The sequence below is a fragment of the Paenisporosarcina macmurdoensis genome, assembly GCF_042658845.1.
Lineage (GTDB): Bacteria > Bacillota > Bacilli > Bacillales_A > Planococcaceae > Paenisporosarcina > Paenisporosarcina macmurdoensis.
Map to the genome: position 1 here is coordinate 115,344 of NZ_JBHSRI010000038.1, position 115,343 is coordinate 230,686.

Sequence of the window (115,343 nt, forward strand, 5' to 3'; positions counted from 1 at the left end):
ATCAGGTAAGTCTGCTTCAATTATGACAAGGTCTGGATTAGCAGAATGGAAGTATTCGAGCCCTTTAGCAGCTGTTGTTGCAATTAAAATGGTGATGCCATGTTGTTCAAATGAATCTTTTAAATTCATGACAAATTCAATATCTTGATCTATAAGTAAAATTAACTTTTCATCGGGATCTTGGGTATTACTAGATTTAAGTAGTGGGATTTGTCGATTCAAATTAATTACCTCCAAACAATGTAAGTTTAGTATATCAAACGGAGTGCGCGCTTACTTTCGATACGTGTGAAATTCTCACATATTTTGCTAGATTACCTATCAATTGCACATTCAATCGTGGCTCTTCATAATGTAATTAGGGAGTGGTGCATATGGTAGAACTAGATCATGTCGTTTATTTTAGTGAAAAGTCTCCGGAAATGAATGTGAAAGAACATCAAGCTACGTCAATTGGAGGTAAACATAAAAATTGGGGTACATTCAATGCATTAACCTATACACAAAGTAGTTATATTGAATATTTATCAGTAGAGCATATGGATATCGCAAAAAGAGCAAATCATCCATTACCAAACCTTTTGCTACACGATTTGGAACGCGGCGAGGGGTGGGGGACCATTTGTTTCCGAACGGATAATATACTTGCGCTTAATGATAGATTAACTAATGAAGGATGGGTCACGTCTGGAGTACTAAATGCTGAGCGAGAAGCCTCTTCTGGTTTTATTCGTAAATGGAAAATGCTTTTCATTCAGCAGGACGTTTCAAACAAATTGCCATACCCATTTTTTATTGAATGGGAAGAGCCATTTGAAGAACGCATGAAAAGTTTAAGGGAAGATGGAACCATTTCTTCTGAAAACGATCAGTTAATTATTTCAATATGTGAGTTTGCAGTAACTAACCCGCAAAAAAGTGTTGAAGAATGGGGCCATCTACTAAATCTTCCCCCTACTGAAAATGCTATAAAACTGCCAAATACAGAACTGATATTTCATAAATATCCTGATGATATGGAGCGTTTAGTGAACGTTCAAATTACAGAGATAAGTAAATAATGTCTGAACACGTGTAAACATGACACGTGTTTTTTTATTTGAGAACTTTCAATATATTTACAAAATAAAGCATTGTTTGACATTGGAAGTAATTACTGTTTTACTTTTAAGGTATTCAGAATAATTAAACAATAATAAGGGGGCGTGTTTTTTGGGAGCATCAAATAAATATGGTAAAAAAGTTCCTCAATCAGTTCATGATTATCAGGCAATAGAAGCCTCTCCAAAATTCAGGGAACTAGTGGGTAAGAAAAAACGATTCTTATTACCAAGCACGATTCTGTTTCTAGGGCTTTATATTCTTTTTCCATTAATTATTTCTTATTCAGATGTGTTGAACACCTCATTTATTGGAGACATTTCATGGAGTTGGATTTATGCACTGGGCTTGTTTGTTATGACATGGGTACTGGTAACCATTTACATGAGAAAGGCAGCACAATTTGACCGGATGGCGGAAGATACGCTGAAAGAATTTAATTACAAAGAGGAGGAGAACTTATGAATCCTACAGTAATTATCATGTTTCTCGTCATTGTTGGAATGACATTAGTAGTTACATATTTTGCAGCAGGGAAAACAAATACCACAAGTGAGTTTTATACAGCAGGCGGCGGATTAACTGGCTGGCAAAACGGCCTTGCAATCGCTGGAGACTATCTATCAGCAGCTTCATTTTTAGGAATAGCAGGTGCTATTGCTCTTTACGGATTTGATGGATTCTTGTTCTCTATTGGCTATTTAGTAGCTTACTTGGTTGTGTTATTTATTGTTGCCGAACCACTACGAAACTTAGGGAAATATACATTAGCGGATATGATCAACTCTAGGTTCAATGCCAAAAAGGTCCGTGCAGGTGCAGCAATCAGTTCGATTACGATTGTTATTTTTTATATGATAGCTCAGTTAGTTGGAGCAGGCGCATTAATTCAATTACTATTTGGTATTCCATATTGGGTTGCCGTTTTATTAGTAGGAATCATGATGACGGTTTATGTATTATTTGGAGGAATGACAGCAACGAGTTGGGTCCAAATTATTAAAGCGGTCTTACTAATGACGGGTACCGTTATTATTTCGTTTTTAGTGTTAAAGGAATTCAATTTCAATATCTTTGAAATGTTCACATCTATGAAAACAGCAACACCTCATGGCGCAGACTATTTAAATCCAGGTATTAAATATACGATGCCTTTAGATACTCTCTCTCTTATGATAGCTCTCGTTTTAGGTACAGCGGGATTGCCGCATATATTGATGCGATTCTTCACAGTCCGTGATGCTAAAACAGCAAGAAGTTCTGTTATGTGGGCAACATGGATTGTCGGCATTTTCTATGTGATGACCATCTTCCTAGGATTTGGTGCAGCCAAGTTCGTAGGTCAAGAATTAATTTTGTCAACCAATCCTGCAGGTAATATGGCTGCTCCATTGTTAGCTCAAGCTTTAGGTGGAGATCTCTTGATGTCATTTGTTTCTGCCGTTGCATTCGCAACTATTTTAGCAGTAGTGGCGGGACTTGTTCTATCCGGTGCCTCAGCATTTGCTCATGATATTTATGGCCAAATCATTAAAAAAGGAAAAGCTACAGATCGACAACAAATGCTAGCAGCACGTTATGCTTCTATAGGCGTAGCCGTATTCTCTATTATACTGGCGTTATTTGCTCAAAATTTAAATGTGGCTTTCCTGGTCTCGCTTGCATTTTGTATAGCTGCAAGTGCAAATTTACCAGTTATCATTTATACGATATATTGGAAGAAATTCAATACAACAGGAGCAATTGCATCTATGGCAACCGGGCTAATATCAGCTCTTGTTTTAGTATCTATTAGTCCAAGTGTTATGAATCCTGTTGAAGGTGTGGCTATTATTACTGGAAATCCAATCTTTCCACTAACGAATCCTGCACTCGTTTCAGTGCCTCTTGGTTTTATAGGTGGATGGATTGGTACCCTATTGTCTAAGGAATCTGATGACAAGAAATATGCTGAAGTTAAAGTTAAAGCAAATACAGGCGGTTTCAGACAACTGTAAGAAGTTGTGTCTATTTAATTGAGTATGGTACGATATATGGAATATGAAAGAACGGAGGTTTTCCAAATGATTAATAACACATTCCGATGGAACACTTTGCGATGAAACTGAATAAAGCAAAGAACTGCTACTGGGCATTTAAATCGGGATATGTCTATTCATTTTGAAAACCAAGTTATAATTTAGAAAAACACAGCTTGTACCTAACAAAGGTACAAGCTGATGTCATTTCTTGAACTGGTATCTTAATCAGTGCAAGAAAAGAGTGAGACCTGGACTCGCTTTTTCTTTACTATTAAATGGCAGAATAAAGGATATATCGATTTTCTCTCGGTAGACTTTGAGGAGGAAATGACACATGGACGAAATACTTGAACGCGCCATTGTTGTAGGCGTTAATTTGAAAAAAGACGAACATTTTGAATATGGCTTAGAAGAATTACACAACTTAGCTGAAGCATTAAATGTAGAAGTAGTAGGCGAAGTTACTCAAAATTTAGATCGTGTCAATTCTGCGCATTACGTAGGTAAAGGGAAAATTGACGAAATTAAAGCTTTTTACGAAGAAGCAGATGCAAACTTAGTGATTTTTAATGATGAGCTGTCACCTTCTCAAATTCGTAACTTAGAAGAGGCGCTTGATTGTAAAGTCATTGACCGTACGATGTTGATTTTAGATATCTTTGCTCGTCGTGCAAAGTCTAAAGAAGCACAAATGCAAGTTGAGTTAGCTCAGCTTCAATACATGTTACCTCGATTAATTGGTTTACGTGCTTCTCTTGGTCGCCAAGGTGGTGGTACGGGTGGCGGATTTCAAAACCGTGGTGCAGGTGAAACAAAACTTGAACTCGATCGCCGTAAAATTGAAGATCAAATTGCGAAAATTCGCCGTGATTTAGAGCACGTGAAAGAACAACGCGTAACTCAAAGAAAACAACGCAAGAAAAACGAAGTGCCGGTTGTATCAATTGTTGGATACACAAATGCAGGGAAATCGACTGTTATGAATCGATTACTTGCCAAAACAGGACAGTTGGATGACAAGCAAGTGTTTGAAAAAGATATGTTGTTTGCCACTCTTGAGACGTCTGTTCGCCAAATTCGTTTACCAGATCAAAAAGAATTCTTGCTTACGGATACGGTAGGTTTTGTCAGTAAGTTACCAACCCATTTAGTAAAAGCGTTCCGCTCTACATTAGAAGAAGCACGCGAAGCAGATTTACTGTTACATGTGGTGGATGTTTCGAATGAGGAATATCGCTATATGATGGATGTTACAAATGAGACATTGCAAGCGGTGGGCGTTGAAGATGTGCCAACCCTTGAGTTATACAATAAGGCTGATTTAGCGGATATAAACTATCCGCGTGTTAGTGGAAACAGTCTGTGGATTTCTGCAAAAGATGGTCAAGGATTAGACGAATTGCTTGAAATGATTCGTGCAAATATTTTTGCTGATTATAAAATTTGCCGCATGCTTATTCCTTATGAGCGTGGAGACATTGTGTCTTATTTAAATGAACAAGCATCTGTTCAGACATCTGAGTATGAAGAAGAAGGTACCTTATTAAAAGTTGAATTAAAGCTAGCCGATTACGAACGGTATCAAGAATTCGTCCTTGGTAAATAAGAAAACGCATTTCCGATTTTTTCGGAAATGCGTTTTTCTTTTGGTAGTCTAATTTAATAAAATTTAGTGACACCTTCGAACTGGAAGGCTGAGATTAGTTTCCGTCCATTCAATGTGAGTTTTCGTCCATTCAACTTGGTTTATTGTCCACTTATTAAAGGTTTTCGTCCATTCAACTTGGATTTCTGTCCACTTACGTAACGTTTCCGTCCATTCGCTTGGAGGAAGACACGATTCCTCCTGAGAAAGACACCAAATCCGTGTACTAGTCTTGGAATTGGATGTTATGAAGTCTTGCGAATAAACCGTCTGCTTCAACAAGGTCTGAATACGTGCCATCTTCGGCAATGCCCTCTTTTGTGACGACAAGTACGCGGTCAGCATCACGTATTGTTGCGAAGCGGTGGGCAATAATAAGAGTTGTCCGATTTTCAGCAAGTTCTGCTAATGAATGTTGAATGATTTTCTCAGTTTCCGTATCAAGAGCAGAAGTCGCTTCATCCAAAATAAGAATAGGTGGATTCTTCAAGAACATACGAGCGATTGCTAAACGTTGCTTTTGGCCGCCTGACAATTTCAAGCCTCGTTCACCAATTTGTGTCTCAAATCCATCAGGAAGTTCCGAAATGAATTCTTGTAAATGAGCTTTTCGAGCAGCCTCTATTACTTCTTCATCTGTTGCACCTTTTTTACCGTAGGCAATATTCTCACGAACCGTTCCTGTGAACAAGAATACGTCTTGTTGAACAATCCCTATTTGAGATCGTAAAGAATGCTTTGTCATATCCCGAATATCTAGTCCATCTATTGAGATTGATCCTTTTGTTACATCATAAAATCGAGGAATCAAAGAACAAATGGTTGTTTTACCAGCGCCAGAAGGACCAACAAAGGCTACTGTTTCACCAGCTTTCACCTTGAGATTAATACCTGAGAGTACTTTTTTGTGTTCATCATAACCGAAGTCCACATCATTAAACCAAATATCACCGTTTAAATGGTCCACCGTTTTTGCGTTTTCTCGATCCACGATTTCTGGATCCTGTTCAATTAAATCTAAGAATCGTCTGAAGCCAGCCATACCTTTTGGATAAAGTTCAAGCAGAGCACTTATCTTATCGACGGGTTTAATTAAAACATTTATAAATAAGACAAAGCTAACAAGCTCTCCATACGTTAATTTATCGTTAACAGTAAACCAGGCGCCGACAACCAATACGACCAATGTCATAAGGCGGGTCATCATGTAAATAGCGGAATGTGTTCCAGACATTACTTTATAGGCGACCAATTTAGCTAAACGAAACTGTCCGTTGTCATGTTTGAAACGATTGATTTCAAACTCTTCATTTGTGAAAGATTGAACAACACGAGCTCCAGAAACACTGTCTTCTACTCGACCATTTACATCGGCAATTTTGATGTACATGTTCTTCCATGCTCGATTCATTTTAATATTACTAAATGCCACAAGTACTGTAAGGAATGGAACCATAATAATCGCAATGATGGCTAGCTCAGGATTGATGTTGTACATGATCACAAAAGCACCAATAAACGTCATTATAGCGATAAAGAAATCTTCAGGACCATGGTGGGCGAGCTCGCCAATATCAAATAAATCGTTTGTAATACGGCTCATCACATGGCCAGTTTTGGTGTTGTCAAAAAAGCGGAAAGATTGGCGCTGTACATGAGTAAAGAGCTGTTCACGCATGTCCGTTTCTATATTAATACCTAGCTTGTGTCCTAAGTAACTGACAATATATTGTAGTACGGTACTAATTAAATAAATGGCAAGTAAGAGGACACTAACTGTGACAATCGTATCCCATTCACCAGTTGGAAGTAATTTATCAATAAACCATTGAACAGCTAATGGGAAAGCTAACTCTAAAATAGCCACGATAATGGCACTGCTGAAGTCGATTATAAATAGTCGTCTATGTGGAAGATAATACGAAAAGAATTTTTTTATCATGTAGTTTCTCCTTGATGTTTTGATATAAGAATTATAGCGGAAAAATATCCAAAACACGACATAAAAACTTCTGAACTCGAAGGATTTCGAAGTATTTCAAGTTCCGAATGTTTTTTGACAATTTAAAGATGGCACGGTAAACTGTTAAAGTTGTCTTTTTACTGATATAGCAATTAGACCTTTATTATCAGTATATTTCGCACATTTCACATAAACATGAATGTGTATTTGATAAAAATTAAAAAGAAAGAAGGGAAAAGAATGGCGACAAGAGAAGAAATCGTCCAGTCGGTTCCTCAAAAAGGATTCTTTGGACATCCAAAAGGCTTATTAAGCTTGTTCTTTACAGAATTTTGGGAGCGTTTTTCATACTACGGTATGCGCGCAATCCTGCTCTACTATATGTATTATGAACTAAATCAAGGTGGACTTGGTCTAGAACAATCTACTGCGAACTCAATAATGGCGGTATACGGATCACTTGTATACATGTCCGGAATTATTGGGGGATGGATCGCTGACCGATTGCTAGGTACGACCAAAACCGTATTTTACGGTGGTATAGCAATCATGTTAGGCCACGTTGCTTTGTCGTTACCAGGTGGCATTAATACGCTGTTCATATCGATGGCATTTATCATCATTGGTACAGGGTTATTAAAACCTAATATTTCAAGTATTGTTGGAGAAATGTATTCAGATAACGATGTTCGTCGTGACTCTGGTTTCAGTATTTTCTACATGGGAATCAACATGGGTGCATTTATCGCGCCATTAGTTGTAGGAACAGTAGGACTTCAATATAACTTCCACTTAGGCTTCGGAATTGCTGCAGTGGGTATGTTATTAGGATTAATCGTCTTCATGGTTACCAAAAAGAAATTTCTTGGTTTAGCTGGTTCATATGTTCCGAACCCTCTAGCAAAAGAAGATCGTAAGAAAGTGTTTTCACGTATTGCCATTGGTTTAGCTATCGTAGCCCTTATTGGATATTTCCTAATTCAAAATGGCATTATGACAATTGATGTCTTTACGATGATTGTATCGATTTTAGGTATCGTGATTCCAACGATTTACTTTATCGTTATGTACCGCAGTGCTAAAACAGATGCTGACGAGAAGTCACGTGTTCTTGCATACATTCCATTGTTTATCTCTGCTATGGTGTTCTGGGCGATTGCTGAACAAGGTTCAATCATATTAGCTCAATATGCTGATCAACGCACAGACTTATCAATTGGTTCATGGGAGATTTCTCCAGCATGGTTCCAATCTTTAAATCCACTATTTATTATTGCAATTGCACCTGTATTTGCATGGTTGTGGGTTCGTCTTGGTCAAAGACAACCGTCTACTCCTAAGAAATTTGCATTTGGTTTATTCTTTGCAGGTATGTCATTCTTAGTTATGATTATTCCAGCTTACCTAAACGGAACAGAGACTTTAGTAAGCCCATACTGGTTAGTATTAAGTTTCTTCCTAGTGGTAATTGGTGAATTACTTCTTTCTCCAGTTGGATTATCAGCAACAACAAAACTAGCACCACAAGCTTTTGCTGCCCAAACGATGAGTTTGTGGTTCTTAACAAATGCATCTGCGCAAGCAATTAACGCGCAAGTGGTGAAATTTTATAATCCTGAAAGTGAAATCGTTTATTTCGGTGTCATTGGAGTTATCGCACTAATCGTTGGATTAATGTTGTACTTCTTCGCACCAAAAATCGAAAAACTTATGCGTGGCGTACGTTAATAAATAAGGAAAAAGCCTACCGATTGATTCATTTATCGGTAGGCTTTTTTGTATCCTTTTAACTATTCAGTTGTTTATCTTACATTTGCGCTGGCCGCACGTTCCGTGTGAGCCAACAATTATGAACACCACATACTTGTGGTTCTCATTCTCCAAAGAGTACCTCTCGTAGTTACTCGTCGCAAAGAACAGGGGCTATCCTAAAAGTTATGAAATATGACTAAGGTCAGTTCCTTTTTATAATTAATAGAGGTTGATTTCCGTTACATGCGGACGCTTTCCGCGGGCGAGGTCGAGCCTCCTCGGTCGCAAAATGCTCCCTGTGGGGTCTCGACTGTCTCGCTTTTCCCGCTGGAGTCGCCGCCTTCCACTCCAATCAACCATAATTTCATCATGTGCAAAACAGAACATTAAAAATGTTTACAATGTTCGATTTTGGATGCAAATAAAAGACTCATTTTTCTCCGCTTATCTTATATTAGGGCCTTACTATACAGTCCCATATACTTTCTTGCGCAATGCTAAGACGTAAATGTCCTCTTCCTCTGTATTTAATATCAACGGAACGGATTACTAACAAAAATAAATGAAGCAAAAAGAGGTCGAAATTACATCTTCGACCAAACATCTACATGAAGAAATCTTCTATTCTTTAGTTAACCAAATCACAGCGACTTGGTGCTTTCAGGTTGCAAGGGTGCGAAGGACACACGCCCGCCGCAGTATGATCTGAAAAATAGTTGGGTGAAGTGACGCAGTCACAAACCCAACGATTTGTTCTTTAGATTATTGTGTAGCAGGTAACGTGTCTGAAGCGGACTGGAAACCTGTCATTCTCACTAAATATATCTAGGTTTTGGTTAATAAAAATTTCCTTCTGCGGCAGACTAAGCGTAAATATAATCAATTGTATGTTTTCAATATCAACTGTATTGTTTAAAATCGCTTACTATAAAGATAATAAATATTACCAATTGAAACCTTTTAAGAGTAAACTCGTATTAATAGAAGAAATGAAAATACAGGAAAGGTGATGACAACATGAAGAAATGGATGACACTCATGGTTGCTAGTGTACTAACACTAGGCTTGGCTGCATGTAATTCAACTGCAACTCCTACTTCTGAAACGGCTGAAGATAAAACAAGCGAGTTAACACTTAAGCAAGTTTTCGATAAGTCTCTTGCTCAATCGGAATCTATTAAAAACTTAACCGCAGATATTGAAATGTCTCAATTCATCGAAGTACCATCTCAAGATGTCGCTATGGATACAGTTACAAATATGACGATGGACATGTTTGTGGATCCGTTGAGTATTTACCAGAAAGGTACCACATCCACGACGGTGCCAGGTGAAGATTCTTCTGTGCAACCGCAAGAAATTGAAATTGAAAGTTATATGACAGATGAAGGATTTTTCATGAACCATAGCATGTCGGAACAATGGGTGAAATTGCCAGGAGATATGTATGAGCAAATGATGGCAATGTCTCAAAAGCAAGCAGACCCTTCTCAGCAGTTGAAGGATTTAGAAGTGTTTATGGAAGATTTTACGTTTGAACAAACAGAAGATATGTATGTGTTAAATTTGTCTGCATCAGGAGACAAATTTAATGAATTAATTAAGAAACAATTAACTGAAACAATGCCCGAAATGCAACTAGACCAAGAAGAAATGTTGAAAGACATGAATATAGAAAAAGTGGATTATGAAATATTCATTGATAAAGAAACGTTTAATACTACTGCTTTTAACATGGTCTTGGAAATGACAGTATCGGTTGAAGGTGAAGAGATGCAAATGTCTCAAGATTTGAAATCGACCTTTACAAAGTATAATGAAATTGAACCGATTAAAGTGCCTCAAGAAGTATTAGATAACGCACAAGAAATGTAGTTAGAGCGTGGAGTTAGACATAGCTCTTTTGTTCAAAAATCTATCTCGAAAAAACAAAAAGCCTCCCCCAAAAGAATTTGGGGGAGGCTTTACTTTATTATTCTTGTTGATTTTAGTAAGTAAATCCTACCGGTGTGTTTTTTAACACCACTACAACTTTATGTTCATCTAACTTTTCTTCTAGTTGTTCTGCTTCAGGTTGACTGAACCCAAGCTCTTCAAATTGCGCGCGAAGTTCGTCGCCTTTTTTACGGAAAACATTTGCAATGGATGTTCCTAAACCTTGTTCAGTTACACCTACTGTATTCGCGTCTGCCATATCAGCTACTTGATTTGTGCGGTGATTTTCATGAGTGAGCACATAAATATCGTCCTCATTAACACCTTTAGCTTTAATTTCTTGAATTCCGCGAATGGCTTCATCATCAGTTAAATACTCTTTGTAAGTAACACTCATTATTAAAATCCTCCTTTAAATCGTTTTATTCTGACACGTTAGTACTTTACCACTCATATCTTGGATTAAACTAAATCACGTAAATTTCGAACGAAAGTCTTAGATTCTCGACAAAATCTTAGGTAAGTTGTTGTAAGAATATGATAAAATAATCTGAATAAGGAGCGTGAAGGATATGAAAAAATTGTTTTATCCGTTAGCTTTTGTGACGCTAATCGGATTTATGACATTATTTTTTAATTTTACGCATGAAGAAATGCAAGAGTTTGATGAAAAAATAGGAGAAGTATTAATAGGAAATGAATTCATTCGTTTCTTCCATTACATGGGTGAGCCAATTTGGATTGCCTCTGCAGCACTCATCTTGATTGTATATTTAGCCTTTAGGAGAAACAATTATCGAGGCATGCTATTTGTGTTATTTACAGTAGCGGGTGGTAACTTTTTAAATCATCTAATGAAGGAATGGATACAACGGGTACGCCCTGATATTCCTAACCAATTGACAAGTTATTGTTTCCCTTCAAATCATGCAATGCTGGGATTATTGTATTTATTTACGTATGCTTATTTATTAACTGAAAATAAACCGTCTACGAAATGGCGTCTTAGTATTTGGATTAGTGCAATTGTGTTAACACTACTCATAGGTTTATCTCGAGTTGCTGGTAATAATCATTATGGAACAGATGTGGTGGCGGGATGGATGTTTGGCTATTCATTCTTTATCTTAGTGGTCATTTGGTATGAATGGCGCAATCGCAACATGAGTAAGCGAAAGCGTCAACCAGAATAATCGAAGTCTTACGCTAATTTTTGCGTAAGACTTTTTTGAAAGGGTGGGATTAACATGTTTACGATTCCAGATGAGTTGATAGCAGTCGGAAAAAAGCGTATGGAAGGTCATGCTGTTCAAGGATTTGTTCGTAGCTATGGCAACCCACAGCCCAAGTTGCTACTGGTGGGAGAAGCACCTGGTGAAAATGAAATTGCCACAGGGATTCCTTTTATTGGACGAGCAGGAACTGAACTTATGAAGTCATTAGAAAGTATTGGTTTAACCCGAGATGATGTGTATATGACCAGTACTGTAAGGAGCCGCCCATACAAATGGGGAACTAAAAAAGAACGTGATGGAACGATTGTGAAAAGAACTTACAATCGCGCACCAAAGACTTCAGAAATTTTAGCACATGCACCACTGTTGGATTATGAAATTCACTATCTACAGCCGCTATTGGTTGTTACTCTGGGAACAATCGGACTGCAGCGACTGTTGGGGAAAAGTGCTAAAGTAACCGAAATACACGGTCAAAAAATTTACAGACCTATTCAATACTTACATAATTTCGAGGATAGTCACTACACTTTAACGTCAAAATCCTTTGTGATCGTCCCAACTTTTCATCCGGCTTCTGTTTTTTACAGACCCTCCTTAAGAGAGCATGTTTTTCAAGACTGGCAAAAAATAGGACAGTATGTAAAGGAGACATCATCATGACGTACGAAAAAGCATTGAAACATGCACACTATGAGTATTCAAAAGTAGAGAATTTAGGTGAAGGTGCCTGGCATCGAGCTTGGAAGGTTATGAGTAATAAACATGATCCAGTCGTTTTGCGTATTCCAAAGAAAATAGCGTATCAAAAAGAAGTAGTTTACGACGAGTCGGCACTAAAAGCGGAGTATGGGGGAACTGAAATTTACTATCGATGTGTCAATGCAGTTGTAGCAGGAGCCGCACCGGAAATGTTTGAAAATTATGTATCAGCAGAATTGACGTATACATTGGAATCCTTTGCAGGAAATCATGTGGACTTACATCATTTGAATAAAGAAGATGCACACATCTTGGGTGTGAATATTGGACAATTGTATAGAAAAGTAGAACAAGTTGACCATGGAATTGAAGGATTTGGTTTTTTGGCATGGAATGAAAAACAAGGCACACATGGTCAGTTTTCGAGTGATTTTAATGCATTCATTGAAGAGGAATGCCAAGAAGTAATGGATGACTATCGTGAATTGTCCGCTAAAAGTCCGCTATTTGAGACCCCTCAACTAAAAGCGGCTTTCCTACGAATTTGCGAAAATCGATTAAACGAAATTACTCACCCTGTATTGACCAATCAAGATGCTTCCCCTGAGAACTGGCTTATGGATAAGGGGCAATTACGTATAATCGATCCTTTGCCCATCGTTTACTTTGGAGAAGTAATGGCCGCAAATTTCTTGAATTTGTATGAAACGTTATTTGTGGAGCTTGCACATACTGAACGCTATGGAAAACATCGTTTCCATGAGTGTCAGGAGGCTTTACAAAGTATTGCGGATGGCTTCATAGAAGGCTATTGTGCAGAAAAACCACATTTAATTGCTCTTTTAAGAGGGGAACAATTGCTGCAAGTTCTTGACTCTGCCATTGGCCACGTACGTATGCTGGAGACTGGAATGACAGAAGAACAAATCATTCGTTTTGGCTCACAAGAAGTTGTAGAAAAGCGTTTGATTGTATTTGGCAAGAAAATGAACGAATTGCTTCATCTTGTTTGAACTTTCTAAAGAACCTTGTAACAAACTTTAGAAGTTGCACAAAGGAAACATATCTCCTACAATAAACTCAATAGAAGGATAGAGAAAGTGGTTGGAATCATGGATGGAAATGTATTATTTGCACTGGCATTAACATTGTTTGCCGGTTTAGCTACTGGGATAGGAAGTTTATTAGCATTTGTAACGAAACGCACGAATACTAAATTTTTATCTTTAGCCCTGGGATTTTCTGCAGGTGTCATGATTTACGTATCGATGATTGAGATATTTGTAAAAGCGAAAGATGCTTTAGTCAATGAGCTAGGTGCTTCTCAAGGATATTGGTTAACAGTTATCGGGTTTTTTAGTGGGATTTTTGTGATAGCACTAATCGATAAACTATTGCCGAAATCTACGAATCCACATGAAGTTAAAGGTGTGGAAGACATGGATTTGCAACCGTCTAATGATGAGTATACAAAGTTGATGAGGATGGGGTTGTTTACAGCTCTGGCCATTGGAATACATAACTTTCCGGAAGGAATTGCGACGTTTATTTCTGCTATGCAAGATCCGAACCTAGGAATTGCTATAGCGATTGCAGTAGCGATTCACAATATTCCAGAAGGAATTGCTGTAGCAGTTCCAATTTATTACGCAACAGGGAATCGTAAAACGGCGTTCAAATGGTCGTTTTTATCTGGTTTAGCAGAGCCTGTAGGAGCAATTGTAGCAGTCTTATTTTTAATGCCTTTTTTGAATGATGTGATGTTTGGGATGATTTTTGCAGGTGTTGCCGGAATTATGGTATTCATTTCGTTGGATGAATTGTTGCCAGCTGCTCAAAAATACGATGAAGCACATTTGTCTATTTATGGAGTAGTTGGTGGAATGGCTGTCATGGCTTTAAGTTTATTGTTAATTGCTTAAATGGATAACACGTTGTCTAGTCTAACTAGGTAGCGTGTTTTTTCTAAATAGGTTTCTTGTTGTAAGTTAATGATTATAAAACTATACTGATGTGTAAAGAGTTAAATAGACATGTGTAAAGACAAGGAGTGAAAAGATGACAACCTCAACTACAAAAGAGAATAAGCCTCTTTCAAGAAATAAATTATTAGGAATTGCAGGACTTGGTTGGATGTTCGATGCGATGGATGTAGGGATATTGTCTTTCGTGATGGCGGCACTTGCCATTGAGTGGAGCTTATCTCCTGGACAGATGGGGTGGATAGGTAGTGTCAACTCAATCGGTATGGCAGTGGGAGCATTAACATTTGGTTTATTAGCTGATCGAATAGGTCGTAAACGTGTCTTTATTCTGACGCTGCTGTTGTTTTCTATAGCAAGTGGTCTTTCAGCGTTATCTACTACGCTTGCCGTGTTTTTAGTATTTCGATTTTTTGTTGGGATGGGACTAGGTGGCGAACTTCCTGTTGCATCAACACTTGTAGCTGAAAGTGTGGAAGCCAAAGAACGTGGTCGTATTGTTGTATTACTGGAAAGTTTTTGGGCTGCTGGTTGGTTGATTGCTGCATTAATTTCGTATTTTATTATTCCGAATTATGGCTGGCAAGTAGCTTTAGTGATTACGGCATTGCCTGCTTTTTATGCTATTTATTTACGTATCAATTTACCTGATTCACCACAGTTTACTGCCAAACGAGTGCGTGATCGAACATACGGTCAAAATATGAAGGCTGTTTGGTCAAAACCTTACACGAAGCCAACGTTAATGTTATGGATATTATGGTTTACAGTCGTATTCTCTTATTACGGCATGTTCTTATGGTTACCGAGTGTGATGGTGATCAAAGGATTTAGTTTAATTAAGAGTTTTGAATATGTCTTGATCATGACGATTGCACAGTTGCCTGGATATTTCACTGCTGCTTGGTTAATTGAAAAAGCAGGACGGAAATTTGTATTGATTACTTATTTATTAGGTACTGCTGCTAGTGCGTTTGTATTCGGAAATGCGGATACCACGATGTTATTGATCGTATCTGGTGCTTTCTTGTCCTTCTTCAATCTAGGTGCTTGGGGTGCACTTTACGCATATACGCCTGAACAATATCCTTCTGTTATTCGAACAACGGGAGCTGGTATGGCGGCGGCAATCGGTCGCGTAGGAGGTATTCTAGGTCCGTTAATGGTAGGGGCACTTGTCATGAGGGGTTATGAAATTGGTTGGATCTTCGGTATCTTCTGTATAGCGATTGTTATAGGCGTATTAGCTGTAGCAATTCTAGGTAAAGAAACAAAACAAATTGAATTAGTATAGTGTTATAAATGGACTCTCTTATGGTGGAGAGTCTTTTTTTAAAAAGATAAGAAAGTATAAAATTTTAGTTCCATAAACCCAATATTTAAGGTGCTTTTGATAAAAAGATTGATTCATTAATATTGTTGATTTCCGTTTCAAGCGGACGCTTTCCGCGGGGCGGGCGGTGAGCCTCCTCGGTCGCTTCGCGATCTGCGGGGTCTCACCTGTCCCGCTGATCCCGCTGCAAAGATATTGGACGAACTGTAATTCGTCCAATATCTTTGCGACGAGTAACCGCAGGAGCACATGTTTTTGCAGTGACGAGGAGACTGAAGCCGTGCCCGCGAAAAGCGTCCACCGTAGCGGAAATCAACAACCTACTATGGTTACTCATCTTAAAAGGACCGGGCGCACTTTGCCCGGTTTTTTTTGTTGAGTCAGACTCAGCCGATGCTCAGTCTGACTTTTTGGGGTTGACGTCTGAAAAAAAGAAGATGACGTCTGAAAAATCAGGCTTCACGTCTGAAAAATCGCGATCGACGTCTGAAAACGTCATTTCTTCCATCCAAAGTGTCCCTCACAACCACAGAAAAGGCTGTGGAGCAAAGCGAGCAGCCCCATTTGGCATTTATTTTTACATATAATAGCTGAGCGATGGCTCAGTTGTAAAAATCGAGGTTCACGTAGGAAAAAAGAGTGATGACGTAGGAAAAAACGTCCGTCACGTAGGAAAAATCGCCATCGACGTAGGAATCCCTCCATATTTGTGCGTGTTGATGAGATCCAAAATTTGAGGGGCAATTGTGTCTACGTCTCCCACCGTTTATTGTTTTTTTATAATGAGTGTCACTGCTGACTTTAAAGAATGGTCTGAAATAAAGTAAGAAGAAGGAGACCGAAATATCATCTTCGGTCGAATATCTACTTATAGATAATATCTATTCTCTAATAAACCAGACGATCTTAACTGTGAGCTTCCAGGTTTTCAGGGAGAAAAGGGCGAATCCCCACTCTTTGTTCCCTAGATTATAGTGCAGCAGAGAATGCGTCCGAAGCGCACTGAAAACCTCTTTGTGTTAACAGGAATTCTTCAATTAGATTTCTTTAACGAGCCCCGTGGGGTTTTTTTGTGTGAAATATTTATTCAGAGTTTTCAATATACTCTAGTAGTAGAGAGCATTCCTTGATAAAATGAAACTATCAAATTTGTGTAGCGAGGGAGAGACGGCTATGTTTAAAAGGATTGATACCGTATTTTTACCTGTTCAAGACACGAATGGCGCGATTAAATGGTTTGAGGAAAAGTGTGGGTTTGCGCTGAGATGGCATGATGAAGAAAAAGGATATGCAGCAATGGATGTTGGAAACGGGGAAACGGCATTTACACTTGTTCGAAGTCCGCAAATGGGAAGTGGTCAACCTTCAGAACATGAATGGTTTAATTTATATACGTCGGATATCCATGGCACCCATCATCGCATGTTAGATGCTGGTGTAGATGCAACACCTGTCGAAAGTGGAGGCAATGTTGAATTTTTTAAATTTAAAGATCTAGATGGCAATACGATTGGAGTTTGTTCATTTGAAGAAGACGCAGCTTAAGCATCAACGAATCTTGATTGTTGGGTCAGGAGGTGCAGGGAAGTCAACCTTGTCGCGTAAATTAGGGGAGAAATGGGATATACCGATTGTTCATTTAGATGCGCTATTCTGGCAGCCAGGGTGGAATCCATCGCCCCGGCCTGAGTTTATGGACAAAGTGAAGAGTGAATTAACAAAACCACAATGGATTATTGACGGGAACTTTGATTCAAGTATTGAACTACGAGCAACATATGCAGATCTTATCATTTTTCTCGATTTTTCAAATGTCCTATGTTTATATCTGGCATGCAAGAGGGCTTGGACATATCGTGGAACGACGAGACCAGATATGGGGCAAGACTGCAAAGAGAAAATGGATTGGGAATTTATTCGTTGGATATGGCGTTATCCAAAAGATGCGCGACCGAAAATGGTCAACCTATTAGCCAATGTTCAAACGGATGTCATTACGTTCAATTCACCTAAAGAAGTGGAACAATGGCTTTTAAATATACCGACGAGTAAAAAGAGTGAATCATCCCCTTAAGGATAATTCACTCTTTTTATGATGTTTTTAATGTAGTGTAAACAACAAGTCGGTCTTCGTAATATGAGCCTTTTTTATTGTATTCACCTGTACACGTTATAAGATTTAATTTACTACCATTACTAAATCCGAAAATTTCTCGAAGTGGAGAAGCTTCAAACGGATATATTTCAACCTTATTAACGACGAAAACGAGTTCTTTACCGTCTTCACCTGTTACAAGAACTTCATCCCCACTTTTTAGTTTTCCAATATCATAGAAAACAGCAGGTCCATTCTTTCCATCAACATGCCCCGCAATCACCGAGTTTCCTGGTTCCCCTGGCATATAACCACGTTCAAACCAACCAGTAGATACGATATCAGCGGGTACATCCATATCGCCATCTTCAGTCAATCCAGCAGGATCTATTGGAGCATCTACATTAATTGCTGGGATCTGAAGACGGGTAGGGACAATTCCTTGTCTTTCATCTTTTATGAGTTTAGTAGCAGCTAGCTTGCTTTCGCTTAATGTTAAATTTGTTTTTTTTGTAGAAGAAGAGGCTTCCTCACTGGAAGCCTCTTGCTTATCTACAGTGGGCTCTGGGGCTGGTGTCGCTTCTTCTGCTTGGCAAGCCGTGAGAAGAAGTGACAGTCCCAGAAAACCACTTAGTAATTTTTTCAAGGTTTACGCCTCGTTTGAAGCTTTACGTAATGCGAATGCGCCACCAATAGCTGCTGCTAACAAACCACCAAGAAGGAACCACTCATAAGGCATACCATCTTGATCTGCTGTACCACCCATACCTGTTTTAGGCATACCGTCTGGCATAGATTGTCCACTAAATTTCTCTGGGAATTGATTTACAATTGTTTGAGATAACCCTTCAGCAGGCATTAACATATGTGCATAAGCTCCACGTAATGAAGCATAAGAAGCTTCATAATCGCCTGCTACATATTGGTCAAATGCTGCAATTAATTGTTTAACGTGTTCAGTCAGACCAGCTTCAAGATCAGCAGCTGGTAAACCACCTTCAGTTGCCGTTTCTAAAAATGCTGCTTGTTCTACTACATAACCTTCGAGTTCTTTCATCGCTTGGTCTTTACCAGCTTGATCATCGTTAGCTGTAGCTGTTACGTAGTCAACGAAGTATCCGATATGTGATTTCCAGATTGCATCAAATGCTGCTCCGCCTTCTTCACCGTAAACTGAACCAACTGCAGCCGCTAAATCATCAGCGTTTGCAAGTAATGCAACTGATGATGCCTCAAAGTCAGGGTCTCCATCTACACCATTTTGCATAGTCATTACTGCTAAACCAGCATGCTCTGTGAATACTTGGTCAAGAGCTGAGCGTAAATCTGCAGCTGGAGTGACAGCCATTGAGTTATCAAATTTATCCGGGAATTGATCTGTGATAGCAGTTGATAATCCAGCTGCAACCATTGTCATATGCTTAATTGCTTCACGTTCATTCATGTAAGAAGTTTCATAGTCTCCAGCTACATAGCTGTCAAAAGCCCAAACTAGTTGGTCAACATGCATTTTCAATCCAGCTTCTAAGTCAGCTGCTTTTAAGCGACCTTCAGTTGCCGTTTCTAAGAATGCTGCTTGTTCTACAATATATTTATCTAGTTCAGCTACTGCTTTATCTTTCCCTGCTTGGTCGTCTCCAGCTGTTGCTGTTGCATAATCAACGAAGTAGCCAATATGTGAACTCCAAATTTCTTTAAATGCAACTCCTGCTTCTTCACCGTAGACTGAAGCAACTGCTGCTGTTAAATCATCTGTGTTTTGGCCAAGTGCGCCTGCTAATGCGTCGAAATCTTCAGTGCCATCAGCACCTTTTTTCAATGTTTCAACTGCTAAGAAAGCATGTTCAGTGAATAAATGTCCTAAAGTTGATCGTAATTCTGATGCTGGAGTAGAAACGCTAGTATCAGCATTCGTTTCTGCAGCTTTGCCCTCATGGTCGTTTGCGAATGCTACAGTTGGTACCAGTAAACTCATTGATAATGGAACTGCTAATAATGTACGTTTTTTCATTTTAAATTCTCTCCCTTTGTGTTTGTTTTATTTGATTTCGAATAGCTAACGAAGACAAGTTCACTTTGGATCACTTTTATTAAAAGAAAATTTGAAAACTTTTTAATCTCACACTTTTCCTAATGAAAAAAATGTACCTAAAGCCTATGACTACTGGCTTTAAGTAGGTACGGGTAAATACGTAGATGATTTGAAGTATTTCAAATTAGTTGGATGAAAGTTATGCCTAGCGTGATTCCGTGATAATTGAGGGGGGGATAGAACATTCTATTGAGACGATAAAGAAGAGTAAGCAGAGATCTTCACTATAGAGTTTGTATATCGTACATTTGCGCTTGCAGATTGTTTCACCAGTAGTCAACTTGGTTAATGAGACGCTATTTTTGATTGTGAACTATTTATCGCTCATCTCGTGAGATTTATCGCTCATACACGTCTCATATCCCAGTTAACTTATGGAAACACCATCATCAACAGAAAACTGCCATGTAGCGATTAGCGGGATGGCTCCTATCTAAGTTCTTTTAATGGCTTTGTGTTCGCTACGCTTTTGTTTGAAGAGGGAAAAGCTTCTTGTGTTGAACATCTACATACAGATACCTTTTATATGTATAAGTAATTTATAAAAGAGTTGGGCTTATGACACAGTACACTGTCACAAGCCCAACTCTTTGTTCTATTGATAATGGTGGAGCTACTGAAAAGCAAAAAAAAATTGAGAAGGTTTGAAAACCCACTCAATTCTTCGTTTTAAAATTCTGATGCCATTAATACATTGCCTAATGGTGATTCACTATCGGCATTTGGTTCGTGAGAGACAGCAACTTGCGACCAATCTTTATTTAAACCTTCAGGTAGTGTAAAGACAACTGCTCCGTCTTGTGAATCTGATTTAAATGTTCCTGCTCTGATCGGGCCATCCTCATCAATCAACCAAACTTGATATACTTCGTCATTTGACAGTGCTGGTAAGGAACTTGCCTGTACGACAACACGTGTTTCATCTCCATGTTTCACAATGGATGCTGTACCTGTAGCTTCTCCTTCAACCGGACTCAAGTTTACGAATGCAAGTAATTGATCGACTGCTTCACTTTGAGCCACGATATCATCTTGTTGGTTTTTTACAATAGAAGCTAAGAAAATATTTGCGCCAACTGACAACATCAATGCAGCAGCTATAGCTGGTAACCAAGTAAAACTTCTATTCTTTTTTATAGGAATAACATTTTCACTTGTAACGGTAGGCGTAACTGGTGTCGTTTCTTTCTCAAGTTCTTCTTCAAAGACGGTTTTAAGTATCCGTGCTTTCATACCTTCAGGGGGATTTACGGAAGCAGAAACATACGGTAAATCGTCCGTTAAAGCTTGCCACTCAGCAAGTTCTATTGTGCATTCTTCACATGTTTCTAAATGCTTTTCAAAAGCATGTTTTTCGACTTCGCTCAATTGTTCATTAAAATAGTCAACGAGCTGATTACACATCTGACGGTCCATTTGGTGACATCCCCCTTTCTGATTCTAAGTGTTTTCGTAAATGTTGCAGTGCTAATCGAATTCGACTCTTTACCGTACCAAGAGGTATGTCGAGTTTTGAAGAAATAGATTCTTGCGATAAACCATGGAAGTAGAACAGTTCCACAATTGTTCGTTGATCTACTTTTAAACGATTAATCGCATTACGTAAAACTGTTCCTTTTTCTTTCCATTCAAGCATTTGTTCAGGCATCTCTTCAATAGGAACTTTAACTTGTTCTGCATCCTTATCAAGTAAACCGACTTCTTGTTGCTTGCCTTTTTTCCGCAAGGCATCAAGAGACGTGTTTCGAGTCATTGTTAACAGCCAAGAAGAAAATTTGCCTTTATCTTCTGTATAAGGTGCATGTTCTTTCCACAATTTAATAAATACTTCTTGTACAGTATCTTCAGCCATTTGCGCATTTTGAGTCATGCGATACGCAAAGGAGTAAACGAGACGTTCATAACGATCATATAATTCTTCAAGTGCTGACTGGTCTTTTGCCCTCATTCGGACATAAAGCTGTGCATCAGTGAATGTATCCATTTTTACCCCCCTCTGTACAAACTTTCTATATACATCATACAGAAGGTCGAAAGTGTTCACAACTTCCGTTCATATAGATAACGAACGTAATGTTCAAAAAGATCACTTTATGCAAAGGATTTCTTGGATCAAATCTGATTGAGAGGGGAATGAAACGTATCTTCCTTCTATATAAATTGAAGTCGCTACAATCTGATTGTTTAATCCCCCCTCCATTTGCCTATTCTACTAGTAGAGTTTAAAACTTCTTGTTTTTAATAAAGGATTAATATCGGTCTCTTTCAAAATTCATCTTAATGGAGGGAAAGCGAATGGAAAGTAAAGATAAGAACATTTCAAGGCGTGCGTTTCTGAAAACGTCTGGTGTGGCTACAGGTGCACTGATTGGTGGAGGTCTTCTTGGTGGATTGATCGGCTACAATGCAAATACTCCATCCACAACTGACAAGAAATCAGGAGACCACAAACAAGAAGCCACGCTGAACAAAGGGCTAATGTTTTTTACAAACGATCGAGAGTTTCAAATAATAGCCAATGCAACGGAGAGAATCTTTCCGAAGGACGACTTAGGTCCAGGTGCAATCGAGCTAGGGGTGCCGTATTTTATCGATAACCAATTAGCTGGGCAATATGGGAGTAACACCAAAGAATATATGCAAGCCCCTTTTGCAATCGGTGCAGCTACTCAAGGTTACCAAAGCCGTTTGACTCGCGCTGAAATCTTCAAGCAGGGTGTAGTGAAATTAGAGGCAGAGGCTCAAACACGTTTCAAGGATGGCTTCTCTAAATTGGAAGCAGCACAAATGGATGAAATTTTAACAGCTTTTCAAAAAGATGAAGTAGCCATGAATGGTGTAACATCCGCATTTTTCTTCCGGTTACTAAGAGCCGCCACCCTGGAGGGTGCTTATGCAGATCCAATCTATAACGGCAACAACAATATGGATGCTTGGCGAATGAAAGAATACCCCGGACATCAAGCGGCATATATCAATGTCATTGAAAGTGATACGTTTCAAAAAATCGAGCCGAAGTCACTGGGTAGTATGCATTAAGAAAAGGGGGAAACGATATGGTAAAGACCTTGCCAAAAGTAGATGTTGTAACAGTAGGACTAGGGTGGACAGGCGGTATCATAGCTGCTGAATGTGCGAAAGCAGGCTTGAAAGTAATCGGGTTAGAACGCGGTCAAGAACGTGGAACAGAAGACTTCGCCAAGGTACATGACGAATATCGCTATGCCATACGCTATGAGTTGATGCAAAACTTAGCAAAAGAAACGATTACATTTAGAAACAACCGCAAAATGCCAGCTCTTCCTATGCGTCAAATGGGCTCTTTTTTGTTGGGAGAGGGCTTAGGCGGTTCCGGGACGCATTGGAATGGACAAACATGGCGTTTTTTGCCTTATGACTTTCAGATTAAAACGATGACTGATAAGAAATATGGACCGAATAAATTATCCAAAGACTATATTTTGCAAGACTGGGGGCTAACATATGACCAGCTTGAGCCTTATTTCGATAAGTTTGAGAAAACGGCAGGAATTTCAGGAGAAGATAATAATCCGAATTGGGGAAAAAGATCGGCGGATTATCCGACTCCCCCGATGAAGAAGACGCAAATTTTGAAGAAGTTTGAATCGGCAACAAGTAAATTGGGATACCATCCATTTATGATGCCTTCAGCGAATTTATCAGAATTCTACACGAACCCAGACGGGGCAGAAATAGCGCCATGTCAATATTGTGGGTTCTGTGAACGCTTTGGTTGTGAATACGGTGCGAAGACTTCACCGGAAATCACCGTCGTACCTACCGCTCGAAAAACAGGGAATTTTGAAATGAAATTCCAAGCAAACGTTGTAGAAGTTTTGAAAAGTGGGAACAAAGTGACAGGGGTACGCTATGTCGATACGTTATCAGGAGAAGAATTCATTCAACCTGCAGAGGTCGTTGTATTAACAAGTTATGTATTTAATAACACGAAGTTATTAATGGTATCGAAAATTGGTGAACAATATAATCCGGATACTGGTAAAGGGACGCTTGGAAGGAATTATTGTTATCAAATACTACCAGGTGCCACTGGATTCTTTGATGAACAATACAATACGTTCATGGGAGCAGGCGCCCTCGGAATGGCCATTGATGATTTTAATGGTGATAGTTTTGATCATAGCAATCTTGGATTCATTCATGGTGGAAATATTTCCATTACACAAACGGGTTCTAGACCTATTGCTACCAATGTTGCCCCGCCAGACACACCAACATGGGGAGCGGAATTTAAAAAGCAATCGATTCATAATTTCACAAGAACCTTATCTGTAGGTGCTCAAGGTGCATCAATCTCACATAAAGAGAATTATTTATCGTTAGATGGCACCTATAAAGATGCATATGGTATTCCTTTGTTGCAACTAACGTACAACTTTACGAAACAAGACATTGCACTTCATAAGTTTATTAGTGAGAAATCTGGAGAGATTATGAAAGAAATGGGAGCAAAAACAGTAGTTAGTCGGGGAGAGATCGATCAATATGATATTGTGCCGTATCAAACTACACATAACACTGGCGGTACAGTTATGAGTGTAGCTCCTGAAGAAGGAGTAGTGAACAATTATTTGCAGCATTGGAATGCAGAAAACCTATTTGTTGTCGGGGCAGGGAACTTTGCTCATAACGGAGGATATAACCCAACTGGTACAGTGGGAGCGCTTGCTTACCGTGCTGCGGAAGGCATTATTAAATATAGTAAATCAAGTGGATCACTCGTCTAAAAGGAGGAATTGTAATGGGTGGATTAGGAGCCATAGGTGTCCCAGGATTAATCATCATTCTGGTAATTGTACTCATTGTATTTGGACCGAAAAAATTACCCGAAATTGGATCAGCAGTAGGGAAGACGTTTTCAGAATTTAAAAAGTCGACAAGAGGACTTATGGATGACGATGAACCTGTAAAAAAAGAAGAAAAGAAATCTGAAATTCTATAGAAGGTGAAAGAAATGGACCCATATGAACATCACAATAAGAAAATAATTAGTCCATTAGACAAAGAAATAGTGGTCGAAGTTAAAGAAGTAAAAGCACATATTACTGCATCTGACGAATCATCACTTGTGGAGCATTTAACAGATCTACGCAAGCAAATTATTAAGAGCGTGGCAGTATTTCTTTTTTTCTTCCTTTTGGTACTTTCAACCATCAATCTGTGGTTCCCATATATCACGAGAGGCAATGAATTAGTCGTCCTTGGCCCACTTGAAGTTGTGAAATTCTATATGTCGATTTCGAGTGCGCTCTCCCTCGGCTTTTCACTACCCTTTATCTTTCATTTTATATGGCAATTTGTTAAACCTGGATTAAATCATATTGAGAGCCGATTTATAGGATTGTATTCACCTCTCATGCTTGCGCTTTTCATCGTCGGGATTTCTTTTGGCTATTTTGTCGTGAATCCTTTAAGTTATCAATTTTTAATCAATATTGGTGAAGTGAATTTTAATGTAATGGTATCTGCAAGTGAGTATATTCACTTTTTGTTAATGACAACAGTGCCTCTTGGAATATTATTTGAACTGCCAATTATCGCGATGTTCTTGTCAGCTATCGGATTATTGACTTCAGAAAAAATGAAAAAGGTGCGAAAATGGTCGTATGTAATATTAGCTGTCGTGTCGACACTAATGACGCCACCAGATTTTGTGAGTGATTTCTTGGTACTCATTCCCATGATTTTGCTGTATGAAATTAGTATCGTGGTTGTCAAAAAAATTGAGCATAAACAAAGCGCAAATGAAAATCTATCCATCCCCTCAGAGTAGCGGGGTGGATTTTTTTTAGGAGATAATTGGTTAGTTGCAACGAAATCAAGAAAGTTGCAACGAATAGCCATTCATTTTTCAAATCCAACGAAATATCTCGAAAAAGAGTGACATTGACTACCAATTTGTGTAATATCTACTATTAAAACAATAGGGAGATAGAATCGTATGGAATTCAATGTGTTTACACAAGCTCAGGAATTTGAAGATAAAGCAAAACCTTTTTTAACAGAACATGAAGATGTCTATAGTCTGTTTTATGGCGTGTTGCAAGGAATCAAAGCGGGGCGATATGAAAATCCTTTCATGGCAACCATTGAAGTAAATGACCGCATCGTGGCTCTTCTTCAAATGACACCTCCTCATCCTATAAATCTAATCGTTATTGATGAAACAAGAATAGATGACATTTTGACACTGGCTGCTCATGAACTTTCTAAAAGAAAACTACCTATTCAATCGGCTGTTGGTGTGAAATCTGTAGTCACGGCGTTTTCAGAGAAATGGCAGGAGACCGCGAAATGCAAAGCCAGATTGTTAATGGATCAAGGTCTTTATCGTTTGGATCAAGTCGATCAATCACTTGAGAAAAGTCCAGGGTCTTGGCGTTATGCAAGAAAAGATGAAGCGCCATTACTTGCACATTGGTTTAAAGCATTTGAAAAAGATACAGGACTTAAAAATAGCCCTATGGAAGCGATAAAGGAGAAGGTCAATCAATTCTTGGAAGATGAAGAAGTATTCTTTTGGGAGGACCAAGGAAAAATCGTTTCTATGATGAAAAAAGCTCGTCCTTCTGAACGTGGAGTCACTGTATCTTTTGTCTATACGCCGAATGAGGCAAGGGGTAAAGGATACGCGCGGACCATGGTTGCAGCGGGAAGTGAAGAGCTATTAAAAACATATGATTTCTGCGTGCTGTACACAGATATGATGAACCCAACTTCTAACAAAATTTATCAGGAAATCGGCTACCAAAAAATTGCGGATTCTATACACGTGGAATTTGTCTTGGAAGAGGGGCTGTGACATGGAATTGAGCGAATTGAAGGTTTGGTGTGAAGGACACAAAGGGGCTCAATTTGATTATCAGAAAGACTGGGACGCGGAACGATATCTAATCGGTGGGAAGATGTTTGCGATGTTTGGTCATGATAAAACCGGAACTCCTATTGTTTCATTAAAATGTGATCCGCAACGTGCGGGTGTGCTCCGAGAAGAATACGAAGAGATTAATCCAGGCTACTATATGAACAAAACGCATTGGAATTCACTTGCGCTAAATGGCAACTTACCGTCAGCCCTTATAAAAGAATGTATTACTCTTTCGTATGAATTGGTGTTTAAAGGATTGACGAAAAAAGTGCAACATGAGGTAGTCAAAGGTTAGGTAAGGCATCTCCTTGCCAAAAGTCATGATACTCAAAAGGGCTACATATAGTTACAAGTGCTAAAAAACAAATTAACGAAATTGTGCTGGAATTAAAGAGCAATATGCTATAATTCAACCTAACTAGTAAGAAATGTTGTAAGAAGGGACGATGGGTGGACAATGGAAAATTAATCTTATTTCTTAGCAAATTAAACATTTTGCGAAATCGGAAATAGGATTAGTGTGCCCATTTTTCACTGTTACAGAAAGTCTCTTTATTCGAAAAGAGTTTTTTTGTCTTGATCTATTTTGGGTATATGGAATCCTTCCGATAATTCTCGGAGGGATTTTTTGTCCTCCGAAATAGGGGGAATAGGAATGGTCGTGCTTGGTAAAATACAAAATGTATTGATTGAATATGGCAATAAAATAGTGGTTCGCAACGTATCAATTGATATTAAAAAAGGCAGTTGTATTGGAGTAGTAGGAGGTAATGGTGAAGGGAAATCCACTCTATTGTCGCTACTTGCTGCCGAGCTAGAAGCAAGTGAAGGCTCAATAAAATGGATAGGTGGAACTCCAACAATCCATTACTTTAGACAAGAAGATCAAGCTCTAGAATTGATTACCAATGAGGAAAATAACCTTTCACATAAATGGCAGGCTCCCAAAAATCGTTCGAATGAGGTTTTGAGTGGTGGGGAACGAATGAAAAAAAGGCTATCACAAGCATTTACAAGTCATGTTCAGTTGTTGCTTTTGGATGAACCAACAAACCATCTAGACCAAGAAAGTTTAAAAGAACTGGTAAAACTGGTGAAGTCCTATTCAGGTACCCTGATTATCGTTTCACATGATCGTTATTTTCTGGACGAAGTAGCAACGACCATTTGGGAAGTAGAGCATCAAAGAGTGACTGTATTTGAAGGGAATTATTCTGCGTATCGGCTGGAAAAAGAAGAAAGACGTAAAGTACATTCGCGATTGTACGATGCACAACAGAAAAAGATCACGCGGATTGATGAACAAATTGCATCCCTTCAAAATTGGTCATCAAAAGCACATGCAGACTCAACAAAGCAAGATGGCTACAAAGAGTTCTATCGTTCGAAAGCCAAACGCATGGACACACAAATTCGCTCAAAGCGTAAGCGCTTGGAAGGTGAACTAGCAAAAGCGAAAATCGACAGACCCTTAGAAGAAAGAGAAATTTCATTTTCAATTGAAGGCAATCAAAAACAAGGTCATCGAGTGATTGAGGTTAAAGATCTTTCGAAAAGATTTGGTGAGCAAGTATTATGGGGAAAATCATCGTTTACTATCCAACGAGGCGAACGTGTTGCGCTTATAGGACCAAATGGTTGTGGGAAGTCTACTTGGATGCGGATGCTTATGGGTCAAGAGACGTTTGAAGGTGACTTGTGGAAAACAAGTGCTATGAGTATTGGCTATTTGCAACAAACAGTAGAAGACTTGCCAGAAAAGAAGACGCCTGAAGAATGGTTTCAGCCGCAAGATTTTGAAACACGTGGACAGATTCAAACGCTGATGACGAATTTAGGTTTCGGGAAAGAACATTGGCGTTTACCGATAGGCTCTTTGAGTATGGGAGAGCGATTAAAGTTAAAACTAATGGCGTTTATGATGGAACAAAAAGACGTATTGTTATTAGATGAGCCTACCAATCATTTGGATTTACCTTCCCGTGAACAATTGGAACAAACGTTGTCCAGTTATCCAGGCACAATACTTCTCGTGACTCACGACCGCTATTTCTTGAACAAAATTGCAAATAAGCTCCTTGTTTTTGAAGATAAAACGATGAAAAAAGTGAACATGACATTTGCTGAGTGGAATAATCACCAGAATGAAACATTCCAACAGCAGCAGTTGTTGAAGCTTGAAATAGAGCGACAAGCTCTCCTAGGTGAAATTAGCTTTATGTCAAAAACAGACAGTAAATACGCTGAACTAGATAAACGATTTAACGAATTAACCAAACAAATTAAACACTTGAAAGTGTAAGCACACTGACACTCGGTTAAACTAGTAGAGTGAATGTGTTGTAAACTAGAAAATATAAAGAAAACATGCATATGTAGAAGTAAAAAGGGTAATAGAAAAAGATATACATACTGAAGCTTAAAAAGGGGCTGAGGCTGTGATTCGATTTGACCAAGTAACGAAGAGATTTGCGGATGGAACTGAAGCATTAAAAGATGTTTCATTAACTATTCCAACAGGCAAATTAACCGTGATTATCGGTCCAAGTGGTTGTGGAAAAACCACGTTAATGAAGATGATTAATCATTTAGAAGTACCAACATCAGGTGATGTATTGATTGACGAACAATCTATTAAAGATCGCGACGAGGTAGAGCTTCGACGTTCCATCGGTTATGTTATTCAGCGTATTGGCCTATTTCCTCATATGACAATTGCCAAGAATGCTGCTCTGGTACCCACATTAAAAGGATGGAGTGCAGAAAAAACGAAAAAACGAGTAAGTGAGCTTATGAATATTACAGGACTTGACCCTGATACGTTTTTGCATCGTTTTCCTCTTGAACTTAGCGGGGGACAGCAACAACGTGTAGGCGTTGTTCGGGCACTTGCTGGAGATCCAAACATTGTGTTAATGGATGAACCTTTTAGCGCGCTTGATCCAATTAGTAGGGAACAACTTCAAGATGAGTTGAGAAATCTGCAACAACGAATTCAAAAAACCATTGTTTTTGTCACGCATGACATGGATGAAGCTTTAAAAATTGCTGACCATATTATTGTCTTACGCGCTGGGGAAGTGGAGCAAGTGGGAACGGCATATGATTTGATTCATGACCCTGCCAATGACTTCGTACGTAACTTCATCGGACAAGAGCGAATCAATCGCCAGCGTACATTTGGCCAGCGTAAAATTAGCGAACTGTCAGCTTACTTTACACAAGCGAAAATCAGTGAACAAGTAGTTTTAATCAAGTCATCTGAAGATGTTGAAAGAGCAATTGCCCTCTTAGAAGCACCTCAGACAGATGTATTGGCTATATATACGGATGAAGAATTCGTTGGATACATCGATCAAACATCTTTATTGAAGGCCGTCTTAGCTAAGGAAGAAGGTGTGTCTTCTTATGACTGATTTTTTGGCAACAATTCAAAGTCGCTCTGATCTCATTCAACAAGCGTTCCTCGAACACATTTACTTATCTTTTGTAGCATTAGCAATTGGAATTGCCATCGCATTACCTTTGGGCATATTAATAGCTCGCTATCGTAAATATGCAGAACCCGTAATAGGGGTAACGGCCGTGTTTCAAACCATTCCAAGTTTAGCGTTATTCGGATTTTTAGTACCCCTAATGGGAATTGGTTCAAACACAGCTCTCATTGCGCTTATTATTTATGCGCTCTTACCCATTTTACGGAATACGTATACCGGACTTACATCTGTAGATTCATCCATCATTGAAGCAGGTAGAGGAATGGGGATGACAAGAACACAAATACTGAAACAAATTGAATTCCCGCTAGCATTACCTTTTATCATGGCAGGTATTCGAACTGCAACTGTTTTAACGGTCGGAATTGCCACGCTTGCTACATTTGTTGGTGCAGGTGGATTAGGGGACGTCATCTATCGAGGCTTACAATCGTATAATAACTCGCTTGTCTTAGCGGGCGCACTACCTGTCGCGCTACTAGCTATTAGCTTTGATTTTTTGTTGAAATGGGTAGAAAAGAAAGCAACACCAAAAGGAATGAAAACACAATAGGAGGAACATACATGAAAAAAAGTTTAGCAGCAATTGCCCTATTCGCATCAGTTGCATTAGTAGGATGTGGTTCAACAAATGATGCAGGTGGGGACTCAAGTGAGCCTATCGTTTTTAGTGGAAAACAATTTTCAGAGCAATTCATTTTACCTCAAATTCTAGGTCAATATGTAGAATCTAAAACAGATTATGATGTGGAATACAAAGAAGGACTCGGTGAAGTAGCGATATTAACACCTGCGCTTGAAAAAGGTGATATCGATGTCTATGTAGAATACTCAGGTACTGGTTTACAATCGGTATTAGGAGAAGATCTAGAAAAAGGCGAAAGCTCAGAAAGTATTCTAGAGCGTGTACGTAAAGGATATGAAGAGAAATATGGTGTTACATGGTTAGAGCCACTTGGCTTTGAAAATACCTATACTCTAGCTTATAGCAAAGACAAATCGTACGATGCAAAAACGTACTCTGAATTAGTTGAAGCATCTAAATCAGAAGACATCGTATTCGGAGCACCTCATGCATTTTATGAGCGTCCAGGCGATGGCTATGATGCCATGGTTGAAGAATATCCATTCGAATTCTCAGGTGAAGAGAGCTTAGATCCTAACGTTATGTATGAAGCAGTAAAACAAGGGGATGTAGATGTCATCACAGCATTCACGACAGATGGTCGAATTGAACGTTTTGACTTAAACATTACAACAGACGATAAAGGCTTCTTCCCGAAATATGATGCAGTACCACTAGTGCGTCAAGAAACACTCGAAGCGTATCCAGAACTAGAAGACGTATTAAATGAAATAGCTGGAAAAATCTCACTTGAAGATATGCAAAAAATGAATGCACGCGTTGATATTGACCAAGAAAAACCAGAAGATGTAGCGCGTGATTTCTTGATTGAAAAAGGATTAATTAAAGAATAAATCTATATTTTCGAGAGGCTACTGATTTTTAGGTAGTCTCTTTTTTTGGAATTTAAATGGAGCGGAATAAAACCCAAGCGAAGCGGAATAAACTGCAAGCGAAGCCGAATACGACAACACAAAACAGGCACATCTCTACTATCGAGATGTGCCTGTTTTATCATTACATAGGGTTCGGTAACGCGCCTTGTTGTTGTTTTAAAAATGGCCATAAAACATCTGCCCATACTTTGTAACCCCGGTCGTTTGGATGAATCCCGTCTTTTAATGTAGAAGGAAGAGATATGTTTTTTGACGACATGTTATAGAGCATAGCGCCATGTGTGTCAAAATAAGTCCATCCTTGTTTTTTGATATAGGCAGAAGTTTCATCGACATAATCCGTGAATTTGAGACCAAACTGATTAAGTGGTGGTCCAAATTTATTCGTTGTGCATGGATTTGGCGATAAGAATACGATACGTGTATTTGGTGAGGCTTGTGAATACAATTGGTATAGTGAATCTAACGAGTTGAAGGTGTCTTCTAACGAGACATTTTTATTGTGATTATTAATGACGGATGTCTCAATAAACAAGACGTCTGGCTGCTCTTTTACTATTGGAGCCGTAACATGATCTTCAAGTAAACGTACGGATGTATAGCCTGAGTAACCGTGATTCGATATCGTGAATGTTTCGAGAGCAGGGTTTGAATTTCTAAGGTTGACTTCGATTTGTCCACGCCAAGTTTTGTTTTGGTTAGTTGATCCTGTTCCACGAGTTACACTACTACCAGTCACTGCCATTTTCGCCTCGCCCGATAGCATAGCTCGGAATATTAAGTAATCAGCAAGAGATTGATTTGGATTGTATTTTGGGTCGAAAGATTTGATAGATGATTCATTGGCACTTACTTGGTCCTGGTGTGTATCGTTTCTTGTGTAAAAGAAGAGGAGTGCACCCGCAGCGATCCAAATTAACCACTTCCATCTGTTCATGCGGTCAACCCCTTATATGTGTATTTAATTAATATAATATTCAGTTAAATATTACTCAATAGGAAAAAAGGAGGACTTGTCTTAAATTTCTTAAGTTATAAGAAAATATATTCTTTTTCGAGCGACACCTTTGATTTTGAGTATCTATGTCTAGCTCCAAACGCCAGCTCGCACCTAAGCTTCAGACCCTCAGGCGAAAGCAGGCTTTCGCATCGGTTCTTCCAGCGCCGGTGTCGAGCTAGAAGGCGCTTTACGCTTTTCTTATGATTTTGACGGAATCGGATATTTTATAGCATTTTTCTTCATTTTTTCACGTGCTGCTTCGATTAAATCGACTTCAAGTACATCCGAAAACTGCAATAAGTAAATAAACACATCGGCCATCTCATCAACAATTGCTTGTTTGTCATGAGCAATCGCTTCTTCTGGAGAGCGCCACTGAAAGCATTCCAACAGTTCACTTGCTTCAAGCGAAATGGATATAGCTAAGTTCCGTGCATCGTGATTACCGCCCCAGTTTCGATCATTTCTAAATTGTTGTATTTCTTGAATGATTTCTTTCATATGTAGTTTCCCCGTTTCGTTAAATTTGTATGTATTGTATTAGTATAATAAAAGAAGGGGGAATGCACATGAATTTCCAACCAATTGCAGCGAATTTTTTTCAACAACCTACTATTGAACTTGCCCAAAACCTAGTAGGTCAATATCTTGTTCATCAACATCCTGAAGGTGTAATGGTCGTTAAAATAATTGAAACAGAAGCGTATATGGGAGCTGAAGATCGAGCTGCCCATAGTTTCGGTAACCGTCGGACAAAACGAACTGAAGTAATGTTTGGAGAACCAGGTCTTGTTTATACCTATCAAATGCACACACATATTTTGATGAATGTTGTTAGTGGTCCAGTCGGCAAACCGGAGGCTATTTTGTTGCGTGCTGGCGAACCAGTTGTTGGTCATGAACTAATGCAACAATTCCGTGGAACTAATGCGATGAAAAACTGGACAAATGGTCCGGGGAAACTATCCAAAGCATTAGATGTAAGTATGAGTTACTATGGGCATCATTGGACAGAAGAACCACTTTTCATTGCTCCAGGTCCGGGCGTGACTGAACTTGAAATAGGACCACGAGTCGGAATTCAAAATACTGGAGAAGCGGTAGAGTATCCTTATCGGTTTTCTGAAAAAGGTCATCCAATGGTATCCAAATACCGATAATATGTTTAATGGGATATTTTAGTGGAATACTTATGATGAACAAACTATTAAGGAGTGATTTAGAAATGGCTAAAATTGCAACTTTAATCACAGATATGTTTGAAGACATCGAGTATATGGATCCGGCGAGAGCTTTTAACGAAGCGGGTCATGAAGTATTTACAATTGAAAAAGAAGCAGGAAAAGAAGTAAAAGGTAAACAAGGAGATGCTATGGTGACCATTGATCATGGTATTGATGATGTGAAACCTGAAGATTTCGACGCATTGTTCCTACCGGGCGGTTTTTCACCCGATCAATTACGAGCAGATGATAGGTTTGTGGAATTCACTAAAGCCTTTATGGATGCAAAGAAACCAGTATTTGCAATCTGTCATGGTCCACAATTATTAATTTCGGCAAAAGCACTTGAAGGTCGTGACGCAACGGGTTATAAATCGATCGGACAAGATATGTTATATGCCGGAGCGAAATTTGTAGATAAAGAAGTGGTTGTTTGCCAAAATCAATTAGTGACAAGTCGACAACCTGAAGATATTCCAGCATTTAACCGTGAATCTCTAAAATTGTTAGAACAACTTTAAACAAAAAAATGTCCCGTTAAAACGGGACATTTTTTGTGTTTAATTCATTATATTTTTTTAAGGAATTCTTCATAATCCTCTAGATTGTCGGTGGTAGTGGCTAAGTTAAATAGCGCCAAATAAAATTGTTGACTGTCTTGTTCGAACAAAAACAGACTTTCAAAACCGATTGCTGTGTGTATGGCGAAATCCCAAACTGATTGATAGTCTCGGGGATGGAGCGATTTAGCCATTAAATCTAAAACTTTTAGTATTTCTGTTGAAACAATAACATTATCTTTTGCATAGTGTCTGATATAACCTAATCCATTGTACAAATAGTGATTAAAATCTCTTTTTTGTAAAATTAATCGCAGATTATTCTCATCATCTACTAAATAATTGGAGAAGTCGGTGACTTGCGAAATAGACACAAGTATTTCTCCTACTTGGTAAATAGCAGTAGTCGCAGTCTTGGGATCGTAATTTCCAAGCGCTCTTATGGCAACTTCCACTAGTTTATTAATACTGAATTCAATATCTTGAACTTCTGTCTGTTTCTTTCTAACACTAAAAAAGGCCAAATATTTATCTTCAACTATTGCAATCTCATGGTTTTTCCAATAGGTCAAAAGTGGCGTAGTTTCAAACACGTAACTCCCTATTGTGTACTCAAGCTTTATCGTAATATCATCTATTTGAGCTTCTTTAATCATGGAGATAAAATCCACGAGTTGAATATAGCCTGGTGAACCAGCTTTAATGTGGATACCCTTACCGTCTCTAATATCCGCATTTGCGTCATTGAAATCTTTGACTTTGTAAATATCTAGTTCATTTTTCAAGGTTCCATTTACAATGCCCAATGCTTCTTTTTTCATGTCATCTGTCATTTGATTCACTTGCAACCACGCAACTGCATGATTAATAAAAAATATAAAAGTGGCCATCGAAAAAATGGCTAAAAAGGTAGCTGTAAGGGGAACTGCAAAATAATATTCGGTTATTCTTTCATTAATGAAGAATAAAGATAAAAGAACATAGATAAAACTCCCAGTAAAGATTCCTAGAACACGCTGTGTCGCTTTGCTCGCTATAAAATTTTTAAGTATTCGAGGAGAAAATTGCCCGGAAAACGTTGTGAAAACAACTAATACCAAGTTGAATGTGAATATGGTAATCGTTAAAGTTGCTGAAGTAAGGATGCTTAAAAGAGAAAGAGTCAGTTCATAATCTAAGGCAAAATGCGGTCGCATTCTATCGCCTAGTTCGAAATTCAAGTCACCATTTAATGATAAAGTTACTAGTATTATGGAAAAAAAGACGTAAAGAACAGGGGTAAACCATAAGTTAGATTTAACCGTATGGGTTAGTTCCCTTTCGGACATCCTTGTGTATTTTTTTAAATACTTATCAAGAAGGTATATTTTCATCGATTGTAATGTCCTTTCTAAAAGTCATTATTTTATTGTCAATCATTGTTAAACAATATGTATTCCATATTGTTTGCCCAAAAAGAACCTCCTTAAACAAGAGGTAATATAAAACAAGGGTCAGTCAAAATATAATGTTGTTCAGAGTTCAGCACGTTCCAAGAAATTATAAAAGGAGTCTCATTCTTCTCGCTCTTGGGGCATGCTAAGCGTAAATTGACTCTTTCGTGTGTTCTCCAATATCAAAGAAAAGCTAAAACGAAGTTAAACCGTTTTGAAAAAAGTATGTTCAATATCTTGTACATATTATTAATACATACCCTCATTCTTGAGGTATTGTACACGTTAACTTTATATTTCCGAAAAAAAGCCTAATACTTTGACTCAAAATAGGATAATGTAATAGAAACAACATATTCATGAGGTGAAAGATATGAAAGACAGTAAGGAATCAAACAGGTCTAGAATAAATGAGATATTTACGTATTTACATGAACATCCGGAAATTAGTTGGAAAGAAGTTGGAACGACAGCTTATTTAAAAAAACTGATTGAAGAAGAGGGATTTAGTGTTCGAACATTTGATGACATAACGGGTTTGGTTGTTGAGGTTGGAGAAGGTCCAACATGTATTGGCATTCGAGCAGATATTGATGCACTTTGGCAAGAAGTTGACGGAGTATTTAAAGCAAATCATTCATGTGGTCATGATGCTCATATGTCCATTGGTATAGGTACTTTACTTAGAATGAAAGAAATTGGCTTCCCTAAAGATATTCGCTTCAAATGGATTTTTCAACCAGCTGAAGAAAAAGGACAAGGCGCGTTAAAGATGCTTAACCTTGGCGTTTTAGACGATGTAGATTATTTATTTGGCGTTCATCTTCGCCCCATTCAAGAAATTCCAGATGGTACAGCATCAGCTGCCATTTGTCATGGATCTGCTGGGATCATAAAAGGGACAATTTTGGGAGAAGATACCCATGCCGCTAGACCTCATCTCGGTCAAAATGCAATTGAGGTAGGCGCCGCGATTGTTCATGGATTAGAAGGAATACGAATGGATCCGCTCGTCCCTTATTCAGTGAAAATGACTAAATTACATGCAGGAAGTGAAACAGGCAACATCATTCCAGGAAAAGCTTCATTTACATTGGATGCACGTGCGCAAACGAATGAAGCAATGCGTATTCTTCGTACAAAAGTCAACGAAGTCCTGCGCAGTGTAGAATCCATCTATCACGTAAAGATAAAATTTAAAATGCACGAAGGATTAGTAGCGGCAATTGTAAATGAAGAAGCGTATGACCTTATGGAACAAGCGATTATTACCGTTTTGGGTGCAGATAAATTGGAACCACGGATTACGACTCCAGGTGGTGAAGACTTTCATTTTTACTCCCTACATAAGCCAACTATTAAAGCGACTATGCTAGGCCTAGGATGCGGTCTATCACCAGGACTACATCATCCCAAAATGACCTTCAATCAGGATAGCATCCATACAGGCATTGAGATTCTAACCAACACCATGCTCAATACGATTAAACTAATAGATGAAAATAAGAAAGTGTGAATAGGCGTGTGCGACCAACTATCACTTGGGTTTCCTATTCCGCCTGCAATTTTGCCTAATAAATAAGTAAGAGGGGGATGTGACATAGTCACGTCCCCCTCTACTATTACAGGTAATCTTACGGCTCGGATGCTATCATCAATCCCATACAACCTTCAGGCAAATAGTTCTTTGATTTTAGTTTACTAATGAATTATCACTTTCTTCATCAAAAACAGCTGCCGAAGATGCAATTTAGGTGGCAAACGCATTTCTTTATTTTTATCCTAAGTGAACGATAGTGTTGATATTTCACCAAAAGAAAAGAGCCCATTAATGTGTTCTTCAACTAACCACGTTAGGTAAATAGCCAATTCTCAAATAAAAATACTTTAGAAGAAAATTTGAAGTAATGCCCCCATAATGAAACAATAATATGTAAAATAAACAAGTTTGCCATTTTTCATAATTCCCATAAACCACTTCAACGCAAAATAGGTCATTAAAAGCGTGGCAATAAATGCCGCTAAATATGGAATGGCTAAGTTTGCTTTATTTGGTTCATTCAAAAAGTCTGAAAAACCTAGTATTACGCCTCCGATGCTCACAGGAATATATAACATAAATGAAAATCTAAGTGCCGTATCATGCTTCATTCCAACAGCAATTGCTGAAATGATCGTAGCGCCTGAACGGCTAATTCCTGGTGTTAAAGCGACAGCCTGACCTAAACCAACAATGAACGCATCCTTAATTGTAATATCCCGTTCATCTTTATCCCCGTTCATATTGCGTATTAACCACAGAGCAACCCCTGTGATAAAGAGCATCACCGCAATTGTTGCCATGTTGACCTTTTCTGCAATATAGTCATTTAATAAAATCCCCAGAACCGCTGCTGGTATAGTAGCAATGACAATAAAGCAAACAAATCGAAAGTCACTCTTATATCGACGATTTTTTGTTTTCAAATAATGAATTGAATTGATTGTAAGCCTGACCATATCTTGTCTGTAAAAATAAAGTATCGCAAGCATTGAAGCCGTATTTGTTAATATAGCAAAAGTAAAACCTTGTTCACCAAGACCTAAAATCTCGCTAGCAATCATAACGTGTCCACTAGAGGAAACGGGAATCGGTTCTGTCAAGCCTTGAACTAGTCCAATAATAATCATTTTAACTATGAATATAATATCTATTTCACCCATTGTCACCCTCCTGTAAATCCTCCTTTTATTTTATAAAACTAAAATAAAGGTGGAAATAGTTTACTGAATTTATTTATACTTAATTCATTTTACCGAAGCAATAGGTAAGTTTGAAATTATCTCCAGCTTTTCCCTTGCCTTGAATGGAACGTACTAGTTTCCTGCATTCCGCTTTCCATATAACGATTTTTTTGATGATAAGTTTCATGTTACTCATTCAGATTTAGATTATTCTATTCGTTCTAACTCACAATTTCCCCTATAGTAATTGATTAACTGCATAATTTGCGCTGAATTCGGTTTTATGAATTATGAAATTGACTCAGATACTAATAAAAGAAGCAGCTAGAGGCTGAAATATCATCTTCGGCCGAATATCTACATAAAGAAACCATCAATTCTCTAGTAAACCAAACGAACATAACTTAGTGCGACCAGGTTGCAAGGGAGCGAAGGACGCACACCCGCCGCAAGATGATCTAAAAAAATAAGGATGGGCGAAGTGACGCAGTCACAAGCCCATCCTCTTTATTCTCTAGCTCAAAGTGCAGCAGGTAAAGCATCCGAAGCGGACTGAAAACCTGTTGTCTTCATGTTTAATGATCAGACATTATTGTTGGTTTTAGGGATACACTGAATTATCTCGTCAATTTTTGATAAGGAATTTCGAAATAAAAATAGCAGAAAGAGGCCGAAAAGCCGAATATCTACATAAAGAAACCAACGATTCTCTAGTAAACCAAACGAACCTAACTAAGTACGACCAGGTTGCAAGGAAGCGAAGGACGCACACCCGCCGCAATATGATCTACAAAAATAAGGGTGGGCGAAGTGACGCAGTCACAAGCCCATCCTCTTTATTCTCTAGCTCATGGTGCAGCAGAAAAAGCATCCGAAGCAAACTGAGAACCTGTCACCCTTAGTGCAAGCAATCAAGGTTTGGGTTTATAGATGTTGTTACTCACTTCATTTGAATAATAATCACACCATTTCATATTGCATTCATAAGAGAATGCTTATATAATGAAAATGTTCACAATAGATAAGGGGATACTTATGGATTACATAGCACTTGAACAATACTTAAAAGGCATTGGTGATCAAAATCGTTTAAGAATTCTAAGCTACCTCATGCATCAATCATTATGTGTATGTGAGCTAACGGAGTTGCTGCAAATGACACAACCCGCAATAAGTCAACATATGCGTAAACTAAAAGATGCAGGCATCGTCAGTGAAGAGAAACGTGGTCGCTGGACAATTTGGTCATTGAAGGTTCGACACCCTCAATACCCAGTACTAATACATCTACTCAGTCTACTACCAGCCCCAACACGAACAGTAGAAGACTTAATCAAAGAAGGAAAAAAAGTCATGTGTGAAGCATAAGCGGAGGTTACAAAATGGATTTATGGTTAGCAAGTATTGTTTTTATTGTGACGTTAATTTTTGTCATATGGCAGCCTAGAGGGTTATCAATTGGTTGGTCAGCGATGGCTGGAGCGGCAATTGCCCTTCTTGTAGGAGTTGTAAATTTTCAAGATGTCATTGATGTAACAGGAATCGTATGGAATGCGACATTAACGTTCATTGCGTTAATTATCATTTCATTAATTTTAGACGAGATTGGATTCTTTGAATGGGCAGCCCTTCATATGGCGCGCTTTGCAAAAGGCAGCGGAATGCGTATGTTCCTACTAGTCACATTACTTGGTGCTGCAGTAGCTGCGTTGTTTGCAAACGATGGAGCAGCACTTATCTTAACACCGATTGTACTAGCCATGGTTCGTGCCCTCGATTTTAAAGACAAGATGATTTTACCGTTTATTATGGCTTCAGGATTTATTGCAGATACTGCTTCACTTCCTTTTGTTATTAGTAACTTGGTGAATATCGTATCAGCAGATTTCTTCGGCATTGGATTTATTGAATACGCATCACGGATGTTTGTACCGAACTTATTTAGTGTTGCAGCGAGTATGTTAGTGCTGTATTTATTCTTTGGTAAATCAATCCCTAAACATTTTGATGAGAAAATGTTAAAAGAGCCAAAGGCTGCGTTAAAAGATATTCGCATGTTCCATGTTTCGTGGTACGTACTTAGCATATTATTGATTGGTTATTTCTTAAGCGAAACTTTAAACATTCCAGTATCCTTTATTGCAGCAAGTGTAGCGCTGATCTTCTTATTCATTGCTCGTAGAAGCTCGGCAGTTCACACGAAGAATGTAGTAAAAGGAGCTCCGTGGGCCATTGTCTTTTTCTCGATTGGTATGTATGTCGTCGTATATGGTCTTCGTAATGTCGGTTTAACGTCAGTGTTAACAGAAGTGATTGAATGGACAGCTAGTCATGGTTTATATTCAGCAACACTCGGTATGGGCTTTATCGCGGCTATTCTATCTTCAGTCATGAACAATATGCCGACTGTCATGATTGACGCTCTTGCGATTGCCGATACGAATACCACTGGTGTAATGCGAGAAGCGCTAATATATGCAAATATTATCGGTTCTGACTTAGGGCCGAAAATGACACCAATTGGTTCTCTTGCAACTTTATTATGGTTGCATGTCTTAAGTCAAAAAGGCGTAAAAATTGCATGGGGTTACTACTTTAAGGTAGGTGTCATTTTAACCGTTCCAACTTTGTTTATTACATTAACTGGACTTTATTTATGGTTAACTATAATTCATTAAAAAAGGATGATTACTCATGGAAAAGAAAATTTTTTATTTTTTATGTACAGGCAATTCATGCCGTTCTCAGATGGCGGAAGCATTTGGTCATAAATTCTTAAGTGACAAGTTTGAAGTATATTCAGCTGGTATTGAAGCGCACGGACTTAATCCAAATGCCATTAAAGCGATGGATGAAGTTGGCATAGACATTCGAAATCAAACGTCGGATATGATTGATGCTGAGCTATTAAATAAAGCTGACTTCGTCGTTACATTGTGCGGAGATGCAAACGATAAATGTCCAATGACTCCACCGCATGTAACGCGTTGGCATTGGGGCTTTGACGATCCTGCTCGTGCTGAAGGAACTGAAGAAGAGAAGTGGGCTGTGTTCCAAAGAGTCCGTGACGAAATAGCTGCACGTATTGAAGAATTCTCAAAAACTGGAAATTAAACAAAAGCGACGATGTGAATTATTTCACGTCGTCGCTTTCTGTATATTTTTAGCCATATACAATTCATTAATATAGTCCCCGTTAATTAATAAGGAATTATTTCTTGTGCCTTCCACGTTATATCCCAACTTCTTATAAAGAGCAAGAGCGGGTTCGTTGTTTTCAATCACAGTTAGTTCTAAGCGAGAGATCCCAACTTCATGTGCCCAGGCTTCTGCTTTAGTCATTAACGAGGTCCCAACACTTTTCCCGTAGTAAGCTTTACGTACACCAACTACGATAGAAGCTCGGTGACTTGCTCGGGGAGATGGGCCAGTTACTAAAGCCGCAAAACCAGCAAATTCTCCGTTAAGAATACCGACAAACATTCTAGAGTTATCGGATTTTTTCCATTCGCCAATTCTCTTGCGAATGGATTGGACGGACATTTTACGTTCATCTTTGCCAAACAGCATAAAGTCGGATTCTGTATCAATGTCTTGTTGTAGATGAATAATAGCACGTGCATCATCTAAATCAACAGGCCGAATAATTAATATATTCTCTGGATTAGCAGAAGAAGACTGACCCACATTTATCTCATCGGTCTCTTTAATGAAAGTAACAGACCGACCTAAGTCAATTTCTTTTATTGTATAATCAGCGTTCATCCAAGCTAAAAAGTGTGTGGCAGGTGGTTTCGTTTTTTTCCACCAGCTACTATTTAAATAAGCGGCATTTGGTAATGGTTGACCGACAATATTTTCGATAGCGGTATAAGTAAGTATGACTTCGTTTTGTGCAGCTTCTGCAAAAAAAGACTCCAGCGGGATATACTTTTTCTCCATTTTCTTTACCATAATTAACCTCTTTTCTGTATCAAAAGAAACATATAATGATTAGTATATTTCTATCACTTTAACTAGTAGTATACACTACTTTAAGCTTATTTTATCACTTAAAAAGAAATAAATGGGTAATATTTGATGTAATATTGGAATAATTAAGGAATTATGTTATAAAGTAATATACCTTTTAAAAGGTAAGATAGAGACTAAAGTGCTAAGGGGAGTGAGCTTCATATGATTAGGCAATTAATAGAAACAGATCGTCAACAAACGCTGGATTTTGTTTCACAAAGACCAGCTGAAAATGTCTTTATTATTGGAGATATTGAAGGATACGGATTTCATTCAACTATCCAAACTCTTTGGGGTGACTTCAATGACCAAGGTAACTTAAGATCGGTCTTATTAAAGTATGATAAAAACTTCATAATCTATGCACCAGAAGATTTTGATGCAAAAGGATTAGCAACTATTATCAATACAGATTCATCATTCAGTTATCTGTCTGGAATTGAAGAAATGGTTAACAAATTAATTCCTTACATAACCGCACAACCCAAAAAACCACGCGTTCTTTATTACGCGAAATGTGAATCGGCAGAACTTCTCCCGACAATTCCTTCCGAAATTACAGTAGAAAGAGCTCGGGTAGATGATGCACAAGATATTATTACAATGATGAAAGCTATTCCTGAATTTGCTGAAGGTAATTATAGCGTCGAGCATAAGCAAGTGTCTTTAGAAAAAGGGCTTGCACGAGCGTACTTTATAAAAGAACAAGGCACCATCATTAGTTCTGCGTCAAGCACAGCAGAAAATAGTCAATCTGCGATGATTGTCGGTGTGGGAACTTTACCAGAACATCAGAAAAGAGGGCTAGCAACTTACTGTATGTCGAAGCTTTGTCGTGAGTTATTAGCTGAGAATAAAATGTTGTGTCTGTTTTATGACAACCCCTCTGCAGGTGCTATCTACAAGAGAATAGGCTTCGTCGACATCGGTAAATGGAGCATGTGGACATATTAATCTAGCCAAATCTGTTGATACCACGACGTGTCAGGTGGTTTAATAGAGAAAAGAGTATGCTAGAGGAGTTTGAGCAAATTGCTTCACTATAAAACCTATGTCGTATCACCGGATGCCCCGTGGGTATCTTTTGTTCATGGAGCGGGTGGAAGTTCGTCCATTTGGTACAAACAAATACGAGAGTTTAGAAAAGCACATAATGTCTTATTAATCGACCTCCGAGGACACGGTAAATCTGCTCGTGGACGTTGGAAGAAAGGCGATTCATTTGTCCATATTGCAGATGAAGTGAAAACGGTCTTCGATGAATTAAATATAGAACGAACACATGTCATTGGTATGTCCCTAGGAACAATTGTTGCCCAAACCATGGCAGAACGTTTTCCTGAACGAGTATCTTCCCTTATATTAGGTGGAGCCATTATTCGTCTTGATATCCGTACGAAATTATTATTATGGACAGGACGTGTAACAAAGCGCTTCATTCCATATATGTTGTTATATAAATTATTTGCTTGGATCATTATGCCGAAAAAACGCCATGAAGAATCACGTTCAGTTTTCGTCAACCAAGCGAAAAAAATGTGTCAAAAAGAGTTTATTAAATGGTTCTCTTTAACTAAACTAATTAATCCATATTTAACTAGGCTACAAATGAAAACCAATGCCATTCCAACCCTTTTCTTAATGGGAGTGGAGGATTACTTATTCATGCCACCAGTTGAAGAAGTGGTGAAACGTAACGATGAATTTAAACTGATTAAAATTAAAGATTCAGGTCATGTGTGTAACATTGATCAACCAGACGTATTTAATCAACTGTCAATCAACTTTATTTCGACTATACAAAGTAAAAGAGCTATCACCGCAATCGGGTGATAGCTCTTGTTGTTTTATATTTTATGCGAGAGCTGGTTCCAGTGAAACAGCTGGACCGAAAAACTCGAAGTGAACATGTTCTTCAGCAAAACCAAGTTCATAAAGCGTAGGAATAATCGCCTTCATAAACGGAACTGGACCACAAACATAGATATCACCATTTGCGAGAACATTCTCTGCTAATAGTTCTTTTGTAAGCAATTTATTTTCATCTGAATAAAAGGCTAAATAAGTTGTGTCTTCCATCGCCGACATTAATTGTTGAACGTCTTTATCAAAAGCATGCAAAGCATTATTTCTTGCGCCATGTAAGAAAGATACAGGTCGAGTTGGAGAATTTTTAGAAAGGGTATCCAACATACTCATCATAGGCGTTATACCAACTCCACCACTAATCAACGTTACTGGACGTGTACTTTCCATGTCTAAATAGAAATCACCGGCAGGAGAACTTACTTCAAACGTATCTCCAATTTGAAGATTCTGATGCAAGTAAACTGAAACTTTCCCATTAGGATTCATTTCGTTTTCTTTTTTCACTGTAATACGGAAAGTATCTTGATTAGGTGCTTGAGACAAACTATATTGGCGATTTAATATATACGTTTCACCAGGAATAGCTAAGCGAATTGTAATATATTGACCTGGATTATATGTTGGAACTGCTGATCCGTCTACAGGTTTTAAGTAAAATGAAGTAATGATGTCACTTTCAACCACTTTATCAACGATTTCGAAGTTTTTAAATTCTCCCCAACCATTTTCTTGCTCTTCTGCTTCTTTATACATCTCAATTTCCACTTGAATAAAGACATCGGCAATAATGCCATATGCGTCAGCCCAAGCTTGGATGATCTCATCTGTTGCAGCGTCTCCTAATACTTCTTTAATTCCTTCAAGCAAATGTTTACCAACGATTGGATAGTGTTCAGGTTTAATGCCTAATGAACGATGTTTTTGTGCAATCTGTTTGACAGCTGGAAGTAAGACACCTAAATTATCAATGTGCAACGCCGCTGCATAAACAGTGTTGGCAAGAGCCGTTTGTTGTCGTCCTTGTTTCTGATTGACGCTATTAAATAAGTTAAGTAATTCTGGGTGAGCAGTGAATAAATTTTTGTAAAAAACGGTTGTAATTTCTACACCTCTATCAGCTAAAATGGGTGCTGTTGATTTAACGATATCGATTGATTTTTGGGATAACATTTATAATTCCTCCTATTTATCTTTCATAGCTTAACCATACGCCTGTAAATTTATTAAAGCAATATATAAAATACATCTTTAATTTTTCGGACACATTTCTTTCACGGAAAAGACATAATCGTTATAATGATGATAGAAAGTACGGTGAAGTTATGCGTTTAACGATGTACACCGATTTTTCACTTCGCGTATTAATGTACGTGGGAGCAAAAGAAAAATCACAACTATCCACTATTCAAGAGATTTCAACTGCTTATGGCATTTCGAAAAATCATTTAATGAAAGTCACATATGAATTAGGCAAACATGGGTACATCGAGACGATTCGAGGTAGAGGAGGCGGAATCCGTCTTGCTTTGAATCCAAATGAAATTAATATTGGTAAAGTCGTGAGAAAAACGGAAGATGATTTTTATTTGGTAGAATGTTTCAATTGTGCCACGAATCAATGCGTCATTACGCCCGTTTGTAAACTTCGAAGCATATTACGTGATGCGCTAGAAGCTTATTTTGCAGTTCTTGACGCGTACACTTTGCAAGATCTATTAGTTAATAAAGAACAACTTGGAGCCATTTTGTTTATGAAATAGGTATGATAAAATGAACAACGTGAAGTTTAATTATTGGAGGATACTCATGGAAAAAGTATATGTAGTAGGACATAGAAATCCAGATACAGATTCGATTTCTTCTGCGATTGTTTATGCGCATTTGAAACGTGAATTAGGAATGAATGCAGAAGCAGTTCGTATAGGCGAAGTTCAAAATGAAACAGCATTTGCTTTAGAAAAATTCGGTTTTGAAGCGCCTCGTTTCATTGAAAAGGCTTCACATGATGTTAAACACATCATATTAGTTGATCACAATGAAAAACAACAAAGTGTAGAAGATATTGATGATGTCCAAGTTATAGAAGTAATAGATCATCACCGTATTGCGAACTTCCAAACAGCTGATCCATTGTACTTCCGTGCTGAACCAGTGGGTTGTACAGCGACAATTCTAAATAAGCTATTTAAAGAAAATGGCGTAGACATACCAGCAAATATTGCAGGATTAATGTTATCTGCGATTATTTCAGATTCTTTGTTATTTAAATCACCAACGTGTACTGAACAAGATATTGCGGCAGCAAAAGAACTCGAAGCCATCGCAGGTGTGGATGCTCTAGAGTATGGCTTAGCGATGTTAAAAGCAGGAGCGGATTTAAGCGGCAAAACGCTTGAAGATTTATTGACACTCGATGCAAAAGAGTTTGGTATCGGTGATTATAAAGTGGAAATTGGTCAAATTAATGCGGTAGATGTAAATGAAATCATGGTCAATCAAGGAGAACTAGAAGATTTAATTTATCGAAAAATTGCTGAAAAAGGATTAGATTTATTCCTGTTCGTCGTAACAGACATTTTAAACAACGACTCTGTAGCACTAGCTTTAGGTAGCCAAGCAGGGAAGGTTGAACAAGCTTTCGGCGTTCCTTTCGTAAATAATGTTGGCGTATTAAAAGGCGTTGTATCGCGTAAGAAACAAGTAGTTCCAGTGTTAACAGAAGCATTAAGTAAATAAAAAATGTAAAAGCCGATTCCTTTTTGGAGTCGGCTTTTACATTTTATCTTAAACAACTGTGAAATATATCAGAAGACGCGCATAAGCCAAAATCTTGTTACGAGCATAAAAATTGCGACACGACCAACGACGCACTACAATTATGAAGAGGTGAACAAAATGAAAATTGAAGTATGGTCAGATTATGTATGTCCATTTTGTTATATAGGAAAACGTCGCTTAGAAGAAGCGATTCAATCAACAGGCTTAGCTAAAAACATTGATGTTCAATTTAAAGCGTATGAACTAGATCCTAATTCTCCAGCCATTTCAGAAAAGTCGACATATGAAATGCTTGCTGAAAAGTATAAAACAACACCAGAAGCAGCAAAACAAATGACGACTTCTGTAAAACAGCAGGCACAAACAGTTGGTCTTGAATACGATTTTGATCGCATTAAACCAGCGAACACATTTGACGCACATCGATTAGCTAAATGGGCTGAAGCGCAAGGCAAACCAGCTGAAACAAGTGAACGTTTGTTAAAAGCGTATTTCATCGAAGCACAAGAAATTGGCCGTCATGAAGTGTTGCTTAACTTAATAGAAGAAATCGGTTTGGATCGTACTCAAGCTGCTGAAGTTTTATCGTCTACTGCATTTGAAGCTGAAGTGAAACAAGATATCGAAGAAGGTATGTCACTTGGTGTGCAAGGAGTTCCATTCTTTGTGATTAACCGTAAGTATGCGATTTCTGGGGCACAACCTGCAGAAGCTTTTGAAGAAGCATTGAGAAAAGTGGCAGAAGAAGAAGGCATCTCGTCAAAACTTCAAACACTTGGACAAAAAGATGTGGGAATTTGTAAAGATGACAGCTGTGAAATATAAGTAAACGCGAGAGCAGAGTCTTTGACTTATCGACTGTGCTCTTTTATTATTGGTATATATCTCGAATTGAAGATATATAATTTTAGGGTAAAAGGGAGTTTCTATAAATGAACATATTAGTTGTCAAAGCAAATAACCGTCCTTCTTCAGAAGGCGTTTCTAGTAAAATGCACGAAGTATTTATGAATGAGTTACCACAACAAACTGAACTAAACATCAACACTTTTGATGTATTCGAAGAAGATATGCCTTATTTCGGGCAAGATTTTTTCAATGCTATGACTAAATCAGCACTAGCTGAGCAATTGACTGATATCGAACAACGTATTTTAACTGCTTCAAATAAAGCAATGGATGCATTTATGGATGCTGATGTCGTGGTTTTCGCATTCCCACTGTGGAACAAAACCATCCCAGCTCCACTTCAAACGTTTATTGATTATATTTACCGTGCAGGCGTAACATTTAGTTATAATGAAAACGGTCCAGTTGGATTAGTGCCAGATAAAAAAGTGATCATTTTGAACGCTCGCGGTGGTGTTTACTCAACACCAGAAATGGCTCCATCTGAAATGAGTGTTAATTATGTCCGCATGATTATGAATTTCTTCGGCATTACAAACATTGAAGAAGTGATTATTGAAGGGCACAATCAATATCCAGACCGTGCAGAACAAATTATTGCTGACGGAATGCAAGACGTTAAAGCAGTGGCAAACCGTTTAGTAACAGTAACTGTATAAAAATAAAAAGGATTGGACATCAACATGTCCAATCCTTTTTTTGATTTAATCTACATTTCTCTTTCGTTCAAACCCTTGATATCGTGTTCCTTGAAACGTTAGTATGCCTAAATCTTCTCCTGCTAGTAAACCAAACTCTTTATCAGGAACACCTAACTCCATTCGATCCCCGCTTTGGACTTGGAATGTGACGTAATACCAAGTATTTGCTGAGGAATCTCCATGACCTCCAGACGTATCTGTGCGTTTTGCAACGACTTCAGCTGGTACGGTCAATACAGGAGAATGATTGTTTTTAGACCATTGAGACATTCCTTTAACTGCAATGAAAATAAACGTTCCGATCACTAATGTAAAAATGATGACAAAAAACACAAAAAATATGCCCATTCCTCCAAATGCCAAAGTATCCATATATTTCTCATCTCCTCTGTTATATGATACGAAAATCATGTAAAATAGTTTCAATCTTACAAAAAAGGGTGAACGCAATGATTCAATATCCGCAAGCACTTCAAACAGGTCAAACAATCGGAATAACAGCACCTTCTTCAGGTGTGGATAGTGAATTACACGATTTAATACACCTTAGTAAAAAACAATTCGAAAACCGGGGATACAACATTGTAATTGGAGAAACTGTGTGGACGCAATACAAAGCTGCTTCATCTTCAAAGGAAAAACGCGCCGCTGAACTAAATTCGATGTTACAAAGGCAGGATATACACGCAATCATTCCACCATGGGGAGGCGAAATATTGCAAGAAATCTTACCTCTTATTGAATGGGGTAAAATCCAACCAAAATGGGTTCTTGGCTATTCAGATACGAGTACTTTATTGTTTGCGATGACATTAAAGACCGGTATCGCCACTGCACACGGTACAAACTTTGTCGATTTACGAAGTGATGAATGGGATCCAACGACTAGTAAATTTCTAGAAGTGCTTTCTTCAGAAGAGGGAGCAACGATTAATCAAGAGTCGTCGTCACACTACCAATTGGAGTGGTCTCATGACAAAGAACCAGATCCATTTGTTTTTAACCTAGATACAGACACGAAGTGGGAAATCGTCAACAATTCAACGGTCGAAATGAAAGGGCGTTTGTTAGGAGGGTGTATGGACACCATTCATCATTTGATTGGAACGCCGTTTGGGAATGTTAAAGAATTTCAAAAAATCCATCTACGTGACGAACCACTCGTTTGGTTTCTTGAAAACTGTGAAATGTCAGCTACAGATTTTCACCGAACATTAATGCAAATGCACCAATCAGGATGGTTTGATAACGCTGCTGGTCTGCTATTTGGACGCACCCCTGCAGGACAAGAAGTAGGCGGTTTCACTACTCTTGATGCTCTAGAGAGATTAGCGGAAGAGACCAACTTGCCAATCATTTATAATGCCGATATCGGCCACGTTCCACCGCAAATGACTTTCGTTAACGGAGCATATGCTGAAATTAAAGTTGCGAATGGAAAAGGCGAAATGACGATGAATTTAAAAGTTTAAGAAAAACAGTTCTTCTCAAGTAAATTGAGAAGAACTGTTTTTTTAAGATATAAGAAAGAATAAGTTTCTAAAGCACTTGAAGTAGCTAGAACGCGCTTTGCGCTTTTCTATAGTGAATGCTTGTCCTAAAACAAACTTTTGTAAAATTTTAGTGCTTCAAAAGACTCCTCATCAATAAAAATTTGTAATAGTATCTCTTTTACTAGTAATATTTCACTCTTTTATTGACTATAGTCCGTCATTCCTCGACAATAAAAATAGAGAGTAAGAATAATATTAGTATTTATATACAAGTATGTGTAAATTAATAGGACTAATATAGGATGTGACAACATGTCAATTAGGCAGCGCCAAGTATATATTTTGCTGACAATCATATTATTGACGGTTGTTACATTAACTATCTTTAATTATAAATCGTCAAAAAATTTTGTTCTTGAAACAGTGCAGAAGGAAACAAAGGGGTTATTGGATAGTTTTACAGATGAAACGAATAAATTTTCAAATGAACGTGTAGCAGAACTCGAATTAATTGCGGACTATATAGCATTGCTTGAAAGTGAAGAGGAAATTGTAAAGTTCTTAGGTGAACAACGGGAGAAAATGCCTTTCTTTGCTTCTCTTGGTTTCATAACTACTGAAGGAGAAGTTTTAGCGGGTGATGGAACTCGTTTTCCAGTGAATCAAATAGAATCATTTGACCGTGCTTTGCAAGGGGAAACTGTTTTTAGTGATATATTTCCCTTTTTTCAAGATTCCACTCAGTTAGTTACCGCAGTTAGAATCCCCGTTATCAAGAATGAAAAAACAATAGGTGTACTTTCAGGTGTTGTCAATATGGGGAATGTTTTGGGTTCGATAGCAAAAGAATCAAATTTGCCAGGGACACTTTTTTTACTAAAAGAAAATCAATTAGTTTTTTCTTCTTCAGATTCAAAACTTGAGAAAAGTGGCCCGCAGGTTTCAGGTGTACTTAAAGAGATACAAGAAAGCGAACAAGGGACCATATTAATTGACGAAAATACAGCCCATTATGTTATGTACCAACGGACAGCTGGCGATTGGACGGTTGTTGTTGATTCCTTCACGGATCGGATGAAAGATCAGATTTCTTCAATTTTTTGGCGAAACACATTGATCGTTGGCTTCTCATTTCTAATTTTATGTGGAATTTACTTCTATGTAAGAAATAATGAAAAGCGTGAAGAGAATCTGTTGAAACGGGATTTACTGACGAACTTACCTAATCGAGTGATGCTAGAGGAAAGCTTAAAGAAGGATTTAAATCCTCAAAGCTTTAAAAAATTCACTTTATTTTTTATTAACTTAGATCGATTTAAAGAAATTAATGAACGCAATGGTTATCAGTTAGGTGACCGAGTATTATTCGAAACGAGTCGTAAAATCCAAGCGTTTGCTGGACGATATGATCTATATCGTGTTGGTGGAGATGAATTTGTATTAATCGCACCGTTTACTTCTGAAGAAGAAGTAAAAACCATAGCAGTAAATTTAGTGAAACTAATGGAAAGCCCAATAGAGTTATCTTCATTTGAAAGCGTTTGGGTGACATTTAGTGTAGGTATTCGTAAATCTTCATTAGGAGATTGGCCAGATTTAATGATGCAGGATGCCACATTTGCCGTACAAGAGGCAAAAAAACATGGTGGAAATCGCTATGTATTTTTCTCTCAAGAACTAGCGAATCAAAATGAAAGAGTTCGTTTGATTGCTAACAATGTTGTTCATGCACTGGCAAATCAAGAATATTTCATGGTATATCAACCTGTTTATGATTTATCTACGAAGAAAATTACGAGTTATGAAGCTTTACTGAGATGGGAATCTCCAATCATTGGTCAAGTGTCGCCAGTAGAATTTATTCCTTTATTAGAAGAAAGTGATTTAATTATCCCTGTGGGGAGATGGATTTTCCGACAAGTGATCACGCAGATAAAGCTATGGGAAGAAGAAGGTCACGAAGATTTTCATGTAGCGATTAATATATCTGTTAAACATATGATGCACCCTGATTTTTTATATGATGTGAAATCAATTATTCATGAGATGAAGATCTCACCACAGCGATTAATCTTTGAAATTACGGAAACAGTTGCTGTGCAAAATACGGACCTGGCAATTCAAATTTTAAGTGAATTAAATATTTTGGGTGTGAAAACGGCTCTTGATGACTTTGGTACTGGCTACTCTTCACTTTCGGTTTTGAAACTGTTGCCAATCCAACAAGTAAAAGTTGATCGTTCATTTATTGTGGAAATGGAACAAGATGGAGAGAAATCACTAGTCATTTTACAAGGGGTATTAGATATTGCGAAAAACCTAGGGATGTCTACTGTGATGGAAGGTGTAGAAACCCCAGAACAACTCGAATTATTGAGAGAGTTGGGTGCACAGAAGATTCAAGGGTACTTAATCAGTCGCCCTGTGGTAGCAGAATTGGCAATTGAACTTAGAAAACAAACCTGGCTGCATTAAAAAAAGGAACTTCTCTATACAAGAGAAGTTCCTTTTTATTTAAAAGAATTTGTTAAACGGTATTTTTAATCTTAATTAAGCTGGGTTAGCTTCAAGGTCAATCGTAATTTTAATCTCTTTACCTACTAAAACTCCACCAGTTTCAAGTGCAGCATTCCATGTTAAGCCGAAATCTTCACGGTTAATTTTAGTTTCAGCTTCAAAAGCTACTACTTCAACGCCCCACGGGTTAGTACCTTTACCACCGTATTCAGCTTCAAATACCACTGGTTTAGTTACGTCTTTAATTGTTAAGTCACCAGCAATGGCATAGTCTTCGCCTTTTTTAGAAATATCATTAGCTACAAATTTAATTTCCGGGTATGTTTCAGCATCAAAGAAATCAGCTGAACGAAGGTGATTGTCACGATCTTCGCTTCCAGTGTTAATACTTGCTACCTTAATTGTGAAAGCAATGTTTGCACCAGTTAGGTCTGTTTCTTCTGCTCCAACGTCAGCAGTAAAATCAGTGAAAGATCCACGTACTTTAGAAACCATCATATGTTTTACTGAAAATCCAATACTTGAGTGAGAAGCGTCTACGTTCCATTTTTTCATTATAAATTCCTCCAATATGTTTTTTAATTTCTATAACTTACTATATGTGGTTATTACCCTAATGTCAATATGTTTGAATTAAAGTATCTCGAATTAAAGATAATTATTTGTGTAAATCTTTTATTACCAAGAAATATCCCAATACTCCTTTCATAAAGTTACTATATGTAAGCTACTATAAAATAATAACATAATTACGTGAAGTAATTTAATTACTATAATTTACATGGATTTTCATTTGGGTTATAATTAATAATAATAGAGGTGAGAATTTATGAAAGAAACGACAATATGTCCGCGTTTATCAAAAGCGATGGAACTCATCGGGAAAAGATGGACAGGGCTAATCCTATATCAGTTATTAGAAGGACCACAGCGATTTAATGAAATCGAATCTTCCTTGCCAGTAAGTGGACGTCTTCTATCAGAGCGATTAAAAGAGTTAGAAAAAGAAGGCATAGTTGAACGTCGTGTTTTTGCAGAAGTTCCTGTGAAAGTGGAATATTCCTTAACTGAAAAAGGAAAAGGGCTGAAAGACGCAATTGCAAACATCGAACATTGGTCAAAAGTATGGTTATCATGAAAATCACTTGTCAAATTGGTCGACAATACGCATACTATGTAATGAAAAGAGTTATGCGAAAGGATTTGGCTTTTCATGAATAAACAGCGTTGGTTTGACGATTTAACTACAAAAATTTCACACGAATGTGTAAAAATAGATGAACTACTTTCCTTGCACACGATGACAAAAATGGGTGGTCGGGCAGATTTATTTGTATCTCCGACAACTGAAGAAGAAACTATTTTTGTTGTGTCATATGCTCATGACAATCAAATTCCCTTATTATTACTTGGAAATGGGTCTAATATGGTGGTTCGAGATGGCGGAGTACGCGGCATCGTCTTGAATTTGTCCAAGTTAAATCGCATTAGTATTAAAGGAACTCGTGTATACGCTGAAAGTGGCGCTGACATCATTGATGTCTCAAGAGCGGCAGTGAAAGAAACATTAGCAGGACTTGAGTTTGCATGCGGTATCCCTGGTTCCGTCGGTGGTGCAATGGCAATGAATGCGGGAGCATATGGCGGCGAGATTAAAGATATTATTTTCCAAGCCACTGTTTTGACGCAACAAGGAGAAAAACTTGTGTTGTCTAAAGAAGAACTTGAGCTAGAGTACCGTATGAGTGTGATTACTAAAAAAGATTATTTTGTATTGTCCGCAGAGTTTGATCTATTACCTGGTGATCAATTAACAATTGATGCCAAGGTGGCAGATTTAACACATTTACGTGAATCGAAGCAGCCTTTAGAATATCCATCAGCTGGTAGTGTTTTCAAACGTCCCCCAGGTTATTATGCAGGTAAGTTAATTCAAGACTGCGAATTACAAGGCAAGGGATTTGGCGGTGCGGAAGTTTCAATGAAACACGCTGGCTTTATTGTTAATAAAAATAACGCAACGGCAACTGACTATATTCAAACCATTGAAATGGTTCGCGAAAAAGTTCAAGAGAAATTTGGGATTTTACTAGACCTTGAAGTGAAAATTGTTGGCGAAAACGAATAATAAAAGCCTCGAATTCTTTAGAATTCGAGGCTTTTTACATGCAAACAGTAGCAATTACTATTAAACTAAAGAGACAACTAATGTAAAGACAGGAGGACCAATGGAGAATTTTTCAACGGATTTCACGGTATTATTAATAGGGATTTTTCTTTTATGTGGAGTTATGATGACAAAACTTTCAGCAAGAGTGGGAGTTCCATCACTTATTTTGTTCATGTTTCTAGGAATGGCTTTAGGAAGTGATATTTCAGGTCTCATTCATTTTACAGATGCAAAACTTGCCCAAATGGTAGGGGTCTTTGCACTAATCATCATTTTATTTGAAGGTGGACTACAAACGCAGTGGAAACATGCTCGCCCAATTATTGGAGGTGCCACTGTACTTGCTACACTGGGGGTCGTCTTGACGACATCTATTGTGGCGATAGCAGCGTACTATGTGTTGGACATCGGCTGGCTAGAAGCCTTCCTACTTGGATCTATTGTGGGTTCTACCGATGCAGCTGCAGTGTTTTCTGTATTATCAGGCCAAAATATTAAGGAAAAACTAACCTCGACTTTAGAAGCTGAATCAGGAACGAATGATCCGATGGCCATGTTTTTAACTATTGTCTTTATCGAATGGATTTTAATGCCAGACATTTCTGTATGGTCTTTAGTTGGAATGTTCGCTATGCAAATGGGACTGGGCTTAGCATTTGGATTTGGACTAGGTTACATAGCATCTAAAACAATGAATAAAATTAAATTAGATGCAAGTGGACTTTACGCGGTGTTATCTGCAGGCTTTGCCATTTTTATTTACAGTCTAACTGCTGTATTAGGAGGCAGCGGGTTACTCGCAGTTTACATAGCTGCCATGATTATCGGTAACCGAGAATTGACTCATAGTCATTCAATATTTAGCTTTCACGAGGGGTTTGCATGGTTGATGCAAATTACCATGTTCGTGATTTTGGGGTTATTGGTATTCCCGAGTGATCTTGCCGAGTGGGATCTTATTTGGAAAGGCCTTGTACTGTCCTTTGTGTTAATTGTTATTGCTAGACCAATCGCAGTATTTGCTTCTACCATCTTCTTTCCCTATACCCTGAAAGAGAAATGGTTTATGTCATGGGCTGGACTTCGCGGCGCCGTTCCAATCGTCCTCTAGCCGGTATAGAAAATAGTACTTTGTATTTCAATATCGTATTCTTTATTGTTCTGAGTTCAGCATTACTACAAGGGTCGACCATTCCATATGTTGCGAAAGTCTTAGGACTTAATGGACCGCCTGTACCAAAACGGATTCATACATTGGAACTCGTATCCATGGATCGTGCCAATGCAGAAATGTTGGAATTCGAAGTTTCTGAGTTATCGCCATTTGCCGGACAACTTGTTCAAACCATTGGCTTACCAGAAAAGACGGTTATTAGTGCGATTATTCGTCAAGGTAATTTAGTGATGCCAACTGGTGCAACGAAACTACAAACGAAAGATATTTTATATATTCTCACTGCAAAAGAGCAAGTAGCCAATGTGAAATTAGTGTTAGCCGAAGAATTGATGATCTAAAACTAGAGGGTGAAAGATGCCCTCTAGTTTTTATGAAAGATGAGAAAGTATATAATTTTAGTCCCATAAACCCAGTGTTTCAGGTACTTTGGACAAAAAGATGATTCATTAATATGGTTGATTTTCGTTTCAGTCGGACGCTTTCCGCGGGGCGGGCGGTGAGCCTCCTCGGTCGCTTTGCGATCTGCGGGGTCTCACCTGTCCCGCTAATCCCGCTGGAAAGATATTGGACGAACTGTAATTCGTCCAATATCTTTGCGACGAGTAACCGCAGGAGCAGGTGTTTTCACGCCGCCTTCCGCTACAATCCATGAAGTGTGAAGTAACCAACAAGAAAATCTATAAATTGCTTATTGCTAAGACACGAAAAAATGATTCTAAGTTAAGCTAGAGATAGAACACCCTATAATCTGTAGTTGCCATCTATATTAGTTGATTGAAGCGCAGGTGGCGACTTCTGCGGGAATAGCAGATGTTTTCTGCACCGAAAGCAAAGCGGCAGGTGCATGAGCTGAAGACCCCGCAGGAAAGATTCTGGCCAAAAGCCAGTATCTTTGCGACGAGTAACCGCAGGAGCACCATGTTTTTGCAGTGACGAGGAGACTGAAGCCATGCCCGCGAAAAGCGTCCACCGTAGCGGAAATCAACAGGCTACTGTGGTTACTCTTCTTAAAAGTGCCGGTCGAACTTTGCCCGGTTTTTTTTATTGTCTTCAAAGCAGACCGCGCATTTAAGCTTTTCTTTCAATTGCAGGACTTTTTCCTTTTCACACGAAATAGTATAGTAAGAAAGTTTAAGGGGAGAAGGCCATGACCAGAAGAAGAAAGGTAGGCAAATGGATTGCCTGGATTTTAGGTAGCATCGCGTTAATTCTTATAGTGGGAGTCATTTTTTTGAATTTTTACATCGGTAAATCGAAACCACAAATTGATGGCAATATGGCAGTCCGTGTTTTAGAAGAGGAAGTGCTTGTCACACGTGATGAACAGGGAGTCCCGCATATTAAAGCTGAAAGTGATGCGGACTTATATCGTGCACAAGGTTTTGTGCAAGCGCAGGACCGTATGTTTCAAATGGATTTAGCGAGACGACAAGCGAGTGGTCGCTTATCAGAAGTCGTTGGAGGAGCGGCAATTACGACAGACAAATTCTTCCGTACATTTAGTTTGAGGCAGGCTGCAGAAGATTCATGGTCTAGTTATGGAAAAGACGCAAAGCAAGTGCTCACTTGGTACGCTGAAGGGGTAAATGCCTACATAAAGCAAGCACAGGACCAAGGTGAATTATCTTTTGAGTTTAAATTGTTAGGATATGAGCCAGAGCCTTGGACAGAAGTGGATTCTTTAACCATTGGGAAATTTATGGCGTATGACCTTGGTGGTAACTGGTCGAGTTTAGCTGTTCGACATTGGGCGCTTGGGAATTTTTCTGAAGAAAAAGCTCGAGAGATATTTATTACATATCCGGAAGACAAACCCTCAATAATAAAAGCCAATATACAAAATCCAGTTGCCGTTGCAGGTAAATTTGATGCTTCAGTTATTCCTAACGAATTTAATGGCAGTAACAACTGGGTCGTTTCTGGTGATAAAACAGAATCAGGCATGCCCCTACTTGCTGATGATCCGCATTTAGGGCTGAGTACACCATCCATATGGTATCAAATGCATTTGCAATCACCACAACAAAATGTAAGCGGTGTCATATTTGCGGGGATTCCAGGAATTATTTTAGGGCATAACGACGAAATAGCTTGGGGCGTTACGAATGTAGGACCGGATGTTCAAGATTTATATATTGAAACACCAAACCCTGAAGCACCTACCGAATTTAAATACGAAGGGGAATGGGAACAAGCCGAAGTTCGGGACGAACCAATCAAGGTCAAAGACGCTGCCACAGTTGACTTTGAAGTGGTGGTTACGCGTCACGGTCCCATTATTTCCAATGTCATGTTTGATAAAGAAGAACCAAGTGCCCAGTTTTCTTTACAATGGACTGCTCTAGAGCCAACTTTAGAATTACAAGCCATTCTAAATATGAATAAAGCCTCTAATTGGACAGAATTCGAAACAGCGTTGGAAGATTTCCATGCCCCTGCTCAAAACTTTGTTTTTGCAGGGAAAGACGGAACAATTGCGTATAAAGCGAATGGGCGCATCCCGATTCGGAAGTCTGGAGATGCTCAGTTACCGGTACCGGGTGATTCTGACGAGTATGGATGGGAGGGATATGTTCCGTATGATGAATTGCCGACAGTCGTAAATCCGGATGAAGGATTTATTGCAACAGCTAATAATCAAGTAGTAGATGAAACATATCCCTACCACATCACCGACTTTTGGGCTCAATCATATCGCTACGAGCGTATCTCAGAAGTGCTAGAAAAAGGGGATAAATTCACAAAAGAAGATATGATGGCTCTACAAATGGATCAACATAACCTGCAAGCTCGCGAGTTCTTAACAGATATGGTCGCATCCGTAGAAAGAATGGATACAGCAAATAAATACGGTGAGCTCACGGAAATATTAAAACAATGGGATCAAGTAGATTCTGTTGATGTGGCGGCACCACTCATTTTCCATAAATGGATAAAGCAATTGCCAGCTACACTATTCAAGGATCAAATGCCAAAAGATATTTATGACCTAATGGGTGGCAAAGGCAATATCACGGATACAATGATGCGACAAAGTTTCTCAGGACAAGATGGAGCTTGGGTAAGTGAAGGCGGGGGAATTGATGCCTGGATGATGGATTCCTTTGAAACAGCAGTGGCTTCGATTACTGATGAATTTGGTGATAAGTCGGATGATTGGAAGTGGGGTGACTATCACCAATTAACCTTCGACCATCCGTTAAGTGGTGCATCGCCAATCTTTGCTTATTTCTTGAATCCAAAACCTGTACCGATCGGGGGCTCAAATATCACTGCTCAAGCGGCGGGCTTTACAGAGGATGGTTCAGTTGATCATGGAGCTTCTTGGCGGTTTATTGCTGATTTACAGGATCTCTCGAGTGCTCATCATATCGTTGGGCCAGGTCAAAGTGGACATATGAAGTCTCAGTGGTTCCATAACCAAGTAAATGACTGGGTGGATGGGAACTATCACGAAACGCTTATTAATGGTGACATTGTAGACGGTCATACGTTAACATTAAGTCCAAACGAGTAATTGTTAGGGCGTGATAAAACAAATGAAGAATTTTCTATTGGTCGGAATAGGTGGAATGATAGGCGCCTTATTACGCTATAGCGTCATGGTCACAGCGCCAGACATGATTGTTCTATGGTTGGAGAATGGAATAGGGAGCCTCGTCTTAGGTTGGTTGACAGGGCGTGCTGTGGCAACTGGGAAAACGGCATCCATTTTATGGACGACAGGAGTTCTTGGTTCATTTACAACTTTTTCAACCTTTTCAGCTGAGTGGCTTGGTTTAATGCAGGAGAATATAGCATTAGCAGTTGTCTATGGACTTGGCATGACGCTGGCTTGTTTTTTTGCAGCTGCCCTTGGATTTAAGATTGGGGGATTCTCTAAATGACTCTCCTGGCAGTAGGTCTTGGCGGTTGCTTCGGTGCCATATTACGCTATGCCGTATCTCTGAAAATACAAGGTATGAAAGGGATTTTATTGATTAATGGGGTAGGTTCATTTCTGATGGGTTTATCTCTAAATTTGGCCCTGGAAACGAGCTGGATCGCTATCTTTTGGATTGTGGGCTTTTTGGGTGCATTCACCACTTTTTCAACGTTTGCAGTTCAATTCGTGGAAAGCTGGTCTAAAGGTCAGCAACGTCAAGCAATCAGCTACGCTCTGGTCACCCTTATCGGAGGATTTCTATTGGTCACCATTGGATGGTGGGTGGGGACTGCTCTTTACTAAAAAGTAGAAACTTAAAAAACTGCCACTCTGTCATTTACCATGACGGAGTGGCAGTTTTTTGTTGTTTTTCAAGCTACAAGCGCCAGCACTGCGGACCCTTTATGGGGGCGGAATGGCCATTAGCCTTTCATCCTTCCAGCGCAGGCGTCGAGCTAGAAGGCACTTTGCGCTTTTCTTATTGAAATATTCCTTTTTCTATCACTCTACCTAATCGGCCCGTTGTGGTTTCTGCGTGGCGGATGGATTGATAAATGGCTTCTTCAGTTGCTTCAATAACAGCTTGGAATAACTCATTCATTAGTGGGTGATCATCACGTAAGACGGGATGCGTTTCATAAGGAGTGTTTGACTCATGAGCAACCGTATTAGCATTAGAAAACGCGATGACAATATCGCCACTGCCGTTATGTATATGTGTTCCCGTACGACCAAGGCCAATTGCCGCTCGTTTTGCTAACCGTTTCAATTGTCTTGCATCAACAGGAGCGTCTGTGGCGACAACGATGATGACGGAACCATCTGGTTTATCTACTTCATCTTGGTCCCAATTAGATATACGACATTCCTGTGCACGACCAAAGTTCGAAAGCGTAAGAACTCCAACATGGAAAGCCAAATCTTCATGTTGAGCAATTCGCGAAGAGCTGCCAATGCCACCCTTTACTCCGTAGCAAATCATGCCCTTGCCAGCACCCACTGCTCCTTGTTCAAAGCTTCCGGATGTAGCTGCTTGTAATGCTTCAATCGCGTGTTGTGGGCGGACAGCTAAAAGACGCATTGAATTTAAGTAGCTATCATTGCACTCGCCGACCACAAGATTAAGAGAGCTTGTAGAGTCACCGATAGTAGGGTTTTGTTCCAACATATAGGACAGTGTTCCTTCTAAAACCGCTCCGACGCTAAAAGTGTTCGTGAGCATAATAGGTGATTCCATCAGTCCTAATTCTTCCAGTTGAATGAGACCGACCGTTTTTCCGAAGCCATTTAACACAAAGCTTGCAGCGGGAACTTTATGCAAAAAAGAATTTTTACTATGTGGCAAAATGGCTGTAACTCCTGTGCAAATTGAATCCTTATCATTCATGTTTTCATACAATGTGACATGGCCGATTTTTACACCGGGTACATCCGTAATTAAATTTAGCAAGCCTTTCTTCAAGTGAATCATCTCCAAATACAAAACTCAGACTGGGCCAATGAATGGACCAGTCTGAGTTTATTATTTAATTAATAAAACAGGTGAATGAACTCGTTTGGCGACTTTATGACTGACACTACCGAGCACCATTTCTTGTAGTGTATTGAGACCTCGACTGCCAATGATTACAATATCATAATTTTCTTGGTTTGCATGTTCGACGATAACTGGACCTGCTTCACCATGAAGCAACTTAATGTCGGTGGCAATCCCTTTGGAAGTGAAAAGTTCTTTAATGGGCATAATTTTGTTTTTGCGATCGATGTGCAGCTCTTCGCTACTCATGCTATGAATGACGTCAGTACGTGTTTTGTCGTAATCCAACACATAGAGTAACGTTACATGTGCATCCTGAGTGGAACTTGCCAAGAAAACAGCGTGAGTTGCTGCTCTTTTCGAATGCGAAGAACCATCAACAGCCACTAAAATTTTTTTATACATCATGATTCCCCCTGTAGAAATGGTGTTTTGATGCAATCCATTTAACTTTAAATGAGTTGGTGAATTCTCAAATGAAGCAAAACATAACTGCTCATATTATATATATATATTCTCTAAAGTTTAGGTGAAATCCTCTATTGTGTACTGTTCGTGAAATATTGCGACAAAACATGATCATAATTAATTGGAATGTATTCGTTCTAGAAAGCCGTTGTTCAAATGGCTGTTTGAATGTTCTTGCGTTTAAAACTATGCGAGCATATACTGAAGTTAATAATCAAATGAATGTTTGAATGAGGGGCTGAAAAAATGAATAAAGAAACTTGCGAAGTAACTTGTGTCCATGAGGAAGATGTGAAATATGTCCAACAGAACTTACCTGATTTAAAAGGGATGTCCGTCATATTTAAGGCATTAGCAGATGAAACAAGACTGAAAATTTCTTATGCATTAACCCTTCAAAATGAATTATGTGTATGCGATGTGGCAGCGATTATTCAATCGTCTACTGCAACGGCTTCACATCATTTACGCTATTTAAAAGATATCGATTTAGCAAAGTCACATAAAAAAGGCAAGCTGGTCTATTACAGGCTAGCTGACGATCATGTAGGGCAACTTGTGAAAATTGCATATGAACATGCGAAAGAAGGCGATAAACATGAAAGCAACTGATCAACAGGAATACCGATTAGAAAACTTAACATGTGCGAACTGCGCCATGAAATTCGAGAAAAATATTCAAGCGCTACCGAACGTGAGCGAAGTCAATGTTAATTTTGGTGCATCAAAGTTACGTGTGATAGGACCTATTACTGTAGAAGATTTAGAAAAAGCAGGTGCATTTGATGGCATTAAAGTTGTTCCAATGACATCGAAACGAATAATTGAAAGTAAACCTTTTTATAAAAGAAAAGAAAATATACTGACGTTGTTGTCATTTATTCTATTGGTCGTGGGAACGGTCATTTCATTTCAAACGGCTGAAGAGGATCCATATGCAATTCTATTTTTCGCGCTATCTATAGCCATTGGTGGCTATGCAATGTTTTGGAGTGGTTTGAAAAACTTATCGCGATTCTACTTCGATATGAAGACGCTTATGACCATTGCCATCATTGGTGCTGCGATTATCGGGGAATGGCGTGAAGGTGCTGTGGTTGTCTTCTTATTTGCAGTCAGTGAAGCACTCGAGGCTTACTCGATGACTAAAGCACGTCAATCCATTCGTCAGCTAATGGATATAGCTCCAGCACGAGCTTTTATTCGCAGAAACGGTGAAACGATGGAACTGGGCACGGAAGATATCGTTATTGGAGATACGCTTCTTGTAAAACCAGGTCAAAAGATTGCGATGGACGGAGACGTGTTGACTGGTTACTCATCGGTCAATCAAGCCCCGATAACCGGAGAATCGATGCCTGTTTTCAAAAAGCAAGGAGACGAAGTGTTTGCAGGGACGTTGAATGAAGAAGGGGCTCTTGAAATTCGTGTAACCAAGCGAGTAGAAGATACCACGATTGCGAAAATTATTCATTTAGTAGAAGAAGCACAGGCGGAAAAAGCGCCATCTCAAAAATTTGTTGATCAATTTGCTAAGTATTATACACCGAGCATTATCGTTATTGCTTTGCTGGTAGCGGTTATTCCTCCTTTATTCATGGGAGATTGGCAAGCTTGGATCTATCAAGGTCTTGCTGTGTTAGTAGTAGGTTGTCCTTGTGCACTCGTTGTTTCAACGCCCGTAGCTATCGTTACAGCAATTGGTAATGCGGCGAAACAAGGTGTTCTGATCAAAGGGGGCATCCATTTAGAAGAAATGGGCCGCTTGCAAGCCATTGCCTTTGATAAAACAGGTACATTAACAAAAGGTTTTCCAGAAGTAACCGACTTGTCGACAGACGTTTCGTTTACAGAAACGGAAGTCATTCAAAAAGTGGCGTCCGTCGAGGCGTATTCAGGTCACCCATTAGCTCGAGCGATCGTAACGTATGCATACGTTCAAAATGTCGACCACTCACCAGTTGAAAATTTCCACTCAGTTACTGGTAAAGGTGTGATTGCCACAGTGGATAGCGTAGAAGTCGCTATTGGTAGTTTGAAATGGGCAGAAGAATCTACTACAATTACAGATGATGTAAAAGCAGACGTAAAATCGCTTCAACAACAAGGAAAATCAGTGATGGTCGTTCTCTTCAATCATCAATACGTAGGTCATTTAGCCGTAGCAGATGCGATAAGAGAAACAAGTCCAACCATTATTAAGAAATTACGAGAACTTGGAATAAAACATATGGTTATGTTAACTGGGGATCATCCAATAACTGCTGCCGCGATAGCTCAAATGCTGAATTTGACGGACGTCAGAGCAGGATTAATGCCAGATGAAAAACTCCATGCGGTAAAAGAATTACGTATTGAATTCGGCCGTGTGGCTATGGTAGGAGATGGCATGAATGACGCTCCAGCACTTGCTGCCGCGACGGTTGGTATTGCAATGGGTGGAGCGGGGACAGATGCTGCTCTTGAAACGGCGGATGTTGCCTTAATGGCTGATGACTTAGAAAAACTTCCATATACCATCCAATTAAGTAGAAAAGCATTGCGTATTATTAAAGAAAACATTATGTTTGCTTTAGGGTTAAAAATAGTGGCGTTACTGCTAATCATTCCAGGGTGGTTAACTCTTTGGATTGCGATATTTGCAGATATGGGTGCAACGTTACTCGTTGTTTTAAATTCAATGAGATTACTGCGCATTCAAAAGTAACGCAGTTCGGGGGATGAACATGCGATTAACAGAATGGACGATGGAAGAACAAGAACAACTGATTCATTTTATGACCACAAGTACATGGCCTTTTCATGGCAATTCGAACCCAGCGAGAGAAATTATCGAAAAGACGATTGAAGAGGGCGGGTACGAATCGGACGAAGTCAAAACGTTCTGGGTCGAAAATGATGAACATCAAAAAGTAGGAATCGTTAAAGTTTTTGATTTACAAGATGAAATTCCTGTTTTTGACTTACGTATAGCTGAAAGTCAACGTGGTAATGGCTATGGTCCCTCTGCCCTAAAGAAGGTGGCAGAGTACGTATTTAACTTACCTGAAAAGAAAATTCGTGTTGAAGGTCATACACGCCAAGATAACTTTGCCATGCGTAAAACATTTGAACGAGCAGGATTTGTAAAAGAAGGGCATCTCCGTAAAGCTTGGTTTTCTCCTAAAGAGAGTTCTTATTATGATGCCATCACTTATGGTATTACCAGAGAAGACTTCTTAGAAGGCACAACAACACCCGTCTTGTGGGACGATCAACAAGCAACGGACCAAGCAGAAACAAAAGTCCATACTGCGATGCGTACATTCCCAGATTCTTTTGAATCGGCGAGGTTAGTAATTCGGGCTCCACAAGTTGAAGATGCTCCTCTTGTTTGGGAAAGTATTAACATTTCGCAAAAAGCTTTAAAACCTTGGATGCCATTTGCTCAAAAAAGTCAAAAAATCGAAGATACCACTGAAAATATTAGACAAGCAACTGCAGATTTCATTACCAGAAAAGATTTGCGACTTCACTTGTTTTTAAAAGAAACTGGTGAATTTATTGGTTCGAGTGGATTTCATCGAATAAATTGGGATATTCCAAAAGTGGAAATTGGTTATTGGTTAGACAGTCGCTTTGAAGGCAAGGGCTATATGACAGAAGCCGCAGAGCGTTTAACGGAGTTTGCATTTGAAGAGTTTGGTGCCAGAAGAGTAGAAATCCGATGCGATATTGATAATGTAAGAAGTCGAGCTGTCGCAGAAAGATTAAAATTCACATTAGAAGGCATACTAAAACATGACTCACTTTCTGCAGATGGACAATATGTTCGAGATACCTGTATTTATGCCAAAATAAAATAAAAAAGGGATGTCCGCATTACACGGACATCCCTTTTGTTACAGTTTACGTTTACCTGTAACTAATTGTACGACTAAAATAATACCTGCAATCAATAAAAGTAAGTGAATTAGACCGCCGCCAATTTTAAGTACAAGTCCAAGTAACCAAATAACGATTAATACGACGATAATCATCCATAACATTCTACCCATTTAAGCTCGTCCTTTCTGCAATTAGGCTTTGATAGTAATAAGTTACCCTTGTTATTTTAGTCATAAACCATTTGAACAAGAAAATGTGAAAATAATTCAACATTTTCATAAAGCAAGCTTTCGAATCGGTCCTTCCAGCGCCGGCGTGGAGGTAAAATGGCGCTTTCAGCTTTTCGTTATAGATTGAGAACGGATAGCGACTATAGTACACTTATATAAGCTATGGAAAGAGAGGAACAGAGTGATGCCGACACCTAGTATGGAAGATCATATCGAACAAATCTATATGCTGATTGAGCAAAAAGGATATGCGCGTGTTTCGGATATCGCTGAATCTCTTTCAGTTCTTCCTTCTTCTGTAACGAAAATGGTTCAAAAACTAGACAAGGATGGATATTTGATTTATGAACGCTACCGAGGCCTGATGCTAACACCAAAAGGGTTGAAGTTAGGGAAACGTTTAGTTCAACGTCACGATTTGTTGGAACAGTTTTTACGATTAATTGGCGTACAGGAAGACAAAATATATGAAGATGTAGAAGGAATCGAACATCACTTGAGCTGGAATTCAATTGACCGGATTGCTGACTTAAATCAAGCGTTGGAAGAGAATCCTGATTTTCTTCAAAAATTAGAAGAACTTAAAGAACAGCAACAATCAGAGTGAAAAGCGAAAGGAGTGTCCAGATTGAGCGAAATCGTATCAGGAGATATTTTAGACTTACAAGTTAAGTCGAAAGAGTCTTCTAAATGGATATTATCCAATGGAGAAATTGACGTACCAATTAATGAATCTGAAGCACCACAAGATGTACAAGTTGGCGATACAATCAAAGTATTTATGTTTAAAGATCGTCGTGGTAGCTTAAGTGCAACTTCTGCATTGCCACATATTACAAAAGATACGTATGGTTGGGCTAGAGTCCTTAAAACGGACGAACGCGAAGGATCATATGTAGATATAGGTAGTGCACGTGAAGTCGTAGTGAAAAGTTTTGATTTACCCGTACTTAAAGAACTTTGGCCAACGACTGGCGATCACCTATACATGACATTACGAACGGATTTTCACGGCAGTTTATTTGGCCGCTTAATTACTGAAGAAAAAGTTGCAGAATCGTTTATTGAAGCACCTACATCAGTTTTTAATGAAAACTTAAAAGCTCGAGCGTATCGCTTACTTCCAGTTGGTTCATTTTTAATCACCGTACCCCAAGGTTACAGAATCTTTGTCCACCACACAGAACAATTGGCTGAACCACGCTTAGGTGAAGAAGTTGAAGTTCGTGTGATTGGTGTTAAAGAAGATGGCTCTTTAAATGGTTCTATGCTGCCACGTAAAGAAGAAAGATTAATGGACGATGCTGAAACTCTGTATCGTTATATACAAGATATGGGTGGTAAAATGCCATTTACCGATAAATCTTCTCCAGATGAGATTTATGACATGTTTAACTTGAGCAAAGCCTCATTCAAACGGGCATTAGGAAAGTTAATGAAAGAAAGAAAAATCGAGCAAAAAGATGGTTGGACTACAGTTAAATCTGACATCTAAATTACTGAATATGTGTTTGACAGGTACAAAGAGAAAGGCGAGATTAAGGCTCACCGAAACTTTTTGTACCTTTTTTCGTACTATTAAGAGGGAGCAAACGCTACAATGAGTAGCGGAACCCAACGTAATAGAAAATGGTTATTTTGAGAGGAGATTAAGCTATGAAAAAGAATGTTTTTCGTGTCGTATCGTTCCTACTGGCAGCTTCTTTACTTTTGCCAACAAGTGCTTTTGCGTCATCAGAAGAGGGAATTAATGAAAAATTCGGCATGCCGATTGTTGTGTACGGAGCTGATTTAACAGAGTCAGAAAAACAAAGTGTTAAAGATAGCCTTGAAGTAACAAAAGAATCTGAAGTTGAAGAAATTACTGTGACAGGTGATGATTTAGTAACCTATATTAAAGACGGAGACGCATCTGCTCGCATGTTCTCATCAGCGAAAATTACACGTCAAGATGCCGGAAAAGGATTAGTCATCGATATTGTTACTGAAGATAACATCACCCAAGTTACTGCTGAAATGTACGAAAATGCGATGTTAACAGCAGGAATTGAAGATGCTACAGTGGTAGTAGCAGCGCCTAAAAAAGTAACCGGACACTCGGCTTTAGTCGGAATTTATAAGGCCTATGAAGTGAGTGGAGAGACTCTAGACAAAGAACGCACAGATGTGGCAAATGAAGAACTTTCAGTGGCAACTATACTTGCGAATGAATCGGGTATTGATGAAGCGAAAGTAAGTGAACTGTTAACTGAGATTAAAAAAGATATTGCAGAAAAAAATCCAGCAACTAAAGAAGAAGTCGAAAAAATTGTGCAAGAACAATTAACGAATTTGAAAATCGAGTTAAGTCCAGAAGATCGCCAATTATTAGTTGATTTGATGGATAGAATTCGTAAACTGGACATCGATTTTAGTAAATGGTCAGATCAATTAAATGATTTAAGCAAAACAATTGAAGATAAAATCGGTAATGTCGTTGATAATGAAGGTTTTTGGCAAGGTGTTAAAAACTTTTTCAACAACTTAATTGATTCTCTTCGTTCATTGTTTAACTAAGAGGGGCTGTCCTAAAGTCATGAAATATGACTAAGGGCAGTGCCTTTTTTTATAAGGAGAGGTTGATTTCCGTTTCAGGCGGACGCTTTCCGCGGGCATGTCCTCAGCCTCCTCGACGAGCAAAAAAACATCTGCTCCTGCATCGCTACGCTAGCTTCGTCGCAAACAAGTTGTGTAACCACAACTTGTTGCCTGTGGGGTCTTCCGCTCATGCTATTCCCACTGAAGTCGCGGCATTTTCACTTCACTCAACCGATAAGTTCATCACGAGCACGACAGACAATTATAGACTGGTTACAATGTTTTAATGTAGGTACAGGAAAAAAAGCTCATTTTACTCCTCTTATTTTAGGAACTTATTTAACAGCTCCTTTTCATAAAATCACATAAATTGCACATTTATAATACAGGTGATAAACTAAAATAAAAAATATCTCGAATTCGAGATATTAAGAATTAGGAGGAATTTACATGGAATTAGGAGGCATTCATCACGTATCTGCTATAACAGCGAATGCTGAAAAAAACTTTGATTTCTTTACCCGTATATTAGGTTTGAGACTGGTTAAAAAAAGTGTGAACCAAGATAATACATCTTCGTATCACTTATTTTATGGTGATGCGGTAGGTACCCCTGGAACGGATATGACTTATTTTGATATCCCACATGCTGCGAAGACGGTACCTGGAGCATCAAGTATCAGTAATACAGCTTTTCGTGTGAAAAGTGAAGCTGCTTTAACCTATTGGAAAGAACGCTTTACCCAACATCACGTTCAATTTGAAGATGTGATTGAACGTTTCGGTAGAAAAACGATGTATTTTGAAGACTTTGAAGGATCTCGTCTTATGCTAGTCGTTGATGATGGCAAAGGCGTTCCAAATGGTATCCCTTGGACGAAATCTGGTGTTCCAGAAGAATTTGCAGTGGTTGGTTTAGGTCATGTCACGTTAACCGTGCGCAAAGCACAACAGACGCAACTAGTTCTTACTGAAGTATTGGGCTTCAAAAAAGTCGGTTCATATCCTTCCCTTATGACAGCAATGCCTGATATCACTGTTTATTCTACAGGTGAAGGCGGTCCAGCATCTGAAGTGCATATTGAAGAACGACCGGATTTAGCTTTGGAAAGACCGGGTCGTGGAAGTGTTCATCATGTCGCATTTCGTGTGAAAACGTTTGAGGACTATGACAAGTGGGAAGAATTATTACGCGCAAGAGGATTCATGACTTCTGGTAAAGTCGACCGCTATTACTTCAAATCAATTTATTTCCGTGAACCGAATGGGATTTTGTATGAACTTGCCACTGATGAGCCAGGATTTGCAACAGATGAATCGATGGAGGCGTTAGGTGAAACTTTAGCGTTGCCACCGTTTTTAGAACCGCGTCGGGAACAGATTGAAGCTTCACTTCGTCCTTTAACATTTAAAGAGTAAGATATGCTAAACTGTCAAAAAGGAGTGGTGAAAAATGGAATTTCAGTATAAAGAAATGGGACATGACGCTTATGCATTTGTGCATGAAAAAGATGGTCAAACTTTAGGGGAAATCACATGGACATTGCTAGGAGATGTAATGGTGATGGATCATACTTACGTTTCTCCGGCACTTCGAGGTAATGGGGTAGCTAAGCAACTACTTGATCGTTCAGCACAATTTGCTCGTGAAAAAAGTTTTAAAATGGAAGCTGTTTGTTCGTATGTTGTAACTGCATTTAATGAATCTGACGAATATGAAGACCTTAAAGCATAATAAAAAAGGCAATCCGCTAATTGTTGTTAGTGGTTTGCCTTTTATGTATACTTCGTCATATTTTTCATCCCTCACATTTGGGTAAATATAAATAAAAATCCTGTTAGAACAGAAGCTCCTACCATCGTATACATAAAATCTGATTGGCTAAATACTATTTTCTTTTCCATCTTTCATCTACTCCTCTCAAATTGGTGTTACTAAATATGTACCCCTAGTAATAAAAATTAAACAGGTTTATTCATATTTTATGAAGGGAATGTAATAATATGAAACCAAGTTTAGTTTTGTTTCGTAAGTAGTATAGAAGATAAATAGAAGAGGTGAATGTATTGAGTAGAGCTGGAGAAGTTGCTTTAGGAATTATTGGTACCATATTAAATGCACTCTTGTTAGTATTCGTTACACTTGCTGTTGTTGGTGCATCTAATGCAGATACAGCTGAGTTAAAACAATTCGTTGAAGAAGAAATGATGATGACAGACCCTGCAATGACTCCTGATGATATCGCGATGTTTAATGAAGCGTTCGATGTAGGGCTAGATGTATTTGGCGTTGTTGGCTGGGTAATCGTAGTAACTTTACTAATCAGTGTGATATTGAGTATTATTGGCGTCATTAAAGTATCGAAAAACAAGAGTCCGAAAGCAGCGGGAGTTTTATTTATCTTTGCAGGCTTGTTATCGGGAATATTATTACTAGCTCCAATTTTATTCTATATTGCTGCTATTATGTGTTTCGTGCGCAAAACACCAGTACAACATGAACAAGATCCATATTATAACGATGATGTGAAACAAACGGACCAAACGGACCAAACTTTTAGACCATTATAAAAAAACACCTGTTAACAATTTAATTGTTAACAGGTGTTTTTAGATAGTACACATATTTAGCTGTAGAAAGAGGATGACCTTCAAAATATTCATCGAATTCTTCGATACATGTGAAATTATTACGTTCATAAAACGCTCGACCTTTTTGATTTTCACTTTCGACATAAACCAGTAATTGATTTGCATCAGAAATGTTTTTTAATCCCTCACTCAACAACTTTTTGCCATATCCTAAATGTTGATGAGATGGCAACAAATAAATAGCTGTAAGTTCTGAATCGCCGTCTTCATCGACGCGTGTAAAATTGGCAAAGCCAACAATATGATCTTCATGGAGAGCGACATAGACGGCCGTTTTTTCTAAACGTTTCATCATCATGGCACTGGAATAAGAACGTTCAATAAATAATTCTTGAATAGTAGCTGGAATAATTCCTTCGTATGTATCATTCCAAGTTATTTTGGCGATTTGCTGTACCGCAGCAATATCGTCGTGTTTCATCGCTCGTATCAAATCATCTCACCTCAAAATTCTTTCCGTCATCATACCAAATATTTCGCTTGTATGCTACACATGTGGAATAATATCTATAAAAGGAGTGAAAAAGATGTGGATTATCAAATCTTTTAAAGAATTATCAACCACTGAACTTTATACATATTTACAATTGCGAGTAAATGTTTTTATAGTCGAACAAGCGTGTCCGTATCCTGAACTAGATGGATACGACTTAGACTCGTATCATTTATCATTTAAAGAAGACGGAGAAGTTCTTGCATACGCACGAATTCTTCCTGCAGGTATTAAATATGAAAACATTTCGATTGGTCGAGTAATTGTAAACCAAAAATCTAGAGGACAAGGGCTGGCCAAACAATTAATGCAACAAGCAATTGCATTTAGTCAAGAAAAATGGCCGAATGCGAATATCCAGCTTCAAGCCCAATCACACCTCAAACATTTTTATGGTTCGTTCGGTTTTAAAGAGATGTCTGAAGAATATGATGAAGATGGAATCCCGCATGTAGACATGCTCAAGAAAGATAATTAATTTGTAATCAATTTGTCACAATAATTAAGTGTTGAAACTAGAAATATAGGGTATCCATACTATAACAAAAGAAATATGAACCACTGGAGGAATGATGAAAATGGCAAAAGGAAATAATCGTTCATTATTATTAGCTGGATTGGCAGCAGGTGCTTATGCCTATTTCAGTAAACAAGAAAATCGTGATAAAGCGTTAGTAGCTTTTAATAATACGAAAACTAAAGTGAATTCGTATTTAGACTCACAAAAAACCAATAAAATGGGGATGACGAAAGCTGGCCATTCTGATCCACATGATATTGATGACAATAATATGGTAGATGAAGGCGCAATGACTAGTGTTCAATATTACAATGATGAAGTTCAAAGTAAATTGAACAAATCAGATAAAAAAGAAGTAGATGAAACAACAACATTTGAAAATCACATTTAATTACTCATGACAAAAAGAAGGCTACGCTCAGTTAGCGTAGCCTTCTTTTTTCAATGACCTATTATAAGTACATATAAACCCATATCTGCTAGGGGACGAATTCAGTAGCATCAGTTACCGATCATAAGTAAATAACTGAGTCAAATCCATAAATACCTTTTGAAGAATGATCTTAGAAGCCTAATGAACGTCTAAAATAACTAGCATAACGTTGACTGACGGGAATTCTTGTTCCATCATTCATTTCCAGTAAGAAAGTTGAATGTGAGTCAGGTTGTATTTCTTTGATGAATGCAATATTTACAATGTAAGATCGATGACAGCGGATAAATGATTCCGAGGACAAAAATAATTCTAATTCACTTAAATTTAAGCGGTGATACCCTTCTCGAGTCTCGGTTTTAACAAATGTTTTACGTAGCTGAGTTTCTAAAAATAAAACTTGATTATGCTTTACGGGATACCAGTTTTCATCTGTTTTTATTGTCATATATTGACTTAAAAATGGAGAAGGTTGTTGAGGAAGAATGGCCGTAACTGCACCTTTTGTTTCACCTTCTTCAATAATGGGGATACTCATTCCATAGTATGAAACGCCAAAAATATTAGAGTCAATAAATTCATTTACTTTGTGACCATAAAGAAGTGCCTTATATGTAGCTGTTCCTTCCTTAATTGGATCACCGGGTTGTATTTTTAAATCTATTTTTTTACTAGGTTGATAATACACGTATTCACGAGTGTTGGAAATCGCAATAGATGCATGTTCAGGAAAAAATTCATGGATGACCTTCATGATTTCTTGTATGGAATTCGTATTCAAAGTATTCCTCCTCACTATTTAACAATGATCTCTTTTTTCTTATATTACCATATAAAACACTCATTCAGAGGAGGCAGTTTAATTGAAAAAAGCCATGTTTATAGTAAATCCATCATCAGGTAAAGAGTTAGCGGGCGATTTTAAAGACCAAACGATTGAAACTTTAACTAGTATGGGCTATGAAGTAGATGTTAGAGAGACAGAAGGTCAAGGAGATGCTACGAATTTTGCTCGTCAAGCATGCCAAGAACAATACGACCTTGTTACGGCCATGGGTGGAGACGGCACCATAAACGAAGCCGTGAATGGTTTAGCAGAACAAGAGCACAGACCTCTTTTCTCTTTTATTCCCCTAGGTACTGTAAATGATTTCGCTCGAGCTTTGGGCATTCCATTAGATCCACAAAAAGCAATTGAAGCACTTAAAACTGCGCAACCACGATTTACTGATATTGCGAAAGCACAAAATCAGTACTTTATGAATATTTTAGCTGTCGGTCAAGTAGCAGAAAATGTTTCGAATGTATCTGTGGAACAAAAAACTAAACTTGGCACCTTAGCTTATTTAATTGAAGGTGTTAAAGCTTTAACATCTGAAGATGAGACGGAAATGACCGTTGAATATGATCAAGGTAAATGGAGTGGGAATGCGGTAATCGTATTAGTGGCATTGACGAATTCAGTAGGAGGATTCGAAAAGCTTGCTCCCGAAGCACAAACTGATGACGGCTTCCTACACGTCTTTATTGTCAAAAGTGCTGGTTTGCCAGCCTTTATTCGAATAGCTTCAGCCATATTACGAGGTAAGATTGAAGAGGATCCTGACGTGCTTGTTATTAAAACAGAAAAAGTACGGATTGAGACTCAGACTGAAATGACTTGTAATTTAGATGGTGATGAAGGTTGTACTACTCCAATCTCAGTTGAAATATTGAAACAGCACATTGAGGTGCTTGTACCAATTGGTGATAATAACTAAGTGCTGTAGTATTAAATAATTGATAGTAGCTGGAATGTTGAAATTTGTTGGCATTTGTCGTTTTTATGTGAACTAATACCTGTAAAAAGTCGGAAAAAATTCTTTTTTAATAGATTATTAAAACTATTTTCATAGAACGGCATATATTATTAAGTAGAAAATGGTAAAATACTCATATGAGTATAGTATAGAAAGATGGTGAGTTTTATGCAGTCGAATCAAGCCACTAGTAGCGAATCAATATCCGAAAAATATTTGAGTGAAATTGAAATAGCTTCCAAGTTGGATGGTGTAGAAGATTTCTTTGAATTGGAAACAAAACTTTTGTATGAAATTCACCATTTAGAGATAGAAGAAGCAAAAAAGACTTTGCATCTTATTATTGATCGAATTGCTTTAAGAGCTGGAAAAGACACGATTCGTGGAGTAAAACATTACTTTAGAGTATTGTCGTCAATCATGGCGAGAAAGTTATATGAAAACCAAGTACCAGCTAAAAAAGCATTTGCTTTTAATGCTGCGTGCATTGAGATGGTTGATTTTCACATGAATGACGCAGAGTTCCTGCAGTTTGCTGATAATTTGATTGATTTTTTTGTATCGGTTATTTCAGAAAGAAAACAACCAACGTTCAGTCATCAAACTGTCAATAAGGTCATTTTATATATTAATGATGAAGTTGAATCTGAACTATCCGTTGAAGATATTGCCAAACAATTTCATGTTAGTACGAGCCATTTATCCCGTATCTTCCGTGAAAATGTAGGGATTACTCTTGTTGAATATTTAAATGTTCGCCGTGTAGAAGAGTCACAATACTATTTGCGTCATACAAATAAATCAATTTCAGACATCTCCCAACAATATCACTTCTGCAATCAAAGCTACTTTACTCGTATATTTAAAAAGTACACGGAAGTGACACCAAAACAATTCCGTGATCAAAAAGACCATGACTATTATCGATTTGCGTTGCCAACAACGATTTAAAAGAGTCGGATATTACGACTCTTTTTCTATAGATTTGAAATGTGGTAGGTAAATAAGGTATACTTTTCTATAGCTTAAAAGATGAAGGTGAAACTAGTGAAGAAGAAAATCGGATTACTGTCAATACTTGTGATGGCCACTGTATTTTTAAGTGGATGTTCGGGTGTTGAAAACAAGGAAGGGTACTTTTACAGTATTTTTGTATATCCCTTCGACTTTTTACTTAACTTTTTTGGAGATTTATTCAGCGGAAGTTTTGGTTTAGCTATAATTGCTATTACGATTTTGATACGACTTGTTTTAATGCCATTAATGCTTCGTAACTATAAGACTCAACAAGGCATGAAAGTCAAAATGGATGCAATGAAGCCAGAAATGGATGAAATCCAAAAGAAAATAAAATCAACTAAAGATAAAGAAGAACAAACGAAGTTACAACAAGAAATGATGGGGCTGTATCGTAAGCATAATGTAAATCCCTTAAATATGGGTTGTTTGCCAATGGTCATTCAAATGCCGATCATCATGGGTCTTTATTTTGCCATTCTGTATTCTGCAGATGTGAAGAGTCACCAGTTTTTATGGTATAGTCTTGGATCACCAGATGTAATCATGACGTTGATTGCTGGTGCAGTCTATTTCTTACAAGCTAAGGTATCTTTATGGACCGTACCTGAGCAACAGAAGCAACAAATGAAGATGTTTGTGTATATTTCGCCAATAATGATTATGTTCGTTTCCTTTACGTCGATGTCCGCACTACCACTATACTGGACAGTTGGTGGGTTACTATTAATCTTCCAAACCTATTTAGGACGTAAGTTTTATTCTAACCATCCAGAAAAAGCAGTAGAAGGAACAGACATAGTACTAGAAGACAAAGTGCTAGAAGGTAAAGAAAAAAATAAAGAATAATAGTAAAAGTCGGTGCTGGAAAGCACCGACTTTTTTTAAGGAGTGAGGACAGTCATGAAACGAAATTGGATTGCTGGACTATTACTATCAGCAGTAAGTATTGCTGCGTTGGTCTTTATTATTAAAGGGAATTTATATGTAGCGGTGTTGTTTATGACTGCATTATTTGCCTTAACTAATGGGTTTCGAGCGGTTAGTTTTAAAGAAAAAGGTTTTGAGCGTGAAGCGAAATGGATGAAAGGTATGTCCATTTTCTTTTCTGTTGCATTTGTCATCATATTAGGAATAATTTTGTTTTAAATGTATAAATGACTAAATTTGAGCCATCATGCTAATGAGAAATCATTTGTATGGAGGTTTTTTTATGAAGAATTTAATCATGGTTTGTGTCTTGCTAATCGTAACAGGATGCAGTCAACAAAAAGAAATGATTCCTGTAAGTGGTGTGATTGAACAGTCACTGGCAACTACGGTTGTGGATTCTACAGGTAAAGGGATTGGAACAGCTGAATTAACAGAAACAGACACCGGAGTAAGAATTCGATTACAACTAAAAGGATTAGAGCCAGGAAAAAAAGCCGTTCATTTTCATGAAGTAGGAAAGTGTGACCCACCTATGTTTACAACCGCGGGTAGCCATGTAAATCCTGCTAAAAAACAACACGGTTTTGATAACCCAAAAGGCTATCATGCAGGAGATCTTCCCAACTTAATCGTTAATAAAAAGGGCATAATAGATTTAGAAATCACAACACCGAATGTGACGCTTGAAAGAGGAAAGTCGAATTCTTTACTTGATAAAGATGGTAGTGCATTAATTATTCATGAAAAAGAAGATGATTATGTTACGGATCCTACTGGAAACTCTGGAGATCGAATTGCATGCGGGATAATAAAATGAAACGCACGTAACCTTTAACGGTTACGTGCGTTTTTTTGTTTTGTGTCTTTGTTTTTATCGTCTTTACGATTTTCTAAGAGCTCATCTAATTGTTGCATTAATAGGAGCACGTCGAATTTTGAGATTCGTTGCATGAAAAACACTCCAGTCTCGATTTTCTTACTAGTTATTCGAATCAAAAGAGTATTTTCTGTCCGTAACTATGAAAAAAGTTCATTAATATGAGAATTTATTTCGAGTAAACAGCACAATAAAGATGGATGGAATCGTACATGCTGTCATTCCTAAAAACGCCAATCCTGGACTTATCTCATATAGATAGCCACCTACAAAGGTTAAGATGGCTGTGCTTAAACCCATTGCAAGGGAAGCGTACATGCCTTGAGCTGTTGGTATTTCATTTTGAGATAATCGCTTAGAAATAAATTGAATAAATGCGTAGTGAGCTACACCGAATGAAACAGCATGAAGCAGCTGAGAAATAACAAATATCCAAACACTCGGGAATAGGAAGATTAATACCCAACGCAGTGTGGAACCAATTCCTGCGACCAAGAACATAGTGGATACTTTGGTTTTGGAAAAGAAAAGATCGGCTCGAGCAAAAAATAAAATTTCTAATAGAACAGCTACAATTAAGATGACTCCGATATAAAGGCTATTAACGCCTAGCTCCTGTAAATAGATGAATCCATAATTGTAATAAGAAGCATGTGCACCTTGCAATAATATGGCAAGAATTAACACCGTTACAAAGGGTTTCGACGTGACTAATTTCTTAACCTCTGATTTTTTAACATTGCCTTCGCGAATCTCCGGTTTTATAGTTAGAGAAGGGGGAGCAGGGCGGGTATGAAGAAACCACATCAAAGCAAGTCCTATTAACATGACCCACAAAATCGCTTGTTCATTCCATATAGAGGTAACTGCACCTATTAACAAAAGTCCTACCGTATAACCAATTGATCCGAATGAACGGCTTTTCCCGTAATGAATACGCTCAGTCTGAATTAAAACGGACGCACTGCTTTCCATAGCGGGTAGTAAATTCGGATAAACCAAGCTAAATAGTATGGTGATGATGAGCAATGGAATAAATGTATCTGTAAAAATATATAACGACATGATAATGAACGATAAAAATGCGGTCCATATCATGACTCGACGAATAGAGAGAAGTTTTGTAGCAGCAGGGAAAAAGACAAATGTCGAGAAAGCACGCGCTACCATTCCTGATCCCATAATGATACTTGCATGAAATACAGAAAGTCCTTTTTCAGTTGTTAACCAACCGGTCCAGTAAGGTAAGAAAACACCCCAAGTAAAAAAGAACGCTGCAAAATTAATGGACAACCATTTTTGAGAATTTATCATAAGTGAAACCTCAAATCTATTTTAAATGTCTAATATATTATAGCGAAAAAATAATGATGCATGTCATTTTTAAAGAATTTAATGGTAAACTTAATGTACGATATATGAAAGAAGGCTTCTCATGCAATCTAGTAAATACCGTTTTAATTCAAATAAAAAAAAGAAGTGGCCAATAGTGGTTACAGTAATTATAGGGAGTATTCTCATAATTGTACCAGTGATTTGGATAGGACTTCACAATTGGAACCTCGATAAAAGTGTAGCTGCATTAAATCTGGAGCAACAAACAGGTGACCCAAGCCCAATTATTCCTGAATCAACAGATAAGCTAGACAAACAAACTGGTGACGAAAATCAAGAAGTTGGTGCAGATCCATCAGAAAAACCAGTAACACCAGTAGCTCCCGATAAACCTTCTGAAGAGCCAAAAGAAAGTCCAAAGCCACCAGTAGAGAAGCCAGCAAATAATATGTATGAGCCTAATCAAACTTACCCCAAAACTCCAACTATTAAAAATGGAATTGTGGTAGCCAATAAAAAATATCCACTTCCTATTGATTATAATAAGGGAGAAGATTTAATCGCGCGGGCAGCATTTAATCAAATGGCTGCAGCTGCAAAACTGGATGGATTTGAGCTCGTTGCGTTTAGCACATTTCGCTCATTTGAACGTCAAGAAACCTTATATAATCAATACGTTGAAAAAGATGGACAGCAAGCCGCAGACCAATATAGTGCACGTCCTGGCTATTCTGAGCATCAAACGGGTTTAGCTTTTGATATCGGAGAGAAAAACTTTGAACAACACTGGGCAGCTGCGTCTTTTGGTGAAACGCCTGCTGGTGAGTGGGTTGCGCAAAATGCCCATTTGTATGGCTTTATCCTACGCTATCCGTTAGGGAAAGAACAAGTTACAGGCTATATGCATGAGTCATGGCATTACCGCTATGTAGGGGTAGAACCCGCAACGGATATGTTTACACATAAACAGACTCTAGAAGAATATTTAGATCTATAATAGAAATGAAAAGGAGCTGTCCTAAAAGTCATGAAATATGACTAAGGGCAGTTCCTTTTTATATTTAGTGGAGGTTGATTTCCGCTACAAAAAATTAATTTCCAGGAACCAGTTAACACTTTGTTGTATATGATGGGGAAAAAGGGGTCCTTTCATGGCTGTTATTGAAAGCACGCATTATGTCTATACCGTTCAACCCGGAGATACCTTGTACAGCATTGCTAATCGTTTTGGCAGTTCAGTTTCTGCAATTGAGCAAGCCAATTCATTATATCCACCTTTTACAGATCCTGGATTAATATTTCCTGGTCAGCTACTCGTTATACCTGGAGGCAGATTCGGTTTTCAATACGAAGTGTATTATACAGTTTCACCAAGGGATACTTTGTTTTCAATAGCACAACGCTTTTCTGTTTCTTCAGACCTGTTATTTGGAATAAACTCGCAAATTGCAAATCCCGATTTTATTTCGACAAACCAAATGATTCGCATACCAGCATTTATCTACGAAGTAACAGCGGGAGACTCATTATCAAAAATTTCTTCACAAACGGGATTGTCTTTAGACAAGATAATTAAAGCGAATGAGCGAAGAGCCAGCTTTTCGCCTGATGTTTTGTATATCGGATATCTCTTATTATTACCGTTACCAGCTTCTCAAAATATTTTAGTACTACGTCCATTGCCAGGAGATATTATTCAAGAGGGTAGCTTCATGCAAGGAATGGCGAGGGCTTTTGAAGCGAATGTGCTTTATAGCATACTAGATACACAAGGAAATCTAGTTTCCAACGAAAAAAGCATCACGGCACGTGCAGGGGGACCAGAATACGCTGAATTCTCCACCAATCTGCAATTTGACCTCAAGCCGTCCATCCCTACAGGTGAATTAAGAGTGTATACAAGAAGTGCAAACGATGGCAGCATTCAAGATTTGGTGAGGGTAAGGGTTCGGTTTGAATAACTTATTAGGTCTCTAAAAAGAAGAAATCTAATACCCCTAAAATAAAACAGGTGGAGAAAAAAGATCATTTTTTCTCCACCTGTTTTTATATGTTTACTTATTTTCCTCCAAAGAACGGAACTGGATATTTATGTTAAAATAAATATAAGATTGTGAAGGTTTTTTCACTTGTACTAACGGGAGGCAGAAGGAGAGGAACATTCAATGGTGATTTTTAATAAATCATTTAATCTGATTTTGTTTGTATTAATATTTCTTTTGTTTATTACGGGTTGTGGAGTTGCTGATGGTGGAAAGGTTACAGCTAAAGACGTGTTAAAACGAAATCCAGAGGCTGATATTTTCCAATATAATGGTTTTATTTATAACAATATGACTGAGGTTGAATGGTTTGAACAAGAAAAAGATAAGTACACCAAACATAGTCTGTTAGATGAAATAGAAAAACAGTCATCAAGTAGCTACGGGTTTAAGGATTTAACAACAACCAAGTTACCTGTCGGTACAAAAATATACTCAACAAATGAAAATGAAAACGATTTGGGAATCTTGATAGTCGAATACGAAGGCAAAGATTTGTATTATATGCAATTGCTCGAAGGCTAAGTAATGGTGTAAATGTGACGAGATGTACAAATAGTTGAAGGATAAAAATTCTATATGGGGTGACAATAGAATGAAAAATGACTTTTTGAAAGCCATTTTTATAATATGGGGTGTTATTTTATTTCTTGAGTTATTATGGTTTAGTTCATTTACTAATAGATCTCATTCAAAAACAGAAGCTATATTTGCTACCACAGTGATAGCTGTAACCAGTGTATTTGGTTCAGTTGGAATATATTTATTTAAAAGAGAAGAATAAAAAACCGGTTTACCTAACGTGCTGTTTCAGGTAAAAAAATTAATCAATAACTATTATATAGCCTAGGTTGTATATGACTGTTGATTTTTAAATAGGTAACTGAAAAGTGAAAGGCAAGAGAAAAACATCTGCTCCTGTTTCTGCATCGCTGCGCTAGCTTGAAACATGAAAGTGCGTAGTAACGGAAATCAACAGAGCCATTTAATATGAAAAGGGCTGCCCTTAAAAGTCAGTATAAATGACTTTTGGGACAGCCCTTTTTCGTAGAGTGCAAGATAGATCTATCGATTATTAATCGTCTCAGGATACATATCGTGGTTCATCATACGATGTGTAGCCATTTCTTCATATTTTGTGCCGGGTTTTCCGTAGTTTGTATAAGGGTCAATACTAATGCCACCACGTGGTGTGAATTTGCCCCATACCTCAATGTAACGAGGGTCCATTAGTTTAACTAAGTCATTAAGAATAATATTCATACAATCTTCATGGAAATCTCCATGGTTTCGAAAGCTAAATAAATATAATTTAAGCGATTTACTTTCGACCATTTGAATATCAGGAATATAGCTAATATAAATCGTAGCGAAATCCGGTTGGCTCGTAATCGGACATAAAGAAGTAAACTCCGGACAATTAAATTTCACAAAATAGTCGCGATAAGGGTGTTTGTTCTCAAAAGACTCCAAAACGCCAGGATTATATGAAAAATCATATTGAACGTTTTGATTGCCTAGTAAATTGATTCCTTGTTCATGTAACTCTTCTTTTTGACGACCACTCATTGTAATTCCTCCTTGTTAAACACCGCGTTTATTTCCCCAAATCAATGCATGTAATTGAGGTAATACTTTCGCATCGTTCATAATCGTAGACTTCATAGAACGGTCAATTAACCATTCAAAGCGTTTCAATAATGATGAAACCAATGCTTGATCATCGACTGTTAACACGTCATCATTACCTACCTGTAAGTAAAAAGGGACTACAGGATAACGTGTATGAATCATTTCCGCATATGTGAAATCTTCCTCATTGAAGATAACAACTTTTAAGCTCACATTGGCATCTATTAGATTTTGCATAAATAGATCCAGTTGATCGAAATCCGTCTTCATTAAAGAGCTCGGTGGTTTTGGAGAAATCGTGACATCATCAATATCAAGGAGCCAATCTTGCCAAAAAGACCCTTGAGTCTCTATAGCTACTTTCCATCCTTGTTCATGACATTGATTAATTAATTCGCCTATTCCTTTATGAAGAGCGGGGTTACCACCTGAAATGGTGATATGAGAAAAAGCCTCTTCACCAATTTCTTTTAATGAATCAATGATTTCTTCCGCTTTCATGGCTGTGCTTTTCCCCGTGCCATCCCAAGTAAATTTAGAATCGCACCAAGAACATGAATAGTCACAGCCTCCAGTGCGAACAAACATGGTCTTTTGCCCGATTACCATACCTTCACCTTGTATCGTAGGTCCAAATATCTCCATTACGGGAATCTTCATAGTAATTCCTCCGTTTTTGGACGATATACAACATAGCTTGTCGGAGTTTCACGAACAAGTACTTGTAGACATTTTGGTTGATGAGGAAGTGTCTTCAACTTATTGTGAATGGTAACCCAAATTTCGTGTGCTACTTGTTCAGTCGTAGGAAACTTCTGTTTAAATTCAGGATGATCGTTAAGAACGGTATGGTCATATCTTTTGTGTACGAGACTTTTAATGACCTTAAAATCAATTAGAAAACCCATTTCATCTAACTGATCACCTGCAATGGTAATGTTAATGAAATACGTGTGGCCGTGCATATATTGGCAATTGCCAGCATCGTCATGTGGAATGAAATGTGCTGCAGACAAATGCATATCTTTATTTAATTCGAATCGATACGTATGAGGTGTTTGTGGATAAAATTGTTGAATCATTTCGCTACACTTCCTTGCTTTTCTTCAAGGTAAGTGGTTAAGCCGTTTTGGCGTAATACACAGGATGGGCAAGTACCGCAGCCATCTCCTCGAATACCTTCATAACAAGTTAATGTGCGAGTACGAACAAATTCTAATGCGCCTAAATCGTCGGCAAGTTTCCAAGTCTGTGCTTTGTCCAACCACATTAAGGGTGTTTGGAATTGAAGGGAGGTATCCATAGCTAAATTAATGGAAACATTAAGAGCTTTGACGAATACATCTCGGCAATCTGGATATCCACTAAAATCCGTTTCACAAACGCCTGTAATAATATCACGGGCACCAATGGACTGTGCATAAACAGCGGCAAACGATAGGAATAAATGATTTCTTCCTGGTACAAACGTAGATGGCAATTTTCCATCAGTAGCGTCTGTTACAGCGATATCACTTCTCGTTAAAGCATTCGCTGATAGTTGATTGATTAAAGTCATATCCAACACTTTAAACGGAACGTTTAAGTCATGTGCGATTTCTTCAGCACATGTAATTTCTTCAATATGGCGTTGACCATAGTCAAAAGTGACAGTAAACACTTCTTCATATTGTGTTAACGCCCATAACAGACATGTAGTACTGTCCTGGCCGCCACTAAATACGACAACTGCTTTTCCTTTTTTCATTGCTCATTTCTCCTTTGGAAGAATGAGTATTCGACATCTCTATTTAGGTGATTCAGTAACGTTGAAAGTAGTATGCATGGAGTAACTAGATACTTAAACTGAATTGAGGCTATACAAGCACAAAAAAACTGTATATACGTGACAGTTTTCACCTTAGTTTTTTATAGAGGGAGTTTACGAACCTCTTCTAATTTTGGTACACCGTAAATCATAGCATATTTCACATCTACTTCATATAACATGCGGCTCTTTGATTATACGCGGTAGCCCAAGCCGTTCAATCATACGAACAAAAAAGCATGAAGAGGATTAACCCTTCATGCTTCAAAAACGTATAAGTACTATTAGAGAATGGGGGATAATAGCCTTGAGAAAGACTCTTTCATTTTGATTGTACGTGTACGCTCTGCATACAATTCTTTGGTAAGCTCAGTTGATAACAACATATCTTGCTCAAATAACTCTGCTAATTGATGAGAAGTTTCACGATCATAGATAAAGGCATTTACTTCGAAATTTAATTTAAAACTGCGAACGTCAATATTGGCTGTGCCGACAGTTGATGCTTCATCGTCAACAACAATCATTTTAGTATGCAAGAATCCATTTTCATAGATGTACACTTTTGCACCCGCTCGGATTAGGTTACCCACATAAGAATAAGTAGCCCAGTACACAAACATATGATCAGGTTTATTTGGAATCATGATTCTCACGTCAATTCCTGACAAGCATGCTATGCGCAAGGAATCCATAAAACTGGCATCGGGAATGAAGTAGGGTGTTTGGATATAAATATATTTTTTGGCCATGGTAATTAACTTTAAATAGCCATTTTTTATTTGTTCCCATTCTGAATCTGGTCCACTTGAAACGATTTGTAAACCAACAGAACCTTTTAACGGAATAGCAGGGAAATAACGATCAGAGTATTCAATATCTTTGTCCCTTGATGCTTGGTTCCAATCTAAAATAAATCGTGTTTGAAGAGGGTGAAGTGCACTTCCTTCTATTCGTAAATGTGTATCACGCCAGTAGCCAAATTTACGATCTAAACCTAAATACTCATCTCCCACATTAAACCCACCAATATAACCCACACGGCCATCGATAACTACAATTTTGCGATGATTTCTATAATTTAATCGAGGATTCACAAGGGGCATAATTGAAGGGAAGAACGCTTCAACTTCGCCTCCTAAGTCAGTCAAATCCTTAAAATGTTTTTTTCGAAGACTGCGTGAACCCATATCATCAAATAGTAATCTAACTTTTACACCTTGTTTTGCTTTTCGAACGAGGACATCATAAATGCGAGAACCAAGTCCATCTAAACGGAAAATGTAATATTGAATATGAATATGATCTTTTGCCAGTTCTAAATCTGCTAACAGAGCAGCGAATTTCTTTTCGCCATCATTAAATATAGTAAGGGCATTGTCTTGAGTCAATACGGCATGGTTATTACGCAACTGCATATAGATCATATCTTTAAATGCGTGGGTGTCTTCCAAACGAAACTCAAACGTACCTTCTTCAATAGCTTCTATTTGATAATCTATTAAATTGTCAATGCCAATTCTGCTTCGACCTTCCCAACGAAATAAGTGTTTCTTGCGTAATTGTCTTCCTAGCAATAAATAAAGTAGGAATCCCATTACGGGAATAAAGAATAAAACCATTAACCAAGCCCATGTAGAAGAGGCGTCTCTTCGTTCAAGGAAAATTAACACAATGGCTAGAAATATATTAAGTGTGATAATGGCGGTAATCCCGATGCTAATTAAATTGGCAGCCATATAGTCCCTCCTTGCTAAACGAATTTGATGTTAATTTAGTATAACTTAAAGATAGCAGTATGAGAAAGACTGGTGAAAAATTATGTGTATGGTGGCTAGTGAAAGTCCTTCTATCTGGGTAACATTGGTGTAAGGATGAATCAAAACAATTCCCCGTGTATCAATGACTATAACTGCAGGCGGATTAATCACTGAGGATAACAGGTTTCAGTTCGCTTCTGATGCTTTACCTGCTGCACAATAATCTAAAGAATAAAGAGGATGGGCTTGTGACTGCGTCACTCGCCCATCTCTCTTTTTGTAGATTATCCTGCGGCTAGTGTGCATCCTTCGCTCACTTACAACCTGGAAGCACACAGTAATTAAGTTTTGATTTACTAAAGAATAGAGGGTTTTTTTACGTAGATGTTCGACCGAAGATACTATTTCGGTCTCTTCCTGCTCCTTTTATTTCAAGGCGAAATTGGCAACATTGATTAAAATCAAGTTTAAGTAAGTGTCATATTAACTAAAGTATGAATCCTTGAAAGAGGTCAAAATTACAATTGAAAGAGTACACTTGCGCCTAGCTAGCCGCAAGAGTGTGAAGAATGAGACCCACAAGTATGTGGTTTCATACTTGTTGGCTCATACGGAACCAGCGGCCAGCGCAAATGTACGATAAATGAAAGTGTAGTAATAAATATAGGGCTTTGCTTTCTTATGTGAGAAAATAGAACTTAGGAGCAATTAAAACGTTCTATATCTTAAAAACTAGAAGGTGAATGTGATGTATTGGTGTAAAATTGCTCGCGCTGAAAAAGAGTTTGAGGCCATTGCCAAACTAAATTATGATACGTTCGTAGAAGAAATACCACAGCATGAACAACATCCTAGCGGGAAACGGCAGGATGCCTATCATCATGAAAATACATATTTGATTGTCTTAAAAGATCAAGAAATCGTGGGTATGATTGCGATTCGCGATCAACGGCCATTTTCTCTAGATCACAAAATAGGTGTAGTAGAGGATGCCTTACCGAAAGAAGCTTTAAACGGAAAATTATGCGAGATTCGATTGTTGTCTGTCCGCAGAGAGCATCGAAACGGTCGTGTCTTTTTCATGTTGGCTCGTGCATTAGCAGACTATGCTTACGAAAAAGGCTACGGAGCGGCGGTCATCTCAGGAACCGTTCGTGAATTGAAATTGTACGGCCAACTCGGCTTTAAAGCTTTTGCTGAACCTGTTGGAAGCGAGGAAGCTGCTTTTGTACCGATGTTTTTGACGAAGCAGTATTATGAACAATCAGTTGCAGCTCGATTTCAACATAAACGACATACCTTTTATCCTGGCCCGAACGAATTAACTCCAGTAATTAAAAAAGCGTTTCAACGCTCTCCTGTTTCACATCGTTCATATGAATTCACCGAACGGTTCAAACGAGTGCAAAGTCAGTTGATCAATTTGACAGGAGCGTCTCATGTACACTTGCTTTGTGGAAGCGGGACGCTTGCTAACGAGGCGATGATTGCTCAAATTAGTCGAATTAACTCCAAAGGCTTGGTGTTAATTAATGGGGCGTTTGGCGAACGTCTGAAAAACCAAGCGTTAAAATGGGACTTGGATTTTGAAGCGGTCGAAGTAGAGTGGGGACAACCCTTCGAAAAATCTGTTTTGGAGCGACAGTTGAAATCAGGCTTGTATGGCTGGATATTACTAGCGCATGGGGAAACGTCAACGGGCATGTTAAATGATGTGGACCACATACTGGAACTTGCTAAAGAACTGAACATTCAGGTGTGCATGGATTGTGTAAGCTCTATTGGCACTGTTCCACTCAAGTTAAACGGCGTGTACTTAGCAACTGGTGTCAGTGGAAAAGCGATTGGCACGATGACGGGTATCGCTATGGTTTTTTCAAATCATCTTATCGACGTTTCTCCTTCGATTCCTATGTATCTGGACTTAGGTTGCTATGCCAATGGGGGGATACCGTATACATATTCTTCTCAGTTGTTGGAAAGTCTAGAAATTGCCTTAAAAGCATATGATAACGACGCCAGATATATCGTATTAAATGAGCGTTATGACAAGCTTTTACTTGCAGAACAAAATGGAGAGCTTGAGTTTTTAACCAAGCAAAGTTACCCCATGATTGTCACGTTAAAAGTACCTCCACTAAATAAACACATGGCGAAAGATGCTAGACTTTCTGGATTTGATTTACATGATCAAAGTGCTTATTTGAAAGAAAGACAATGGGTTCAATTATCCCTTATCCAGCCTGAGTTTGAAGAATCATTTGAAAAATTTCGGTTATGGTTAAGCAATTACGTCACATACGAAAAAGCAGTGAACTCAAAGTGAGTCACTGCTTGTTTTCAAATCTATATAGGTTTGAATAATAAACTTCTTATAAGGGGTATCGGGTAATTGAATAATTAAGTCATAACCAATTTTAGCTTCATTCAGCGCTTTCTCTTGATTGCCGAGTTGAACATAGCAGAGAGCACGGTAGGAATAAACTTCATAAGCCGTTGATAAATCGTAAGGATGATGCAAATAGCTCGGTATTTCATATTTCATAAGAATTGGTAAAGCTTCTTTGACTTGACCTAGCCCATATAAAGCTTTTCCTTTTTCGAGAAGATAGTGATTATTGTCCTTCATAAGCGTTTCACCAGAAAATTCATTTCCCAGTTCAAGAAAACGCTCGATATGAACATTGGCTTTGAGATAATCTTTCGTATACGAGTTGTGAAAATGTGCTTCTAAATATTCCGCAATCGCTGTAGAAAATTTGTTTTCCGCAAACTCTCCATATTGCCTAACCTTCATTAAATAATACGATCGCTCTTCTTCATTTCCGTTGATCATTGCCTGGAAACAAGCCAATCGATACAAATCATCTATCCTGTAAAAGATGCGTTCTTCTTTCGCGAAATTTAAACCTTCCGTCATTTTAATCTGTGCTTGTTCATAATTTCCGACAGCAGAAAATAATAATGATTCACAATATAGATATTCAATGGTGGTTATGGCATCAAATGGAGAATCAAAACGAGCTTGTTCTTGCATAATAATGGTCAGTGCTTCCTCGTAGTTATGAGCATTGAACTGAATCATGCCCTTAAAGAGTACAAGAGACGCACTTTGATTATATAAATGTAACTGTTCATACATTTTTATCGCGCGATTATAGTGAATTTCCCAGTCCTCATGCTTTAAATGATGGGCAGACCTACTAAATATGTCGAGCAATCTGGCTGACTCATAACTGAGCGTCAATTTATCTGCCATAGGTTTTATTAATTCTACTATTTGTTCATGTTCATCCGCTAAATCAGAGAACCCCACTTTAAAAAGTTTCTCCGCTTTTTCTAACACAGATCTTTTCTCTGTTGGACTAAAGTCTTCCATTAATTCGGATGATTCCACTCCTAGTTGCTGTGCTATATAAGACAAGCTTTCCATGGAAGGTTGGGCTTTGCCGTTTTCAATTAAACTGAGCATGCCCTTTGTTAGCTTACTACCGGCTAATGTTTCCAACGTTAACTTTTGTTCTTTTCGTAGCTGTCTAATTCGTAATCCAATTGTATCCATATATAACGCTCCAATTCTAATTAGTTTAATTATATTAAACTTTAGCTTGCAAGGGAAGTAATTTCGTGTTATTCTTTGTTTAATTAAATTAAACTTTTAAACAAAAAGGGGTTTTTGTGTGGAAGAAGCTATGAAGTTAAGGAAAGCCACCTATCATTTGTGGACGTTCACCATTAGTAAATTAATTTCAACATTTGGGGTAAGTGTTTTTACGTTCGGGATTAGTTTTTATATTTTATCAATAACCGGTTCTGCAACAAGTTTTGCGATTGTTCTAATTTGTAGTATTCTACCTAGAGTAATTTTGGCGCCGTTTGCAGGCTACGCTGCAGATAAGTATTCAAAAAAGACCATTATAATCGTTGCTCAAATATGTAGCGTGTTGGCAGTTACAGTCTTGCTAGCGGTGAGTTTAACGATAGGTCTTTCTCTTATTGCGATTTATCTAACAGAAATTGTCCTGTCGATTACATCCCTGTTTTCAGGAGTGACGTTTAGTTCTTCTATAGCAAATTTAGTGGATTCAGAGCGAATTCAAAAAGCGATGTCGTTTAATCAAATGTCCATGTCGCTTGCTGCTATTGGAGGACCTGCATTAGGTGGACTATTGTTCGGTCTTGTTTCCATAGACATGTTTCTAATTATTCATATGGCAAGTTACACCATTGCTGTTGTTCTTGAAGCCACCATGGATTTTAAGTTGTTTTCGACAAGAATAACCGAAGAAGTAACAGAAAAGAAAGAAACAATGCTTCAAAATATGAAAGCAGGCATTACCTATGTAAAACAACACCGTATTTTGGTCGTTATCGTATGGGTGGCTCTTGTTATCAACTTTTTCTTCGGAGCATATACTGTGGGCTATGCCTTTATTCTTGTAGATGGGTTGAAAATGCAATCCTTCCATTTTGGCATGACAGAAGGAGCGCTAGCTGTTGGTATGCTCGTTACTTCCATCTATTTATCTACTCGGAAGGAAGTTAAGTTTCCTCTAGTTGTTGTGAAAAGAGGTATTTTAACTATGGGAGCTTTAATTGGTTTATCCACTTTCCCATTACTTATTCAGTTATCATATACATCAGTTGTGATTTTTTATATCGTACTCATGTTTACATTTGGTGTGAGCATGATTTTTGTTAATACGCCAATTGGTGTGATGATGCAAAAACGCATTGATGAAGAATATCGAGGTCGCGTATTTGGATTACTTGAAACCATGTCGATGTCATTAATGCCTCTAGCGATGGTGCTTTTCGGGTTCCTCTATGATGTCGTTCCGGCACAGTATGTTTTGTTAGGTTCTAGTATCATTTTATTAATCGCTGTCATCTACATGCTTCGTCCATCCATCATGAAACAAGCACATCCAGAGCTTGAGGACAAAAAAATTATAGAAGAGCCAGTGAAAGTAGTGGCTTCATAAGTGGTTATTGAGGATTATAGGTTTCCAGTCTGCTTCTGATGCTTGACCTGCTGCAAGATGTTCTAAAGATCAAAGGAGAGCTAGGCGAAGTGACTATGTCACTTCGCCTAGCTCTCCTTTTGTATCTTTCCGATTCGCTTATTTTGATAGGATAATACCATTGTTATTAATTACATAATTTTACTATTACAACTAAACCCGTGATTTTTACAACTAAATCGTCCAAAATTACAACTAAATGCCCCATTTTTACAACTAAGCACGCAAATTTTACAACTAAATGATCAATAAGAAAAAAATCCAGCTCCTCAAACTATGAGGTAGCTGGATTTTCACTTTTTAATGATTTAGTAGACTTACGGAACAACACAATCAGAATGATAGAAGCAAGAGCAACAATAGACGACAGGACATAGACATTATCCGGCTGGACGGTAAAAATCCAAGTAAACAGCAGAGGTCCAAAAATCCGTCCCATATTGTCCATTGAATACGTCATGCCGGCTGCTGTGCCATACATTCCACCTGATTCTTTAGTCGTTAATGATACCAACACTGTTCGAGCAAGTGCATTACCGGCTGTAAATACGCTCAGTGCAAATCCTGCCCACAGTAAACTTCCTGTAAATAGCATTAACACCAAACCGATTGCAGTAACTACTTGTGCAGCCATAATCCATTTCGTTTCTTGACCATTCTTTACGCGTCGGACAACGCCGCCTTGGATAACTGCATCTACTAGTCCGCTTGCCATAAATAAGTAACCAAGCTGAAGGGGGGTAATAGAGATTTTGTTGATTTGGAACAATTGGAATGTCGCTTCTAAGCCAGCAAGTAAAAAAGTAACCATAAATGAAAACATGAACAAATAACGAATGCGGTATTTCCAAAGTTCAGATGCACCTTTTGGTAATATTGCACGCTTACGTGCTTCATTTCTCGCTTCGGGTTCTTTCAAAATAATGCTCGCATAGACCACTAACAAAAGCGTTAATATAGCTGAAGCAATAAACGGAAGTTGCAAAGTAATATTTCCGAGTATGCCACCAATTGCCGGACCGAAAATAAATCCGAGACCGATTGACATACCGAGCAATCCCATATACTTATTGCGTTCTTCTTCAGTTGTCATATCTGCAACAAATCCAGTTACAGCTGTATACAATGCACCAGAAAAAATACCACCTACTATTCTCGATACATATAGCATTGGTAGCACCTCAATAAAACCGGCAAAAATAATAAAGCTCATACTGAACCCTATTAAACCAATGAGAATTAATTTTTTTCTGCCTGTGCGATCAGATAATGCACCCCACAGTGGAGCGGTGAAGAAGGAAGCTAGTGCATAAATCGTCAATAGCCCACCAACGTGAACCTCACTATACCCCTGTTCTAAAATGACTTCTGGCAAAATAGGAATAATAATTCCGAAACCTAGATATACAAAGAATTGTACAGACATTAATAACAAAATGGCTTTCTTCATTCTTTAAGAACCTGCTTTCTTAACCAATACATATAGTTCATTTTACTCGGAATTAAGTATTCAAACAACAACAAGCATAAAAAAAGAAACACACTCTATAGGAAATGACCTTTAGAGCGTGTTCCAAGTATTCAGACAAGGTATTTTCTTATTTCACGCGCTGTAAACGAAGTGCATTTAGGACGACTGATACGGAACTAAACGCCATTGCAGCACCTGCCACCCATGGAGCTAACAGTCCTGCCGCTGCGATTGGGATTCCAATCGAATTGTAAGCTAAAGCCCAGAACAAGTTTTGTTTGATGTTTCGTACGGTCAAACGACTCATTTTAAGCGTATCAGGAATACGTAATAAATCGCCATGTATTAAGGTAACGTCAGCTGCTTCCATTGCTACTGCGGTTCCGGTACCCATAGCGATTCCTATATCGGCAACGACCAGAGCAGGGGCGTCATTTATACCGTCACCAACCATAGCAACTTTGCGACCTTCACTTTGAAGAGCAGTTATTACATCAGCTTTTTTGGTTGGCAATACGCCTGCTACGACGTTGTCAATACCAACTTGTCTTGCAATTGCTTTAGCTGTGGTCTCTTGGTCACCGGTTAACATAACAACGTGAATGCCCATTTGATGTAACTTAGCAATGGCTTCTTTCGATGTATCTTTTACTTGGTCGGCAATCGCAATAGTGGCCACGTGAACTTGATCTACTGCCATAAACATCACCGTTTTACCATCTTGTTCTAACGAAGCGCCACGATCTAATTCATTGTCTACCTTGATATTACGATCAAACAGAAGCTTGCGGGTACCCATGACAACTTCTTTTGACTCAACTATACTCGAAATGCCATGCCCAGGAATAGCTTCAAACGAAGAACTGTTTTGAAGCACAGGATTTATTTTTTTACCAAAAGAAATAATCGCATGTGCCACTGGATGCTCAGAATTGTTCTCTGCAGCAGCGGCTAGCTGAATCAATCTTTCACGGTCCTGTTCTTTGTGAACTATAAAATCGGTGACAGCTGGTTTTCCTTTTGTAATGGTTCCGGTTTTATCTAACACCACGGTATCGATTGACTTCGTAGTTTCCATTGATTCGGCTGTTTTAAATAAAATGCCGAGCTCTGCTGAACGTCCTGAACCCGCCATAATCGAGGTAGGTGTAGCGAGTCCAAGAGCACATGGACAGGCAATGACAAGAACAGCAATCGTGCTCTCTAAAGCGGCAGCAAAGTTTCCAATATCCACAATAAAGTACCAAACTAAAAATGTAATCAACGCAATACCTACCACTATAGGTACGAAAATTCCTGAAATACGATCAGCAAGTCTTTGTATCGGAGCTTTAGAGCCTTGCGCTTCTTCCACTACTCGAATAATGGAAGAAAGGACGGTTTCCTTGCCAATCTTTGTTGCAGTGATACGTAGCACGCCATTTACGTTAATCGTAGCTGCGTACACTTCCTGATCGGGCCCTTTTTCAATCGGTAGGCTTTCCCCTGTTAACATAGATTCGTCAACTGCAGATGAGCCCGAAAAAACGACACCATCAACAGGGATAGAAGAACCAGGTTTAATAACTAATATATCTCCTTTTTGGACCGATTCAGCTGCAATCTCAACAATCTGACCATCACGTTCAACTAGAGCAATCGCAGGTTGAAGGTTCATTAATTTTTTTATGGCATCTGAAGAGTGTCCTTTTGCACGCGCCTCAAATACTTTACCTAATAAAATCAAGGTGATTAGTACGGCACTCGTTTCAAAATACAATCCAAGCATATGACTTTCTTCGTGTTGCAAACTTTCCACAACTAAATAAACGCTGTAAAAATAGGCGGCTGATGTACCGAGTGCAACCAATACATCCATATTGGCACTTTTATTGCGAAGTGCATAATAGGCTCCTTTATAAAACATCCAGCCAATCCAAAATTGAACTGGTGTAGCAAGCGCCCATTGAACGTAGGGATTCATCAAAATCTCGGGTACATATAAGTTTGATGTAAAAGTGAAATGTCCAACCATCGCCCAAATAAGGGGAAGAGAAAGGATCGCTGAAATCCAAAACAAGCGAGTTTTCTTTTGGATATCAGCTTTTTTATAATCGATTGCTTCGGCTTTTGCATCATTTTTAAACGTTGCATCGTACCCTAAGTCTTGAATTTTTTTTACAATATCGTGTGGTGACGTATGATTCGGATTAAAAGAAACTTTACCAGTTTCAAGTGCTAAGTTGATGTTTGCTTGGTTTACACCAGTTAAACGATTTAACCCTTTTTCAATTCGAGTTGAGCAAGCGGCACAAGTCATGCCTTGGATCCTTAGATCGACTTCTTCATTAAGTACGTCATAACCGAGGGAACGTACCTTTTCTTCTAGTTGTTTTGAATCAATGGTTTTTTCATCATAGCGAACTTGAGCTTTTTCATTGGCATAGTTAACGGTAGCTGAAGTAACGCCTTCCATTTTCTGAAGCCCTTTTTCAATTCGATTTGCACAAGCAGCACATGTCATGCCAGTTATTGAATATTCCTGTTGAGTATCAGTCATACGGTTCACTCCTATCACATACCGTAATGGGGTATGTAAAATTTGAAAAAAAAACTGCGAAGTCGCAGTCCTCTTTATTCTCCGATTGTATATCCTTGATCTTCAATAGTACTTGTAATTTGTTCCATAACTACAACGTCTTTATTAAATTCTACATTAACAGTACCAGAATCTAATTGAACATCAACTTTATCTACTCCTGAAATTGCTGAAACACTTTTCTCTATTGCAGAGACACAATGTCCACAAGTCATACCTTCAACTTTTAACGTTACGCGATCTACCATACTATTTCCTCCTCATTATTTACGCATTAATTTTTGAACAGTGGTTAATAATTCGTCTAATACTTCAGTTTCACCTGCTGCTAAACGGTCTTTTACACAGCCTTTTAAATGTCCGTCGAGAAGAACTTTTGCCACACTGTTTAAAGCTGACTGAGTTGCTGATATTTGGGTAATAATATCATCACAATACACGTCTTTGTCTACCATGCCTTTAATGCCGCGAATCTGTCCTTCAATTCGATTTAACCGAGTAGTTAAATCTTTTTTTACGGAATCTGGATGATGACTTTTTCGACAAGTCGTGGTGTTCAGAGAATCTTCATCGGGTGAAACATTTGATGCAATTGTGGTCATGGATTAGCACCTCCAGATTTTCTTTAGTATAAAGTACCTTGAGGGGGTATGTAAAGTGAAGACAATTAGAAAACCCCAAACTTTGTAAAAAAAGTTTGGGGGATTCATTAAAGATGTCTTGGTTCTGAAATTTCATGTAGAGCTTGTGAAGCTTCATGAGCCGTTTCACTTGGAATGGATAAATCTGCGAGTGCCACAAAGCCGACAAGAGCTTCATTTTTAATTACCGGCAAACGACGGATGCGATGCTGAGCCATAATTTCCGCTGCTTCTTGGGATGTCGACTCAGGTCCAACAGAAATGACTTCCTCTGACATCACGTCTTTTACGAAGCGTTGCCCATCTTTGGCAACAGATCTCGTTACGATGTCACGATCTGTAATCATACCAATTACACGAGGACCTTCTACAACTGGCATACACCCAATATCCAAAGCTCTCATGCTCTGAGCAATTTCCGATACCAAATCGGTGGGGGTACATGTCACGATATCACGTGACATAATGTCTTTAATTTTCATACAAACTCCTCCTTTAATATTGTTTAGTATGATTTACAAAGGTTTAAAATATGTAACAAAATTGAAAGAATTAAAAGTGGATAAACGTGGTATAGTATGTATATAAAATAAAAAGTCAAATTTTTTAAACGATTTACTTGAAACTTTTAGTGAATAAGTGCGTTCCTATAACTAGAGGAAAGATAGAGGTGGATTGTATGACCAAAGAAGTTGATTTGAGAAAGATCGTTTCGAATTTGTCGAAGTTGGGTGTGACAGTTACGCTGACTAAATCTCGTCTCGAAATGTTAAAAGCATTAGCATCACCTACTCAAACTCCACAATCACAAGGCTGACTCGACAACATAGATCATACATCCGAAACACCTACTATAGAGTAGGTGTTTTTTTGTGGGAATTTTTTGATACGGAACCATCAATATTCGTGAAATAGGTGCACTATCAAGCCATTCAGGTCAATTGTATGTAAGAAAAGAAACTCCCTAGCTACTAAAGTTGCTGAAGCATTCGAGAGAATTAGCCCATTCGCCTTAAAACTAAATAAATATTTAGAATTTTCAATTCTATCGTTGTAATTGTCAAACTTTTGTAATATGCTCTATTTATGAAAACGATTTCATACATATCTATTTGGAGGTGTTCCTATAGGAGGGTGAGCGCATGTATACCATTAAAGATGTTGCCTTGAAGGCCGGATTGTCTCAGGCTACTGTATCAAGAGTGATTAACAACCATCCCTATGTCAGTGAGGATAAGAAGATTGCCGTAAAAAACGCGATGGAAGAACTTGGATTTGTGCCTAATTCATCTGCTCAGCAAATGAGAAATGTAAAAACAAAGAAAATCGCTGTTCTTGTTTCACGGATTGCCAATCCTTTCTTTAGCCATTTGGTCGATGCAATGGAAAAAAGGGCTGCCACTTACGGATTTCAGTTAATTCTTTGCAACACCAGAATTGATAAGGCAAAGGAACTTGAGTTTTTTAAGCTTCTCACATCTAAACAAGTAGATGGAATTATTATGGCGTCAGTCGAAAATCATTGGTCAGAGATTGAGCCATTCACAAAATATGGTCCAATTATTTACTGCAATGAATATGATCCCGATGCTACAGTCACCAGAGTCAGACTAGACCAAGTTGAAGGCGGTTACATGGGTACCAAGCACTTACTCGAAAAAGGGCATCTTAAAATTGCCTATTGTCAGGGGAACGACAGTAGTGTTTCTGTTAATCGTCGAAAAGGTTACTTGAAAGCGATTGCAGAAGCGGGGATTGAACCAGTAAAGGAATGGATGTTTCGAGATGTTTTTACCATTGAAGATGGACGAAACATCTTTCGAAAGATTCAAGCGTTGTCTAATCCTCCCACTGCTGTATTTAGTGGAAGTGACGAAGTGGCTGCAGGAATCATCCATGAAGCCAAAAAGAACTCATGGCATGTGCCAAAGGATCTCGCGGTTGTAGGGTTTGATGACCAGCCCATAGCAGAACTACTCGATCCACAAATTACTACAATTAATCAGTTTACAACAGACATTGGTTATCAAACGATGGATGTGATGATAGAAATCATTAACAAAACACGAATAAATGATGCGCAAGACATTATATTACCGATTGAATTAATCGAAAGACAATCAACATAAAACGTTAAGGGGGATTTATTCATGAAACTTTGGAACAAAAAAATGGCAGGTGCAACAATCCTTACGATGAGTATGCTTTTAGGTGCATGTAATGGCGCTGATGACGAAGCAACGGATACAAAAGACGGTGATACATCTGATAAAGAAGTTGAAATTGTTTATGCAAGTGGTGTAGATGTCACTGGCGCAACTAAAAAGTTAATTGCAGCATTTGAAAAAGAAAATCCGAACATAACCGTTAAACAACAAGAAATGCCAGCAGACACTGGCGCATCTCACGATCAATACGTAACCACTTTCAGTAGTAAAAGTGCTGAAATAGATGTGTTTGATGCGGATGTTATCTGGCCGGCTGAATTTGCACAAGCTCAATACGCGCTTGAACTAGATCGTTTTATTGAAGCAGACGGAATCAATATGGATGAATACTTCCCTGGTACGGTTCAATCTGGCAACTTCAATGGTCGCCAATATGCAATGCCGAAATACACAGATGCGGGACTTCTTTTCTATAGAAAAGACATCGTGGAAACACCACCTAAAACATGGGATGAACTTTTTGAAATGGCAAGCGATCTGAAAGGCAAAGAAGGAACTGAATTTGGTTACCTGATGCAAGCCAATCAATATGAAGGAATGATTACTAACGCAGTTGAATTTATCGCATCATACGGCGGAGAAGTTGTAGATGAAAACAATGAAGTTGTTGTAAATAGCCCAGAAACAATTGCGGGTATTACAAAAATGGTTGAATTCGTTAATTCGGATTTCGTACCTAGTAATATCTTAAGCTTCCAAGAAACTGAAACAAACAATGCATGGGTTGGCGGTCAGGCAGTTTTCGCTCGTAACTGGCCATACATGCAGTCAACTTCTGAAGACAAAGAAGCTTCTAAAGTTGCAGGAAATGTTGGATTCGCAGTCCTTCCTTCTGGGGACGACACGAATGCTGCCACGCTTGGTGGTTGGATGAGCATGATTAACCGTTACAGTGAAAACCAAGAAGCTGCTTGGGAATTCGTAAAATTCATGTCTGGTCCTGAAGGTCAAAAAATCAGTGCTGTTGAAGGCGGACGTGCACCAACGATTGAATCACTTTATGATGATGAAGAAGTAAAAGAAGCAGCGGTACTATTTTCAAATGAAGAGTTCGTAGCAACACTTCAAAACGCTGTACCAAGACCAGTATCACCAATCTATCCAGTAATCTCTGACATCATGCAAGTTGAGTTATCTAAAGCACTTGCAAAAGACATTACTCCTGAAGAAGCTGCGAAAAACATGCAAGAAAAAATTGTTGCAGCAATGGCAGAGTAAATAACGAAATGTAGAGCTAAGACTTGAGTTCGAATAAAAAGGGGAGGTGGAACGATCGCCTTCCCTTCTATTAATTAATAAGAGGGTGATACAGTTGAAGTTTGAGTTAAGTGAAAAACAACTTGGTTATTTGATGGTCGCACCTGCTCTACTACTCGTTATCATGATTACATTATGGCCGGTTGCCCAATCTTTTTATAACAGTTTGTTCGACTATCGTTTAAATGATCCTTCTCGCTCAGAAAGGTTTGTACAATCCAACGTCGATTTGGAGCGCTATGCAAACGATTTCTTTTACTTATCTCGAGATCTTGAAGGTTTAGCTGGTCAAGCACCAAATGAAGAAGCTGCAGCAGTAGCTGAAAGAATTAGTCAAGATATTGAAGGTTATCATAAAGACCTTTTAGCGACAGACGGACTAAGCAACCAATATGAAGAAGTTGAAGGTCTCCTGGCTTCCTTTACGGCCATTTCAGACGGAGAATTAAAATATGCAACTATCGATAAAGATTTTGCAAAAGACTATAAAGAATTCTTGACGACTGCAGAAGAAGAACTAACAACACTGTCTCAAGATTCTGAAGATGAAGCGTTTAAAACGGCATCAGCAAATGTTGCTGGATCCATTAACTCGTCTAACCGCGCGATTATTGAATCAAACTTTATTGGCTTTAGTAACTATTCACGTTATTTACAAAGTGAACGTATGTGGAAAGCTCTTGGCAACACTTTCGTCTTCACACTAGCATCTGTCGGGGTTGAACTTGTCCTTGGATTACTGATTGCCTTGCTCATTAACCGTTTATTTATAGGACGGGGACTTGTGCGTGCATCCGTACTTATTCCATGGGCGATTCCAACAGCTGTTGCTGCCATGATGTGGGCCTTCTTGTACGATGGTCAAACAGGAATTGTCGCGCACTACTTTGAAAAGTTTGGCCTAATTCGAGACGCATCTGTTCTATTATCAACGGGTACAGGTGGTATGTTCTCTGTCATTTTTGCAGATGTTTGGAAAACAACACCGTACATGGCTCTTCTGTTACTTGCTGGACTTCAAACAATTTCAGGTTCTTTGTATGAAGCAGCTGAAGTCGATGGGGCAAATAAGTGGCAACAGTTCTGGAAAATCACATTACCAATGTTAAAGTCAGCTATTTTAGTAGCTTTATTATTCCGTACATTAGATGCATTCCGAGTGTTTGATCTAATCTTCGTCCTTACAGGCGGTGGACCAGCTAACTCGACGGAATCCATTTCGATTTATGCGTATATTACATTATTCTCGCAACAAAACTTTGGCGCAGGTTCAGTTCTTTCTGTCATCGTATTTGCTTGTGTAGCCATTATCTCAACACTATTTATTAAATTCATCGGGTCAGATCTTTTTGCTGGACGATCGAGTCGATAAGGGGGAATCAAGATGAATAAACGTCCAGGTATTTGGTTTTACATATTTCTAGTCGTGTTTGTATTTTTCGTGATGTTCCCTTTCATCTGGGTCTTCCTCACATCGATCAAACCACCAGGTGAAATTTTTAATAATTTTAATTGGTTTACATCAAATCCTTCGTTAGAATCATATGTAAATGCATTAACAAATCGTCCTTTAGTCCGTTATATGATGAATAGTTTTATCATATCTAGCTTAACTACGATTATCGCGATTGCTTTCGCTTCCATTGCAGCCTATGCACTGACTCGACTGCCAATTAAATTCAAGGGGCTCATTTTAGGGGTGATTTTAGCGGCATCCATGTTCCCGCAAATCGCGATTATTTCGCCAATCTATAATTTTATTACAGCAGTTGGTCTTCGTAATAGTTATATGGGTCTGGTGATTCCTTACATAACCATCAGTTTGCCACTTGCTATCTGGATTCTAGCTACTTTCTTCCAAAAGATACCTTGGGAACTTGAAGAATCAGCTAAGCTTGATGGAGCTACACCTTTTCAAACATTCCGTAAAGTTATATTCCCACTGGCAGCTCCTGGTGTATTTACGACAGGTATTCTGGTCTTTATTGCCGCGTGGAATGAATATTTATTTGCCTTAACAATCAACACAGAAGATGCATGGCGCACGGTGCCAGTAGGAATTTCGTTCTATCAAAGTCAATTTACAATTCCTTGGGGAGATATATCTGCTGCAACTGTCATTGTAACCATCCCTATTGTTATACTTGTATTGATTTTCCAAAGAAGAATAGTCGCTGGACTAACATCTGGCTCAGTTAAAGAATAAAGCTATGTTAACTTTTGGTGTTGATATTTCGCAAAACAGCTCGCTTTCCTCAGGGGAGCTCCAAGACTGCTCGTCGCTACGTAAACCGGTGCTCTCATGTCTCTGTTTCTGTTTCTGTATCGCTATGCTAGCTTTGAAACATGAAAGTGCGTTGCATCGCTACGGTAACCTTCGTCGAAAATAAGTTATGTAATAATAATTTTGCTCAACTTGTTTTCTGCTCGATCTCGACTGTCTATTCTATCTAACGGCAAATGTCTTACTCCAAATCACTTCGAAGCCTAGCGATTGTTGCAGTTCGTTTTGGTGATTGTAGTGAAAGGCGGCGACTCCACCGGGATAAGCACGTCCAGGTGAGACCCCACAGTGAGCGTAGCGAGCGAGGAGGCTCACGGACTGCCCGCGGAAAGCGTCCGCCTGTTTCTGCATCGCTACGCTAGCTTCGAAACATAAAGGGCGTTGTAACGGAAATCAACACTATTACTTTAAAGGAGTGTCATAAATGAAAGTTACAGTATGGAATGAATATCGTCATGAACAACAACACGAAGAAGTTCGAAAAATTTATCCGGATGGAATACATCAAGTTTTAGCATCTGCACTAGGTGAGCAAGGGTTCGATGTAAAAACAGCAACATTAGACGAGCCACAACATGGCTTAACAGATGAAGTATTAAACAATACAGACGTCCTGCTGTGGTGGGGACATCTTGCACATGATGAAGTAAGTGATGAAATTGTTGAGAAAGTTCAGAAACGCGTATGGGAAGGTATGGGGCTTATTGTCCTTCACTCTGCTCATTTCTCTAAAATTTTCAAAAAACTTATGGGTACTGGCTGCGATTTAAAATGGCGTGAAGCAAATGAGAAAGAACGTCTATGGGTTGTCGATCCAAGTCATCCAATCGCTGAAGGAATTGGCGAATACATTGAACTTGAAGAAGAGGAAATGTACGGTGAACACTTTGATATCCCTGCACCTGATGAGTTGGTATTCTTAAGCTGGTTCCAAGGTGGGGAAGTGTTCCGAAGCGGAGCAACTTTCAAACGTGGTAACGGCAAGATTTTCTACTTCCGTCCAGGACATGAAACGCACCCAACATATTACAACAAACAAATTCAAAAAGTTATTGGTAATGCTGTGAAATGGGCAGCACCAGTAACACGAGACTACCCAGTCTATGGAAATGCAAAGCCACTAGAAAAGCTTGAAGGCTACAAGGAGGAATAGTACATTATGGCAAAATTAAAAGTGGGTGTCATCGGCACAGGAAGCATTGCAAAATATCGACATTTAGTAGAATATGCGGGACATCATGAAGTTGAAATTATTGCGGTATGTGATATAAATCAAGCTCGAGCAGAAGAAGTTGGCAAGAGTTTTGGTGTGACAAAAACGTTTACCGATTACAATGAGCTATTAAAAGAAGATCTTGATGCAGTAAGTGTTTGTACACCAAATTATTTACACGCGCCAATTTCCATTGCTGCCCTACAAGCAGGCAAGCATGTTCTGTGTGAAAAACCTATGGCAACGAGCGAAGAAGAAGCAAATCAAATGATTGAAGCTGCCCAAAAAAGCGGTAAAACATTGATGATTGGCCATAACCAACGCTTTGTAAAATCTCATCAACTAGCAAAAGAATGGATCGATTCAGGTAAACTTGGCAAAGTATACAGCTTCAGAACTGCCTTTGGACATCCAGGACCTGAAACATGGAGTGCAGAAGGAAAAGACAGCTGGTTCTTTAAAAAAGATGAAGCATTTATTGGAGCAATGGGTGACCTTGGCGTTCACAAAACCGATTTGATTCGCTATATTTTAGGTGAAGAAATCGTGGAAGTAGCGGCAATGGTTGAAACCAGCGCGAAGAAAGACGCAGACGTAGATGACAATGCCGTACTTATTTTAAAAACACAGAGCGGCATCATTGGTACACTTGCAGCAAGCTGGTCTTATAACGGAACAGAAGATAATTCGACGGTTATTTACGCTGAAAATGGTGTTTTACGTTTAGAAGATGACAATGAGTTTTCTGTGGTGTTCCATAAAAAAGACCACACGAAAGAAGAACTTAACCTTGGACAAATTCAATCCAATGATGAAGGCGGTCAAGACACTTCTGGCGTTATCGACCATTTTGTCGAATCGATCTTGACGGGTAAAGCACCACTTATTACAGGCGAAGAAGGTAAAAAGTCATTGCTTGTTATTTTAGGCGCAATAAAATCAAATGAAACGAAACAAATTGTGAAGATATAGGTGATTAAAATGGGGAAATTGAGAGTTGGGTTTATAGGTGTAGGAGGAATTGCAGTTTCAAGGCATATTCCCTCCTTTTTGACATTAACCGATCAAGTTGAACTAACAGCTGTATGTGATGTGAATCTGGATCGAGCAGCCTCGGTTGCATCTGAATTCTCGATACCTTTTTACACGTCACAATACGATGAACTTTTTGAACATGTAGATGCGGTAACCATTTGCACGCCAAATAAATTCCATGCTGAGATTGCGATTGCGGCCTTCAATGCGGGCAAACACGTTTTATGTGAAAAGCCTATGGCTATGACCACACAAGAATGTGAGTCAATGATCGATGCTTCGGAAGCTGCAGGAAAAGTGTTGATGATTGCGTATCATTATCGTCACATGAAAGAAGCCCGTGCAGCAAAAAGATTTATTGATGCAGGCGAAATTGGTCGTCCTCTTGTTTCTCGTGCACAAGCGATTCGACGACGAAAAGTACCAGGTTGGGGCGTTTTTACCAACAAAGATCTTCAAGGTGGCGGAAGTTTAATTGACTTTGGCTGTCACTTCCTAGATTTAGCACTACATTTGATGGATTTCCCGGAAATTGCAGAAGTATCAGGTGCTACTTACAACGAATTAAGCAGACAACCAGAGGTAGTTAATCAATGGGGTGTATTTGAACCTTCCACTTTTGAAGTAGATGACCATGCGACAGCTTATATTAAATTCAAAGATGGCGCTACGCTATTATTTGAAACCTCGTGGGCGGCTAATTTGGCGGATGACAAAGAATCAGTAAGTATATCCGGTACAAACGGTGGACTTGATGTGTTCCCGTTAGTGTTGTACCAATCGAAGTACGGCATGCTGTTAGATCAGAAAGCATATTGGATTTCAGACGACAATGATCCTGGGATTCCACAAGCGTTGAATTTCGTTGAAAGTTGCAGAGGAACGCAAACACCTCTTGTTAAGCCACAAGAAGCGCTTACTGTTTCCCGAGTAATCGAAGCCATTTATAAGAGCAGCGAAACAGGTAAAGCCATTTCGTTCACGTAAGGAGGAATTGGAAATGAAATTAGGCGTATTTACAGTGTTATTTGCCCAAAAACCATTTGAAGAAATGCTTGATTATGTAAAAGCATCAGGATTAGATGCAGTTGAGATTGGAACTGGTGGCTACCCTGGTACTGACCATTGTCCAATTGATGAACTGTTGGAGGATGAAGAAAAACGTAATCAATATTTGGATGCAGTAGTTTCCCGAGGATTAACGATCAGTGCATTTAGCTGTCACGGGAACCCTGTTTCTCCAGATGCAGCATTAGCTAAAGATAGCGATGAAGCATTGCGAAAAAGCATTAAATTGGCTCAATTAATGGGTGTGCCGGTTGTTAACACGTTCTCTGGAACTCCAGGTGCAGACGAAGATGCAAAACATCCAAACTGGCCTGTTGCCCCATGGCCAAATGAATACGGTGATATTCTAACTTGGCAATGGGAGAAAAAACTGATTCCTTATTGGAAAGAAATTGCAGAAATCGCGAAACAAGCAAATGTTAAAATCGGCCTTGAATTGCACGGAGGCTTTTCGGTTCATACACCATATACGATGTTAAAGCTTCGTGAAGCGACGAACGAATACATCGGCGCAAATCTTGATCCAAGTCACTTGTGGTGGCAAGGAATTGACCCTGTTGGCGCAATTAAAATTCTTGGAAAAGAAAATGCAATCCATCATTTCCACGCCAAAGATACGTATATCGACCAAGACAATGTCAATATGTATGGTCTGACAGACATGCAACCTTACAACAATATTCGTACGCGTGCATGGAGCTTTCGTTCAGTTGGTTGTGGACATTCAGTTCAAGAATGGTCAGACATCATTAGTGCCCTTCGCACTTATGGCTATGACTATGTTGTCAGTATTGAACACGAAGACCCAATCATGAGCATTGAAGAAGGCTTCCAACGTGCAGTGTCTAACTTGAAAACAGTTGTCATTAAAGACCAACCTGCTGATATGTGGTGGTTGTAACTAGGCTTAAACAGAATGAATGAGCTAATGTGAAAACTTGATTACATTCACTGACACGAAAAGGTTTTCAGGTAGCTTTAGACTTCTATTTGCTCCACCGATATCTACAAAATAATAAGGAATGGAGCTGTCCTAAAAGTCATGAAATATGACTAAGGGCAGTTCCCTTTTTATATTTAGTAGAGGTTGATTTCCGTTCCAGGCGGACGCTTTCCGCGGGCATGGCCTCAGTCTCCTCGACGAGCAAGCTCGCCTGCGGGGTCTTCAGCTCATGCTATTCCCGCAGGAGTCGCCGCCTTTCACTCCAATCACCCATAAATTCATCATGTGTTAGACAGACGATTATAACTGGTTACTATTGTTCGAATTTCGGTGTAGATAAAAGACTTATTTTTCTCCACTTATTACTAATGAACTATCACTCTCTTCAACAAATCAATTAGCAGGAAATATAATTTCGGCTACTACCGTATTTTTTGGGGAGACTGTTTTTCAATAACACTCCCCCAAGTATTGAGTACTGACGAAAGCTGATTTTCTAAAAAAAGTGTAGTCAAAAATAAAATAAGCTGAAAGAGGCCGAAATATCATCTTCGGCCGAATATCTACTTGGAGTAATCAACGTTTCACTAGTAAACCTAAATAATAAAAATGTGAGCTAACAGGTTGTAAGGGAGCGAAGGAAGTATCCTCGCAGCAAAATTATCTAAAAAAAGAGAGTAGGGCGAGTGACGAAGTCACAAGCCCGACTCTTTATTCTCTAGATTATAATGCAGCGGCAGATCCATCCGAAGCGCACTGAAAACCTTCTTGCTACAGTAGAGAAGTTGTAAAACGGTCTTATAATTTTAGCCGAGTGGTCTGAAATAAAATAAGCTGAAAGAGGCCGAAATATCATCTTCGGCCGAATATCTACTTAAAGTAATCAACGTTTCACTAGTAAACCTAAATAATAAAAATGTGAGCTAACAGGTTGTAAGGGAGCGAAGGAAGTATCCTCGCAGCAAAATTATCTAAAAAAAGAGAGTCGGGCGAGTGACGAAGTCACAAGCCCGACTCTTTATTCTCTAGATTATAATGCAGCGGCAGATCCATCCGAAGCGCACTGAAAACCTTCTTGCTCCAGAAGAGAAGTTGTAAAACGGTCTTATAATTTTAGCCGAGTGGTCTGAAATAAAATAAGCTGAAAGAGGCCGAAATATCATCTTCGGCCGAATATCTACCTAAAGTAATCAACGTTTCACTAGTAAACCTAAACAATAAAAATCTGAGCAAACAGGTTGTAAGGGAGCGAAGGAAGTATCCTCGCAGCAAAATTATCTAAAAAAAGAGGGTAGGGCGAGTGACGAAGTCACAAGCCCGACTCTTTATTCTCTAGAATATAGTGCAGCAGCAGATACGTCCGAAGCGCACTGAAAACCTTCTTGCTTAAGAGTATAAGGTTTTGTTGGTTACTTCATATCTATTTTTATTCATCTTCAGAAGAACCAAACATATACGTACGATGGTGGAACTTCATACTAAAGACCAATCCGAGGGCAAGCATATTACCCATCAACGAACTACCACCGTAACTAATGAAAGGAAGCGGGATACCTGTAATCGGTAACAACTGAATAGTCATGCCGATATTTTGGAATACATGGAACGTAATCATGGCAATGATACCAGCACATACATATGTACTAAAAGGATCTTTTAACTGCAACGTGATTTTTGTTAAATGGTAAATTAATAAGAAAAACAAACTAACCACAATACTGGCTCCGATAAAACCATATTCTTCTCCGATAACAGTGAAGATAAAGTCAGTATGATTTTCAGGAACATACACTTCACGACCTTGATAGCCCTTACCGGTAATTTCCCCAGAGCCAATGGCTGTCATGGCATTAATTAAATTATACCCTTCAGATGTAGAGTAAGAATAAGGGTCTAGCCAAGAATAGACACGACCAAATTGATACGGTTTAAAACCGAATTTATCCGATAAGAAGTCTTGCATATAGACTGCCATCCAAAGTAAGGCGCCGCCTAATACGGCAGTTCCTGCGAAAATAGGTAGTATCAGTTTCCAAGTGACACCCCCTACAATAACCATGGCTGCGGTGATCGCAAGAAACACAAGGGATGTTCCTAAATCTGGTTGCTGCATAATAAATAGTAAAGGAACTATTGCAGTTAACACAATTTTGCCGAGAAGGAACAAATCTGTTTTTAACGTTTTCAAGACGAATGTTTCGTGATGTTTACTAATCATACGTGCCATCGTTAAGATAAAGAAAGTTTTCATGAACTCAGAAGGTTGAATGCTCCCAATACCAGGTAAATGGAACCAACTCTTCGCACCACCACGTTCTTCAGCGATTTGCCCGTCTCCGCCAGGTGCTAAAACAAGTGCGATTAACACGAGAATGCCAATTCCGTAAAGAATCCAAGACATCTTTTTATATTGTTCTGGTTCGAAAAACATAGTAAAACCAATAATTGCTGCTCCTACAATGTACCAGAAGGCTTGGCGAGGGATAAAGTTGATTGGATATTGTCCTGAAGTTTGTGCAGATGAGATCGCAAACAAACTAACGATAAAAAGAAGTAATACAATAAAAGCTAGCGTCCAGTCGAAGCGGTCCGCAAAACCTTTGTTATTTTCCATAGTTGTCACCTAAATTTCTATTTTGAAGTTATAACCTATTAATTATACCGTAAAAAACTTATAAATGCTTGTGCAGTAAGTACTGACGATTCAAGTGCTCAAATGTTTCATTCTTCACAAAATGGGCTTATAATGTAAGGAGGAATGGAGTGATGATCATGGTGAAAAAGGCACGTGATACAGAAGATTTTCTTCACCATATTTATATACATATGAACGAAGCTGATCAGTTTGTAATGTTCAGTGGTTTAACGATGCACCAATTTGTTAAAAGTCTGGGGCCGTTTAACCATTTATTATTACTAAAACATAAATACGAAGACAGCTCATATAACATGCACACACAGTTAGAGTTCGTTCCTGATGAAGAAGTTTTATCTTTTACAAAAGAATTTATGGATAACCCGAGCGATTTGAGATGGATTGATTTTAAGGATGAACGGAAGCTTAATATGTTAACGTCTCAAGAACAAGCTGAATTATTATATATCGGACATAAAAAAGAGCCGATTCGTTCACCGTTTTATTATCAACTTCAAAATCGTTTTGTGTACCTGTCCAACGAAGAAGAAAGTATGACGAAAATTTATTTCCGTGAACTGAATGATTCACTCCATTTAGTCGTGAATATACTAAATCAAGTAGTACGTGATAAAGAAAAAGGCGCCCCTTTTTGGCGTCGGAAACAAAAAGAAGGCTACCCTGAACTCACTATGGAGCAATTTATATCACATAAACCATTGTTGAAAGAAGGCGTTCTTCTGTCATTATACAAGATAGAAAAATCAAAAGTTTCATATGATCTAGAAATCCGTTTATTACCAGAATCGGTATATCCAGATGAAATATGGGACGAATTAACTGCAGTCATGAAACAAAGTCCGGATGAAACGATCCGTTTTTAAACACGATCCCTTGCAAAGATGAGCGCAAGGGATTGTTTTTATATAGTGATAACAATGTTAAGATTTTTGGATAGTATAAGAAAACCAGTATGTAAGGAAGTCGTGTTTTTCTACTATGTGTTTATGGGTAAATAAAGTTCATGTTAAAATAAAAGGATCCAATACGTGGAGGTATACAAAAATGAAAAAAAGAATCGGTTTATTATATGGCGGAAAATCTGCTGAGCATGAAGTGTCATTATCAACGGCTCGTGCAGTAACTCAAGCATTAAATTTTAATGAGTATGATGTATTTCCAATTTACATTACACAAGAAGGCGAATGGAGAAAAGGTAACCAGTTAGTTGCACCTATAGATACCATTGAACAATTACAATTTGAAAATACAACAAATCAAAGTCTACCAAACAATATTTCAAGTTTTTTACCTTCTCATCAAGAAATAGATGAAGAATCTTTAGATGTGATTTTCCCGCTTCTACATGGACCTAACGGGGAAGATGGAACGGTTCAAGGATTACTTGAAGTATTAAATCTTCCATACATCGGCAATGGTGTATTAGCTTCATCAGCGGGAATGGATAAAGTAGTAATGAAACAACTATTTACTATCGCCGGATTAAAACAAGTACCGTACGTACATTTCATTCGCAGAGAATGGCGCAATGACCAAAGCTTCTGGCTTGGGAAAATTGAAAAAGAACTTGCTTGGCCATTGTTTGTTAAACCTGCAAACCTAGGTTCAAGCGTCGGCATTAGTAAAGCTTCTAATCAGGAAGAGTTAATTGAAGCAGTAGATTTAGCTTTAAAGTATGATCGTAAAATCGTTATTGAACAAGGCATCAATGCACGTGAGATTGAAATGGGAGTACTAGGTAACGATACGCCAAAATGTTCTGTTCCTGGCGAAATCAAACCGTTAAAAGCATTTTACGATTACCAAGCAAAATACAAAGACGGCAACACTGCTATGATTATTCCTGCAGTAGTTTCAAAAGAAGTAGAAGCGACGTTACAAGACAATGCAATGAAAGCATTTAAAGTGTTGGATTGTTCAGGTCTTGTGCGCGCAGACTTTTTTGTAACGGAAAACGACGAAGTCCTAATTAATGAAGTAAATACATTACCTGGTTTTACTCCGTTCAGCATGTTCCCGTTATTATGGCAACATACTGGAGTTAACTATTCAGAGTTAATTGACCAGTTAATCGAACTAGCAATTGAACGTCATACAGAAAAACAACAACTACAATATACAATGGATTGAGTGTGAATATTTGTGAAGAAATCATTACAAACAATAGCGGAATGGCTAGAAATTAGTTTGGAAACACCAGATGTACTGGTAAGTGGTGTTTCTATCAATACGAAAACCATTCAACCTGGGGATTTATTTATTCCTTTTAAAGGGGAAAAAGTAAATGGCCATCAATACGTGGCACAAGCTTTTGAAAAAGGAGCTTCTGCTGCTCTTTGGCAACCAAATGAACCGAATCCACCGAAAGATGTACCGCTACTATTCGTTGAAGACAGTGAAAAAGCATTGCAACAAATGGCGCGGGCATATAGAAATGAACATCAAGCTACATTTATAGGCATTACAGGGTCGAACGGAAAAACTTCAACTAAAGATTTAGTTGCCGGCGTCCTTACTCCTTATTTCCGTGTGCAAAAAACAGCAGGTAATTTCAATAATAACTTGGGTTTACCCATTACGATCTTGTCTCTAGACGAAGATACAGATTTTGCCGTACTTGAAATGGGTATGAGTGGCTATGGAGAAATTGAATTTTTATCCACTTTGGCAAAACCACATTTCGTAGCGATTACGAATATTGGGGAAGCACATATGCAAGACTTGGGTTCTCGTGAAGGAATTGCTAAAGCAAAGTTTGAAATCGTAACTGGCTTACAACCAAATGGCTGTTTATTTTATGATGGGGATGAACCGCTTTTAAGTCCGTTCATACAAAAAATGACTGGTGAAAATTTATTTCCTTCTATTAAAACGATTTCTTTCGGTGCTAATCTGTCGAATGACGTGTCAGTTCAATCCATCGAAGCAACGGAAAATGGCAGTGAGTTTAATGTAACTGGTTTAATTGATGCTCGCTTTATGATTCCTGTACTAGGAAAACATCAAGTGAAGAATGCATTGGTGGCGATATTAATTGCCCAAAAAGCGGGTTTAACTAATGAACAAATTAAAGATTCTTTAAAAAACGTCTCACTGACAGATATGCGCATGGAAGTCATTCCTGCAAAAAACGGTTCGTTATTTATTAATGATGCGTACAATGCAGCACCTACATCCATGAAAGCAGCCATTACTTTTATTCGTGAAACGACGATTAGACCAGAAAAATGGCTAGTTCTTGGTGATATGTTAGAACTAGGTGACGAGGAAAAAGCTTATCATGAAGAGTTGGCCGACTATATCTCACCACATGATTTTGCGGGAGTCTGTTTATATGGACCTCGAATGAAGTGGTTATATGAAAAATTACACACAATGTTTGAAGGTAATGTAATTTGGTCCGAAAGTGACTATGAACCGATTCGTAAAACGTTAAAATCCGGTACTTCTCCAAATTCAATCATTTTAGTAAAAGGTTCTCGTGGTATGGCTCTAGAAAACGTTATTGACTGAGCAAAAGAAGTGAGGAAATTCGTATGATTCTAGACAATAAACAGAAGCTAAAAATACCGTCGAACAAAGATTGTTAGTGATGGAATCTCCTTCACCAGATTATGTAACTGCCGAAATGGATACACAGCCTAAAGATGGCTTGTATTCATTTGGGCTTTTATTTGCTACATCGATTGATCATTTACATACGCACGAAGCGACTTTTTATAGCGTTAAAAGAAGATGCAATGATTTGGATTGCATATCCAAAAAAATCCTCAAAACTTTTTAAAAATCTTAACCGTGATTTTGGTTGGGAAGTAGTTTAAGCGAAAGGGTTTGCTGGGATTGCATAGATTGCGTTGTATGTGGATTGGTCAGCTATGCGATTTAGACCTCAAAGCGATGTGAAGAGAAAATGTCAAACTCGAAACAAGTTGTCCCGGTTAATAATGAAATGACAGAAGAGATTCGCGGAACTTTTGAAAGACAAAGTGTTCTCGAGGCGTTTGAGAAATTACCATTTGGGTATCAGAAACAGTATCTAGAATGGTTGTTATCAGCAAAGAGACAAGAAACGAAAGACAAACGACTTGTTGAAGCAGTTGATAAATTACGGGCAGGATTCCGTCAACTATACGGTAAATGATGGAGGTGTAAATCATGAAAACTGGAATATTATGTATTCATGGATTCACAGGAGGTCCGTATGAAATTCGACCATTTGTGCAATATATAGAAGAAAAGACAGATTGGTTGGTCAAAGTTCCTACGTTACCTGGACATGGACCTACACTTTCACTAAATGAATTTACGGCAGAAAATTGGATGATGGAGGCAGAGCAAGCCTTACGGTTATTACGAAAACAAGTAGATCGGGTTGTGATTGTCGGTTTTTCTATGGGTGGCCTAATTGCCATGTACTTGTCAATGCGTTATAAGGTTGATCGTTTAGTGCTTCTTAGTGCAGCCGCAAAATACATTAGCGCGGGACAACTGTTAGAAGATATCAAAGATATTACGGTTGACGCATTACAAAGGAAACTTGCGACCAATACGTTCTACCATTTATATGAATACAAATTAACTCATACGCCAATTCGAGCAGCGATTGAGTTTTTGCGTATCGTGAAAATGGTTGAGCCTTACTACGAATCAATTACAGTTCCAGTATGTATCGTTCAAGGTCAAAAAGATGGCATCGTGCCATTTTCATCTGCCCAGTATTTGTATGAGCGGTTAGGCTCGGCTGAAAAACAGCTGATCACATCGGAATGTGGGAAGCATCTCATTTGTTATAGCAATGACTGTGATGATTGGTTTGAGAAAGTGTTTCATTTTTTGGTAAGAAATGAGAAAACTAATTATTACGACTGTGGCTAATTAATTGCATATCGTCTTTATTCATGTTAAGGTATTTAGAGCAATGGATACATTTTGTGTAAAGACTCTTCGCAAGATGAAGAGGTCTTTTTTTTGAACATAACGGTTTGTTCAATTTTTTAGGGTAGGATGTTTAGTTTCAAACATCAAAACTGTGAACTTTCGTAGCTGTTTTTTTAATGGCTACAAAACAAGTCACAAGAGACCGCGTTTAACAAAGCGCTTTGAAACATGCTCCCAACTGATCGAACCGCTCGGCAAAAACCGGGCTTTCCTTTAAATATAAGTCCCCTCTGATAATCTACAGAGAATTTTAAGTAACGGGAACGTTCCTCGTATAGGCTCGAATTTGCCGCAACTTCATCTGAAAGTGTAACCATTTGTCAATTGTAAAGAAAAAGGAGATTAAATTTTGACAAATTTCTCAGAATTAAATATTAGCGCATCAACATTAAAATCCGTAAAACGTATGGGTTTTGAAGAAGCAACACCGATTCAAGAAGGTACAATCAAGTTCGGTATGGAAGGCCGCGATATTATCGGTCAAGCACAAACAGGAACTGGTAAAACAGCAGCGTTTGGTATTCCATTGATCGAAAAAATTGACCCAAAAAACACTAATATCCAAGGTCTTATTATCGCACCAACTCGTGAATTGGCTATTCAAGTTTCTGAAGAAATCTACAGAATCGGTCAAGACAAGCGTGTGAAAATTCTATCTGTATATGGTGGACAAGAAATCGGACGTCAAATCCGTGCATTGAAAAACAACCCACATGTAATCGTTGGTACACCTGGTCGTATTTTAGATCATATTAACCGTCGTACATTAAAACTTGAAAACGTTCAAACGCTTATTTTAGATGAAGCGGATGAAATGTTAAACATGGGCTTCATTGAAGATATCAACACAATTATGGAAAGCTGTCCGGCAGAACGTCAAACGTTGTTATTCTCAGCAACTATGCCTAAACCTATCCAAAAAATTGCAGAGAAATTCATGAAAAACCCTGAAATCGTTAAAATTCAATCAAAAGAAATGACAGTAGAAAACATCGAGCAATTCTACGTTAAGTCTCATGAACGTGAAAAATTCGATATTCTTTCTCGCGTTATCAATGTTCACCAACCTGAACTTGCGATCATTTTTGGTCGTACAAAACGCCGCGTTGATGAATTAGCACATGCATTAAGCATTCGTGGTTATATTGCTGAAGGTATTCACGGTGATTTAAGCCAATCAAAACGTATGTCTGTATTAAAACAGTTTAAAGAAAACAAAATTGACATCCTTGTTGCTACTGATGTAGCTGCACGTGGTCTTGATATTACAGGCGTTACTCACGTTTATAACTATGACATCCCTCAAGATCCTGAAAGTTATGTTCACCGTATTGGTCGTACAGGCCGTGCAGGTAAAAGTGGTGTGGCAGTAACTTTTGTTACTCCACGTGAAATGGGTTACCTACGTATCGTTGAAGAAACAACGAAAAAACGTATGTCACCACTTCGTCCACCAAGCTCTGATGAGGCTCTAGTTGGTCAACAACGTTTAGCTGTTGAATCACTTGGAGAAATGGTAGACAAAAACAATATCGGTGATTACCGTGCATTCGCAACGGAATTACTTGAAAAATATGAGGCAATTGATGTTGTTGCAGCTGCATTAAAATCAATGACTCGTGAACCAAGTGATACTCCAGTATCAATCTCTGAAGAACGTCCATTACCATCTCGTGGTGCTGGTGGCGGAGGTGGACGCAGTGGTGGCGGTGGCTATAAAGGCAACAACCGTAGCAGTGGCGGACGCCCTT

General features: G+C 38.4%; 112 protein-coding genes, 1 pseudogene and 1 riboswitch (2 of these 114 cut by a window edge). Of the genes and pseudogenes, 80 read left to right on the forward strand and 33 right to left on the reverse strand.

Annotated features, from left to right (window positions below; all coding sequences use genetic code 11):
* Positions 1 to 222, reverse strand: the 5' portion of a protein-coding gene (locus ACFPYN_RS18000; RefSeq protein ID WP_377736123.1) for a GGDEF domain-containing response regulator. Its footprint begins 1,104 nt before the window's first position; the window shows 222 of its 1,326 coding nt (coding positions 1-222); the start codon lies at positions 220 to 222; the stop codon falls past the left edge of the window.
* 152 nt (positions 223 to 374) lie between these two features.
* On the opposite strand from ACFPYN_RS18000, the gene ACFPYN_RS18005 reads away from it, so the two are divergent.
* The 4 genes from ACFPYN_RS18005 (at position 375) to hflX (ending at position 4,728) form a co-directional block, all read left to right on the forward strand.
* Positions 375 to 1,061, forward strand: a complete 687-nt coding sequence (locus ACFPYN_RS18005; protein ID WP_377736124.1) for a VOC family protein — start codon at positions 375 to 377, stop codon at positions 1,059 to 1,061.
* Positions 1,062 to 1,212: 151 nt separating this feature from the next.
* On the forward strand, positions 1,213 to 1,566 hold the full coding sequence (locus tag ACFPYN_RS18010) for a DUF485 domain-containing protein (RefSeq protein WP_377736126.1): 354 nt from the start codon (positions 1,213 to 1,215) through the stop codon (positions 1,564 to 1,566).
* On the forward strand, positions 1,563 to 3,098 hold the full coding sequence (locus ACFPYN_RS18015) for a solute symporter family protein (protein WP_377736129.1): 1,536 nt from the start codon (positions 1,563 to 1,565) through the stop codon (positions 3,096 to 3,098). The genes ACFPYN_RS18010 and ACFPYN_RS18015 overlap by 4 nt, the downstream gene beginning before the upstream one ends.
* Positions 3,099 to 3,456: 358 nt before the next feature.
* Complete coding sequence (gene hflX / locus ACFPYN_RS18020; protein ID WP_377736130.1) at positions 3,457 to 4,728, forward strand: GTPase HflX; 1,272 nt, start codon at positions 3,457 to 3,459, stop codon at positions 4,726 to 4,728.
* A 265-nt stretch (positions 4,729 to 4,993) separates the two neighbouring features.
* Here hflX and ACFPYN_RS18025 read toward each other — a convergent pair whose 3' ends face one another.
* Entirely contained in the window at positions 4,994 to 6,709 is a 1,716-nt protein-coding gene (locus ACFPYN_RS18025) for an ABC transporter ATP-binding protein (RefSeq protein ID WP_377736133.1), read from the reverse strand.
* Between the two features lie 261 nt (positions 6,710 to 6,970).
* On the opposite strand from ACFPYN_RS18025, the gene ACFPYN_RS18030 reads away from it, so the two are divergent.
* Together ACFPYN_RS18030 and ACFPYN_RS18035 are read left to right on the forward strand one after the other, a co-directional pair.
* The gene (locus ACFPYN_RS18030; protein WP_377736134.1) at positions 6,971 to 8,458 is read left to right on the forward strand and encodes a peptide MFS transporter; all 1,488 of its coding nucleotides are present in this window, start codon (positions 6,971 to 6,973) and stop codon (positions 8,456 to 8,458) included.
* A gap of 1,041 nt (positions 8,459 to 9,499) precedes the next feature.
* Positions 9,500 to 10,357 carry a DUF6612 family protein gene (locus tag ACFPYN_RS18035; RefSeq protein WP_377736136.1) on the forward strand — a complete coding sequence of 286 codons (858 nt, stop codon included), beginning with the start codon at positions 9,500 to 9,502 and terminating at the stop codon, positions 10,355 to 10,357.
* Positions 10,358 to 10,469: 112 nt separating this feature from the next.
* Here ACFPYN_RS18035 and ACFPYN_RS18040 read toward each other — a convergent pair whose 3' ends face one another.
* Positions 10,470 to 10,814 carry a general stress protein gene (locus ACFPYN_RS18040; RefSeq protein WP_377736137.1) on the reverse strand — a complete coding sequence of 115 codons (345 nt, stop codon included), beginning with the start codon at positions 10,812 to 10,814 and terminating at the stop codon, positions 10,470 to 10,472.
* Between the two features lie 175 nt (positions 10,815 to 10,989).
* Between ACFPYN_RS18040 and ACFPYN_RS18045 the strand changes: the two genes are divergently transcribed.
* From ACFPYN_RS18045 to ACFPYN_RS18075, 7 genes are all read left to right on the forward strand, one after another.
* The gene (locus ACFPYN_RS18045; RefSeq protein WP_377736139.1) at positions 10,990 to 11,610 is read left to right on the forward strand and encodes a phosphatase PAP2 family protein; all 621 of its coding nucleotides are present in this window, start codon (positions 10,990 to 10,992) and stop codon (positions 11,608 to 11,610) included.
* A 54-nt stretch (positions 11,611 to 11,664) separates the two neighbouring features.
* Complete coding sequence (locus tag ACFPYN_RS18050) at positions 11,665 to 12,315, forward strand: uracil-DNA glycosylase (protein ID WP_377736142.1); 651 nt, start codon at positions 11,665 to 11,667, stop codon at positions 12,313 to 12,315.
* Positions 12,312 to 13,367, forward strand: a complete 1,056-nt coding sequence (locus tag ACFPYN_RS18055; RefSeq protein WP_377736144.1) for a hypothetical protein — start codon at positions 12,312 to 12,314, stop codon at positions 13,365 to 13,367. The genes ACFPYN_RS18050 and ACFPYN_RS18055 overlap by 4 nt, the downstream gene beginning before the upstream one ends.
* Positions 13,368 to 13,466: 99 nt before the next feature.
* Positions 13,467 to 14,276: a zinc transporter ZupT gene (gene zupT / locus ACFPYN_RS18060; RefSeq protein WP_377736147.1), complete on the forward strand. Its 810-nt coding sequence runs from the start codon at positions 13,467 to 13,469 to the stop codon at positions 14,274 to 14,276.
* 136 nt (positions 14,277 to 14,412) lie between these two features.
* Positions 14,413 to 15,630, forward strand: coding sequence for an MFS transporter (locus ACFPYN_RS18065; RefSeq protein WP_377736149.1), 1,218 nt, complete (start codon positions 14,413 to 14,415; stop codon positions 15,628 to 15,630).
* 1,212 nt (positions 15,631 to 16,842) lie between these two features.
* Entirely contained in the window at positions 16,843 to 17,214 is a 372-nt protein-coding gene (locus tag ACFPYN_RS18070) for a VOC family protein (protein ID WP_377736152.1), read from the forward strand.
* Positions 17,195 to 17,743, forward strand: a complete 549-nt coding sequence (locus ACFPYN_RS18075) for an adenylate kinase (RefSeq protein ID WP_377736154.1) — start codon at positions 17,195 to 17,197, stop codon at positions 17,741 to 17,743. The genes ACFPYN_RS18070 and ACFPYN_RS18075 overlap by 20 nt, the downstream gene beginning before the upstream one ends.
* A 16-nt stretch (positions 17,744 to 17,759) precedes the next feature.
* Here ACFPYN_RS18075 and ACFPYN_RS18080 read toward each other — a convergent pair whose 3' ends face one another.
* The 4 genes from ACFPYN_RS18080 to ACFPYN_RS18095 all read right to left on the reverse strand — a co-directional run bounded on the left by ACFPYN_RS18080 (position 17,760) and on the right by ACFPYN_RS18095 (position 21,840).
* A complete protein-coding gene (locus tag ACFPYN_RS18080) occupies positions 17,760 to 18,410 on the reverse strand; it encodes a class F sortase (RefSeq protein WP_377736155.1) in 651 nt (216 codons plus the stop codon).
* A gap of 3 nt (positions 18,411 to 18,413) precedes the next feature.
* Positions 18,414 to 19,775, reverse strand: coding sequence for a copper amine oxidase (locus tag ACFPYN_RS18085; protein ID WP_377736157.1), 1,362 nt, complete (start codon positions 19,773 to 19,775; stop codon positions 18,414 to 18,416).
* Positions 19,776 to 20,525: 750 nt separating this feature from the next.
* Positions 20,526 to 21,272 carry an anti-sigma factor gene (locus tag ACFPYN_RS18090; protein ID WP_377736159.1) on the reverse strand — a complete coding sequence of 249 codons (747 nt, stop codon included), beginning with the start codon at positions 21,270 to 21,272 and terminating at the stop codon, positions 20,526 to 20,528.
* The gene (locus ACFPYN_RS18095) at positions 21,253 to 21,840 is read right to left on the reverse strand and encodes an RNA polymerase sigma factor (protein ID WP_377736160.1); all 588 of its coding nucleotides are present in this window, start codon (positions 21,838 to 21,840) and stop codon (positions 21,253 to 21,255) included. The genes ACFPYN_RS18090 and ACFPYN_RS18095 overlap by 20 nt, the downstream gene beginning before the upstream one ends.
* A 311-nt stretch (positions 21,841 to 22,151) precedes the next feature.
* Between ACFPYN_RS18095 and ACFPYN_RS18100 the strand changes: the two genes are divergently transcribed.
* The 10 genes from ACFPYN_RS18100 to ACFPYN_RS18145 all read left to right on the forward strand — a co-directional run bounded on the left by ACFPYN_RS18100 (position 22,152) and on the right by ACFPYN_RS18145 (position 31,742).
* The gene (locus tag ACFPYN_RS18100) at positions 22,152 to 22,895 is read left to right on the forward strand and encodes a gluconate 2-dehydrogenase subunit 3 family protein (RefSeq protein ID WP_377736162.1); all 744 of its coding nucleotides are present in this window, start codon (positions 22,152 to 22,154) and stop codon (positions 22,893 to 22,895) included.
* A 17-nt stretch (positions 22,896 to 22,912) separates the two neighbouring features.
* Complete coding sequence (locus ACFPYN_RS18105; protein WP_377736164.1) at positions 22,913 to 24,625, forward strand: GMC family oxidoreductase; 1,713 nt, start codon at positions 22,913 to 22,915, stop codon at positions 24,623 to 24,625.
* Between the two features lie 14 nt (positions 24,626 to 24,639).
* Positions 24,640 to 24,840: a twin-arginine translocase TatA/TatE family subunit gene (tatA, locus tag ACFPYN_RS18110; RefSeq protein WP_377736166.1), complete on the forward strand. Its 201-nt coding sequence runs from the start codon at positions 24,640 to 24,642 to the stop codon at positions 24,838 to 24,840.
* A gap of 12 nt (positions 24,841 to 24,852) precedes the next feature.
* Positions 24,853 to 25,671, forward strand: a complete 819-nt coding sequence (gene tatC, locus ACFPYN_RS18115) for a twin-arginine translocase subunit TatC (protein ID WP_377736168.1) — start codon at positions 24,853 to 24,855, stop codon at positions 25,669 to 25,671.
* Positions 25,672 to 25,839: 168 nt separating this feature from the next.
* On the forward strand, positions 25,840 to 26,700 hold the full coding sequence (locus tag ACFPYN_RS18120) for a GNAT family N-acetyltransferase (protein ID WP_377736170.1): 861 nt from the start codon (positions 25,840 to 25,842) through the stop codon (positions 26,698 to 26,700).
* A 1-nt stretch (position 26,701) separates the two neighbouring features.
* Entirely contained in the window at positions 26,702 to 27,061 is a 360-nt protein-coding gene (locus ACFPYN_RS18125) for an MmcQ/YjbR family DNA-binding protein (protein ID WP_377736172.1), read from the forward strand.
* A 360-nt stretch (positions 27,062 to 27,421) separates the two neighbouring features.
* Positions 27,422 to 29,068: a ribosomal protection-like ABC-F family protein gene (gene abc-f / locus ACFPYN_RS18130; protein WP_377736174.1), complete on the forward strand. Its 1,647-nt coding sequence runs from the start codon at positions 27,422 to 27,424 to the stop codon at positions 29,066 to 29,068.
* A gap of 136 nt (positions 29,069 to 29,204) precedes the next feature.
* A complete protein-coding gene (locus tag ACFPYN_RS18135) occupies positions 29,205 to 30,182 on the forward strand; it encodes an ABC transporter ATP-binding protein (protein ID WP_377736176.1) in 978 nt (325 codons plus the stop codon).
* Entirely contained in the window at positions 30,175 to 30,816 is a 642-nt protein-coding gene (locus ACFPYN_RS18140) for an ABC transporter permease (protein WP_377736178.1), read from the forward strand. Before ACFPYN_RS18135 ends, ACFPYN_RS18140 begins: the two co-directional genes overlap by 8 nt.
* 11 nt (positions 30,817 to 30,827) lie before the next feature.
* Positions 30,828 to 31,742: an ABC transporter substrate-binding protein gene (locus ACFPYN_RS18145; protein ID WP_377736180.1), complete on the forward strand. Its 915-nt coding sequence runs from the start codon at positions 30,828 to 30,830 to the stop codon at positions 31,740 to 31,742.
* Positions 31,743 to 31,905: 163 nt separating this feature from the next.
* On the opposite strand, the gene ACFPYN_RS18150 is transcribed toward ACFPYN_RS18145, so the two are convergent.
* Together ACFPYN_RS18150 and ACFPYN_RS18155 are read right to left on the reverse strand one after the other, a co-directional pair.
* A complete protein-coding gene (locus ACFPYN_RS18150; RefSeq protein WP_377736182.1) occupies positions 31,906 to 32,721 on the reverse strand; it encodes an SGNH/GDSL hydrolase family protein in 816 nt (271 codons plus the stop codon).
* A gap of 261 nt (positions 32,722 to 32,982) precedes the next feature.
* Positions 32,983 to 33,285, reverse strand: a complete 303-nt coding sequence (locus ACFPYN_RS18155; RefSeq protein WP_377736185.1) for a nucleotide pyrophosphohydrolase — start codon at positions 33,283 to 33,285, stop codon at positions 32,983 to 32,985.
* Between the two features lie 68 nt (positions 33,286 to 33,353).
* On the opposite strand from ACFPYN_RS18155, the gene ACFPYN_RS18160 reads away from it, so the two are divergent.
* Both ACFPYN_RS18160 and ACFPYN_RS18165 read left to right on the forward strand, forming a co-directional pair.
* Entirely contained in the window at positions 33,354 to 33,944 is a 591-nt protein-coding gene (locus ACFPYN_RS18160; RefSeq protein WP_377736188.1) for a DNA-3-methyladenine glycosylase, read from the forward strand.
* A 65-nt stretch (positions 33,945 to 34,009) separates the two neighbouring features.
* The gene (locus tag ACFPYN_RS18165) at positions 34,010 to 34,528 is read left to right on the forward strand and encodes a type 1 glutamine amidotransferase domain-containing protein (protein WP_377736190.1); all 519 of its coding nucleotides are present in this window, start codon (positions 34,010 to 34,012) and stop codon (positions 34,526 to 34,528) included.
* Between the two features lie 47 nt (positions 34,529 to 34,575).
* On the opposite strand, the gene ACFPYN_RS18170 is transcribed toward ACFPYN_RS18165, so the two are convergent.
* Positions 34,576 to 35,940 (reverse strand): DUF2254 domain-containing protein, encoded by a 1,365-nt coding sequence (locus ACFPYN_RS18170; protein ID WP_377736193.1) that lies wholly within the window; start codon positions 35,938 to 35,940, stop codon positions 34,576 to 34,578.
* A 433-nt stretch (positions 35,941 to 36,373) separates the two neighbouring features.
* On the opposite strand from ACFPYN_RS18170, the gene ACFPYN_RS18175 reads away from it, so the two are divergent.
* Complete coding sequence (locus ACFPYN_RS18175) at positions 36,374 to 37,516, forward strand: M20 peptidase aminoacylase family protein (RefSeq protein WP_377736195.1); 1,143 nt, start codon at positions 36,374 to 36,376, stop codon at positions 37,514 to 37,516.
* 371 nt (positions 37,517 to 37,887) lie between these two features.
* On the opposite strand, the gene ACFPYN_RS18180 is transcribed toward ACFPYN_RS18175, so the two are convergent.
* On the reverse strand, positions 37,888 to 38,703 hold the full coding sequence (locus tag ACFPYN_RS18180; RefSeq protein ID WP_377736198.1) for an undecaprenyl-diphosphate phosphatase: 816 nt from the start codon (positions 38,701 to 38,703) through the stop codon (positions 37,888 to 37,890).
* Positions 38,704 to 39,759: 1,056 nt separating this feature from the next.
* On the opposite strand from ACFPYN_RS18180, the gene ACFPYN_RS18185 reads away from it, so the two are divergent.
* Genes ACFPYN_RS18185 through arsC form a run of 3 tightly spaced genes read left to right on the forward strand, consistent with a single transcriptional unit; the run spans position 39,760 to position 41,838 of the window.
* Positions 39,760 to 40,092, forward strand: coding sequence for an ArsR/SmtB family transcription factor (locus ACFPYN_RS18185; protein ID WP_377736200.1), 333 nt, complete (start codon positions 39,760 to 39,762; stop codon positions 40,090 to 40,092).
* A 14-nt stretch (positions 40,093 to 40,106) separates the two neighbouring features.
* The gene (locus tag ACFPYN_RS18190; RefSeq protein ID WP_377736203.1) at positions 40,107 to 41,402 is read left to right on the forward strand and encodes an arsenic transporter; all 1,296 of its coding nucleotides are present in this window, start codon (positions 40,107 to 40,109) and stop codon (positions 41,400 to 41,402) included.
* Positions 41,403 to 41,418: 16 nt separating this feature from the next.
* Complete coding sequence (arsC, locus tag ACFPYN_RS18195) at positions 41,419 to 41,838, forward strand: arsenate reductase (thioredoxin) (protein WP_377736206.1); 420 nt, start codon at positions 41,419 to 41,421, stop codon at positions 41,836 to 41,838.
* 24 nt (positions 41,839 to 41,862) lie between these two features.
* Here arsC and ACFPYN_RS18200 read toward each other — a convergent pair whose 3' ends face one another.
* Positions 41,863 to 42,678, reverse strand: a complete 816-nt coding sequence (locus ACFPYN_RS18200) for a GNAT family N-acetyltransferase (RefSeq protein WP_377736208.1) — start codon at positions 42,676 to 42,678, stop codon at positions 41,863 to 41,865.
* A 222-nt stretch (positions 42,679 to 42,900) separates the two neighbouring features.
* Between ACFPYN_RS18200 and ACFPYN_RS18205 the strand changes: the two genes are divergently transcribed.
* Positions 42,901 to 43,692, forward strand: a complete 792-nt coding sequence (locus ACFPYN_RS18205; RefSeq protein ID WP_377736211.1) for a GNAT family N-acetyltransferase — start codon at positions 42,901 to 42,903, stop codon at positions 43,690 to 43,692.
* Between the two features lie 78 nt (positions 43,693 to 43,770).
* Positions 43,771 to 44,571, forward strand: coding sequence for an alpha/beta fold hydrolase (locus ACFPYN_RS18210; protein WP_377736213.1), 801 nt, complete (start codon positions 43,771 to 43,773; stop codon positions 44,569 to 44,571).
* A 21-nt stretch (positions 44,572 to 44,592) separates the two neighbouring features.
* Here the strand turns inward: ACFPYN_RS18210 and hmpA are convergent, their stop codons facing one another.
* The gene (hmpA, locus tag ACFPYN_RS18215) at positions 44,593 to 45,777 is read right to left on the reverse strand and encodes an NO-inducible flavohemoprotein (protein WP_377736215.1); all 1,185 of its coding nucleotides are present in this window, start codon (positions 45,775 to 45,777) and stop codon (positions 44,593 to 44,595) included.
* Between the two features lie 152 nt (positions 45,778 to 45,929).
* On the opposite strand from hmpA, the gene ACFPYN_RS18220 reads away from it, so the two are divergent.
* The 4 genes from ACFPYN_RS18220 to ACFPYN_RS18235 all read left to right on the forward strand — a co-directional run bounded on the left by ACFPYN_RS18220 (position 45,930) and on the right by ACFPYN_RS18235 (position 48,953).
* Complete coding sequence (locus ACFPYN_RS18220; RefSeq protein ID WP_377736217.1) at positions 45,930 to 46,367, forward strand: RrF2 family transcriptional regulator; 438 nt, start codon at positions 45,930 to 45,932, stop codon at positions 46,365 to 46,367.
* 46 nt (positions 46,368 to 46,413) lie between these two features.
* A complete protein-coding gene (locus tag ACFPYN_RS18225; RefSeq protein ID WP_377736220.1) occupies positions 46,414 to 47,343 on the forward strand; it encodes a manganese-dependent inorganic pyrophosphatase in 930 nt (309 codons plus the stop codon).
* Between the two features lie 159 nt (positions 47,344 to 47,502).
* Positions 47,503 to 48,210 (forward strand): DsbA family oxidoreductase, encoded by a 708-nt coding sequence (locus ACFPYN_RS18230; RefSeq protein ID WP_377736222.1) that lies wholly within the window; start codon positions 47,503 to 47,505, stop codon positions 48,208 to 48,210.
* A 107-nt stretch (positions 48,211 to 48,317) separates the two neighbouring features.
* Positions 48,318 to 48,953 carry an FMN-dependent NADH-azoreductase gene (locus tag ACFPYN_RS18235; protein ID WP_377736223.1) on the forward strand — a complete coding sequence of 212 codons (636 nt, stop codon included), beginning with the start codon at positions 48,318 to 48,320 and terminating at the stop codon, positions 48,951 to 48,953.
* A gap of 45 nt (positions 48,954 to 48,998) precedes the next feature.
* Here the strand turns inward: ACFPYN_RS18235 and ACFPYN_RS18240 are convergent, their stop codons facing one another.
* Positions 48,999 to 49,367, reverse strand: coding sequence for a DUF2500 domain-containing protein (locus ACFPYN_RS18240; protein ID WP_377736225.1), 369 nt, complete (start codon positions 49,365 to 49,367; stop codon positions 48,999 to 49,001).
* Positions 49,368 to 49,444: 77 nt separating this feature from the next.
* Here ACFPYN_RS18240 and ACFPYN_RS18245 point away from each other — a divergent pair, with 77 nt between their 5' ends.
* Together ACFPYN_RS18245 and ACFPYN_RS18250 are read left to right on the forward strand one after the other, a co-directional pair.
* A complete protein-coding gene (locus tag ACFPYN_RS18245; RefSeq protein WP_377736228.1) occupies positions 49,445 to 50,467 on the forward strand; it encodes a S66 family peptidase in 1,023 nt (340 codons plus the stop codon).
* A 333-nt stretch (positions 50,468 to 50,800) separates the two neighbouring features.
* Entirely contained in the window at positions 50,801 to 52,963 is a 2,163-nt protein-coding gene (locus ACFPYN_RS18250) for a putative bifunctional diguanylate cyclase/phosphodiesterase (RefSeq protein WP_377736229.1), read from the forward strand.
* A 75-nt stretch (positions 52,964 to 53,038) separates the two neighbouring features.
* On the opposite strand, the gene ACFPYN_RS18255 is transcribed toward ACFPYN_RS18250, so the two are convergent.
* Complete coding sequence (locus ACFPYN_RS18255) at positions 53,039 to 53,560, reverse strand: YceI family protein (protein ID WP_377736231.1); 522 nt, start codon at positions 53,558 to 53,560, stop codon at positions 53,039 to 53,041.
* 274 nt (positions 53,561 to 53,834) lie between these two features.
* Between ACFPYN_RS18255 and ACFPYN_RS18260 the strand changes: the two genes are divergently transcribed.
* The 6 genes and pseudogenes from ACFPYN_RS18260 to ACFPYN_RS18285 all read left to right on the forward strand — a co-directional run bounded on the left by ACFPYN_RS18260 (position 53,835) and on the right by ACFPYN_RS18285 (position 60,580).
* Positions 53,835 to 54,143 carry a winged helix-turn-helix transcriptional regulator gene (locus ACFPYN_RS18260; protein ID WP_377736233.1) on the forward strand — a complete coding sequence of 103 codons (309 nt, stop codon included), beginning with the start codon at positions 53,835 to 53,837 and terminating at the stop codon, positions 54,141 to 54,143.
* A 75-nt stretch (positions 54,144 to 54,218) separates the two neighbouring features.
* Positions 54,219 to 55,133, forward strand: coding sequence for a UDP-N-acetylmuramate dehydrogenase (murB, locus tag ACFPYN_RS18265; RefSeq protein WP_377736235.1), 915 nt, complete (start codon positions 54,219 to 54,221; stop codon positions 55,131 to 55,133).
* 100 nt (positions 55,134 to 55,233) lie between these two features.
* A pseudogene (locus tag ACFPYN_RS18270) lies at positions 55,234 to 56,690 on the forward strand (potassium/proton antiporter).
* 809 nt (positions 56,691 to 57,499) lie between these two features.
* Positions 57,500 to 59,869, forward strand: a complete 2,370-nt coding sequence (locus tag ACFPYN_RS18275) for a penicillin acylase family protein (protein ID WP_377736237.1) — start codon at positions 57,500 to 57,502, stop codon at positions 59,867 to 59,869.
* Between the two features lie 22 nt (positions 59,870 to 59,891).
* Positions 59,892 to 60,239, forward strand: a complete 348-nt coding sequence (locus ACFPYN_RS18280) for a fluoride efflux transporter FluC (RefSeq protein WP_377736239.1) — start codon at positions 59,892 to 59,894, stop codon at positions 60,237 to 60,239.
* Entirely contained in the window at positions 60,236 to 60,580 is a 345-nt protein-coding gene (locus ACFPYN_RS18285; protein WP_377736241.1) for a fluoride efflux transporter FluC, read from the forward strand. Before ACFPYN_RS18280 ends, ACFPYN_RS18285 begins: the two co-directional genes overlap by 4 nt.
* A 175-nt stretch (positions 60,581 to 60,755) precedes the next feature.
* On the opposite strand, the gene ACFPYN_RS18290 is transcribed toward ACFPYN_RS18285, so the two are convergent.
* Positions 60,756 to 61,739 (reverse strand): DmpA family aminopeptidase, encoded by a 984-nt coding sequence (locus ACFPYN_RS18290; RefSeq protein WP_377736243.1) that lies wholly within the window; start codon positions 61,737 to 61,739, stop codon positions 60,756 to 60,758.
* Between the two features lie 60 nt (positions 61,740 to 61,799).
* The gene (locus ACFPYN_RS18295; RefSeq protein ID WP_377736246.1) at positions 61,800 to 62,219 is read right to left on the reverse strand and encodes a universal stress protein; all 420 of its coding nucleotides are present in this window, start codon (positions 62,217 to 62,219) and stop codon (positions 61,800 to 61,802) included.
* Between the two features lie 309 nt (positions 62,220 to 62,528).
* On the opposite strand from ACFPYN_RS18295, the gene ACFPYN_RS18300 reads away from it, so the two are divergent.
* Genes ACFPYN_RS18300 through ACFPYN_RS18310 form a run of 3 tightly spaced genes read left to right on the forward strand, consistent with a single transcriptional unit; the run spans position 62,529 to position 66,127 of the window.
* Entirely contained in the window at positions 62,529 to 62,894 is a 366-nt protein-coding gene (locus tag ACFPYN_RS18300) for an ArsR/SmtB family transcription factor (RefSeq protein WP_377736248.1), read from the forward strand.
* Positions 62,881 to 64,989, forward strand: coding sequence for a heavy metal translocating P-type ATPase (locus ACFPYN_RS18305; RefSeq protein WP_377736249.1), 2,109 nt, complete (start codon positions 62,881 to 62,883; stop codon positions 64,987 to 64,989). Before ACFPYN_RS18300 ends, ACFPYN_RS18305 begins: the two co-directional genes overlap by 14 nt.
* A gap of 19 nt (positions 64,990 to 65,008) precedes the next feature.
* Positions 65,009 to 66,127: a GNAT family N-acetyltransferase gene (locus ACFPYN_RS18310; RefSeq protein ID WP_377736251.1), complete on the forward strand. Its 1,119-nt coding sequence runs from the start codon at positions 65,009 to 65,011 to the stop codon at positions 66,125 to 66,127.
* Between the two features lie 36 nt (positions 66,128 to 66,163).
* On the opposite strand, the gene ACFPYN_RS18315 is transcribed toward ACFPYN_RS18310, so the two are convergent.
* On the reverse strand, positions 66,164 to 66,319 hold the full coding sequence (locus ACFPYN_RS18315) for a lmo0937 family membrane protein (protein WP_377736253.1): 156 nt from the start codon (positions 66,317 to 66,319) through the stop codon (positions 66,164 to 66,166).
* A 244-nt stretch (positions 66,320 to 66,563) separates the two neighbouring features.
* Between ACFPYN_RS18315 and mntR the strand changes: the two genes are divergently transcribed.
* From mntR to ACFPYN_RS18345, 6 genes are all read left to right on the forward strand, one after another.
* Complete coding sequence (gene mntR, locus ACFPYN_RS18320; RefSeq protein WP_377736255.1) at positions 66,564 to 66,986, forward strand: transcriptional regulator MntR; 423 nt, start codon at positions 66,564 to 66,566, stop codon at positions 66,984 to 66,986.
* 21 nt (positions 66,987 to 67,007) lie between these two features.
* Positions 67,008 to 67,874: a CvfB family protein gene (locus tag ACFPYN_RS18325; RefSeq protein ID WP_377736257.1), complete on the forward strand. Its 867-nt coding sequence runs from the start codon at positions 67,008 to 67,010 to the stop codon at positions 67,872 to 67,874.
* A gap of 161 nt (positions 67,875 to 68,035) precedes the next feature.
* Positions 68,036 to 68,935, forward strand: a complete 900-nt coding sequence (locus ACFPYN_RS18330; protein ID WP_377736259.1) for a DUF1002 domain-containing protein — start codon at positions 68,036 to 68,038, stop codon at positions 68,933 to 68,935.
* 471 nt (positions 68,936 to 69,406) lie between these two features.
* Complete coding sequence (locus ACFPYN_RS18335) at positions 69,407 to 70,375, forward strand: ring-cleaving dioxygenase (protein WP_377736262.1); 969 nt, start codon at positions 69,407 to 69,409, stop codon at positions 70,373 to 70,375.
* Between the two features lie 34 nt (positions 70,376 to 70,409).
* Positions 70,410 to 70,691: a GNAT family N-acetyltransferase gene (locus ACFPYN_RS18340; RefSeq protein WP_377736264.1), complete on the forward strand. Its 282-nt coding sequence runs from the start codon at positions 70,410 to 70,412 to the stop codon at positions 70,689 to 70,691.
* Positions 70,692 to 71,014: 323 nt separating this feature from the next.
* Positions 71,015 to 71,527 (forward strand): DUF4064 domain-containing protein, encoded by a 513-nt coding sequence (locus ACFPYN_RS18345; protein WP_377736267.1) that lies wholly within the window; start codon positions 71,015 to 71,017, stop codon positions 71,525 to 71,527.
* Positions 71,528 to 71,546: 19 nt separating this feature from the next.
* Here ACFPYN_RS18345 and ACFPYN_RS18350 read toward each other — a convergent pair whose 3' ends face one another.
* On the reverse strand, positions 71,547 to 72,041 hold the full coding sequence (locus ACFPYN_RS18350; RefSeq protein ID WP_377736270.1) for a GNAT family N-acetyltransferase: 495 nt from the start codon (positions 72,039 to 72,041) through the stop codon (positions 71,547 to 71,549).
* 94 nt (positions 72,042 to 72,135) lie between these two features.
* Between ACFPYN_RS18350 and ACFPYN_RS18355 the strand changes: the two genes are divergently transcribed.
* Positions 72,136 to 72,579: a GNAT family N-acetyltransferase gene (locus tag ACFPYN_RS18355; protein ID WP_377736273.1), complete on the forward strand. Its 444-nt coding sequence runs from the start codon at positions 72,136 to 72,138 to the stop codon at positions 72,577 to 72,579.
* Between the two features lie 100 nt (positions 72,580 to 72,679).
* Entirely contained in the window at positions 72,680 to 73,012 is a 333-nt protein-coding gene (locus tag ACFPYN_RS18360; RefSeq protein WP_377736275.1) for a hypothetical protein, read from the forward strand.
* Between the two features lie 172 nt (positions 73,013 to 73,184).
* Here the strand turns inward: ACFPYN_RS18360 and ACFPYN_RS18365 are convergent, their stop codons facing one another.
* Positions 73,185 to 73,835: a LytTR family DNA-binding domain-containing protein gene (locus tag ACFPYN_RS18365; protein WP_377736278.1), complete on the reverse strand. Its 651-nt coding sequence runs from the start codon at positions 73,833 to 73,835 to the stop codon at positions 73,185 to 73,187.
* Between the two features lie 82 nt (positions 73,836 to 73,917).
* Here ACFPYN_RS18365 and ACFPYN_RS18370 point away from each other — a divergent pair, with 82 nt between their 5' ends.
* From ACFPYN_RS18370 to ACFPYN_RS18390, 5 genes are all read left to right on the forward strand, one after another.
* Positions 73,918 to 74,814, forward strand: coding sequence for a diacylglycerol/lipid kinase family protein (locus ACFPYN_RS18370; protein WP_377736280.1), 897 nt, complete (start codon positions 73,918 to 73,920; stop codon positions 74,812 to 74,814).
* A 207-nt stretch (positions 74,815 to 75,021) separates the two neighbouring features.
* Positions 75,022 to 75,804 carry a helix-turn-helix transcriptional regulator gene (locus tag ACFPYN_RS18375; RefSeq protein WP_377736283.1) on the forward strand — a complete coding sequence of 261 codons (783 nt, stop codon included), beginning with the start codon at positions 75,022 to 75,024 and terminating at the stop codon, positions 75,802 to 75,804.
* Between the two features lie 96 nt (positions 75,805 to 75,900).
* Positions 75,901 to 76,719, forward strand: a complete 819-nt coding sequence (gene yidC / locus ACFPYN_RS18380; RefSeq protein WP_377736285.1) for a membrane protein insertase YidC — start codon at positions 75,901 to 75,903, stop codon at positions 76,717 to 76,719.
* Between the two features lie 54 nt (positions 76,720 to 76,773).
* On the forward strand, positions 76,774 to 77,019 hold the full coding sequence (locus ACFPYN_RS18385; protein WP_377736287.1) for a hypothetical protein: 246 nt from the start codon (positions 76,774 to 76,776) through the stop codon (positions 77,017 to 77,019).
* A gap of 64 nt (positions 77,020 to 77,083) precedes the next feature.
* A complete protein-coding gene (locus ACFPYN_RS18390) occupies positions 77,084 to 77,620 on the forward strand; it encodes a superoxide dismutase family protein (protein ID WP_377736289.1) in 537 nt (178 codons plus the stop codon).
* Positions 77,621 to 77,836: 216 nt separating this feature from the next.
* Here ACFPYN_RS18390 and ACFPYN_RS18395 read toward each other — a convergent pair whose 3' ends face one another.
* A complete protein-coding gene (locus ACFPYN_RS18395; RefSeq protein ID WP_377736292.1) occupies positions 77,837 to 78,994 on the reverse strand; it encodes a 3-phenylpropionate MFS transporter in 1,158 nt (385 codons plus the stop codon).
* 121 nt (positions 78,995 to 79,115) lie between these two features.
* Here ACFPYN_RS18395 and ACFPYN_RS18400 point away from each other — a divergent pair, with 121 nt between their 5' ends.
* The 4 genes from ACFPYN_RS18400 (at position 79,116) to ACFPYN_RS18415 (ending at position 81,841) form a co-directional block, all read left to right on the forward strand.
* Positions 79,116 to 80,012, forward strand: a complete 897-nt coding sequence (locus ACFPYN_RS18400; RefSeq protein WP_377736295.1) for a M15 family metallopeptidase — start codon at positions 79,116 to 79,118, stop codon at positions 80,010 to 80,012.
* 154 nt (positions 80,013 to 80,166) lie between these two features.
* The gene (locus ACFPYN_RS18405) at positions 80,167 to 80,976 is read left to right on the forward strand and encodes a LysM peptidoglycan-binding domain-containing protein (RefSeq protein WP_377736298.1); all 810 of its coding nucleotides are present in this window, start codon (positions 80,167 to 80,169) and stop codon (positions 80,974 to 80,976) included.
* Positions 80,977 to 81,180: 204 nt separating this feature from the next.
* Positions 81,181 to 81,582 (forward strand): hypothetical protein, encoded by a 402-nt coding sequence (locus tag ACFPYN_RS18410; protein ID WP_377736300.1) that lies wholly within the window; start codon positions 81,181 to 81,183, stop codon positions 81,580 to 81,582.
* 70 nt (positions 81,583 to 81,652) lie between these two features.
* The gene (locus ACFPYN_RS18415) at positions 81,653 to 81,841 is read left to right on the forward strand and encodes a hypothetical protein (RefSeq protein ID WP_377736302.1); all 189 of its coding nucleotides are present in this window, start codon (positions 81,653 to 81,655) and stop codon (positions 81,839 to 81,841) included.
* A gap of 281 nt (positions 81,842 to 82,122) precedes the next feature.
* Here ACFPYN_RS18415 and queF read toward each other — a convergent pair whose 3' ends face one another.
* From queF to cls, 5 genes are all read right to left on the reverse strand, one after another.
* Positions 82,123 to 82,626 (reverse strand): preQ(1) synthase, encoded by a 504-nt coding sequence (gene queF, locus ACFPYN_RS18420; protein WP_377736304.1) that lies wholly within the window; start codon positions 82,624 to 82,626, stop codon positions 82,123 to 82,125.
* Between the two features lie 15 nt (positions 82,627 to 82,641).
* Positions 82,642 to 83,349 carry a 7-carboxy-7-deazaguanine synthase QueE gene (gene queE, locus ACFPYN_RS18425; RefSeq protein WP_377736307.1) on the reverse strand — a complete coding sequence of 236 codons (708 nt, stop codon included), beginning with the start codon at positions 83,347 to 83,349 and terminating at the stop codon, positions 82,642 to 82,644.
* Complete coding sequence (gene queD, locus ACFPYN_RS18430) at positions 83,346 to 83,771, reverse strand: 6-carboxytetrahydropterin synthase QueD (RefSeq protein WP_377736310.1); 426 nt, start codon at positions 83,769 to 83,771, stop codon at positions 83,346 to 83,348. Before queD ends, queE begins: the two co-directional genes overlap by 4 nt.
* A complete protein-coding gene (gene queC / locus ACFPYN_RS18435; protein WP_377736312.1) occupies positions 83,768 to 84,436 on the reverse strand; it encodes a 7-cyano-7-deazaguanine synthase QueC in 669 nt (222 codons plus the stop codon). The genes queD and queC overlap by 4 nt, the downstream gene beginning before the upstream one ends.
* 147 nt (positions 84,437 to 84,583) lie before the next feature.
* A riboswitch (PreQ1 riboswitch) is annotated at positions 84,584 to 84,627 on the reverse strand.
* A 153-nt stretch (positions 84,628 to 84,780) separates the two neighbouring features.
* Positions 84,781 to 86,235: a cardiolipin synthase gene (gene cls, locus ACFPYN_RS18440; protein ID WP_377736314.1), complete on the reverse strand. Its 1,455-nt coding sequence runs from the start codon at positions 86,233 to 86,235 to the stop codon at positions 84,781 to 84,783.
* A 769-nt stretch (positions 86,236 to 87,004) separates the two neighbouring features.
* Between cls and ACFPYN_RS18445 the strand changes: the two genes are divergently transcribed.
* Positions 87,005 to 88,582 carry a GNAT family N-acetyltransferase gene (locus tag ACFPYN_RS18445; RefSeq protein ID WP_377736316.1) on the forward strand — a complete coding sequence of 526 codons (1,578 nt, stop codon included), beginning with the start codon at positions 87,005 to 87,007 and terminating at the stop codon, positions 88,580 to 88,582.
* On the opposite strand, the gene ACFPYN_RS18450 is transcribed toward ACFPYN_RS18445, so the two are convergent.
* Positions 88,574 to 89,818: a helix-turn-helix domain-containing protein gene (locus ACFPYN_RS18450; RefSeq protein WP_377736318.1), complete on the reverse strand. Its 1,245-nt coding sequence runs from the start codon at positions 89,816 to 89,818 to the stop codon at positions 88,574 to 88,576. The two genes, ACFPYN_RS18445 and ACFPYN_RS18450, sit on opposite strands and share 9 nt — an antisense overlap.
* 118 nt (positions 89,819 to 89,936) lie before the next feature.
* Between ACFPYN_RS18450 and ACFPYN_RS18455 the strand changes: the two genes are divergently transcribed.
* Positions 89,937 to 91,241 carry an MFS transporter gene (locus tag ACFPYN_RS18455; RefSeq protein WP_377736320.1) on the forward strand — a complete coding sequence of 435 codons (1,305 nt, stop codon included), beginning with the start codon at positions 89,937 to 89,939 and terminating at the stop codon, positions 91,239 to 91,241.
* A 313-nt stretch (positions 91,242 to 91,554) separates the two neighbouring features.
* On the opposite strand, the gene ACFPYN_RS18460 is transcribed toward ACFPYN_RS18455, so the two are convergent.
* The 5 genes from ACFPYN_RS18460 to ACFPYN_RS18480 all read right to left on the reverse strand — a co-directional run bounded on the left by ACFPYN_RS18460 (position 91,555) and on the right by ACFPYN_RS18480 (position 96,452).
* Positions 91,555 to 92,730 (reverse strand): MFS transporter, encoded by a 1,176-nt coding sequence (locus ACFPYN_RS18460; RefSeq protein WP_377736321.1) that lies wholly within the window; start codon positions 92,728 to 92,730, stop codon positions 91,555 to 91,557.
* 148 nt (positions 92,731 to 92,878) lie between these two features.
* Complete coding sequence (locus tag ACFPYN_RS18465) at positions 92,879 to 95,290, reverse strand: heavy metal translocating P-type ATPase (protein ID WP_377736324.1); 2,412 nt, start codon at positions 95,288 to 95,290, stop codon at positions 92,879 to 92,881.
* Positions 95,291 to 95,364: 74 nt separating this feature from the next.
* On the reverse strand, positions 95,365 to 95,577 hold the full coding sequence (gene copZ / locus ACFPYN_RS18470) for a copper chaperone CopZ (RefSeq protein WP_377736325.1): 213 nt from the start codon (positions 95,575 to 95,577) through the stop codon (positions 95,365 to 95,367).
* A 15-nt stretch (positions 95,578 to 95,592) separates the two neighbouring features.
* A complete protein-coding gene (locus ACFPYN_RS18475; RefSeq protein WP_377736328.1) occupies positions 95,593 to 95,931 on the reverse strand; it encodes a metal-sensitive transcriptional regulator in 339 nt (112 codons plus the stop codon).
* Between the two features lie 107 nt (positions 95,932 to 96,038).
* Positions 96,039 to 96,452 carry a CBS domain-containing protein gene (locus ACFPYN_RS18480; RefSeq protein ID WP_377736330.1) on the reverse strand — a complete coding sequence of 138 codons (414 nt, stop codon included), beginning with the start codon at positions 96,450 to 96,452 and terminating at the stop codon, positions 96,039 to 96,041.
* A gap of 197 nt (positions 96,453 to 96,649) precedes the next feature.
* Between ACFPYN_RS18480 and ACFPYN_RS18485 the strand changes: the two genes are divergently transcribed.
* From ACFPYN_RS18485 to ACFPYN_RS18525, 9 genes are all read left to right on the forward strand, one after another.
* On the forward strand, positions 96,650 to 96,787 hold the full coding sequence (locus ACFPYN_RS18485; protein ID WP_377736332.1) for an Lmo0850 family protein: 138 nt from the start codon (positions 96,650 to 96,652) through the stop codon (positions 96,785 to 96,787).
* Between the two features lie 325 nt (positions 96,788 to 97,112).
* Positions 97,113 to 98,099: a LacI family DNA-binding transcriptional regulator gene (locus tag ACFPYN_RS18490; RefSeq protein WP_377736334.1), complete on the forward strand. Its 987-nt coding sequence runs from the start codon at positions 97,113 to 97,115 to the stop codon at positions 98,097 to 98,099.
* A gap of 21 nt (positions 98,100 to 98,120) precedes the next feature.
* Entirely contained in the window at positions 98,121 to 99,416 is a 1,296-nt protein-coding gene (locus ACFPYN_RS18495; RefSeq protein ID WP_377736336.1) for an ABC transporter substrate-binding protein, read from the forward strand.
* A gap of 133 nt (positions 99,417 to 99,549) precedes the next feature.
* Entirely contained in the window at positions 99,550 to 100,827 is a 1,278-nt protein-coding gene (locus ACFPYN_RS18500) for a carbohydrate ABC transporter permease (RefSeq protein ID WP_377736409.1), read from the forward strand.
* A 12-nt stretch (positions 100,828 to 100,839) separates the two neighbouring features.
* The gene (locus tag ACFPYN_RS18505) at positions 100,840 to 101,661 is read left to right on the forward strand and encodes a carbohydrate ABC transporter permease (protein WP_377736339.1); all 822 of its coding nucleotides are present in this window, start codon (positions 100,840 to 100,842) and stop codon (positions 101,659 to 101,661) included.
* Positions 101,662 to 102,163: 502 nt separating this feature from the next.
* Complete coding sequence (locus ACFPYN_RS18510; protein WP_377736342.1) at positions 102,164 to 102,892, forward strand: ThuA domain-containing protein; 729 nt, start codon at positions 102,164 to 102,166, stop codon at positions 102,890 to 102,892.
* 6 nt (positions 102,893 to 102,898) lie between these two features.
* Positions 102,899 to 103,924 (forward strand): Gfo/Idh/MocA family protein, encoded by a 1,026-nt coding sequence (locus tag ACFPYN_RS18515; RefSeq protein WP_377736344.1) that lies wholly within the window; start codon positions 102,899 to 102,901, stop codon positions 103,922 to 103,924.
* 9 nt (positions 103,925 to 103,933) lie between these two features.
* Positions 103,934 to 104,974, forward strand: coding sequence for a Gfo/Idh/MocA family protein (locus ACFPYN_RS18520; RefSeq protein WP_377736346.1), 1,041 nt, complete (start codon positions 103,934 to 103,936; stop codon positions 104,972 to 104,974).
* A 13-nt stretch (positions 104,975 to 104,987) separates the two neighbouring features.
* Positions 104,988 to 105,956 carry a sugar phosphate isomerase/epimerase family protein gene (locus ACFPYN_RS18525; RefSeq protein WP_377736348.1) on the forward strand — a complete coding sequence of 323 codons (969 nt, stop codon included), beginning with the start codon at positions 104,988 to 104,990 and terminating at the stop codon, positions 105,954 to 105,956.
* 1,468 nt (positions 105,957 to 107,424) lie between these two features.
* Here the strand turns inward: ACFPYN_RS18525 and ACFPYN_RS18530 are convergent.
* Complete coding sequence (locus ACFPYN_RS18530) at positions 107,425 to 108,612, reverse strand: FtsW/RodA/SpoVE family cell cycle protein (RefSeq protein WP_377736350.1); 1,188 nt, start codon at positions 108,610 to 108,612, stop codon at positions 107,425 to 107,427.
* Positions 108,613 to 108,764: 152 nt separating this feature from the next.
* Here ACFPYN_RS18530 and ACFPYN_RS18535 point away from each other — a divergent pair, with 152 nt between their 5' ends.
* From ACFPYN_RS18535 to ACFPYN_RS18560, 6 genes are all read left to right on the forward strand, one after another.
* Positions 108,765 to 109,517, forward strand: coding sequence for a hypothetical protein (locus tag ACFPYN_RS18535; protein ID WP_377736352.1), 753 nt, complete (start codon positions 108,765 to 108,767; stop codon positions 109,515 to 109,517).
* Between the two features lie 181 nt (positions 109,518 to 109,698).
* On the forward strand, positions 109,699 to 110,784 hold the full coding sequence (locus tag ACFPYN_RS18540) for a D-alanine--D-alanine ligase (RefSeq protein ID WP_377736354.1): 1,086 nt from the start codon (positions 109,699 to 109,701) through the stop codon (positions 110,782 to 110,784).
* A 12-nt stretch (positions 110,785 to 110,796) separates the two neighbouring features.
* The gene (locus tag ACFPYN_RS18545; RefSeq protein ID WP_377736357.1) at positions 110,797 to 112,167 is read left to right on the forward strand and encodes a UDP-N-acetylmuramoyl-tripeptide--D-alanyl-D-alanine ligase; all 1,371 of its coding nucleotides are present in this window, start codon (positions 110,797 to 110,799) and stop codon (positions 112,165 to 112,167) included.
* A 397-nt stretch (positions 112,168 to 112,564) separates the two neighbouring features.
* Positions 112,565 to 112,795 carry a YdeI/OmpD-associated family protein gene (locus ACFPYN_RS18550; protein WP_377736360.1) on the forward strand — a complete coding sequence of 77 codons (231 nt, stop codon included), beginning with the start codon at positions 112,565 to 112,567 and terminating at the stop codon, positions 112,793 to 112,795.
* A 14-nt stretch (positions 112,796 to 112,809) separates the two neighbouring features.
* On the forward strand, positions 112,810 to 113,529 hold the full coding sequence (locus tag ACFPYN_RS18555) for an alpha/beta hydrolase (RefSeq protein WP_377736362.1): 720 nt from the start codon (positions 112,810 to 112,812) through the stop codon (positions 113,527 to 113,529).
* A gap of 412 nt (positions 113,530 to 113,941) precedes the next feature.
* A protein-coding gene (locus tag ACFPYN_RS18560; RefSeq protein ID WP_377736365.1) for a DEAD/DEAH box helicase crosses the window boundary here: on the forward strand, positions 113,942 to 115,343 show its 5' portion. Its footprint extends 149 nt past the window's final position; 1,402 of the gene's 1,551 nt are visible here — the first part of the coding sequence; the start codon lies at positions 113,942 to 113,944; its stop codon lies beyond the right edge, outside the window.

What these genes read in the sequence shown, in the direction of transcription:
- ACFPYN_RS18005 (WP_377736124.1), top strand. Translation starts at nt 375, where the DNA reads ATGGTAGAACTAGATCATGTCGTTTATTTTAGTGAAAAGTCTCCGGAA.
- ACFPYN_RS18015 (WP_377736129.1), top strand. Translation starts at nt 1,563, where the DNA reads ATGAATCCTACAGTAATTATCATGTTTCTCGTCATTGTTGGAATGACA.
- hflX (WP_377736130.1), top strand. Translation starts at nt 3,457, where the DNA reads ATGGACGAAATACTTGAACGCGCCATTGTTGTAGGCGTTAATTTGAAA.
- ACFPYN_RS18025 (WP_377736133.1), bottom strand. Translation starts at nt 6,709, where the DNA reads ATGATAAAAAAATTCTTTTCGTATTATCTTCCACATAGACGACTATTT.
- ACFPYN_RS18030 (WP_377736134.1), top strand. Translation starts at nt 6,971, where the DNA reads ATGGCGACAAGAGAAGAAATCGTCCAGTCGGTTCCTCAAAAAGGATTC.
- ACFPYN_RS18035 (WP_377736136.1), top strand. Translation starts at nt 9,500, where the DNA reads ATGAAGAAATGGATGACACTCATGGTTGCTAGTGTACTAACACTAGGC.
- ACFPYN_RS18040 (WP_377736137.1), bottom strand. Translation starts at nt 10,814, where the DNA reads ATGAGTGTTACTTACAAAGAGTATTTAACTGATGATGAAGCCATTCGC.
- ACFPYN_RS18045 (WP_377736139.1), top strand. Translation starts at nt 10,990, where the DNA reads ATGAAAAAATTGTTTTATCCGTTAGCTTTTGTGACGCTAATCGGATTT.
- ACFPYN_RS18050 (WP_377736142.1), top strand. Translation starts at nt 11,665, where the DNA reads ATGTTTACGATTCCAGATGAGTTGATAGCAGTCGGAAAAAAGCGTATG.
- ACFPYN_RS18055 (WP_377736144.1), top strand. Translation starts at nt 12,312, where the DNA reads ATGACGTACGAAAAAGCATTGAAACATGCACACTATGAGTATTCAAAA.
- zupT (WP_377736147.1), top strand. Translation starts at nt 13,467, where the DNA reads ATGGATGGAAATGTATTATTTGCACTGGCATTAACATTGTTTGCCGGT.
- ACFPYN_RS18065 (WP_377736149.1), top strand. Translation starts at nt 14,413, where the DNA reads ATGACAACCTCAACTACAAAAGAGAATAAGCCTCTTTCAAGAAATAAA.
- ACFPYN_RS18070 (WP_377736152.1), top strand. Translation starts at nt 16,843, where the DNA reads ATGTTTAAAAGGATTGATACCGTATTTTTACCTGTTCAAGACACGAAT.
- ACFPYN_RS18085 (WP_377736157.1), bottom strand. Translation starts at nt 19,775, where the DNA reads ATGAAAAAACGTACATTATTAGCAGTTCCATTATCAATGAGTTTACTG.
- ACFPYN_RS18090 (WP_377736159.1), bottom strand. Translation starts at nt 21,272, where the DNA reads ATGGACCGTCAGATGTGTAATCAGCTCGTTGACTATTTTAATGAACAA.
- ACFPYN_RS18095 (WP_377736160.1), bottom strand. Translation starts at nt 21,840, where the DNA reads ATGGATACATTCACTGATGCACAGCTTTATGTCCGAATGAGGGCAAAA.
- ACFPYN_RS18100 (WP_377736162.1), top strand. Translation starts at nt 22,152, where the DNA reads ATGGAAAGTAAAGATAAGAACATTTCAAGGCGTGCGTTTCTGAAAACG.
- ACFPYN_RS18105 (WP_377736164.1), top strand. Translation starts at nt 22,913, where the DNA reads ATGGTAAAGACCTTGCCAAAAGTAGATGTTGTAACAGTAGGACTAGGG.
- tatA (WP_377736166.1), top strand. Translation starts at nt 24,640, where the DNA reads ATGGGTGGATTAGGAGCCATAGGTGTCCCAGGATTAATCATCATTCTG.
- tatC (WP_377736168.1), top strand. Translation starts at nt 24,853, where the DNA reads ATGGACCCATATGAACATCACAATAAGAAAATAATTAGTCCATTAGAC.
- ACFPYN_RS18120 (WP_377736170.1), top strand. Translation starts at nt 25,840, where the DNA reads ATGGAATTCAATGTGTTTACACAAGCTCAGGAATTTGAAGATAAAGCA.
- ACFPYN_RS18125 (WP_377736172.1), top strand. Translation starts at nt 26,702, where the DNA reads ATGGAATTGAGCGAATTGAAGGTTTGGTGTGAAGGACACAAAGGGGCT.
- abc-f (WP_377736174.1), top strand. Translation starts at nt 27,422, where the DNA reads ATGGTCGTGCTTGGTAAAATACAAAATGTATTGATTGAATATGGCAAT.
- ACFPYN_RS18140 (WP_377736178.1), top strand. Translation starts at nt 30,175, where the DNA reads ATGACTGATTTTTTGGCAACAATTCAAAGTCGCTCTGATCTCATTCAA.
- ACFPYN_RS18145 (WP_377736180.1), top strand. Translation starts at nt 30,828, where the DNA reads ATGAAAAAAAGTTTAGCAGCAATTGCCCTATTCGCATCAGTTGCATTA.
- ACFPYN_RS18150 (WP_377736182.1), bottom strand. Translation starts at nt 32,721, where the DNA reads ATGAACAGATGGAAGTGGTTAATTTGGATCGCTGCGGGTGCACTCCTC.
- ACFPYN_RS18155 (WP_377736185.1), bottom strand. Translation starts at nt 33,285, where the DNA reads ATGAAAGAAATCATTCAAGAAATACAACAATTTAGAAATGATCGAAAC.
- ACFPYN_RS18160 (WP_377736188.1), top strand. Translation starts at nt 33,354, where the DNA reads ATGAATTTCCAACCAATTGCAGCGAATTTTTTTCAACAACCTACTATT.
- ACFPYN_RS18165 (WP_377736190.1), top strand. Translation starts at nt 34,010, where the DNA reads ATGGCTAAAATTGCAACTTTAATCACAGATATGTTTGAAGACATCGAG.
- ACFPYN_RS18170 (WP_377736193.1), bottom strand. Translation starts at nt 35,940, where the DNA reads ATGAAAATATACCTTCTTGATAAGTATTTAAAAAAATACACAAGGATG.
- ACFPYN_RS18175 (WP_377736195.1), top strand. Translation starts at nt 36,374, where the DNA reads ATGAAAGACAGTAAGGAATCAAACAGGTCTAGAATAAATGAGATATTT.
- ACFPYN_RS18180 (WP_377736198.1), bottom strand. Translation starts at nt 38,703, where the DNA reads ATGGGTGAAATAGATATTATATTCATAGTTAAAATGATTATTATTGGA.
- ACFPYN_RS18185 (WP_377736200.1), top strand. Translation starts at nt 39,760, where the DNA reads ATGGATTACATAGCACTTGAACAATACTTAAAAGGCATTGGTGATCAA.
- ACFPYN_RS18190 (WP_377736203.1), top strand. Translation starts at nt 40,107, where the DNA reads ATGGATTTATGGTTAGCAAGTATTGTTTTTATTGTGACGTTAATTTTT.
- arsC (WP_377736206.1), top strand. Translation starts at nt 41,419, where the DNA reads ATGGAAAAGAAAATTTTTTATTTTTTATGTACAGGCAATTCATGCCGT.
- ACFPYN_RS18200 (WP_377736208.1), bottom strand. Translation starts at nt 42,678, where the DNA reads ATGGTAAAGAAAATGGAGAAAAAGTATATCCCGCTGGAGTCTTTTTTT.
- ACFPYN_RS18205 (WP_377736211.1), top strand. Translation starts at nt 42,901, where the DNA reads ATGATTAGGCAATTAATAGAAACAGATCGTCAACAAACGCTGGATTTT.
- hmpA (WP_377736215.1), bottom strand. Translation starts at nt 45,777, where the DNA reads ATGTTATCCCAAAAATCAATCGATATCGTTAAATCAACAGCACCCATT.
- ACFPYN_RS18220 (WP_377736217.1), top strand. Translation starts at nt 45,930, where the DNA reads ATGCGTTTAACGATGTACACCGATTTTTCACTTCGCGTATTAATGTAC.
- ACFPYN_RS18225 (WP_377736220.1), top strand. Translation starts at nt 46,414, where the DNA reads ATGGAAAAAGTATATGTAGTAGGACATAGAAATCCAGATACAGATTCG.
- ACFPYN_RS18230 (WP_377736222.1), top strand. Translation starts at nt 47,503, where the DNA reads ATGAAAATTGAAGTATGGTCAGATTATGTATGTCCATTTTGTTATATA.
- ACFPYN_RS18235 (WP_377736223.1), top strand. Translation starts at nt 48,318, where the DNA reads ATGAACATATTAGTTGTCAAAGCAAATAACCGTCCTTCTTCAGAAGGC.
- ACFPYN_RS18240 (WP_377736225.1), bottom strand. Translation starts at nt 49,367, where the DNA reads ATGGATACTTTGGCATTTGGAGGAATGGGCATATTTTTTGTGTTTTTT.
- ACFPYN_RS18245 (WP_377736228.1), top strand. Translation starts at nt 49,445, where the DNA reads ATGATTCAATATCCGCAAGCACTTCAAACAGGTCAAACAATCGGAATA.
- ACFPYN_RS18250 (WP_377736229.1), top strand. Translation starts at nt 50,801, where the DNA reads ATGTCAATTAGGCAGCGCCAAGTATATATTTTGCTGACAATCATATTA.
- ACFPYN_RS18255 (WP_377736231.1), bottom strand. Translation starts at nt 53,560, where the DNA reads ATGAAAAAATGGAACGTAGACGCTTCTCACTCAAGTATTGGATTTTCA.
- ACFPYN_RS18260 (WP_377736233.1), top strand. Translation starts at nt 53,835, where the DNA reads ATGAAAGAAACGACAATATGTCCGCGTTTATCAAAAGCGATGGAACTC.
- murB (WP_377736235.1), top strand. Translation starts at nt 54,219, where the DNA reads ATGAATAAACAGCGTTGGTTTGACGATTTAACTACAAAAATTTCACAC.
- ACFPYN_RS18275 (WP_377736237.1), top strand. Translation starts at nt 57,500, where the DNA reads ATGACCAGAAGAAGAAAGGTAGGCAAATGGATTGCCTGGATTTTAGGT.
- ACFPYN_RS18280 (WP_377736239.1), top strand. Translation starts at nt 59,892, where the DNA reads ATGAAGAATTTTCTATTGGTCGGAATAGGTGGAATGATAGGCGCCTTA.
- ACFPYN_RS18285 (WP_377736241.1), top strand. Translation starts at nt 60,236, where the DNA reads ATGACTCTCCTGGCAGTAGGTCTTGGCGGTTGCTTCGGTGCCATATTA.
- ACFPYN_RS18295 (WP_377736246.1), bottom strand. Translation starts at nt 62,219, where the DNA reads ATGTATAAAAAAATTTTAGTGGCTGTTGATGGTTCTTCGCATTCGAAA.
- ACFPYN_RS18300 (WP_377736248.1), top strand. Translation starts at nt 62,529, where the DNA reads ATGAATAAAGAAACTTGCGAAGTAACTTGTGTCCATGAGGAAGATGTG.
- ACFPYN_RS18305 (WP_377736249.1), top strand. Translation starts at nt 62,881, where the DNA reads ATGAAAGCAACTGATCAACAGGAATACCGATTAGAAAACTTAACATGT.
- ACFPYN_RS18310 (WP_377736251.1), top strand. Translation starts at nt 65,009, where the DNA reads ATGCGATTAACAGAATGGACGATGGAAGAACAAGAACAACTGATTCAT.
- ACFPYN_RS18315 (WP_377736253.1), bottom strand. Translation starts at nt 66,319, where the DNA reads ATGGGTAGAATGTTATGGATGATTATCGTCGTATTAATCGTTATTTGG.
- mntR (WP_377736255.1), top strand. Translation starts at nt 66,564, where the DNA reads ATGCCGACACCTAGTATGGAAGATCATATCGAACAAATCTATATGCTG.
- ACFPYN_RS18330 (WP_377736259.1), top strand. Translation starts at nt 68,036, where the DNA reads ATGAAAAAGAATGTTTTTCGTGTCGTATCGTTCCTACTGGCAGCTTCT.
- ACFPYN_RS18335 (WP_377736262.1), top strand. Translation starts at nt 69,407, where the DNA reads ATGGAATTAGGAGGCATTCATCACGTATCTGCTATAACAGCGAATGCT.
- ACFPYN_RS18340 (WP_377736264.1), top strand. Translation starts at nt 70,410, where the DNA reads ATGGAATTTCAGTATAAAGAAATGGGACATGACGCTTATGCATTTGTG.
- ACFPYN_RS18355 (WP_377736273.1), top strand. Translation starts at nt 72,136, where the DNA reads ATGTGGATTATCAAATCTTTTAAAGAATTATCAACCACTGAACTTTAT.
- ACFPYN_RS18360 (WP_377736275.1), top strand. Translation starts at nt 72,680, where the DNA reads ATGGCAAAAGGAAATAATCGTTCATTATTATTAGCTGGATTGGCAGCA.
- ACFPYN_RS18375 (WP_377736283.1), top strand. Translation starts at nt 75,022, where the DNA reads ATGCAGTCGAATCAAGCCACTAGTAGCGAATCAATATCCGAAAAATAT.
- ACFPYN_RS18385 (WP_377736287.1), top strand. Translation starts at nt 76,774, where the DNA reads ATGAAACGAAATTGGATTGCTGGACTATTACTATCAGCAGTAAGTATT.
- ACFPYN_RS18390 (WP_377736289.1), top strand. Translation starts at nt 77,084, where the DNA reads ATGAAGAATTTAATCATGGTTTGTGTCTTGCTAATCGTAACAGGATGC.
- ACFPYN_RS18395 (WP_377736292.1), bottom strand. Translation starts at nt 78,994, where the DNA reads ATGATAAATTCTCAAAAATGGTTGTCCATTAATTTTGCAGCGTTCTTT.
- ACFPYN_RS18400 (WP_377736295.1), top strand. Translation starts at nt 79,116, where the DNA reads ATGCAATCTAGTAAATACCGTTTTAATTCAAATAAAAAAAAGAAGTGG.
- ACFPYN_RS18405 (WP_377736298.1), top strand. Translation starts at nt 80,167, where the DNA reads ATGGCTGTTATTGAAAGCACGCATTATGTCTATACCGTTCAACCCGGA.
- ACFPYN_RS18410 (WP_377736300.1), top strand. Translation starts at nt 81,181, where the DNA reads ATGGTGATTTTTAATAAATCATTTAATCTGATTTTGTTTGTATTAATA.
- ACFPYN_RS18415 (WP_377736302.1), top strand. Translation starts at nt 81,653, where the DNA reads ATGAAAAATGACTTTTTGAAAGCCATTTTTATAATATGGGGTGTTATT.
- queF (WP_377736304.1), bottom strand. Translation starts at nt 82,626, where the DNA reads ATGAGTGGTCGTCAAAAAGAAGAGTTACATGAACAAGGAATCAATTTA.
- queE (WP_377736307.1), bottom strand. Translation starts at nt 83,349, where the DNA reads ATGAAGATTCCCGTAATGGAGATATTTGGACCTACGATACAAGGTGAA.
- queD (WP_377736310.1), bottom strand. Translation starts at nt 83,771, where the DNA reads ATGATTCAACAATTTTATCCACAAACACCTCATACGTATCGATTCGAA.
- queC (WP_377736312.1), bottom strand. Translation starts at nt 84,436, where the DNA reads ATGAAAAAAGGAAAAGCAGTTGTCGTATTTAGTGGCGGCCAGGACAGT.
- cls (WP_377736314.1), bottom strand. Translation starts at nt 86,235, where the DNA reads ATGGCTGCCAATTTAATTAGCATCGGGATTACCGCCATTATCACACTT.
- ACFPYN_RS18445 (WP_377736316.1), top strand. Translation starts at nt 87,005, where the DNA reads ATGTATTGGTGTAAAATTGCTCGCGCTGAAAAAGAGTTTGAGGCCATT.
- ACFPYN_RS18450 (WP_377736318.1), bottom strand. Translation starts at nt 89,818, where the DNA reads ATGGATACAATTGGATTACGAATTAGACAGCTACGAAAAGAACAAAAG.
- ACFPYN_RS18460 (WP_377736321.1), bottom strand. Translation starts at nt 92,730, where the DNA reads ATGAAGAAAGCCATTTTGTTATTAATGTCTGTACAATTCTTTGTATAT.
- ACFPYN_RS18465 (WP_377736324.1), bottom strand. Translation starts at nt 95,290, where the DNA reads ATGACTGATACTCAACAGGAATATTCAATAACTGGCATGACATGTGCT.
- copZ (WP_377736325.1), bottom strand. Translation starts at nt 95,577, where the DNA reads ATGGTAGATCGCGTAACGTTAAAAGTTGAAGGTATGACTTGTGGACAT.
- ACFPYN_RS18475 (WP_377736328.1), bottom strand. Translation starts at nt 95,931, where the DNA reads ATGACCACAATTGCATCAAATGTTTCACCCGATGAAGATTCTCTGAAC.
- ACFPYN_RS18480 (WP_377736330.1), bottom strand. Translation starts at nt 96,452, where the DNA reads ATGAAAATTAAAGACATTATGTCACGTGATATCGTGACATGTACCCCC.
- ACFPYN_RS18485 (WP_377736332.1), top strand. Translation starts at nt 96,650, where the DNA reads ATGACCAAAGAAGTTGATTTGAGAAAGATCGTTTCGAATTTGTCGAAG.
- ACFPYN_RS18490 (WP_377736334.1), top strand. Translation starts at nt 97,113, where the DNA reads ATGTATACCATTAAAGATGTTGCCTTGAAGGCCGGATTGTCTCAGGCT.
- ACFPYN_RS18495 (WP_377736336.1), top strand. Translation starts at nt 98,121, where the DNA reads ATGAAACTTTGGAACAAAAAAATGGCAGGTGCAACAATCCTTACGATG.
- ACFPYN_RS18500 (WP_377736409.1), top strand. Translation starts at nt 99,550, where the DNA reads ATGGTCGCACCTGCTCTACTACTCGTTATCATGATTACATTATGGCCG.
- ACFPYN_RS18505 (WP_377736339.1), top strand. Translation starts at nt 100,840, where the DNA reads ATGAATAAACGTCCAGGTATTTGGTTTTACATATTTCTAGTCGTGTTT.
- ACFPYN_RS18510 (WP_377736342.1), top strand. Translation starts at nt 102,164, where the DNA reads ATGAAAGTTACAGTATGGAATGAATATCGTCATGAACAACAACACGAA.
- ACFPYN_RS18515 (WP_377736344.1), top strand. Translation starts at nt 102,899, where the DNA reads ATGGCAAAATTAAAAGTGGGTGTCATCGGCACAGGAAGCATTGCAAAA.
- ACFPYN_RS18520 (WP_377736346.1), top strand. Translation starts at nt 103,934, where the DNA reads ATGGGGAAATTGAGAGTTGGGTTTATAGGTGTAGGAGGAATTGCAGTT.
- ACFPYN_RS18525 (WP_377736348.1), top strand. Translation starts at nt 104,988, where the DNA reads ATGAAATTAGGCGTATTTACAGTGTTATTTGCCCAAAAACCATTTGAA.
- ACFPYN_RS18530 (WP_377736350.1), bottom strand. Translation starts at nt 108,612, where the DNA reads ATGGAAAATAACAAAGGTTTTGCGGACCGCTTCGACTGGACGCTAGCT.
- ACFPYN_RS18535 (WP_377736352.1), top strand. Translation starts at nt 108,765, where the DNA reads ATGATCATGGTGAAAAAGGCACGTGATACAGAAGATTTTCTTCACCAT.
- ACFPYN_RS18540 (WP_377736354.1), top strand. Translation starts at nt 109,699, where the DNA reads ATGAAAAAAAGAATCGGTTTATTATATGGCGGAAAATCTGCTGAGCAT.
- ACFPYN_RS18550 (WP_377736360.1), top strand. Translation starts at nt 112,565, where the DNA reads ATGTCAAACTCGAAACAAGTTGTCCCGGTTAATAATGAAATGACAGAA.
- ACFPYN_RS18555 (WP_377736362.1), top strand. Translation starts at nt 112,810, where the DNA reads ATGAAAACTGGAATATTATGTATTCATGGATTCACAGGAGGTCCGTAT.